General features: G+C 56.4%; 112 protein-coding genes, 7 tRNA genes and 1 pseudogene (1 of these 120 cut by a window edge). 57 read left to right on the top strand and 63 right to left on the bottom strand.

Annotated features, from left to right (window positions below; genetic code table 11):
• On the bottom strand, window positions 1-54 hold the start of the coding sequence (locus tag LNA76_RS10390; RefSeq protein ID WP_094195676.1) for an EAL domain-containing protein. It extends 2775 nt beyond the left edge of the window; 54 of the gene's 2829 nt are visible here — the first part of the coding sequence; its start codon is at window positions 52-54; its stop codon lies beyond the left edge, outside the window.
• A gap of 539 nt (window positions 55-593) precedes the next feature.
• Between LNA76_RS10390 and LNA76_RS10385 the strand changes: the two genes are divergently transcribed.
• From LNA76_RS10385 to LNA76_RS10340, 10 genes are all read left to right on the top strand, one after another.
• Window positions 594-669, top strand: a tRNA-Ala gene (locus tag LNA76_RS10385).
• A 24-nt stretch (window positions 670-693) separates the two neighbouring features.
• Window positions 694-769 (top strand) — tRNA-Glu (locus LNA76_RS10380).
• Between the two features lie 24 nt (window positions 770-793).
• Window positions 794-870: transfer RNA gene (locus LNA76_RS10375), tRNA-Asp, on the top strand.
• Window positions 871-994: 124 nt separating this feature from the next.
• Window positions 995-1070, top strand: a tRNA-Ala gene (locus LNA76_RS10370).
• Between the two features lie 25 nt (window positions 1071-1095).
• A tRNA-Glu gene (locus tag LNA76_RS10365) sits at window positions 1096-1171 on the top strand.
• A 24-nt stretch (window positions 1172-1195) separates the two neighbouring features.
• Window positions 1196-1272 (top strand) — tRNA-Asp (locus tag LNA76_RS10360).
• Between the two features lie 373 nt (window positions 1273-1645).
• Window positions 1646-2257, top strand: a complete 612-nt coding sequence (locus LNA76_RS10355; protein ID WP_094195675.1) for a TetR/AcrR family transcriptional regulator — start codon at window positions 1646-1648, stop codon at window positions 2255-2257.
• Between the two features lie 54 nt (window positions 2258-2311).
• A complete protein-coding gene (locus tag LNA76_RS10350; protein WP_230019032.1) occupies window positions 2312-3397 on the top strand; it encodes an efflux RND transporter periplasmic adaptor subunit in 1086 nt (361 codons plus the stop codon).
• Complete coding sequence (locus LNA76_RS10345) at window positions 3394-6465, top strand: efflux RND transporter permease subunit (protein ID WP_230019031.1); 3072 nt, start codon at window positions 3394-3396, stop codon at window positions 6463-6465. The genes LNA76_RS10350 and LNA76_RS10345 overlap by 4 nt, the downstream gene beginning before the upstream one ends.
• 191 nt (window positions 6466-6656) lie before the next feature.
• On the top strand, window positions 6657-7139 hold the full coding sequence (locus LNA76_RS10340; RefSeq protein ID WP_108728078.1) for a DUF3293 domain-containing protein: 483 nt from the start codon (window positions 6657-6659) through the stop codon (window positions 7137-7139).
• Here the strand turns inward: LNA76_RS10340 and LNA76_RS10335 are convergent.
• The gene (locus LNA76_RS10335; RefSeq protein ID WP_230019030.1) at window positions 7116-7538 is read right to left on the bottom strand and encodes an acyl-CoA thioesterase; all 423 of its coding nucleotides are present in this window, start codon (window positions 7536-7538) and stop codon (window positions 7116-7118) included. The genes LNA76_RS10340 and LNA76_RS10335 overlap by 24 nt on opposite strands.
• Window positions 7539-7826: 288 nt before the next feature.
• Between LNA76_RS10335 and bioB the strand changes: the two genes are divergently transcribed.
• Window positions 7827-8843: a biotin synthase BioB gene (gene bioB / locus LNA76_RS10330; RefSeq protein WP_094195670.1), complete on the top strand. Its 1017-nt coding sequence runs from the start codon at window positions 7827-7829 to the stop codon at window positions 8841-8843.
• A 1-nt stretch (window position 8844) separates the two neighbouring features.
• A complete protein-coding gene (locus LNA76_RS10325) occupies window positions 8845-9696 on the top strand; it encodes an EamA family transporter (RefSeq protein ID WP_108728079.1) in 852 nt (283 codons plus the stop codon).
• A gap of 211 nt (window positions 9697-9907) precedes the next feature.
• On the opposite strand, the gene LNA76_RS10320 is transcribed toward LNA76_RS10325, so the two are convergent.
• The 5 genes from LNA76_RS10320 to LNA76_RS10300 form a co-directional block, all read right to left on the bottom strand.
• A complete protein-coding gene (locus tag LNA76_RS10320; RefSeq protein WP_094195668.1) occupies window positions 9908-11407 on the bottom strand; it encodes an MFS transporter in 1500 nt (499 codons plus the stop codon).
• Window positions 11408-11571: 164 nt separating this feature from the next.
• Entirely contained in the window at window positions 11572-12081 is a 510-nt protein-coding gene (locus tag LNA76_RS10315; RefSeq protein ID WP_094195667.1) for a peroxiredoxin, read from the bottom strand.
• A gap of 390 nt (window positions 12082-12471) precedes the next feature.
• Window positions 12472-13797 (bottom strand): TRAP transporter large permease, encoded by a 1326-nt coding sequence (locus LNA76_RS10310; protein WP_230019029.1) that lies wholly within the window; start codon window positions 13795-13797, stop codon window positions 12472-12474.
• Window positions 13794-14429 carry a TRAP transporter small permease gene (locus LNA76_RS10305; protein WP_230019028.1) on the bottom strand — a complete coding sequence of 212 codons (636 nt, stop codon included), beginning with the start codon at window positions 14427-14429 and terminating at the stop codon, window positions 13794-13796. The genes LNA76_RS10310 and LNA76_RS10305 overlap by 4 nt, the downstream gene beginning before the upstream one ends.
• Before the next feature lie 119 nt (window positions 14430-14548).
• Window positions 14549-15532 carry a TRAP transporter substrate-binding protein gene (locus tag LNA76_RS10300; RefSeq protein WP_094195664.1) on the bottom strand — a complete coding sequence of 328 codons (984 nt, stop codon included), beginning with the start codon at window positions 15530-15532 and terminating at the stop codon, window positions 14549-14551.
• 115 nt (window positions 15533-15647) lie between these two features.
• On the opposite strand from LNA76_RS10300, the gene LNA76_RS10295 reads away from it, so the two are divergent.
• The 7 genes from LNA76_RS10295 (at window position 15648) to LNA76_RS10265 (ending at window position 21420) form a co-directional block, all read left to right on the top strand.
• Window positions 15648-17618, top strand: coding sequence for a PAS domain S-box protein (locus tag LNA76_RS10295; protein ID WP_108728081.1), 1971 nt, complete (start codon window positions 15648-15650; stop codon window positions 17616-17618).
• Window positions 17611-18249, top strand: a complete 639-nt coding sequence (locus LNA76_RS10290) for a response regulator transcription factor (protein WP_094195662.1) — start codon at window positions 17611-17613, stop codon at window positions 18247-18249. Before LNA76_RS10295 ends, LNA76_RS10290 begins: the two co-directional genes overlap by 8 nt.
• Window positions 18250-18329: 80 nt before the next feature.
• A complete protein-coding gene (gene moaC, locus LNA76_RS10285; protein WP_094195661.1) occupies window positions 18330-18833 on the top strand; it encodes a cyclic pyranopterin monophosphate synthase MoaC in 504 nt (167 codons plus the stop codon).
• A gap of 19 nt (window positions 18834-18852) precedes the next feature.
• Complete coding sequence (moaD, locus tag LNA76_RS10280; protein ID WP_009463873.1) at window positions 18853-19110, top strand: molybdopterin converting factor subunit 1; 258 nt, start codon at window positions 18853-18855, stop codon at window positions 19108-19110.
• Between the two features lies 1 nt (window position 19111).
• Entirely contained in the window at window positions 19112-19591 is a 480-nt protein-coding gene (locus LNA76_RS10275) for a molybdenum cofactor biosynthesis protein MoaE (protein WP_094195660.1), read from the top strand.
• Window positions 19584-20114, top strand: a complete 531-nt coding sequence (gene moaB / locus LNA76_RS10270; protein ID WP_230019027.1) for a molybdenum cofactor biosynthesis protein B — start codon at window positions 19584-19586, stop codon at window positions 20112-20114. The genes LNA76_RS10275 and moaB overlap by 8 nt, the downstream gene beginning before the upstream one ends.
• 100 nt (window positions 20115-20214) lie before the next feature.
• Window positions 20215-21420: a molybdopterin molybdotransferase MoeA gene (locus LNA76_RS10265; RefSeq protein WP_230019026.1), complete on the top strand. Its 1206-nt coding sequence runs from the start codon at window positions 20215-20217 to the stop codon at window positions 21418-21420.
• 114 nt (window positions 21421-21534) lie between these two features.
• Here the strand turns inward: LNA76_RS10265 and mobA are convergent, their stop codons facing one another.
• The 3 genes from mobA to LNA76_RS10250 form a co-directional block, all read right to left on the bottom strand.
• Window positions 21535-22134: a molybdenum cofactor guanylyltransferase MobA gene (gene mobA / locus LNA76_RS10260; protein WP_230019025.1), complete on the bottom strand. Its 600-nt coding sequence runs from the start codon at window positions 22132-22134 to the stop codon at window positions 21535-21537.
• Window positions 22131-23165 carry a GTP 3',8-cyclase MoaA gene (gene moaA, locus LNA76_RS10255; RefSeq protein WP_159086153.1) on the bottom strand — a complete coding sequence of 345 codons (1035 nt, stop codon included), beginning with the start codon at window positions 23163-23165 and terminating at the stop codon, window positions 22131-22133. The genes mobA and moaA overlap by 4 nt, the downstream gene beginning before the upstream one ends.
• Before the next feature lie 284 nt (window positions 23166-23449).
• Complete coding sequence (locus tag LNA76_RS10250; protein WP_162496910.1) at window positions 23450-24556, bottom strand: substrate-binding domain-containing protein; 1107 nt, start codon at window positions 24554-24556, stop codon at window positions 23450-23452.
• Window positions 24557-24758: 202 nt separating this feature from the next.
• On the opposite strand from LNA76_RS10250, the gene LNA76_RS10245 reads away from it, so the two are divergent.
• Genes LNA76_RS10245 through LNA76_RS10225 form a run of 5 tightly spaced genes read left to right on the top strand, consistent with a single transcriptional unit; the run spans window position 24759 to window position 30912 of the window.
• A complete protein-coding gene (locus LNA76_RS10245) occupies window positions 24759-25265 on the top strand; it encodes a formate dehydrogenase subunit gamma (protein ID WP_094195656.1) in 507 nt (168 codons plus the stop codon).
• The gene (locus LNA76_RS10240; RefSeq protein ID WP_108728090.1) at window positions 25262-26830 is read left to right on the top strand and encodes a formate dehydrogenase beta subunit; all 1569 of its coding nucleotides are present in this window, start codon (window positions 25262-25264) and stop codon (window positions 26828-26830) included. The genes LNA76_RS10245 and LNA76_RS10240 overlap by 4 nt, the downstream gene beginning before the upstream one ends.
• Before the next feature lie 13 nt (window positions 26831-26843).
• Window positions 26844-29765, top strand: a complete 2922-nt coding sequence (gene fdhF, locus LNA76_RS10235) for a formate dehydrogenase subunit alpha (protein WP_230019024.1) — start codon at window positions 26844-26846, stop codon at window positions 29763-29765.
• A gap of 32 nt (window positions 29766-29797) precedes the next feature.
• Complete coding sequence (gene fdhD, locus LNA76_RS10230; RefSeq protein WP_230019023.1) at window positions 29798-30664, top strand: formate dehydrogenase accessory sulfurtransferase FdhD; 867 nt, start codon at window positions 29798-29800, stop codon at window positions 30662-30664.
• On the top strand, window positions 30661-30912 hold the full coding sequence (locus tag LNA76_RS10225) for a formate dehydrogenase subunit delta (RefSeq protein ID WP_230019022.1): 252 nt from the start codon (window positions 30661-30663) through the stop codon (window positions 30910-30912). The genes fdhD and LNA76_RS10225 overlap by 4 nt, the downstream gene beginning before the upstream one ends.
• A 151-nt stretch (window positions 30913-31063) precedes the next feature.
• On the opposite strand, the gene LNA76_RS10220 is transcribed toward LNA76_RS10225, so the two are convergent.
• Together LNA76_RS10220 and LNA76_RS10215 are read right to left on the bottom strand one after the other, a co-directional pair.
• Complete coding sequence (locus tag LNA76_RS10220) at window positions 31064-31525, bottom strand: universal stress protein (protein WP_094195651.1); 462 nt, start codon at window positions 31523-31525, stop codon at window positions 31064-31066.
• 87 nt (window positions 31526-31612) lie between these two features.
• On the bottom strand, window positions 31613-31954 hold the full coding sequence (locus LNA76_RS10215; RefSeq protein WP_094195650.1) for a TIGR01244 family sulfur transferase: 342 nt from the start codon (window positions 31952-31954) through the stop codon (window positions 31613-31615).
• A gap of 50 nt (window positions 31955-32004) precedes the next feature.
• Between LNA76_RS10215 and LNA76_RS10210 the strand changes: the two genes are divergently transcribed.
• Window positions 32005-32268, top strand: a complete 264-nt coding sequence (locus tag LNA76_RS10210; protein WP_230019021.1) for a hypothetical protein — start codon at window positions 32005-32007, stop codon at window positions 32266-32268.
• Here LNA76_RS10210 and LNA76_RS10205 read toward each other — a convergent pair.
• Window positions 32244-33002 (bottom strand): ChbG/HpnK family deacetylase, encoded by a 759-nt coding sequence (locus tag LNA76_RS10205; RefSeq protein WP_121738105.1) that lies wholly within the window; start codon window positions 33000-33002, stop codon window positions 32244-32246. The two genes, LNA76_RS10210 and LNA76_RS10205, sit on opposite strands and share 25 nt — an antisense overlap.
• A 60-nt stretch (window positions 33003-33062) precedes the next feature.
• On the opposite strand from LNA76_RS10205, the gene LNA76_RS10200 reads away from it, so the two are divergent.
• Window positions 33063-33440, top strand: coding sequence for a GtrA family protein (locus LNA76_RS10200; protein WP_121738104.1), 378 nt, complete (start codon window positions 33063-33065; stop codon window positions 33438-33440).
• Here the strand turns inward: LNA76_RS10200 and LNA76_RS10195 are convergent.
• Complete coding sequence (locus tag LNA76_RS10195; protein WP_230019020.1) at window positions 33379-35049, bottom strand: ArnT family glycosyltransferase; 1671 nt, start codon at window positions 35047-35049, stop codon at window positions 33379-33381. The two genes, LNA76_RS10200 and LNA76_RS10195, sit on opposite strands and share 62 nt — an antisense overlap.
• Window positions 35050-35166: 117 nt before the next feature.
• The gene (locus LNA76_RS10190) at window positions 35167-36186 is read right to left on the bottom strand and encodes a glycosyltransferase family 2 protein (protein WP_094195647.1); all 1020 of its coding nucleotides are present in this window, start codon (window positions 36184-36186) and stop codon (window positions 35167-35169) included.
• A 344-nt stretch (window positions 36187-36530) separates the two neighbouring features.
• On the opposite strand from LNA76_RS10190, the gene LNA76_RS10185 reads away from it, so the two are divergent.
• Together LNA76_RS10185 and LNA76_RS10180 are read left to right on the top strand one after the other, a co-directional pair.
• The gene (locus LNA76_RS10185) at window positions 36531-36935 is read left to right on the top strand and encodes a group III truncated hemoglobin (protein ID WP_094195646.1); all 405 of its coding nucleotides are present in this window, start codon (window positions 36531-36533) and stop codon (window positions 36933-36935) included.
• Between the two features lie 2 nt (window positions 36936-36937).
• Window positions 36938-37390 (top strand): RrF2 family transcriptional regulator, encoded by a 453-nt coding sequence (locus tag LNA76_RS10180; RefSeq protein ID WP_094195645.1) that lies wholly within the window; start codon window positions 36938-36940, stop codon window positions 37388-37390.
• Window positions 37391-37481: 91 nt separating this feature from the next.
• Here the strand turns inward: LNA76_RS10180 and serA are convergent, their stop codons facing one another.
• From serA to LNA76_RS10145, 7 genes are all read right to left on the bottom strand, one after another.
• Window positions 37482-38690 (bottom strand): phosphoglycerate dehydrogenase, encoded by a 1209-nt coding sequence (gene serA / locus LNA76_RS10175; protein ID WP_094195644.1) that lies wholly within the window; start codon window positions 38688-38690, stop codon window positions 37482-37484.
• Between the two features lie 224 nt (window positions 38691-38914).
• On the bottom strand, window positions 38915-39916 hold the full coding sequence (locus LNA76_RS10170) for a cytochrome-c peroxidase (protein WP_230019019.1): 1002 nt from the start codon (window positions 39914-39916) through the stop codon (window positions 38915-38917).
• Between the two features lie 271 nt (window positions 39917-40187).
• The gene (locus tag LNA76_RS10165) at window positions 40188-40892 is read right to left on the bottom strand and encodes an ABC transporter ATP-binding protein (protein WP_094195642.1); all 705 of its coding nucleotides are present in this window, start codon (window positions 40890-40892) and stop codon (window positions 40188-40190) included.
• Window positions 40885-41706, bottom strand: a complete 822-nt coding sequence (locus LNA76_RS10160; RefSeq protein WP_094195641.1) for an ABC transporter ATP-binding protein — start codon at window positions 41704-41706, stop codon at window positions 40885-40887. Before LNA76_RS10160 ends, LNA76_RS10165 begins: the two co-directional genes overlap by 8 nt.
• Window positions 41703-42665 (bottom strand): branched-chain amino acid ABC transporter permease, encoded by a 963-nt coding sequence (locus LNA76_RS10155; RefSeq protein WP_094195640.1) that lies wholly within the window; start codon window positions 42663-42665, stop codon window positions 41703-41705. The genes LNA76_RS10160 and LNA76_RS10155 overlap by 4 nt, the downstream gene beginning before the upstream one ends.
• Before the next feature lie 3 nt (window positions 42666-42668).
• Complete coding sequence (locus tag LNA76_RS10150; protein ID WP_094195639.1) at window positions 42669-43589, bottom strand: branched-chain amino acid ABC transporter permease; 921 nt, start codon at window positions 43587-43589, stop codon at window positions 42669-42671.
• A 20-nt stretch (window positions 43590-43609) separates the two neighbouring features.
• On the bottom strand, window positions 43610-44779 hold the full coding sequence (locus tag LNA76_RS10145; protein ID WP_094195638.1) for an ABC transporter substrate-binding protein: 1170 nt from the start codon (window positions 44777-44779) through the stop codon (window positions 43610-43612).
• A gap of 325 nt (window positions 44780-45104) precedes the next feature.
• Here LNA76_RS10145 and LNA76_RS10140 point away from each other — a divergent pair, with 325 nt between their 5' ends.
• From LNA76_RS10140 to LNA76_RS10125, 4 genes are all read left to right on the top strand, one after another.
• Complete coding sequence (locus LNA76_RS10140; protein WP_230019018.1) at window positions 45105-45542, top strand: Ivy family c-type lysozyme inhibitor; 438 nt, start codon at window positions 45105-45107, stop codon at window positions 45540-45542.
• Window positions 45543-45616: 74 nt separating this feature from the next.
• Window positions 45617-45811 carry a heavy-metal-associated domain-containing protein gene (locus tag LNA76_RS10135; RefSeq protein WP_022983238.1) on the top strand — a complete coding sequence of 65 codons (195 nt, stop codon included), beginning with the start codon at window positions 45617-45619 and terminating at the stop codon, window positions 45809-45811.
• Between the two features lie 227 nt (window positions 45812-46038).
• Window positions 46039-47103 carry a bifunctional DNA-binding transcriptional regulator/O6-methylguanine-DNA methyltransferase Ada gene (ada, locus tag LNA76_RS10130; RefSeq protein WP_108728100.1) on the top strand — a complete coding sequence of 355 codons (1065 nt, stop codon included), beginning with the start codon at window positions 46039-46041 and terminating at the stop codon, window positions 47101-47103.
• A gap of 117 nt (window positions 47104-47220) precedes the next feature.
• Window positions 47221-47970 (top strand): SDR family oxidoreductase, encoded by a 750-nt coding sequence (locus tag LNA76_RS10125; protein WP_230019017.1) that lies wholly within the window; start codon window positions 47221-47223, stop codon window positions 47968-47970.
• 59 nt (window positions 47971-48029) lie between these two features.
• Here LNA76_RS10125 and LNA76_RS10120 read toward each other — a convergent pair whose 3' ends face one another.
• Genes LNA76_RS10120 through ccmA form a run of 10 tightly spaced genes read right to left on the bottom strand, consistent with a single transcriptional unit; the run spans window position 48030 to window position 55254 of the window.
• Window positions 48030-48767 carry a cytochrome c biogenesis CcdA family protein gene (locus tag LNA76_RS10120; protein ID WP_094195634.1) on the bottom strand — a complete coding sequence of 246 codons (738 nt, stop codon included), beginning with the start codon at window positions 48765-48767 and terminating at the stop codon, window positions 48030-48032.
• Window position 48768: 1 nt separating this feature from the next.
• The gene (ccmI, locus tag LNA76_RS10115; protein WP_094195633.1) at window positions 48769-49644 is read right to left on the bottom strand and encodes a c-type cytochrome biogenesis protein CcmI; all 876 of its coding nucleotides are present in this window, start codon (window positions 49642-49644) and stop codon (window positions 48769-48771) included.
• A complete protein-coding gene (locus LNA76_RS10110; RefSeq protein WP_094195632.1) occupies window positions 49641-50114 on the bottom strand; it encodes a cytochrome c-type biogenesis protein in 474 nt (157 codons plus the stop codon). The genes ccmI and LNA76_RS10110 overlap by 4 nt, the downstream gene beginning before the upstream one ends.
• Window positions 50111-50641, bottom strand: a complete 531-nt coding sequence (locus LNA76_RS10105) for a DsbE family thiol:disulfide interchange protein (RefSeq protein ID WP_094195631.1) — start codon at window positions 50639-50641, stop codon at window positions 50111-50113. Before LNA76_RS10105 ends, LNA76_RS10110 begins: the two co-directional genes overlap by 4 nt.
• Window positions 50638-52611 carry a heme lyase CcmF/NrfE family subunit gene (locus tag LNA76_RS10100; RefSeq protein WP_230019016.1) on the bottom strand — a complete coding sequence of 658 codons (1974 nt, stop codon included), beginning with the start codon at window positions 52609-52611 and terminating at the stop codon, window positions 50638-50640. Before LNA76_RS10100 ends, LNA76_RS10105 begins: the two co-directional genes overlap by 4 nt.
• Window positions 52608-53057 (bottom strand): cytochrome c maturation protein CcmE, encoded by a 450-nt coding sequence (ccmE, locus tag LNA76_RS10095; protein WP_094195629.1) that lies wholly within the window; start codon window positions 53055-53057, stop codon window positions 52608-52610. Before ccmE ends, LNA76_RS10100 begins: the two co-directional genes overlap by 4 nt.
• Entirely contained in the window at window positions 53050-53235 is a 186-nt protein-coding gene (gene ccmD, locus LNA76_RS10090; RefSeq protein WP_230019015.1) for a heme exporter protein CcmD, read from the bottom strand. The genes ccmE and ccmD overlap by 8 nt, the downstream gene beginning before the upstream one ends.
• A complete protein-coding gene (gene ccmC, locus LNA76_RS10085) occupies window positions 53235-53966 on the bottom strand; it encodes a heme ABC transporter permease CcmC (protein ID WP_094195628.1) in 732 nt (243 codons plus the stop codon). Before ccmC ends, ccmD begins: the two co-directional genes overlap by 1 nt.
• 5 nt (window positions 53967-53971) lie before the next feature.
• Window positions 53972-54640 (bottom strand): heme exporter protein CcmB, encoded by a 669-nt coding sequence (gene ccmB, locus LNA76_RS10080; RefSeq protein WP_094195627.1) that lies wholly within the window; start codon window positions 54638-54640, stop codon window positions 53972-53974.
• The gene (gene ccmA / locus LNA76_RS10075; RefSeq protein ID WP_230019014.1) at window positions 54634-55254 is read right to left on the bottom strand and encodes a cytochrome c biogenesis heme-transporting ATPase CcmA; all 621 of its coding nucleotides are present in this window, start codon (window positions 55252-55254) and stop codon (window positions 54634-54636) included. Before ccmA ends, ccmB begins: the two co-directional genes overlap by 7 nt.
• 222 nt (window positions 55255-55476) lie before the next feature.
• Here ccmA and LNA76_RS10070 point away from each other — a divergent pair, with 222 nt between their 5' ends.
• Complete coding sequence (locus tag LNA76_RS10070) at window positions 55477-56013, top strand: ureidoglycolate lyase (RefSeq protein ID WP_094195625.1); 537 nt, start codon at window positions 55477-55479, stop codon at window positions 56011-56013.
• A 45-nt stretch (window positions 56014-56058) separates the two neighbouring features.
• Here LNA76_RS10070 and cynR read toward each other — a convergent pair whose 3' ends face one another.
• Entirely contained in the window at window positions 56059-56946 is an 888-nt protein-coding gene (gene cynR, locus LNA76_RS10065; protein WP_094195624.1) for a transcriptional regulator CynR, read from the bottom strand.
• A 108-nt stretch (window positions 56947-57054) separates the two neighbouring features.
• On the opposite strand from cynR, the gene LNA76_RS10060 reads away from it, so the two are divergent.
• Entirely contained in the window at window positions 57055-57705 is a 651-nt protein-coding gene (locus LNA76_RS10060) for a carbonic anhydrase (RefSeq protein WP_094195623.1), read from the top strand.
• A 104-nt stretch (window positions 57706-57809) separates the two neighbouring features.
• Here LNA76_RS10060 and LNA76_RS10055 read toward each other — a convergent pair whose 3' ends face one another.
• Window positions 57810-58451, bottom strand: a complete 642-nt coding sequence (locus LNA76_RS10055; protein WP_094195622.1) for a DsbA family protein — start codon at window positions 58449-58451, stop codon at window positions 57810-57812.
• Between the two features lie 488 nt (window positions 58452-58939).
• Between LNA76_RS10055 and LNA76_RS10050 the strand changes: the two genes are divergently transcribed.
• The gene (locus LNA76_RS10050; RefSeq protein WP_230019013.1) at window positions 58940-60553 is read left to right on the top strand and encodes an ABC-F family ATP-binding cassette domain-containing protein; all 1614 of its coding nucleotides are present in this window, start codon (window positions 58940-58942) and stop codon (window positions 60551-60553) included.
• Between the two features lie 366 nt (window positions 60554-60919).
• Here LNA76_RS10050 and LNA76_RS10045 read toward each other — a convergent pair whose 3' ends face one another.
• The gene (locus tag LNA76_RS10045; protein WP_108728107.1) at window positions 60920-61252 is read right to left on the bottom strand and encodes a hypothetical protein; all 333 of its coding nucleotides are present in this window, start codon (window positions 61250-61252) and stop codon (window positions 60920-60922) included.
• A 269-nt stretch (window positions 61253-61521) separates the two neighbouring features.
• Between LNA76_RS10045 and LNA76_RS10040 the strand changes: the two genes are divergently transcribed.
• Window positions 61522-62205, top strand: a complete 684-nt coding sequence (locus LNA76_RS10040; protein WP_108728108.1) for a LuxR C-terminal-related transcriptional regulator — start codon at window positions 61522-61524, stop codon at window positions 62203-62205.
• 371 nt (window positions 62206-62576) lie between these two features.
• Entirely contained in the window at window positions 62577-64073 is a 1497-nt protein-coding gene (locus LNA76_RS10035; RefSeq protein ID WP_230019012.1) for a sensor histidine kinase, read from the top strand.
• A 61-nt stretch (window positions 64074-64134) separates the two neighbouring features.
• On the opposite strand, the gene LNA76_RS10030 is transcribed toward LNA76_RS10035, so the two are convergent.
• The 4 genes from LNA76_RS10030 to LNA76_RS10015 all read right to left on the bottom strand — a co-directional run bounded on the left by LNA76_RS10030 (window position 64135) and on the right by LNA76_RS10015 (window position 68373).
• A complete protein-coding gene (locus LNA76_RS10030) occupies window positions 64135-64287 on the bottom strand; it encodes a hypothetical protein (protein WP_162988100.1) in 153 nt (50 codons plus the stop codon).
• Between the two features lie 370 nt (window positions 64288-64657).
• Complete coding sequence (locus LNA76_RS10025) at window positions 64658-65542, bottom strand: EamA family transporter (protein WP_125277086.1); 885 nt, start codon at window positions 65540-65542, stop codon at window positions 64658-64660.
• Window positions 65543-65593: 51 nt separating this feature from the next.
• Window positions 65594-67501: an asparagine synthase (glutamine-hydrolyzing) gene (gene asnB, locus LNA76_RS10020; protein WP_268253688.1), complete on the bottom strand. Its 1908-nt coding sequence runs from the start codon at window positions 67499-67501 to the stop codon at window positions 65594-65596.
• Window positions 67502-67602: 101 nt separating this feature from the next.
• Window positions 67603-68373 (bottom strand): crotonase/enoyl-CoA hydratase family protein, encoded by a 771-nt coding sequence (locus LNA76_RS10015; protein ID WP_125277088.1) that lies wholly within the window; start codon window positions 68371-68373, stop codon window positions 67603-67605.
• Between the two features lie 96 nt (window positions 68374-68469).
• On the opposite strand from LNA76_RS10015, the gene LNA76_RS10010 reads away from it, so the two are divergent.
• Window positions 68470-69267: an AraC family transcriptional regulator gene (locus tag LNA76_RS10010; protein WP_230019010.1), complete on the top strand. Its 798-nt coding sequence runs from the start codon at window positions 68470-68472 to the stop codon at window positions 69265-69267.
• A gap of 132 nt (window positions 69268-69399) precedes the next feature.
• On the opposite strand, the gene LNA76_RS10005 is transcribed toward LNA76_RS10010, so the two are convergent.
• The 12 genes from LNA76_RS10005 to LNA76_RS09950 all read right to left on the bottom strand — a co-directional run bounded on the left by LNA76_RS10005 (window position 69400) and on the right by LNA76_RS09950 (window position 79392).
• Window positions 69400-70050 carry a DUF799 domain-containing protein gene (locus tag LNA76_RS10005; protein ID WP_094195618.1) on the bottom strand — a complete coding sequence of 217 codons (651 nt, stop codon included), beginning with the start codon at window positions 70048-70050 and terminating at the stop codon, window positions 69400-69402.
• Between the two features lie 11 nt (window positions 70051-70061).
• A complete protein-coding gene (locus LNA76_RS10000; protein ID WP_230019009.1) occupies window positions 70062-70484 on the bottom strand; it encodes a DUF4810 domain-containing protein in 423 nt (140 codons plus the stop codon).
• Window positions 70485-70493: 9 nt separating this feature from the next.
• On the bottom strand, window positions 70494-71177 hold the full coding sequence (locus tag LNA76_RS09995; RefSeq protein WP_094195616.1) for a CsgG/HfaB family protein: 684 nt from the start codon (window positions 71175-71177) through the stop codon (window positions 70494-70496).
• 311 nt (window positions 71178-71488) lie between these two features.
• Complete coding sequence (ychF, locus tag LNA76_RS09990) at window positions 71489-72580, bottom strand: redox-regulated ATPase YchF (RefSeq protein WP_123051074.1); 1092 nt, start codon at window positions 72578-72580, stop codon at window positions 71489-71491.
• A 131-nt stretch (window positions 72581-72711) separates the two neighbouring features.
• Window positions 72712-73533, bottom strand: a complete 822-nt coding sequence (locus LNA76_RS09985; RefSeq protein WP_230019008.1) for a CPBP family glutamic-type intramembrane protease — start codon at window positions 73531-73533, stop codon at window positions 72712-72714.
• A gap of 3 nt (window positions 73534-73536) precedes the next feature.
• Window positions 73537-74133, bottom strand: coding sequence for an aminoacyl-tRNA hydrolase (gene pth, locus LNA76_RS09980; RefSeq protein WP_094195613.1), 597 nt, complete (start codon window positions 74131-74133; stop codon window positions 73537-73539).
• A gap of 128 nt (window positions 74134-74261) precedes the next feature.
• Window positions 74262-74861 carry a 50S ribosomal protein L25/general stress protein Ctc gene (locus LNA76_RS09975; RefSeq protein ID WP_094195612.1) on the bottom strand — a complete coding sequence of 200 codons (600 nt, stop codon included), beginning with the start codon at window positions 74859-74861 and terminating at the stop codon, window positions 74262-74264.
• A 96-nt stretch (window positions 74862-74957) separates the two neighbouring features.
• Window positions 74958-75908, bottom strand: a complete 951-nt coding sequence (locus tag LNA76_RS09970) for a ribose-phosphate pyrophosphokinase (RefSeq protein ID WP_162496912.1) — start codon at window positions 75906-75908, stop codon at window positions 74958-74960.
• Window positions 75909-76012: 104 nt separating this feature from the next.
• Window positions 76013-76089, bottom strand: a tRNA-Gln gene (locus LNA76_RS09965).
• A 5-nt stretch (window positions 76090-76094) separates the two neighbouring features.
• On the bottom strand, window positions 76095-77033 hold the full coding sequence (gene ispE, locus LNA76_RS09960; protein WP_094195610.1) for a 4-(cytidine 5'-diphospho)-2-C-methyl-D-erythritol kinase: 939 nt from the start codon (window positions 77031-77033) through the stop codon (window positions 76095-76097).
• Between the two features lie 20 nt (window positions 77034-77053).
• Window positions 77054-77650, bottom strand: coding sequence for an outer membrane lipoprotein LolB (locus LNA76_RS09955; RefSeq protein WP_094195609.1), 597 nt, complete (start codon window positions 77648-77650; stop codon window positions 77054-77056).
• Window positions 77647-79392 (bottom strand): tetratricopeptide repeat protein, encoded by a 1746-nt coding sequence (locus tag LNA76_RS09950; RefSeq protein WP_230019007.1) that lies wholly within the window; start codon window positions 79390-79392, stop codon window positions 77647-77649. The genes LNA76_RS09955 and LNA76_RS09950 overlap by 4 nt, the downstream gene beginning before the upstream one ends.
• Before the next feature lie 122 nt (window positions 79393-79514).
• Here LNA76_RS09950 and mutM point away from each other — a divergent pair, with 122 nt between their 5' ends.
• From mutM to fahA, 6 genes are all read left to right on the top strand, one after another.
• Window positions 79515-80342 carry a bifunctional DNA-formamidopyrimidine glycosylase/DNA-(apurinic or apyrimidinic site) lyase gene (gene mutM / locus LNA76_RS09945; RefSeq protein ID WP_094195607.1) on the top strand — a complete coding sequence of 276 codons (828 nt, stop codon included), beginning with the start codon at window positions 79515-79517 and terminating at the stop codon, window positions 80340-80342.
• Window positions 80343-80506: 164 nt separating this feature from the next.
• Window positions 80507-81463, top strand: coding sequence for an MBL fold metallo-hydrolase (locus LNA76_RS09940; RefSeq protein WP_094195606.1), 957 nt, complete (start codon window positions 80507-80509; stop codon window positions 81461-81463).
• Between the two features lie 24 nt (window positions 81464-81487).
• A complete protein-coding gene (locus LNA76_RS09935; protein WP_094195605.1) occupies window positions 81488-83161 on the top strand; it encodes an FAD-dependent oxidoreductase in 1674 nt (557 codons plus the stop codon).
• Entirely contained in the window at window positions 83149-83358 is a 210-nt protein-coding gene (locus tag LNA76_RS09930; protein WP_009461092.1) for a DUF2783 domain-containing protein, read from the top strand. The genes LNA76_RS09935 and LNA76_RS09930 overlap by 13 nt, the downstream gene beginning before the upstream one ends.
• Before the next feature lie 15 nt (window positions 83359-83373).
• Window positions 83374-84678 (top strand): homogentisate 1,2-dioxygenase, encoded by a 1305-nt coding sequence (gene hmgA, locus LNA76_RS09925; protein ID WP_094195604.1) that lies wholly within the window; start codon window positions 83374-83376, stop codon window positions 84676-84678.
• On the top strand, window positions 84675-86000 hold the full coding sequence (gene fahA / locus LNA76_RS09920) for a fumarylacetoacetase (protein WP_094195603.1): 1326 nt from the start codon (window positions 84675-84677) through the stop codon (window positions 85998-86000). Before hmgA ends, fahA begins: the two co-directional genes overlap by 4 nt.
• A gap of 172 nt (window positions 86001-86172) precedes the next feature.
• On the opposite strand, the gene LNA76_RS09915 is transcribed toward fahA, so the two are convergent.
• Both LNA76_RS09915 and LNA76_RS09910 read right to left on the bottom strand, forming a co-directional pair.
• Complete coding sequence (locus tag LNA76_RS09915; protein ID WP_230019006.1) at window positions 86173-86859, bottom strand: phosphatase PAP2 family protein; 687 nt, start codon at window positions 86857-86859, stop codon at window positions 86173-86175.
• Window positions 86860-86880: 21 nt separating this feature from the next.
• Window positions 86881-88296, bottom strand: coding sequence for an FAD-binding oxidoreductase (locus LNA76_RS09910; RefSeq protein ID WP_108728126.1), 1416 nt, complete (start codon window positions 88294-88296; stop codon window positions 86881-86883).
• A gap of 129 nt (window positions 88297-88425) precedes the next feature.
• On the opposite strand from LNA76_RS09910, the gene LNA76_RS09905 reads away from it, so the two are divergent.
• Window positions 88426-89814: a phosphomannomutase/phosphoglucomutase gene (locus tag LNA76_RS09905; RefSeq protein WP_094195600.1), complete on the top strand. Its 1389-nt coding sequence runs from the start codon at window positions 88426-88428 to the stop codon at window positions 89812-89814.
• Between the two features lie 170 nt (window positions 89815-89984).
• Here LNA76_RS09905 and LNA76_RS17995 read toward each other — a convergent pair whose 3' ends face one another.
• The 9 genes and pseudogenes from LNA76_RS17995 to LNA76_RS09865 all read right to left on the bottom strand — a co-directional run bounded on the left by LNA76_RS17995 (window position 89985) and on the right by LNA76_RS09865 (window position 100729).
• The gene (locus LNA76_RS17995) at window positions 89985-91100 is read right to left on the bottom strand and encodes a glycosyltransferase family 4 protein (protein WP_319802202.1); all 1116 of its coding nucleotides are present in this window, start codon (window positions 91098-91100) and stop codon (window positions 89985-89987) included.
• 207 nt (window positions 91101-91307) lie between these two features.
• A pseudogene (locus tag LNA76_RS17990) lies at window positions 91308-92378 on the bottom strand (glycosyltransferase); the annotation flags it as partial.
• Window positions 92375-93502: a glycosyltransferase family 4 protein gene (locus LNA76_RS09895; RefSeq protein ID WP_094195598.1), complete on the bottom strand. Its 1128-nt coding sequence runs from the start codon at window positions 93500-93502 to the stop codon at window positions 92375-92377. The gene LNA76_RS09895 and the pseudogene LNA76_RS17990, both read right to left, overlap by 4 nt.
• Before the next feature lie 63 nt (window positions 93503-93565).
• Window positions 93566-94675, bottom strand: a complete 1110-nt coding sequence (locus LNA76_RS09890; protein WP_108728761.1) for a glycosyltransferase family 4 protein — start codon at window positions 94673-94675, stop codon at window positions 93566-93568.
• 42 nt (window positions 94676-94717) lie between these two features.
• Window positions 94718-96079 (bottom strand): murein biosynthesis integral membrane protein MurJ, encoded by a 1362-nt coding sequence (gene murJ, locus LNA76_RS09885; protein WP_094195596.1) that lies wholly within the window; start codon window positions 96077-96079, stop codon window positions 94718-94720.
• Window positions 96076-97101, bottom strand: a complete 1026-nt coding sequence (locus LNA76_RS09880) for an SDR family oxidoreductase (protein ID WP_094195595.1) — start codon at window positions 97099-97101, stop codon at window positions 96076-96078. The genes murJ and LNA76_RS09880 overlap by 4 nt, the downstream gene beginning before the upstream one ends.
• Window positions 97102-97117: 16 nt before the next feature.
• Complete coding sequence (gene tviB / locus LNA76_RS09875; RefSeq protein ID WP_269467008.1) at window positions 97118-98392, bottom strand: Vi polysaccharide biosynthesis UDP-N-acetylglucosamine C-6 dehydrogenase TviB; 1275 nt, start codon at window positions 98390-98392, stop codon at window positions 97118-97120.
• Window positions 98393-98447: 55 nt separating this feature from the next.
• On the bottom strand, window positions 98448-99572 hold the full coding sequence (locus tag LNA76_RS09870) for an MraY family glycosyltransferase (RefSeq protein ID WP_094195593.1): 1125 nt from the start codon (window positions 99570-99572) through the stop codon (window positions 98448-98450).
• 200 nt (window positions 99573-99772) lie between these two features.
• Window positions 99773-100729 (bottom strand): LysR family transcriptional regulator, encoded by a 957-nt coding sequence (locus tag LNA76_RS09865; protein ID WP_230019005.1) that lies wholly within the window; start codon window positions 100727-100729, stop codon window positions 99773-99775.
• Window positions 100730-101018: 289 nt separating this feature from the next.
• On the opposite strand from LNA76_RS09865, the gene uraD reads away from it, so the two are divergent.
• From uraD to LNA76_RS09835, 6 genes are all read left to right on the top strand, one after another.
• Complete coding sequence (gene uraD, locus LNA76_RS09860; protein WP_094195591.1) at window positions 101019-101549, top strand: 2-oxo-4-hydroxy-4-carboxy-5-ureidoimidazoline decarboxylase; 531 nt, start codon at window positions 101019-101021, stop codon at window positions 101547-101549.
• A gap of 148 nt (window positions 101550-101697) precedes the next feature.
• Window positions 101698-102210 (top strand): ureidoglycolate lyase, encoded by a 513-nt coding sequence (locus LNA76_RS09855; protein WP_094195590.1) that lies wholly within the window; start codon window positions 101698-101700, stop codon window positions 102208-102210.
• A complete protein-coding gene (locus tag LNA76_RS09850) occupies window positions 102207-102998 on the top strand; it encodes a class II aldolase/adducin family protein (RefSeq protein ID WP_230019004.1) in 792 nt (263 codons plus the stop codon). Before LNA76_RS09855 ends, LNA76_RS09850 begins: the two co-directional genes overlap by 4 nt.
• Window positions 102999-103022: 24 nt before the next feature.
• Window positions 103023-103208 carry a 4-oxalocrotonate tautomerase gene (locus LNA76_RS09845; protein ID WP_094195588.1) on the top strand — a complete coding sequence of 62 codons (186 nt, stop codon included), beginning with the start codon at window positions 103023-103025 and terminating at the stop codon, window positions 103206-103208.
• Between the two features lie 371 nt (window positions 103209-103579).
• Window positions 103580-105064, top strand: coding sequence for a nucleobase:cation symporter-2 family protein (locus LNA76_RS09840; RefSeq protein ID WP_094195587.1), 1485 nt, complete (start codon window positions 103580-103582; stop codon window positions 105062-105064).
• A gap of 197 nt (window positions 105065-105261) precedes the next feature.
• Window positions 105262-106137 (top strand): hypothetical protein, encoded by an 876-nt coding sequence (locus tag LNA76_RS09835; RefSeq protein ID WP_230019002.1) that lies wholly within the window; start codon window positions 105262-105264, stop codon window positions 106135-106137.
• A 63-nt stretch (window positions 106138-106200) separates the two neighbouring features.
• Here the strand turns inward: LNA76_RS09835 and LNA76_RS09830 are convergent, their stop codons facing one another.
• Window positions 106201-107118, bottom strand: coding sequence for a LysR family transcriptional regulator (locus LNA76_RS09830; protein WP_094195585.1), 918 nt, complete (start codon window positions 107116-107118; stop codon window positions 106201-106203).
• A gap of 110 nt (window positions 107119-107228) precedes the next feature.
• Between LNA76_RS09830 and gcl the strand changes: the two genes are divergently transcribed.
• The 6 genes from gcl (at window position 107229) to pyk (ending at window position 114100) form a co-directional block, all read left to right on the top strand.
• Window positions 107229-109004, top strand: coding sequence for a glyoxylate carboligase (gcl, locus tag LNA76_RS09825; protein ID WP_108728136.1), 1776 nt, complete (start codon window positions 107229-107231; stop codon window positions 109002-109004).
• 28 nt (window positions 109005-109032) lie between these two features.
• Window positions 109033-109821, top strand: a complete 789-nt coding sequence (gene hyi, locus LNA76_RS09820; RefSeq protein ID WP_230019000.1) for a hydroxypyruvate isomerase — start codon at window positions 109033-109035, stop codon at window positions 109819-109821.
• Between the two features lie 39 nt (window positions 109822-109860).
• The gene (locus LNA76_RS09815) at window positions 109861-110745 is read left to right on the top strand and encodes a 2-hydroxy-3-oxopropionate reductase (RefSeq protein WP_094195582.1); all 885 of its coding nucleotides are present in this window, start codon (window positions 109861-109863) and stop codon (window positions 110743-110745) included.
• Window positions 110746-110950: 205 nt separating this feature from the next.
• Window positions 110951-112228, top strand: a complete 1278-nt coding sequence (locus tag LNA76_RS09810; RefSeq protein WP_108728139.1) for a glycerate kinase type-2 family protein — start codon at window positions 110951-110953, stop codon at window positions 112226-112228.
• Between the two features lie 22 nt (window positions 112229-112250).
• Window positions 112251-112649, top strand: a complete 399-nt coding sequence (locus LNA76_RS09805; RefSeq protein WP_009461115.1) for a GlcG/HbpS family heme-binding protein — start codon at window positions 112251-112253, stop codon at window positions 112647-112649.
• A gap of 29 nt (window positions 112650-112678) precedes the next feature.
• Entirely contained in the window at window positions 112679-114100 is a 1422-nt protein-coding gene (gene pyk, locus LNA76_RS09800; protein ID WP_094195580.1) for a pyruvate kinase, read from the top strand.
• Window positions 114101-114638 lie beyond the last annotated feature (538 nt).

Here is a 114638-nt window from a genome sequence, read left to right as displayed (position 1 = left end):
TGCCGAGATCAACAACAACCAGGCCAACAGCACCCAAATCAGCAAGGCACTCAAACTGATTCGTCTTTGTGCATCCACTGGAACTGGCAGAGGTGATGATATGCACTGCTTTGCTGACATAGCGCCATTAAATAAGAAAATGCAGGCTAAGAGATCGACCTACAAAACGTAATTATTGCAGGTGAAATGTTACTCAACGAAGCATAACATCATTAGATTACAGAGCAGCGAAAATTTCCTATAAACCCTTCATTTATGCGCCTAAGGAGCGGCTTAATGTTCCTTTGAAGGAACAAAAAAGCGATGCTAATACAGGAAATCATTTTCTTTTATTAGCCCATAAATGAAATACTACGACACAAATAGGCACAAAATTTTGTAACAAATAAAAAGATACAAGAACCTCCCAGGACTAGGCCCCCCCTGTCCCCCCTCCCCCGGCTGGGACATCATTTTCTGCCCCCCCTCAAACCGCTTCATCTAAAGTTTTTTCACTTTATTTTGTTTTTTTTCTTCAAAAGACTTGCACAAAGGCAAAAACATCTTCATAATCTCAATTCTTCGTTGGTGGTCAACACAAAGAACACCGAAATGGGGGTATAGCTCAGCTGGGAGAGCGCTTGCATGGCATGCAAGAGGTCAGCGGTTCGATCCCGCTTACCTCCACCAAAACGAAGATTAGCTGTAAGTCCTGTCCCCTTCGTCTAGAGGCCTAGGACACCACCCTTTCACGGTGGGTACAGGGGTTCGAATCCCCTAGGGGACGCCAAAGCTTTTGCTTGGCAACCGCTGCGGAGCGGTAGTTCAGTTGGTTAGAATACCGGCCTGTCACGCCGGGGGTCGCGGGTTCGAGTCCCGTCCGCTCCGCCAAAAGATTTTAAAAATCAGTCTTGTACTGGTTTTAGCAGTTTGAAGTGGCAAGCCTCGTCAAGCCTGACACTTATTTCGATACTTGGGTGTTTTGACACAGTCAAAATACAAAGTAAAGAAAATTGGGGGTATAGCTCAGCTGGGAGAGCGCTTGCATGGCATGCAAGAGGTCAGCGGTTCGATCCCGCTTACCTCCACCAAAACGACGATTAAGTTGTAAGTCCTGTCCCCTTCGTCTAGAGGCCTAGGACACCACCCTTTCACGGTGGGTACAGGGGTTCGAATCCCCTAGGGGACGCCAAAGCTTTTGCTTGGCAACCGCTGCGGAGCGGTAGTTCAGTTGGTTAGAATACCGGCCTGTCACGCCGGGGGTCGCGGGTTCGAGTCCCGTCCGCTCCGCCAAAGAATTCAAAAAGCCTGATAGATTTCAATCTGTCAGGCTTTTTTCATGCCCGCTACTCAAGTTACCTAGCTTCAGCACCAGGCACACCTCAAAATGGCAGCTCTGGTCCATTATCAGATCTCGATCCTCTATAGCTGGCACGCTCATCGGACTCCCAGAAAGCCAGATAGCTCTGCTGACATTCAGCAGGTTCCTCACCTTCTTTCTCGCCAATCCACAAGCACGTTGCAGCGTAGCCGGACGCGGCACCCCAACCACCAACCCCTCCGCGACCAGACAGTCAATTCGTGGTTTCAGGCACGCAATTATCTTGCCCCTGAGACGCAAGGAAGTTAATGTATTGCGTTATCGTTACTTCAACATTCAACTTCCATGTCCGCCAGCACCTTGGGCCAGCGAGGCCCGACCGAGCACCATCGCCGCGAACAGATTATTGAGCAAGCCAATGCTCATTTCCGGCTCTACGGATATCGCAAGACCTCGGTTGCCAGCCTGGCCAAGTCCATAGGCGTATCCAGCGCCTATCTCTATCGTTTTTTCGACTCCAAACAGGCCATTGGCCAAGCAATTTGTCATTCCGTGCTCAATGGCATGCACGTGCAACTGCAGCAAATTGTTGAAGGCGATTTGCCGCCTATTGAACGCCTGCGCCATTTCATTGAAACCGCCTGCAATCTAAGCCTGGAGCTGTTCTTGCGGGAAGGCCGCATGCAAGAGGTGGTGATTGAGGCTCTGCAAAACAACTGGGCCACAGTCAACCAGCACAGAGAGGATTTGCTGACCCAAATTACCGCACTGGTGCGTGCGGGTCGGGAAAGTGGCGACTTTGAGCGTCGTACTCCCCTGGACGAAGTGGTCCAAGGCATCTTATTTGCCTTGACCGCCTGCCTGCACCCCGTCTTGCTAGAAATACACCCCCCTGAAAAAACCCGTCAAGGCTTGCTGGTGGTCACCCAGCTAATCCTGCGCAGCCTGATGCCCTGAGCATCAAATCCCAAGTTACAGTTCATCCAACTCTTTACTTACCCGGAGTCCTGCATGGCTCTTTTCCGCTCTCTTAGCCCCGTTTTAAGTTTGTCTGCCGCCCTTGTACTGATGGGGTGTAGTCAGCAGACCCAAGAGGCAGACCCTCGCACTCAGGCTCCTTTGGTAATTCAAAGTGTTGTTGCGCCCAAGGCCGATCAGCAGCGGCGTTTCCTGGGCTTGGTTAGCGCGCGAATCGAGAGCCCGCTGGCATTTCGGGTAGGCGGCAAGATTGATACGCGCCAGGTCCAAAACGGCGAGCATGTAAAAAAGGGTCAGCTCTTGATGACTCTGGATCCCAAGGATCTGCAACTGGATCATCGTGCTCGTCTGGCTGCCGTGCAGGCGGCCCAAGCTCAGGCAGAACAAGCCCAGTCAGACTACAAGCGTTTATCCCTGCTTGTCGATCAGGGGGGTGTCTCCCGTCAGGCCCATGAGCAAAGCAGACAAGCGCTACGCAGCGCCCAGGCGAACTTGAAGTCAGCGCAAGCACAGGCTGACCTTGCCCGCAACGCAGGCCAGTACAGTTCCCTGAAGGCTGAGGCCAGCGGCATCATTACCGCCCAGTTGGCTGATGTCGGTCAGGTAGTCAGTGCGGGGCAAGCCGTGCTGCGCCTGGCCCAGGACGGCCCACGTGATGTCATCGTCAGTTTGCCAGAACAATGGGATCTTCCACTGGGCACCCGCGCCACGATCGAGCTGACTGACTCCCAGGAAAGCCTGCCCGCCCAACTGCGTGAGTTGGCACAATCCTCTGACCCCGCCACTCGCAGCTATCAGGCCCGCTTTTCCTTCGAGGGTGAGAACGTCACTGCCCGACTAGGCTCCAGCGCCATCGTGCATTTGACACCTCACGATGCAGACGCCTTGAATCAGGTGCCACTGACCGCCATTTACGATGCAGGCAAAGGCCCCGGCGTATGGGTCATTGATAATCAGAAAACCGTGCACTGGCAGCCTGTGACGATTGCCAAACTGGCCCAAGAGTACGCCTACCTTTCCAAAGGCCCTGAAACCGGTACAACCATTGTGGCCCTGGGTGCCAATCTACTGCACGAAGGCCAGGAAGTACGCCCAGAAATGCGCGGGGCCAAACCATGACAGGCCGCTTCAATCTTTCAGCATTGGCCGTGCGCGAACGGGCCATCACACTGTTCCTGATCATTGCTCTGGCAGCCTCCGGCATTTACTCCTTCGTGAAACTGGGACGAGCCGAAGACCCGGCTTTTACCGTAAAAGTGCTGACGGTCACTGCCATGTGGCCCGGAGCGACGGCTCAGGAAATGCAGGATCTCGTGGCCGAACCCATGGAAAAACGCATGCAGGAGCTGCGCTGGTTTGACAGGGTAGAGACGGTTACCCGCCCTGGCACAGCCCTGATGGTCGTGACCTTGAAAGACACCATGCCGCCGGCGGACGTCCAAAGCGAGTTTTATCAACTACGCAAAAAGCTGCAAGATCAAGCTCCACGTCTGCCCAAAGGCGTGCAAGGCCCCTTCGTGAACGATGAATATTCGGACGTGTCCTTTAGCCTGTTCGCCCTGCAAGCCCCAGGCTTGCCACCGCGATTACTGACTCGCGAAGCCGAGAAGGTGCGCAGCCAGTTGCTGCAGGTTCCCGGCGTCAAGAAAGTCAACATTCTGGGCGAGCAAAGCGAGCGCATCTTTGTCGATCTGGACGAGGCCAAGTTGCACAATCTGCAACTGAATCCTCAACAGATCCTGGAAGCCTTGTCCAAACGCAGCGCCATGACCGCCAGTGGCGCGGTCAGCACCGATGGACCACGCATTCATCTTCGCCTCAGTGCCGGACTGGATGATATAGAGGCCATCAGCAATACCTATATCTACGTACAAGGTCACACCTTGCGACTGGGCGATATTGCCACAGTCAGCCGGGGTTACGAGGACCCGCCCAGCTTCGAGATTCATCACAACGCCCAATTTGCCATGCTGCTGGATGTCGTGATGCAGGAGGGCTACAACGGCCTGTATCTGGGCAAGGATCTGGAAAAGGCACGGGAAGATATTGCCGCTGCCCTGCCTCTGGGTTTCTCGCTGGAGACCGTGACCAACCAGTCGGTGAACATTGCTTCGGCCGTGGGCGAATTCATGTTCAAGTTCTTCGCAGCACTCAGCGTCGTGCTGCTGGTGTGTCTGATCAGCATGGGCTGGCGTGTGGGAATTGTGGTGGCAGCAGCCGTCCCCCTGACGCTGGCCATGGTGTTCGTCATCATGATGATGACGGGCAAGGTGTTTGACCGGGTGACGCTGGGTGCGCTGATTATCTCGCTGGGCCTGCTGGTGGACGACGCCATTATTGCGATCGAGATCATGATCGTCAAAATGGAAGAAGGCATGGACCGCCTGAAAGCCGCTGCCTATGCCTGGAACCATACGGCTGCACCCATGCTGTCCGGCACCCTGGTGACGATCATTGGCTTTCTGCCAGTGGGTTTTGCCCGTTCCTCTGCTGGAGAATACGCGGGCAATATCTTCTGGATTCTGGCCGCCGCCCTACTGACTTCCTGGCTGGTTGCCGTGGCTTTCACTCCCTATATGGGCGTGAAACTGCTGCCCGCCATTCCTGCCCGTCCAGGCGGTCACCAAGCCATTTATGACACCCCCAACTACAAGCGTCTGCGCCGCATGATTGCCTGGTCGGTACACCACAAGTTTCTGGTGGCCGGCATTGTGGTGGGTGCCTTCGTGCTGGCAGTTGTAGGCATGGGTTTCGTCAAACAGCAATTCTTCCCCACCTCCGATCGGCCCGAGCTGCTGGTAGAAGTGCAGTTGCCTGAAGGCAGCAGCATTCAGTCCACGCAGGCCGTTACTCGCAAGGTCGAGAGTTGGTTGCGCGAGCAGCCCGAGACCAAGCTGGTGACCAGCTATACCGGGCAAGGCGCACCGCGCTTCTTTCTGTCCTACAACCCAGAACTGCCCGACCCTTCTTTTGCCCGTCTGGTGGTGCTGACCGCCGATTATCACGACCGCGATGCTCTGCTGCAACGCTTTCGCAAGGTGGTGGCCGATGGTTTGACGCCAGAAGCGCGAGTGCGCGCAACGCAACTGGTGTTCGGCCCATCCACCAAATACCCCGTGGAGTTTCTGGTGCGCGGCCCCGACCTGGACACGCTACGCGATATTTCCGAGCAGGCCATGACGATTATGCGTGCCGACAAAGACATGCGTCAGGTGAACGTGGATTGGGGTTCGCGTGTGCCCGTCTTAAAGCTAAATGTAGACCCTCAGCGCCTGCAGGCCCTGGGCCTGAATCGTCAGAGTCTGGCAGAACAAATCCAGTTGCAGCTGGACGGCGCAACGGTTGCGGAATACCGCGAGGATTTACGTAATGTACTGGTCGTAGCGCGCAGCTCGGCCGTCAACCGCCATGATCCCACTCGCCTGTCCGGCCTGACCGTCATGAATGATCAGGGCCAGAATCTACCTTTGGAGCAAGTCGGCAAGCTGGAAATCATGCAGGAAGAACCCAAGCTGGCACGTCGCAACCGCCTGCCTACCATGACGGTACGGGGTGATATTGCTCCGCACGTACAACCGGCAGAGGTCGCCAACCGGGTGATGAAGGAGTTTGCCTCCTTGCAAGCTTCCCTGCCCCCTGGCTACCTGATCGAGATGAGCGGCATTACCGCCGAGGCCAAGAAATCCAACGACGCGCTGCTGCCCGTTTTCCCGGTCATGATTGCGCTGATGCTGCTGGTTATCGTGATTCAAGTGCGTTCGCTATCGAACATGATCATGGTGTTCCTGACGGCCCCCTTGGGCCTGATCGGCAGCGTACCTGCCTTGCTGATTTTCCAGCAGCCCTTTGGTTTTACCGCGATTCTGGGGCTGATCGGTCTGGCGGGGATTTTGATGCGCAATACCTTGATTTTGATTGAGCAGATCAAGACCAACCGGGCCGAGGGTGCCTCGCCCTACGACGCCGTAATCGAGGCCACCGTACAGCGTGCCCGCCCCGTTATTCTGACGGCGCTGGCGGCGGTACTGGCCTTCATCCCGCTGTCCTTCTCCGTGTTCTGGGGCTCCATGGCCCTGACGCTGATCGGTGGCACGGCGATTGGCACCATCCTGACCCTCCTGTTTTTACCCAGCTTGTATTCGATCTGGAATCGAATCCAGGACCCACGCGTCTCATCACTTGCTTGAAGGCTGAAACTATGTAAATAATGGATGCATGGTTTGGACCGAACCCCGCACGCGAGGCAGGCATACCGCCTGCCAGCCGCCCCCACAAAAGGGAGCATTTTTTGCCCACGGACGGGGGTTTGTGAGGGAAAAACCATGTGTCCCACGGCCAGTCTTGTGGGCCTGGAGAACAGAACGACGCCAGTTAGCTTATGTCTACACCGAACAACTTGCCCGCCGCCCTGTCTCACGCTTTCGAGAAGGCAATTTACCGAGTACACAGCCCTCAGGGCGATATAGACGTGCGCATCGGCCAGCTCAACCGCACTCTGAATCAATTGCTGGAACAAGAAAACAGTCGTGGCGCAGCGATTTTGACCGCCTGCAATCCAGGCGCCCAAATTTGCAGCCGCGCCTTTAACGATGCCGTTCAGGAAACCCTGCTACGCGATTTGCAAAAACAGGACCTTCATTGGTGGCCCGCCGTGAACCTGGACCCCAAAGGTAAATGGCCGGATGAACCCAGCTTGCTGGTATTGGACATCAGTCTGCAACAAGCGCGCTGGCAAGCACGCCTGTTCAAGCAATTGGCTTTTGTCTATATCCCGACCAATGGCAAACCACAGTTGCACCACGTGCAGCAGCGACTGCCTGTCTCCAATCAGGCTGATTTAAACAGCCCTGCTCCCTTCTAGACGCTGACGGAAACCATCGGCAATGGCAGCTCCTTTCAGCCGCCCCTCCGGCAAGACCCGCGCCCAGGCACGCCACTCGTGGCCAGTTGCTACCAGCACACCATCCATATTGAAGGCTTGATATTCAAGCTTGAAACGCCGCTCCAGCCATTGGGTCACATGCACACAAACGCGAATTTCGCGGTCATAGGTAACAGGTGCGCGGAAGTTGGCACCGACATCCACCAACGGGGTTACGGCATCGTATTCTTGTCGCAAGACACGCTGGCTCAAACCAGCCTGCCGCAGCCACGCCTGATACGTGCAATCAAACCAGTAAAAATAGTTGGGATAAAAAACGATCCCGGCCTCATCGCAATCACCCCACTCCACCGTGATGCGGCGCTCGAACACGTGCATGTTTATCCTTTCGCAAAATCACCGGTCAGTTTACTGCGAATAAAAAGGTGGAAACCACGCTAATCAGGTACTAAACCAGCAACAGAAACATTTTGCAAACACTGGCCAAGAAACAATTTGTATCGCGATCGGGCATATCAATTAAGCGAAGTTAGCAACAATTTCGCTTAATTATCACTGAAAAAAGCCTCTGCAGAGGGAAAGCCGTCACTTCCAAGCAGGGACAGAAGTCGTCTTTCACAGGCAGAGCACCTAGCATAGCCGCGTCACTGAATAAGGTAGCCTGCCATGTCTGTAAATAACCCCGCACCCTGGACAATTCGTCGCATCATGGAGCTTTACGAACTGCCCTTTATGGATCTCGTATTCCAGGCGCAAAGCGTACATAGACAGCACCACCCCGCCAATCAAATCCAGCTCTCCAGCCTGCTGTCCATCAAGACTGGCGCCTGTCCCGAGGATTGCTCCTACTGCCCGCAATCCTCCAAATACCAGACCGAGCTGGAACCCGAACCCTTGATGCCTCTGGAACAGGTACTGGAGGCGGCCCGCGCGGCCCAGGCACAGGGCGCACAGCGTTTTTGCATGGGTGCCGCCTGGCGTTCCCCTACAGAAAAGCAGTTGGACCAAGTCATTGATATGGTCAGTGCCGTCAAAGCGATGGGGCTGGAAACCTGTGTCACTTTGGGCATGCTGAAAGACGGTCAGGCCGAACGCCTAAAAGAGGCTGGGCTGGATTACTACAATCACAACCTGGACACCTCTCCCGAGTTCTATGGCCAGATCATCAGCACACGCACCTACCAGGACCGCCTGGACACGCTGGAACGCGTACGTGCAGCCGGCTTGAACAGTTGCTGTGGCGGGATCATTGGCATGGGCGAAAGTCGCCGCGAGCGTGCCGGCCTGCTGGCCCAGTTGGCCAATATGCGCCCCTACCCCGAGTCCGTGCCCATCAACCAATTGGTAAAAGTGCCAGGCACACCGCTCGATCAGGTCGATGACCTGGACCCCTTCGAGTTTGTACGCACTATCGCCATTGCACGTATCCTCATGCCCACCAGCGCCGTGCGCCTGTCAGCGGGCCGCGAAACCATGGATGACAGCACACAGGCCCTGTGCTTTATGGCGGGGGCCAATTCCATCTTCTATGGCGAGCAATTGCTGACCACCGGCAACCCGCAGTTTGTAGCGGACCAGGATCTGTTTGCCCGCCTGCAACTGGAAGCGGCCAAAACCACACTGTCCGAACCTCCTTTGTCTTTGGAACAAACCCGTCCACGCGCGATGGTCGAGGCCCTTTAATATGCTCACTTTGATCGCCAGTATTCTGTGCAGTGTTGCTGTTTCCATTCTGCTCAAAGTTGCCCGCCAGCGGCAGATCGATGTCGCCCAGGCCATCATGGTCAACTACGGCGTGGCAGTAACCTTAAGCCTGGTCTTGCTGCAACCACACCCCAGCAGCCTGCTCAATCCCGCCACACCCTGGTGGATTCTGATTGCCTTGGGCGTGCTTTTGCCTAGTGTCTTTCTGTTCATGGCGGCAGCCGTACGCCAGGCCGGTATTGTATTGAGCGATGCCGCCCAACGCCTGTCTCTGTTCATCCCCTTGCTGGCGGCCTTTCTGCTGTTTGGCGAGCATCTGGGCGGACAGAAACTATTGGGCATAGGCTTGGCCCTGACCGCCCTGCTGTGCTTGCTGATACGTCCCCACCAAACCAGTAAGCAGGACGCGGGTTCCGGACATCCGGCCCTGATGCTGCTGGCGGTCTGGCTGGGCTATGGCGTGATCGACATCATGTTCAAACAGCTCTCCAAAGCCGGCGCCGCTTTCTCCAGCAGTCTGGTGGTGTCCTTCTCCTTGGCAGGAGTGCTGATGCTGTGCTGGCTGCTGGCCAAGCGCACCAGTTGGCACAAAGGCAGTCTCTTGGCTGGTCTGGTACTAGGCCTGCTGAACTTCGGAAATATTTTCTTTTACATCCGCGCCCACCAAATCTTCCCGGAAAACCCCACCCTGGTGTTCTCGGCCATGAATATTGGCGTCATTGCCTTGGGGGCCATTGTTGGAGCGGGCTTCTTCAAAGAAAAACTCAGCGCCCTCAATATCGTGGGGGTTGCCCTGGCAATAGGCGCGATCGTGGCCCTGATTCCACGTTAAACAGTCCCAGGCGTATCTCATACACGCCTGCGTAGTGCAGCGCGGCAGCAGGATATTCTGGCTGGCAAGATTGAGCTTGAAGCTAAATCTAACGGGCTTGAATTCCAGATTTAAGATCCGGGCAAAGAAAAAACCCAGGCCTGGCCTGGGTTTTTTTGAGTGAATCATGGTCGTAAAGCGCCACGAAAACAGGCTCGATTCTGTCGACTGTTTACGGAGCTGGATCTGACGGTTTCCGCTTGCTCTCTGCCTCTTGCGCACCGCCCGAGCTATCCACATCTGCCGGGTTCCCAGAATCATCCAAGCCTCCGGAACTTCCCGCAACAGGATCAACCCTCTTGTCGTCCTCGGCAAGTGTCGCTTCTACGGCCTCATCCTCCGCCTGGCGCTCTACCGCAGTACTTTCCGTTGTCGCAGGCACGCGCTCCTCAACCGGGGGCAGATCCTCGAACACCGGGTCGTGTGACACGTCAGAACTGATATCGACCCGAGGATCCAATGCCACCGCCGCAGCCGAGCTTTGCAAGCTATCGGGCATAGGCACAAAGTTGGTTGGCGCATCCTGGCTCAAGTGATCGCCCAGCACTTTTTGCGGACGAACCAACAGGACCAGTGCCAAACCACAGGCCGCCACGAAAATGTAGTACAGGTTGCTGCCGATGTAAGTCATCAGGCCGCCGGCAAGCAGCGGCCCCAAACAGGCCCCCAAGCCATACACCATATACAGGATGGCGCTCAACCCGACCCGCCGCTCTGGGTCCACGTTATCGTTGGCAAACGCCGCCCCCAAGGGGTAGAGCGTAAATTGCAGAATCCCGAACAGCGCGGAAAAAACCAGCAAGAACCAGAACGGTGCCTCGAACCAGCCCCACAAGGGAATAGCCAAGACCAGCAAACAGATTGCATTGATGCGGATGAGCTTGACGCGATTCATGCGATCTGCCAACCAGCCTACCGGCCACTGAGCCAACACCCCGGCTGCCACCGACACCGCAACAAACAAGGCGGCCTGCTCACTACTTAAATGGACTCGCACCGCATATACCGGGGCCAGCCCGTAGAAGGCCCCTGTCAACATGCCAGCCACCAGCAGCACCATCAAGGACAAGGGCACGCGATCTACGTAGTAACGCGCATTAATGGGTGCGGGGACTTGCAAAGGCGGATGACTGCGACGGGTAATCGCCACCGGCACAAGACTGAAGGCCGAACAGATCGCCACAAAAACCAGGGGTTCGTAATTCAGATGCGGGAACAGCGTTAACGACAACTGTCCCAACACCGTGCCCAGACTGGAGAACACCATGTAAATGGCAAAAATTGTACCGCGCTGGCTATTGTCGCTTTGCTCGTTCAGCCAGCTTTCAATACCCATGAACTGCACTACCATCGCTGCGCCCGCCAAAAAACGCAACAGCAGCCAGACATACATGGAGTCGATCAGAATCTGCACCAGCACACAGATGGTGACAATGGCAGCACTGGCGGCGTACGCACGAATATGGCCCACGCCCATGATCAGGCGATGGCCCATACGAGCACCAAATACCAGGCCCAGGTAATACACCGCAATCAGCCCACCAATCCATACCTCTGACACGGAGATGGCCGTCAGGCGCACCCCCATGAAGGTGTTGAATAGGCCCGAGCTGAGCAAGAGCATCAGGGTCGCAAAGTACAGGGACGAAAACGCACCCACCGATGACAGCATTCACACATCCTAAAAAAACAGCAGCACCGTGCTTACTCTGGCTATCCCCCACACTCCAGCCGGGGTGCCACGACAAAAGCACGGTAAAAAAAGCGCCAGCTTGCAGCCAGCGCTTTGTAAGCTTTCACTCCCACGCCTGGCCGGACTGGCGCAGAGTCAGATACTTAAGACTGTACCTGTTTGAGCAGAGTATCTGCATCTGACGTATGCAGGCCTCCGTCGTTCTCAATGTTCAATTGTTTAACAACGCCATCATCGAGCAAGGCGGAAAAACGTTTGGAACGAACGCCCAGACCTTTGGCCGTCAGATCAAACTCCAGACCCAGTTTCTTGGTCCAGACCGCACTGCCGTCAGCCAACAAGCGCACTTTGCCATTGACATTCAGGGACTTACCCCATGCACCCATCACGAAAGCATCGTTCACAGACACGCACCAGATTTCATCCACGCCAGCAGCCTTGAACTCATCTGCCTTGGCGACAAAGCCAGGCAAGTGCTGCTCGGAGCAGGTGGGAGTGAAAGCGCCAGGGACAGCAAACACGGCAATTTTCTTGCCTTTAACCAGATCAGCCACCTGAAAGTTATTGGGGCCCATCGGGCAACTTTCTGTGGCGGTTTCAATGTACTCACTAAGGGTCGCGTCTGGAACGCGCTCACCGACTGAAATGGACATAAGGTCTCCGTATGAATAAACACCGCCAGTATGGCGGCCCGATCAAACTATGATACTAATAGACTAGCGTGTCTGATAGACAAATAATACTTATCAGTACGTTTCATTTGCCTACACAACCAAGAAAAACCATTCAGCGCTGAAAGACAATCAGACCAGCACACGTAGGCAGCAACCTTTGGTGGATGCTGGAATCAGCCAGTCCCGGCACTCAAAAAATACAGTCCATACAGCAAAAAAATCTGTCAACACTAAAACACTCACCCACAAAAAAAGGCCGGGCTTTTTGCCCGGCCTTCCAGGTGATTCACGTTTTACGCCGATTGCATAAAGCCGTACTGCCCCATCATGGGCTCACCTTGCCCTGCTCGCCGATAGCGATCAGGAACTCTACAGCCATCCCATCATGCGGGGCAGCCAAAGCGTAATTCCTGGAATGAAGGTAATCATCAAGAGGAAGGCCAGGCCCGTCAGCAACCACGGCATGGTGGACTTGGTCACTTCGGTCAGGCCCAGCTTCGATATGCTGGACGCCACATACAGATTCAAGCCAACCGGCGGCGTCGCCAGCCCGATCTCCATATTCACCACCATCATGATGCCGAAGTGAACCGGGTCCATGCCCAGCTTCATGGCAACCGGGAACAAAATGGGGGCCATGATCAGGATCAGCCCCGATGGCTCCATGACCATACCGATCACCAGCAACAAGACATTGACGAACAGCAAGAAGGCAATCAGCCCCATCCCTTGCGACACAATCCATTCGGCAATCGCTTGTGGAATCTGCTCGGAGGTCAAAATGAAGGCGAACATGACCGCGTTCGTGATGATGTACAGCAGCATGGCACTCATAGCCGCCGACTCCAGCACAATGCGTTTTACCTCGCGCAGCTTCACATCCTTGTAGACCCAGACCGCAATCACAAAAGCGTACACGGCACTGATGGCGGCAGCTTCGGTCGGCGTGAACACACCGGAGTAAATTCCCCCCATCACAATAACGATCAGCATCAACCCCCAGATGGAATCCATGAAGGCACGCCAGCGCTCTTTGAAAGAAGCACGCGGCATACGGGGGTAGTTCATTTTCCAGGCGCGGAACATGGTGGTCGCACCCAGGGCAAGCGCCAAGATCAAGCCCGGCACCACACCTGCAATAAATAGCTGACCAATCGAGGCAGTGCCTACTTTGGCACCATCCGGGCCTTCGACCATCATGCCGCTGGTAGCCACCGCGTACATCACCATCACAATTGAAGGTGGCAGCAAGATACCCAAACCACCAGAGGTAGCCACAATGCCGGTTCCGAACTGTGCGGGATAGCCTTGTTTGACCATCGCCGGAATCATGATCGACCCAATGGCCGCCACGGTAGCTGGCGAAGAACCACTGATCGAGGCAAACAAGGCGCAAGCCAGTACCGCTGCCAAGCCCATGCCGCCGGGCAAATGGCCCACCATGGAGGCCGCAAAGCGAATCATGCGCTGCGCGACCCCACCATGCGTCAGGAAGCTACCGGCCAGAATGAAGAACGGAATCGCCATGATCTCGAACTTCTCGATGCCGGTAAACAGCTTCAGAGCAATACTGTCCATGGGCACGTCTGTCATGGTGAACAGGAACCCCATCACCGTCAGACCCAGGGCAATCGACACGGGCATGCCTGTCAACAGCAGGATAGCCAGCAAGGCAAAAATAATCAGGGCGGTCATGCGCGCGCTCCTTCGGATTCAGACACACCGCGCTCTGTTTCAGCGATCAGATCAGCCGCAGGCTCGTGATGGGGCAACTGGCCAGTCTGAATGAAATTCATCAAGGCTTGCAGGAAACGAAAACACATCAGCAGGGAACCCGCAGGCACCGCCAGGTACACAATCCAGACAGGCACTTCCAGGTCAGCCGACACTTGAGCTGTATGGGCAATGTCGTAGACAAAGCTGCCGCCAATCCAGGCAACCATGGCGGTAAACAAGGCACCGGCGAACAGGGAAATCACCACCAGCAGATGGCGCCAACGCGGCCCTACCGCGTTAACCAGCACGTCCACACCCACGTGGATACCCACGCGTACGCCGTATGCGGCACCAAACTTGGCCATCCAGACAAACAGGTAAATACACAGCTCCTGCGCCCAGAGCAAATTGATGCCAGCCACACTGCGATAGCTTGAACGGGCCAACGCCATCACGGATTCGTAACCCTGAGCCCGCGACCAGGACACCAGATCAGCCAGCATGCTGACCGAGTAACGCTGGCAGACCGCTACGAAAATAATCACCACGGCGGCCACCATGAGAAGCGAGATGAACGTCTCCTCAAAGCGGTCCAGAATACGTAAGAACATGGGTAGCTCCAGACTACAGCGGGCCCACCCGGATCACGGGCAGGCGCGGCGCAGTAGCGGGAAGAAAAACGGAGCAGGTCTGAAACAGACCTGTACAAGATAAGCAGAGAAAACCGACTTTATTCGGTCGCCTTGTAAAAGGCATCGATCACGTCCTGGCCGATACGAGATGCCATTTCCTTGTGAACAGGATGCAGTTGCTTGACCCACTCCTGACGCTCGGCATCGCTCAACTGATAGAACTGAGTCTTGCCGGACTCTTGCATAGCCTTCATGGAATCGTTGTTCTCTTGCTCGGCAATATCGTTGGCGTAAACCGTGGCTTCGGCCATGGCCTTTTCCATGCCTTGGCGGATATCGTCAGGCAGACCTTCCCAGAACTTCTTGTTCACAATCACGGCATAGCCCAGATAACCGTGATTGGACACGGTGGCGTGCTTTTGCACTTCATGCATTTTCTGGGTGTACATATTGGACGGCGGGTTCTCGGTGCCATCGACCACACCGGTTTGCAGGGCTTGGTACACCTCCGAGAACGCCATCACCTGAGGCACGGCATCCAGTGCCTTGAACTGAGCTTCCAGAACCTTGGAGGACTGAATACGCATCTTCAGGCCCAGGAAATCGTCCACGCTTTTCAGGGGCGTATTGGCGCTCATGACCTTAAAACCGTTGTCCCAGTAAGCCAGGCCCTTGATGCCCTTGGGCTCCAGTTTGTCCAGCAGCATGCGGCCCACAGGCCCTTCGGTGACCTTACGCAGATCGTTGCGGTCATTGAAGATGAAAGGCAGATCGAACACCTCAAATTCACGTACGCCCAAAGGACCGAACTTGGCCAGCGATGGGGCCAGCATGTGTACCGCGCCCAGTTGCAGGGCTTCGAGTTCTTCCTTGTCTTTGTACAGTTGCGAGTTCGGGTAGACTTCGACAACGACCTTGCCCTCGGTGTATTTTTCGGCCAGTTCCTTAAAGCGCACAGCGCCCTTGCCCTTGGGTGTGTCTGGCGACACAACGTGGCTGAACTTGATGATCATGGGGTTGGCCAGAACAGGCGCGGACAGGAATACGGACGCCAGCAAGCTGGCCACAAGGGTCTTTTTCATGTTTGCCTCCGGTCGGTGGGGAACCGACACGTGTTATTGATTGATTTGCTTGAAAGCGTGTAGCTTAAAAAAGCAGTCCCGAATTATCTATTGTGGAAATCCGAAACCTTTTGTCATGATGCGTCTTGCCCGTCCGTCCGGATTCATGCGCCAGGCTGCCTCACGCACCCTGGCCGCCCACCCGATCAGCACCTATGTGCCTATTTTGGCCATTCTGATTATTGTGCTGCTGATGGGCGTGTTTGCCTGGGCAGTCAGCAAGGAGCGCCATGAGGAGCAATCCAACGAGCTGATACGCAATGCCCTGTGGGTGGAGCAGTCCCTGTCCTTTCAATTGCGCTCGCACGAGAACAATTTAAGCCGCATTGCCAGTGAAATTGAAGTTCACTCCCAGCCCGCCACCACCCAGACGGCACTGACACAGTTACAGCACTTCAAAACCATTCACCCCGATCTGCTCAAAGTCGCGGTACAAGATCGCTTTGGCACCACTTTGCTGGTGCGCCCTCCCGGTGCCGACACCCGGATTGCGGCCCACGTCAGCACGCCCCGCACGTCCACCTGGTTACCTGCCTACTACTCCAATGAGCACCAGGAAAGTGTGCTGGATCTGGTGGTGCCCATTTACGAGGACAACGAGATTGTCGGCACCTTGCGCGCCACCTTTTCCCTGGCCACCATTCTGATGGAAAACGTGCCCTGGTGGATCGCCGAGCAGTATCACGTCTCCCTGATCGACCAGGGCGACCAGACGCTGGCTACACGCTCCAAAGGCGAGCCGGGGCAAAGCGAATTACGTTACGCCATGTCGGTAGACCCGCCTTTGCATGGCGTACGTTTGCTGATGACACCCTATCCGCAAAAAAACATTCCCACCTTCACCTTGCTGCTGACCGTCATTGCCGGTCTGGCTTTACTGGCTGTGGTGAACCTGGCCATGCAACATCACTACGCACGCAAACGCCGTGATGCCGAGCTGGCCTTGAGGCAGGAACAAGCCTTTCGCAGTGCCATCGAGAACTCCATGGTGACCGGCATGCGCGCCCGCGATCTGGACGGCAAGGTGCTGTATGTGAACCCGGCGTTTTGCGAACTGGTCGGGCGCAGCAGCGAAGAAATTATTGGTCTGGCACCGCCCATGCCCTGGTGGGTGCCGGAGATGATGGATGAAACGCTGGAGCGCCGGGACCGCCTGAAGTCCTCCCGCTCCGTGCAAGTCTTTGACACGCTGTTCCAACGTCCGGACGGCTCGCGCGTCGATGTACAGGTCTTTGAGTCCCCGCTGATTGACGCCCAGAAACAGCATGTGGGCTGGATCAGTTCCATCATTGACATCAGCTCGCGCAAGCAGGCCGAAGCCCTGGCCAGCTCACAGTCCGAACAATTGCACCACACGGCCAAACTCATCACCATGGGCGAGATGGCCTCCACGCTGGCCCATGAACTGAACCAGCCGCTATCGGCCATTGCCAGCTATGCAGCCGGCTCCCTGAACCTGCTGGGTAATGAACCACTGGATCCGACACTGCTGCGTCGAGGCCTGGAAAGTCTGGCCGAACAAACACGCCGTGCCGGGCAAATCATCCACCGCATTCACGACTTTGTACGTAAACGCGATCCGCAGCTCAGCCCCCTGAATTTGCCAGATGCCTTGCAAGGCGCCTTGGCCATGGCCAAGGCGGGCCTGCGTCATCATCAGATTCAATTGATCGTGCCCTCTCACCCCGAGAACCTGCCCGTGATGGGCGACAAGGTGCTGCTGGAACAACTGATTTTCAACCTGCTGCGTAATGCTGCCGAAGCCATGTCCGGCCTGGAGCCGGAACGCCGGGTACTGGAAGTCAGCATGCAGGCCAGCAACGGTGTGGTGCTGGTGATGGTGGCCGACCAAGGCCCCGGTGTAGCAGCGACCATCATGGCCGAGGTGTTCCAGGCCTTTACCACCACCAAAGCTCAGGGCCTGGGCATTGGTCTGAATATTTGCCGCTCCATTGTGGAGCTGCACCATGGCAAACTCTGGTTTGAAAACGGGGTTCCCCACGGTGCCACCTTCCTGTTTTCCTTGCCCTTGATCGAACATGACTAAGCACGCCCCTTTGGTCCACATCGTGGACGACGACCCAGCCATCCGCGATGCCCTGTCCTGGCTCTTTGCTACCCGTCAGGTCAATACCGAACGCTGGGAATGCGGCGAGGCCTTTCTCAATGCACTTGGCCCCGAAACCCAAGGCTGCATTCTGCTCGACATACGCATGGATGGCCTGTCCGGCCTGGAGGTGTTTGAACAACTGCGCCAGCGCCAGTCCTGCCTGCCCGTTATTTTTCTGACCGGCCACGGCGACCTGCCCCTGGCCGTGACCGCGCTGAAACAAGGCGCGGCAGATTTCATCGAAAAGCCTTTTAACGATAACGATCTGGTGGACCGCGTGCTGGAGGTGCTGCGCAACTACGAGGCCAGCCAGGAAGCACGAGACCACGAGCAGGCTTTGGAGCAACGGCTGGATACCCTGTCTCAGCGCGAACGTGAAGTGTTGGCCCTGGCGCTGGAGGGACGACTGAACAAACAGATTGCCCAGGACCTGAACATCACCATGCGCACGGTGGAGGTACACCGTGCCCGAGCACTGGAAAAGATGCAGGCCCGCACGCTGATCGAGCTGGCCCGACTACTGGACCCAGCCCGCCTGCGGGAAGACCGCAACCCGCCGGGGCCTTAGTCAAAGCCACCGGGGCGGGTGTATATAATGCAGCCATAAACTATTAGAACCGCGCACTAGGCCCGGTCCCCGGAGCGATCATGAGCACCACTACCGAAAACACCGATTTGCACCTTTCCCATCTGGATGAAGATGGCAAAGTTCAGATGGTCGATGTCAGCCACAAATCGGCGACATCCCGTTCTGCCACTGCCCGCGCCGTGGTACGTTTGAGCCCGGCTGCCTATCAGCTGCTGTCAGCCCAGCACAATGCCAAGGGCGAAGTGCTCAACACCGCCCGTGTGGCAGGTGTGCTGGCCGCCAAACGCTGTGCCGAACTGATACCTATGTGCCACAGCCTGCCCCTGGATTTTGTCGGCATTGATTTTGAAAGTGATGCGGCGGCGGGCACCATTGCGGTGCTGGCTACCTGCCGCACCCGCTATACCACTGGCGTTGAGATGGAAGCCATGACGGCCTGCTCCATTGCCGCCCTGACCATTTACGATATGTGCAAAGCGGCCGACAAAGGCATTGTGATTGAACAGACCCGTTTGCTGGAGAAAACCGGCGGCAAAAGCGGGACCTGGACAGCTTTTGCCTAAGCCCTTTCACGGAGATAGCATGACAAGCCCTTTAACATTGCGCGTCCTGTACTTCGCCCAAGTGGCCGAACGCACAGGCCAACGCCAGGAAAACTGGGAATGGCCCCAGGAAGGCACCGTCCAGCAATGGACTGAGGCCCTACTGCAACGCCACCCGAATTTGAGCGATATGGCAGGCCGCCTGCATGTGGCGGTGAACCAGTTTCACGCCAAACCCACCGACCCTGTCCGACCCGGCGATGAAGTGGCTGTGTTCGAGCCCGTCACCGGAGGTTGAGATGATTCGCATCCAGACCGAAGATTTTGATGTTGCCACCCTGAACGCCGAACTGCGTACCACGGCTGGCGGCAAGGCCGGTGCCATGGTGACCTTTACCGGCTATGTGCGCGATCAGGTCGATGGCACTGCCACCGAATCCCTTTTCCTGGAACACTACCCTGGCATGTGCGAGCGCGAGATCGAAGCGGTTTGCGATCAGGCCCGCCAACGCTGGCCCATTTTGGATACGCTGGTCGTACACCGTGTGGGCGAACTGCATCTGACCGAACAAATCGTTTATGTTGGCGTGACCAGCGCCCACCGGGGCGATGCTTTTCGTGCCTGCGAATTCATCATGGATGTGCTGAAAACCCGCGCTCCTTTCTGGAAACGCGAAACCCTGGCTGACGGCAAACGTTTCTGGGTACAGCAGCGCGACAGCGACGCCCAGAAAACCGATGCCTGGAATACTTCTGCGGACACCAACAAGCATGTCTAAAGCCAAGAGCGACTTACCCGCTGCCCGATTGAATATGGCCGTCCTGACAATTTCAGACCGCCGTGGCCCAGATGAAGACACATCCGGCGACTATCTGGCAGCCAGCCTGACGGACAGCGGCCACTACTGCGTACGGAGAGCCATCAGCAAGGACAATATCTACGCCATCCGCGCCCTGCTCAGCCAATGGATTCTGGACCCGGAAATCAACGTCATCATCTGCAATGGCGGTACGGGTTTCAGCCATAAAAAATCCACGATTGCCGCAGTCACGCCTTTGCTCGATCAGGTCATTACCGGCTTTGGCGAACAGTTCCGCTACCTGTCCTATCAGGATATTGGCTCCTCGGCCTTGCAATCCGATGCGCTGGCTGGAACGGCCAACCGGACCTTGCTGTTCTGCATTCCCGGCTCGGGCGGCGCTTGCAAACTAGCCTGGGAAAAAATCCTGAAAGAACAACTGGACAGCCGTCATCGCCCGTGCAATTTTGCCTCTGAATATCTGGAGCCAGCCAAGTCCTGATGCCTGCAAAGGCATGGCAGTGGCTGCTCCGGAACGACCTCCTTTCCACCGTGCTCTGACGCCCTGAGCCACGAATTGTTTTATCGAATTTATCCATCCTATGATCGAATTTGACGTAGCACAGCAAAGGCTGGCCCAGGCAGGGCAAGTTCCCACCCAAATCGAGACCTGCGACTTGTCGCAAGCCTTGGGACGTATTCTGGCCCAGGATATTCAGGCCCAGTTGGACATGCCGCCCGCTGACAATAGCGCCATGGACGGCTATGCCCTGCGCTTGGCTGATATTGCCGATGGCAAGGTATTGCCCATTCAGCAACGCTGCTATGCCGGCGATATTCCTGAAACGCTGCAAGAGAACATGGCGATTCGCATCTTTACCGGCAGCATGCTGCCGCCCGGTGCCGATACCGTGGTGATTCAGGAGAACTGCCAGGAAGACGAACAGGGCGTGCGCATTCTGGAAATGCCCGTGGCAGGCGTGAACATCCGCCGCCGTGGTGAAGACATGCGCATCGGTGAGGTGCTGATCACCACAGGCACCAAGCTGACAGCAGCCCATATTGCCCAACTGGCTGCGCAAGGCCACGCTCAGCTACAGGTCTACCCTCGCCTGACAGTGGGCATTCTGACTACAGGTGACGAACTGACCCCCGCCGGTCAGCCACTGAAAACCGGCCAGATCTACAACTCCAACGCCCCCATGCTGCGTGCACAGCTTCAAGCACTAGGGGTTGAAACAGTCCATGCTGTCCATGCCAAAGACACACTGGAAGCCATTCAGGACGCCCTGAAAGCACTACTGCAACGCTGCGATCTGGTGCTGACCGTAGGAGGTGTCTCGGTCGGTGAAAAGGACTTTGTAAAGCCTGCCATCGAAGGGATAGGCGGTCAGCTAGATCTGTGGAAAGTGCGCATGAAGCCCGGCAAACCGCTGGCACTGGCGTACATAGACAACAAGCCCCTGGTCTGCCTACCCGGCAATCCGGTGTCCTCTTACGCGGTGTTTTCCTTGATGGTGTCACCGCTGATTCGTCGCCTGCAAGGCCGCCATCAAGTACTGCCTGCGATTCGCTACGGCATTTTGCAAGGCGAGCGCCACTTTGAAGGTGACCGCGAAGAGTTCATCCGAGTACAAGTGGATAGCGACGAACAAGGCCGCCTGCTGGCGCAGCCATTCAATAATCAGGGCTCGGGCGTGATCAGCTCCTTGCCCTGGGCGCAGGCACTGGCCCGCATCCCTGCCGACTCCCATGTCTCCCCCGGCGATGTGGTGCGTCTGTACGAATACAGCCAGTGGCAGGCTTGAGAGCTACCACTTCAGCCTTGGCTTCGCCATAAAAAAAATCGCCCTGATCAGGGCGATTTTTCGTGCTGTTTATTTGGTGCTATTTACTGGTGCGACGAAAGCACCACAACCGGCTTACCAGCTTTGTGCCTGATCCAGATCCTGCGGCGTATTGATATTGAAAAAAGCATGTTCCGGTGCATCGCGAAAGTCCACTGCCACCGCAGCTATGCTTTCCAACCAGCTCATGACGCGGCGTTCACCGCTCAGCAGATACTGTTTCAAGCTAGCAGCCTGATCAGTACGCAGCAGCAGACAAAGAGGATGGCTGCGTTCAGCTTGCGCATAAGCGGCGACAGCGCCCTGCTCTTCTACAGCTTTGATCAAGCGTTTGCCCAGATCCTTTGGCACAAAGGGCAAGTCCACGGGACAGGACAAGGCCCACGGGGTAGAAACCTGATCCAGCACACTGGCCAGACCGGCCAAGGGGCCCAGATAGCCTTCCAGCTCCAGCGCATCGGGCACCACCCGCCCCCAATGGACATACTGTTCAGGATTGCGATTGGCACTGATCAAGATAGTCCCCACCTGCGGGCGCAGGCGACGTACCAGATGCTGAACCAAAGGCTGGCCCTGTAAAAGCAGCAAGCCTTTATCGACCTGGCCCGACAAATCAAAACGCCGGGCCTGTCCGCCTGCCAGCACAATACCGCTGATGTCCTGTGTGCTTATCATCCGCCGATGTAACTCATTTCTATACGGTCACGACTCGTGGTGTGCTCACCCCGAATCTCGGAATATCGGTCTTGCCGCCCCGTCCAAACACCGTGCATATAGGCGGCTAACTGGTCGTCGGAAGCACCCGAGCGCAATTGCGCCCGCACATCATAACCTTGAGAGGCAAACAGACACAGAAACAGACGTCCCTCCGGGGAAAGACGCATGCGTGAACAGTCCCCACAGAAAGGTTGCGTCACGCTGGTAATCACGCCCACTTCCCCTGTGCCATCCTTGAAACGCCAGCGGCTGGCTACTTCGCCACGGTATTGGGCCGCTACCGGCTCCAGCGCGAAACGGGACTGGATACGCTCCACAATCTGCGCACCGCTGACGACCTCTTCCAGATTCCAGCCATTGCTGGTGCCCACGTCCATATATTCAATAAAGCGCAAAATCTGGCCGGAGCCTTTAAAGTGCTCGACCATGGGCAGAATCTGATCGTCGTTCAGGCCTTTACGCACCACCATATTGACCTTCACCGGGCTCAAACCTGCCGCCTGCGCCTTGGCAATGCCATCCAGCACGGTGGACACGGACACGCCGCTGTCGCTGAGTTGCGTAAAGCGGGCATCGTCCAAGGCATCCAGGCTGACGGTAACGCGATTCAAGCCTGCGTCTTTCAACGCCTGAGCTTTGCGACCCAACAAGGTGCCATTGGTGGTCAAAGTCAGCTCTACCGGCTCACCCTCCGGTGTGCGCAGCTTGGCCAGCATGGCAATCAGCACTTCAATATTTCGACGCAAGAGCGGCTCGCCACCTGTCAGGCGCAGCTTGCGCACGCCCAGGGAAACCGCCTGCCGTGCCACGCGCTCGATCTCTTCAAAGCTGAGCAGGGAAGAATGAGGCAGGAACTCGTAGTCCGTGCCAAACACTTCCCTGGGCATACAGTAGGTACAGCGAAAATTGCACTTGTCGGTCAGAGAAATACGCAGATCGTGAAACGGACGGTGGCGCTTGTCCAGCGGTTGCTCAGACACCGCCGCCATGCGCACGGTAGGGCGGCGCGCAGGTTCAGCAGCACTCGTTTGAACCCCCTGTTCAATGCCTGACGGTACAAGCCCCGATCCAGCAGGCGCCGCGTCAGTCCGCCCCGACGACAAAGCCCCGGCGCCTGGAGGAGCCGCTTTTTGATGTGGCCCTGTCGAACCCCCGCCTTCAGGCGGGGATTCAAACGTTGGCCCATGATCATCGCTCATGGTGTTCTCTTTCGTTCAAGGACAGGGTTGGCCCCGTCTCATGGTGTATGTGTGTTTTCGTCAAGCAAAGGGGTCTAACGCCAGAGCATGTCGGCGGCCTGGCCGAATGCCTGTTCCAGCGTCATGATCTGCCCTAAACCGCGTGGGTCATAACCCACCAGATCTTGCATGAATTGACTATACGCGGAACCGCCAATCACGTTCATCAGTTGCTGCATAGGAGCCTTATCCAGCGCTTCTTGCTCGACCGCGATGAAGTAACGCTCCTGCGCCAGGGGAATAAACTCCAGCCCGCATCGGCTGGCCGCTGTTTCCACACCCAGCCCGGTATCGGCCATGCCACTGGCAACATGGGCCGCCACCGCCATATGCGTCAATTCTGTTGTTTCAAAGCCCAGGACCGCATTCGTGTTTACCCCTAACTGACCCAGCAGCAAGGTGGCCAGAAAGCGGGTGCTGGACCCCATCTGACGGTTCACAAAGCGCACATCGGGCCGTAGCAAATCCGCCATGCCCGTGATGTTCTTGGGGTTGCCCTGTTCCACAAACAGGCCCGTTCGGCGCGTGGACAGGAAAATCAGCCGGTGACGCGCCGGTGACAGCCATTGCCCATAACGGCGCATGGCAGCCACCTCGAACTCGCCTACCGGAACCTGGAAACCGGCCAGGTCGCAGTCCCCACGCTCCAGCGAAGCCAGTGCTTCAATAGCGGTGCGATAGCGCAGTTCCAGCGGCAAGCCCTCGTGTTCGTTGGCAAAGCGCATCAAGCCTTCAATCGCAAATCCGTGACTGGCTTGAAAGCGCAAACGGTCCAGAGGCTGAGCATACAAGCGACCCAGCTCCTCTTCCAGTTCGGAGGCCATGCTCTCCAGGGTCGGCGTCAGACGCGCATCCAGGCGCCGGTTTGCCCATAGCAAACGCTGGGCAAACTCGGTCAGCTTGGTGCCTTTACGCCGGGACGTTTCCAGCAAGGCGGCATCAAACTGTTGTTCGGCATTGCGCAACAAGCCCCAGGCATGTCTGTAAGAAAACTGGCATTCCTTGCTGGCTCCCGCCAAGTGCCCCAGTCGCTCGATGGCACCCAACAGACGCAGCACATCCCCCATGAGGAGTTCCACGCCGTCTGCATTTTCCAGAATCCATTCAGAGCGCAGCCGGGCTTTGAATTTCTGTTTGGTCATGTGTTTTTGTCGACCAGTGTATTTTCGTATTTATGTTTTGTGCTGCATGTACCAAACATTATATATGCGAAATATTGCTTATTGAAGTTATGGACTTAAGTGGTTAGATTACAAGGGAAAACACTGTCAAATAATATGCACGGCTGTGCATAAAAAAACATGGAGGCGCAGGCTCCCTACTCGGGCACCGCGCACACAGGACATGCAAACAACCCCTCATCACCAGGAGCAGGACCAGTCCGGCCTGACGCCTGAAGAGGTCACCTTACAGGCCGTGCAGGAGCACGCCGGCCAGAAAGGTAACCTATTGCCTATTTTGCACACGATTCAGGACCGGATTGCCTGTATTCCCGAGTCCGTGGTGCCGGTGCTGGCCGAACAACTGGCTCTATCCCGGGCGGAAATCCATGGCGTTATCTCTTTTTACGCCCACTTTCGCACCCAGCCTCACGCGACTCATACCCTGGAAATCTGCCGGGCTGAAGCCTGTCAGGCGCGGGGCGGGCTGGAGCTGACGGCTCATGCCCGTCGCCGCCTGAACTGCGACTTCCACGAAAACAGCGACGACGGCCAGTACACACTGGAGCCCGTCTACTGCCTGGGCCTGTGCGCCCAATCCCCCGCTGTCATGCTGGACGGCGTTCCCCATGCCCGCGTCACCCCCGAAAAACTGGACGCCCTGCTAAGCAGCCAGGAGGCCCAGTCATGAGCACCATCACCGTTTACATTCCGCGCGACACTGCGGCGGTCGCCATGGGCGCCCATGAGATTGCCCAGCAACTGGCGGCCCAGGCTCAGGAGCGCGGTCTGGACATACAGATCGTGCGCAATGGCTCACGCGGCTTGCTCTGGCTGGAACCTCTGGTGGAAGTACAAACGGCAGCAGGCCGCGTCGCTTATGGCCCTGTCCAGACTGAAGATTTGCCCGGTCTGTTTGACGCCGGTTTCCTGCAAGGTGGTACACATAAGCTGTGCCACGGCCTGACGGACGCCATCCCCTACCTGAAGAACCAGGAACGCCTGACGTTTGCCCGCGTGGGCATTATTGATCCGGTCAGCGTGGCCGATTATCAGGCCTGTGGTGGCTTTGAGGGTTTGAGCAAAGCACTGGCCATGGAACCTGCCGCGATTGTGAAAGAAGTCACCGACTCCGGCCTGCGTGGTCGTGGCGGTGCCGCTTTCCCGACCGGCATCAAATGGAACACGGTACTGAACACCCCGGCACAACAGAAATACATTGTCTGTAATGCCGACGAAGGCGACTCGGGCACCTTTTCTGACCGCATGCTGATGGAAGGCGACCCACTGTGCCTGATTGAAGGCATGACGATTGCTGGTCTGGCCGTCGGTGCGACCTATGGCTACATCTACGTGCGCTCCGAATATCCGCTGGCCGTGCAAGCGCTGAACGAAGCCATTGAGGCAGCGCGCGCGGCGGGCTGGCTGGGCAAGAATATTCAGGGCAGCGGCTACGAGTTCGACCTGGAAGTACGCAAAGCAGCCGGCGCCTACATCTGTGGCGAAGAAACCGCCCTGCTCGACAGTCTGGAAGGCAAACGCGGCATGGTGCGTGTGAAACCACCTCTGCCCGCCATCAAAGGCTTGTTCGGTCAGCCTACCGTGATCAATAACGTGGTGTCGCTGGCTTCCGTGCCGGTGATTCTGGCCAAGGGCGGTGCTTACTACCAGAACTACGGCATGGGCCGTTCGCGTGGCACCTTGGCGTTCCAGTTGACCGGCAATCTGCAAAACGGTGGCCTGGTGGAAAAAGCCTTTGGCGTCACCTTGCGTGAACTGCTGTACGACTACGGTGGCGGCAGCGCCAGCGGTCGTCCTTTGCGTGCGGTGCAAGTAGGTGGCCCATTGGGTGCCTATCTGCCCGAGCACCAGTGGGATGTCCCGCTGGACTACGAAGCCTACATGAAGATCAATGCCATGGTCGGTCACGGTGGTCTGGTGGCCTTTGACGACACAGTGGACATGGCTCACATGGCGCAGTACGCCATGGAGTTCTGTGCCATCGAATCCTGTGGCAAATGCACGCCCTGTCGCATCGGCTCTACGCGTGGCGTGGAGACCATCCAGAAGATCCGTCGCCGCCAAGACATGGACAACCATGTCGAGCTGCTGCGTGATCTGTGCGACACCATGTTCTCCGGGTCCTTGTGCGCCTTGGGCGGCATGACCCCGTATCCCGTCCTGTCCGCGCTGGAACACTTTCCCCAGGATTTTGGACTGGCCCCGCAAACCGAGCAGGACCTGGCCAAGGTCTAAGACGGAGATCACCATGAAAGAAACAGTCGCCGTACGCGAACGTGACCTGGGCACCCCAGCCTCGACCCAGACCGAGATGGTCAACCTGACCATTGACGGCAAATTGATTGAAGTGCCCGTTGGCACATCCGTGATGCATGCGGCCGCCTTGGCCGGCATCAATATTCCCAAACTGTGCGCCACCGACTCGCTGGAAGCGTTTGGCTCCTGCCGTCTGTGCCTGGTGGACATTGAAGGCCGTCGCGGCCACCCTGCTTCCTGCACCACCCTGGTGGAAGAAGGCATGGTCGTCCAGACCGAAAACGACACCCTGCACAAGCTGCGCCGCAACGTGATGGAACTGTACATCTCCGATCACCCGCTGGACTGCCTGACCTGTCCTGCCAACGGCAATTGCGAACTGCAGGATATGGCCGGTGTTGTGGGCCTGCGCAGCGTGCGCTATGGCTTTGAGGGTGCCAACCATCTGGACGACAGCACCGACAACTCCAACCCCTACTTTGCCTACGACTCCAGCAAGTGCATTGTCTGCAACCGCTGTGTGCGCGCCTGTGAGGAAGTTCAGGGCACCTTTGCACTGACCATCGACAAGCGCGGTTTTGAGTCGCGCGTCACCGCCGGCCAGAACGACGATTTCCTGGGCAGCGACTGCGTGTCCTGTGGTGCTTGTGTCCAGGCCTGCCCGACATCCTCCCTGATGGAAAAATCCGTTATCGATCTGGGCCAGCCCGAGCACGCCGTCATCACCACCTGCGCCTATTGCGGTGTCGGTTGCGGCTTCAAGGCCGAGATGAAGGGCGACAAGGTCATTCGCATGACCCCCTGGAAAGACGGCAAGGCCAACCGTGGCCACGCCTGCGTGAAAGGCCGTTTTGCCTGGGGTTACGCCACTCACCAGGACCGTATCCTGAACCCCATGATACGCAAGAGCATTACCGATCCCTGGCAGGAAGTGTCGTGGGACGAGGCCATCAATTACGCCGCGTCCGAGTTCCGTCGCATTCAGGATCAGCACGGTCGTGACGCCGTGGGCGGTATTACGTCCTCGCGTTGCACCAACGAAGAAACCTATCTGGTGCAAAAGCTGGTTCGCGCCGCCTTTGGTACCAATAACGTGGACACCTGCGCCCGCGTGTGTCACTCCCCTACCGGCTACGGCCTGAAGATGACCCTGGGTGAGTCCGCCGGTACACAAACCTTTGACTCGGTGATGCACACCGACGTGGTGATCGTGATGGGTGCCAACCCCAGCGCCGCCCACCCCGTGTTTGCATCGCGCCTGAAACGCCGCCTGCGCCAAGGTGCGCGCCTGATCGTGATCGACCCGCGCCAGACCGAACTGGTCAGCTCACCACACATCCAGGCCGACTACCACCTGCCCCTGCGCCCCGGCACCAACACCGCCATACTGACTGCCATGGCCCACGTTATCGTCACCGAAAATCTGGTGAACGAAACCTATGTGGCCGAGCGCTGCGATACTGCTGCCTTCAATGAATGGCGCAGCTTTGTCAGCCAGCCCCAGAACTCGCCAGAAGCCATGGCCGAGATTTGCGGCGTGTCCGCCGAGGACATCCGTGGCGCAGCCCGTCTGTACGCCACCGGCGGCAACGGCTCGATTTACTACGGCCTGGGCGTGACTGAACACAGCCAAGGTTCCACCACCGTGATGGCCATTGCCAATCTGGCCATGGCCACCGGCAACGTGGGCCGCGAAGGCGTGGGTGTGAACCCGCTGCGTGGTCAGAACAACGTGCAAGGCTCCTGCGATATGGGTTCCTTCCCGCACGAATTCCCTGGCTACCGTCACGTCTCCGACACCAGCGTACGTCAGCAGTTTGAAGAAGCCTGGGGCGTGTCCCTGCAATCCGAACCCGGCCTGCGCATTCCCAATATGTTTGAGGCCGCCTTAAGTGGCAGCTTCAAAGGGCTGTACTGCCAGGGCGAGGACATTGTTCAATCCGACCCGAACACCCAGCACGTAGCCGCCGCCATGGCCGCCATGGAATGTGTGGTAGTGCAGGATCTGTTCCTGAACGAAACCGCCAAATACGCTCACGTATTCCTGCCCGGTTCATCCTTCCTGGAAAAAGACGGCACCTTCACCAACGCCGAGCGTCGTATTTCGCGCGTACGCAAAGTGATGGAACCCAAGGCAGGCATGGCCGACTGGGAAGTCACCTGCGCCCTGGCCCGTGCGCTGGGCTACCCCATGAGCTACGAGCATCCCGGCCAGATCATGGACGAGATCGCCCGCCTGACACCGACCTTTACCGGCGTGTCCTACGATCGCATCCAGGAACTGGGTGGCAGCGTGCAATGGCCTTGCAACGAGCAAGCGCCTGAAGGCACCCCCACCATGCACATTGACGAGTTCGTGCGCGGCAAAGGCCGCTTTATGCTGACCCAGTATGTGCCTACCGAAGAGCGCAGCAGCCGCAAGTTCCCCTTGCTGCTGACGACCGGCCGCATCCTGTCGCAATACAACGTGGGCGCACAAACCCGCCGTACCGACAACGTGGCCTGGCATGCCGAAGACTTGCTGGAAATTCACCCGGTGGATGCTGAAGATCGTGGCATTCGTAGTGGCGACAAAGTTTCGGTCAAGAGCCGTGCGGGCGAGACTGCCTTGCGTGCGACGGTGACCGAACGGGTACAACCTGGGGTGGTCTATACTACTTTCCACTTTCCCGAGTCGGGCGCCAACGTGGTCACCACCAACAACTCGGACTGGGCAACCAACTGCCCCGAGTACAAGGTGACGGCCGTGCAAATTCAGCGCGTGACCTCCGAGTCGGCCTGGCAAAATCGCTGGAATCGTTTCCACGATATTCAGCAACGTCTCCTGCAAGGCGAGACCGTCCCGGCCGAGGATTTGGCCCAGGCGGATCATAGCCACTCGCATGAGCCTGCCGAGGCCGTCGCGAAAGTATGATGCGTCTAAACAGGCCCTAAGGAGTTGCCCACGTGAGCCAGGCAGATTTTCGTGATGCCAGCGCCCCTGCCACCGTATGGCGGCAGGCGCGTACCCCAGCGCAAACACAAGCGGACACCCTGCCCCAAGAGGATCAGGATGCGCTGGCGCGCGAACAGGCCGTTGCCCTGGAATTCAACGGCATCAGCCATAGTGCCTTGTTGTGCAGCCCCAGCGATCTGGAGGATCTGGCTTACGGATTTTCCATGACCGAGGGCATCATCCGTACGGCTGACGATATACGCGGCGTGGATGTGCTGGAAGGCGAGCGCGGCAGTTTGCTGCAAATCGAAATTGCCAGCGCTTGCCAGCATCAGCTCAAGGCGCGTCGCCGTCAGCTCGCTGGCCGTACGGGCTGTGGCCTGTGTGGTCTGGAAAGCCTGGACGAGGTACGCCGACAACTGCCCCGCCTGGACGCCCCCGAGCACAACCCCGATGCCGCCGCCATCTTCCAGGCGCTGGATGCCTTGCGCTCCAGCCAGCCTTTGCATCGCCTGACAGGGGCTACCCACGCCGCTGCCTGGTGCAATCTGCAAGGCGATATCCTGGCCGTGCGTGAGGACGTAGGCCGCCACAACGCACTGGACAAGCTGCTGGGCCACATGCTTCGCAATGATATTGATCCCCGCTCTGGCATGGTGCTGATCTCCAGCCGTGCCAGCTTCGAGATAGTCCAGAAAGCCGCTGCCATGGGCATCAACTTTGTGGTGGCGGTCTCCGCCCCCACCGCCTATGCCGTGCAGATTGCTGATGAACTGGGTGTCATGCTGGCCGCCTTTGCCCGTGACCGCAGCTTCACGCTGTACAGCCATCCCCACTACCTGAATTCTGCCGAGTCCCGCTCGGCCACATCACCATGAATATTGTTCCTTTGATTCCCATGGCCAACCAGATCGGCCAGTTCTTTGAAACCCTGAGCAATCGGGAGCAAGGCCTGCGCGAGATTGCGGAACATATCCAGAAATTCTGGGACCCGCGCATGCGTCGTTCCCTGCTGGACTTTGTAGAGCACAATCCCAGCGGTAAAAGCGAAGACGGCGAGCTTTTGCCTATTGTCTTGCAGGCGGTCGTCGCCCATAAACAGCAGTTGGAGCCACGCAGCTATTAAAGTGGGCGGCTCTGGCGATCCTGAAGATCAGCCACCGCGAACAGCACGCTTTAAGAGCCAACAAACCCAGTTACGGTCAGCCACTGCCAGACTCACCGCAGACACAAAAAAACCCGCCTAAGCGGGTTTTTTCTTTGGGCTAAAACACGAATTAATCGTGCTCTTTAACGCGATACACCAGCACCGTGTTCTTGGCCATATTCAGCACTTTGATGGTTACGCTACCCAACAACAGGCGGGACAGACCACTACGGCCGTGACTACCGATAAAGATCAGATCGCAGCCTTCTTGCTCGGCAACCTGCACAATACCATCGGCCACGTTAAAGTTGGACACGGATTTACCGGTTGCCTTCACACCGGCAGTTTCGGCACGGTCCAGAATCTGTTGCAGGTATTTCTGCGACTGTTCTTTGGCGGTCTTGTCGTAGTCCTCGTCGGTAATGGCATAGGCAGCAGCCATACCATCAAAACCAACGGTGGCCGCAAAAGGCTGCGTCACGTGCAAAGCCAGAACCTCGGCACCCATTTGACGGGCAAAGGTCACGCCTTTATTGGCAGCTTGGGAAGAGAGCTCGGAACCGTCAGTTGGAATCAGAATTTTCTTGAACATGGCATAACCCCTTTGAATGGAGACAGATAGCTTACCGCTGCATACCGACACAGGACAAGCTGGTATAGACCTGAACCTTGAGCCAGGTCAGGATTCGTTCAATGCACGGAACAATACGGCACAGCGAGTACCGGTGCGGCAATAGGCCAAAGTCGGGCCTGGCAAAACCTCAAGCAACTGACCAAAACGGGCAACATCAGCAGCGGTAATAGCGCTACCCACAACCGGCTGATACTCCACCTGCAAGCCTGCTGCCTGGGCCGCCTTCATGACGTCTGCCGACAAAGGCTGGTCGGGACCGCCTTCCAGATCGGGACGATTGATGATGACACTTTTAAAACCAGCATCGGCCACGGCTTGCATGTCCTCTCCCGATAACTGCGGCGCGACGGCCAATTGCTCGGTCAAAAACTGATGGGGGAAGGACATAAAAACTCCTGAAATCGGAATAAGCAAAAAGCACTGAAAGGAAAAATAGTATGTTCCCCCCCGAGAGTACGCAAGCCCCTTTCTCCCTGGCCTTGCCACAATTCAATTACGCCGGCACCTTAGTAATCCATCACGCCGCGCTCGACGATAGGGCAACGGCGCAATCCATCTTTGCCTATCATGTGCTGCACAGCACAGCGACCTGTACGCCAAGCCCGTCGAATAAACGGGAAATGCGTCCACGTCTTACACACGCCCACCAGCCTGCGTATTGCCTGGGAACGGGTACTCAGGCAATACGCAGGCTGTATTGATCCAGCCATTGCTGCATTTGAGCTCCTGCCAGCACCTCGTACTCCGCCAAACGTTGCCCCCCTACAGGATCATCCTGCACACTGCGCAAGGATGGATGGCACATCATGCTGTCACCATGCTGCATCACCGCCAGCCAGGCCTGGACCAAGGCGCCATAGCGCTCCTTGCCCCCCTGAAAGTCGTACACGCCGGTAAAACCGGTATTCAAGGTAACGCCCTTGGCCCTGGCCAGACGCAGCAAGTCCTTGGACCCTAGCCCGGCGATAATCTGCGCCTTGAATCTATCTTTAAACGCAAAACCCGTGGCCAGACGCTCGGCGCCGGTATAGCGCAGCCAGGGCATGGAAGCGGCATAACGGCGCTCCATTTCAGCCAGCAAGGCCTCGCGTATCATGGGCAGTTGATGCACGTGCTGATGCCCATCTATATAGTCCGGCCCCTGCCCCATCACCTCCTCAAAACGATCCAGTTGGCGGGCCACGCTGTCCTTAACCTTCTGACTATCCAGACGATGCAACAGGCTACGAATAATCACCTGCTTGAGCGGCATGGCATACACGCCCTTCTGGGAGGCAAACTCGGTAAAATTCAGGTGCAAACCTTTTTGCAGCGTGCTCTGGCGCAGTGCCGGTGCGTTTTGCACAAAGCTGTCCCCATCGACCAAGCAGGATGTTCCTGTCAGGCGTCGGGCCTGGGCCAATGTCAGTATGGCCTCGTCCACGGCAGGGGCCATCCCAAAATCATCCGCGCATATACTGATCTGCCTATCCTTGGCCACTGCTCGCTCCGCTTTATGTCTCGTCAAATCATTCTGTTCATTCTAGTCGGCACCTTGGCCGCCTTCACACACTGGGGCATTGTAATCGCCCTGGTGCAAACGCTCAGTCTATCTCCCTTGCTGGCTAATCTTTTTGGCTGGCTGATTGCATTTCTGGTGTCTTTTGGCGGCCATTACTGGCTGACGTTCCGTTCCCAGAATGCCCGTTTTTTCCCGGCTCTGACGCGTTTTTTTCTGGTGTCTGCCGCTGGCTTCGCGGTGAACGAAGCCAGCTATGCGTTTTTGCTGAATCACTCCGGCCTGCGCTACGACGTGCTGCTGGGCCTGATTCTTATCGGCCTGGCTGTGCTGACGTTTCTGGCTGGGCGGCTTTGGGCGTTTCGCCGCACATAAGCGCAAACTCATCATGATCAAAACGCCACAGCGCGATGCGCTGATCGTCATACAGGCGCTGGGCATAGTTGAGCACCTGACTTTGACGCACGGCATCTGGCGAGCCAATCAGCCAAACTAAAGCCTTGCTGTCCCGGCATAGCTGCTGATGCAAGGTTTCCCGGTCTATCAAGGTCATCGCCCCACGCTGCGGCTCAAAACGGGCGGCTTCCAACAACTCTTTACGCCAGCTATCGGTGCGCATGATCTCCGGATCATCCCAGCGTTCCATGACGCTGATGTTCTGCAGACCTGGAACGTAGAAGCCCAGATCGTAGCGGTAGGTATTCAAAAAAACGACCCGGTCGCCCTGTTGATATTCACTCGCCAGCACGCGCCCCAGGGCCTGACTATTAGCCTGTGGTCGCAATATCATCGCGCCCACCGCAACCGCACAAATAGCAACACAAACACCCAGGCTCCAGACCGCAAAGCGCTCTACCTTTGCTGCCCCATCCCACTGGCTACGACGAATCACTCCATCGGCCAGGAAAAAAGCCCAGGGGCCAATCGCAGGCAAGACATAACCCACCAGCTTGGACGTAGGGATGGAAAAGAAAACCAGCACGGTCAGCAAGGCAGACAGCATCAAGCCCCGTACCGGCCCCAAACCATCTGGACTATTAACAGAGCCACGAAGGCGCTTGAATAAAAATGGTGTCCAACCCAAGGTGGCGACAGGCATCAGGGCAAAGTAGAACCAGAAAGGCTGAGGGTTGTTGAAGCCCGTTTCCAGAAAGCGCTGAAAGTGCTGATAGACGATGTAATAGTCAAAAAAACCGGGGTAACGTGCCTGCATGAGCCACATCCAGGGCGTGGCGACCAGCAACAAGACTCCCAGGCCGGTCAAAGAAAACAGACGCAGCAAGGTACGCCACTGTCCTCGACCCAACAGCCAGAACACCAAGATACCGCCGGGGATCAAAATCCCGATCAAGCCTTTTGCCAGGAAGGCCAAACCTGCGGTGGCATACAGCCCCATCAAGGCCCACCGATAGGGACGCCCCTGCTCCATCTGCAAGGCAGCATGGCCGCCCAATAGCACACAGCTACTGATCAAGGCAGCAACCGTCATGTCCAGATTGGCGTAATGGGAGGCTCCAAACAGCAATGGGCTGCTGACCAGAATCAGAGCCGTCCAGCCCGCATGTTGCTGGCTAGCATGGCGCTTCAGAAAGGCATGCATACCAGCAATCAACAAGGCCGCCATCAAGGCAGGCACCAGACGCGCACCCACAAAATTCACGCCCAGCACTTTCAGGCTCAGCGCAGTGAGCCAGTAATGCAGAGGGGGTTTATGGAAAAACGGCAAGCCGTCCAAACGCGGCACCAGATAATCACCGGATTCCAACATGGACAGAGCCACACCGACATAGCGCCCTTCGTCCGGAATCAGCAGGGGATAGACACCTAGGGTCAGCGCAAACCACAGCAGCGCCAGCAGACCCACAGCCAGGCTAGAGAGGGTGCCCAGGTTTCGTACGCCTTGCCCCAGCCAGTAGGCTGGGCCACGCGCGCGCCCAAGAGGCAAGGTTACGCCAGAAGGGGGAAAAGAATTCTCGATACTCATCGACTGTCGCCAAACCAAAAGGGTTAGGCAGCCACCTTCGTGGCTGTCAAAACAATTCAGAATATCGATGTAGCGTCCAATGACACTTGAAAGCAGAACGGCAATTAAACGACTGGATCAGTCCTGTTGCCGAGCCTGACTTTGGGTGCTGCCTTGATCCTGACTGTGAGCGGGTTCCTGATCCGGAGCCAAGCCTTGCCCCCGGCGACGATGCACCAAATACAAAGGTCGGTTCTTGACCTCGGCAAAGATGCTGGCGACATACTCACCTACCACGCCCAGCGAGAGCATATTCACACCCGCAAAGAACAGCACTACGGTGATCAAGGTGGTCCAGCCCCGTACGGCGTCTCCATAAATCAAATGCTTGAAGATAATGAACAAACCGTAGCTGAAAGACAGCATCGCCAGCACCGCACCCAACAAACTCAACAAACGTAGCGGCCAGGTGGTAAATGCCGTCAAACCATCCACTGCAAAGCGTAGTAGTTTGGCGGGGCGGAATCGACTGACCCCATACAAACGCTCGGCGGGGGAGTAGTAAATAGGCTCGGACGGAAAACCTACCCAGGCAAACAAGCCTTTCATGAAACGACTGCGCTCGGGCAAGGCCATCAGGGCATCGACCACACAACGATCCATCAAGCGAAAATCGCCCGCATCACGAGGTACGCGTAGGCCATTGGATGTACGCATCAACTTGTAGAACACACTGGTGCCCACACGCTTTAGCCAAACTTCGTCCTCGCGGGTTTCCCGTACGGCATAGACCATTTCCAGCCCGGTAGACCAACGCTCCAGCATGGTTTCAATCAAGGCAGGAGGATGCTGCAAATCCGCATCCATACACACGACCACCTGCCCGCGACTGGCCTCCAATCCTGCCGTCAACGCCGCTTCTTTACCGAAGTTGCGTGATAACTGCAGATAAACCAATTGGGGGTAAGTTTGACGCAATTGCTCTATGACCAAAGGCGTTGCGTCAGTGCTGCCATCGTCAACGAAAATGATTTCAAAAGCCGGAACCAGTTCACGCAACGTTGCCACCAGAACGGGCAACAGTGCGGGCAAGTTTTCTGCTTCATTCAAACCCGGGATAACGCAAGAAAGTGTCTGCGCCTGTCTCTTTGTAATCATTATTCCTTGAGCACCATGCTGTAACAAAATTGAGGGCTAGCCAACAAAAAGTAATCGTAGCCTGCCAGCCCGACTCGTGCAATTTACCCTACGCGCTGCTTGCCTTAGCAAAAAAACGCCGCTCAAGATCATCAAGTCCTCTAAAAACCACCTTTCAAGGAAAAAACACCTGAAACACAACATCCATACTCTGAAACTTGGACTCAGTGTAGGAAGGCAGGCGTTGAATCTGCGTGAAATCCGACGTGAACATATCCCGCATCCGAGCGTTTTCTTTCCGGCTTGACCCCGGTGAGCCCTACCAATAAGATAGATAAAATATATATCTTTAAATTAAAAATATTATGACTCTCAACGCTTTGTGTACCCGCCAGGAAATTCATGACCTGGTCTGGGACTTTTACGATCGCATCCGCATGGACGAAGTCCTTGGCCCGATTTTCTCCGAGCGCATCAAGGATTGGGATACACACCTGGGTGTAATGGAAGAGTTCTGGTCGTCCCTGCTGCTCAAGACCGATGGCTTCAATGGCAACCCCATGGCCAAGCACTTGTCGCTCCAGCACATTCAGGCCAGCCACTTTGAACAATGGCTGCGTCTGTTCAAGGAAACCTGTCAGGAACGCGAAAATCAGGCTATGGCCAAGCTAGCGCTGGAGTACGCCCAGCGTATCGCCCGTAGCTTCTGGTTTGGCTACCAATTCCAGCACAACCCCACCAAAGTAGCCAGCGAACTGCAACTGCCCTGATCATGCGCCTGACCAACCTTACCGACTACGCTCTGCGTCAATTGATGTATCTGGGCCAGAACGAAGACAGGCTTTGCACCATCGCGGAAATTGCCCAGTACCACCAGATTTCCCAAGCCCACCTGATGAAAGTCACCCACCTGCTGTCCAAAGGCGGCTGGATTCAGACGCAGCGCGGGAAAAATGGCGGGATGCGGCTGGCGCGTGCTCCTGAAGATATCAATCTGGGCGAGCTGGTGCGCTATACAGAAACCGATCTGGCCGTGGTGGAGTGCTTGGGCAGTGGCACCCATTGCATCCTGAGCGGTCGCTGCAATCTAAGCAATATCCTTAAACAGGCACTGGTCCAGTTCCTGAGTTATCTGGACAACTACACGTTGCGCGACATTATTGTTCCCGGCAGCAGCCCGGAACAGACCATTTCCTGGCCCACCAAGTCGATGCACTCCGCCTGATAGCAAACGGACGGATAGCAAACGGACGGATAGCAAACGGCCCCGGATTTCAAAGAATCCGGGGCCGTTTGTCGACGGTCTGACTCAGGCCTTACGCCGGAAAAATCAGCTCGCTGCGTACGGTACTGGAGTGAGCACGCACGGCGTCCAGCAACTCCTGTTCTGGTACACGATCCAGATCTGTCATGGCATAACCCAGTTCACCTTGTGTTTGCAGCTGCTGACGAGTGATGTTGATGCCGTGTTGGGCCAAAATATTGTTCAAGCCCCCCATTGCACCAGGAACATTGCGATGGACATGCAACAAACGCACGGCGCCTTGAATATCGTAGTACGACACTTCCGGAAAGTTCACTGCGCCCTTGGTGGCACCGCTACGCAAGTAACTGACCAGTTTCTCGGCCACTTCACGGCCAATGTTTTCCTGCGACTCCTGGGTGCTACCGCCAATATGCGGCGTCAGAATCACATTGGGCATGCCGATCAACGGACTCTTTAAAGGCTCGTCCACACTTTTCGGCTCAGTGGGGAAAACATCCAGTGCCGCACCTGCCAAATGACCACTGACCAGGGCCTGATGCAAGGCATCAATGTCCACCACTGTGCCGCGCGACGCGTTGATCAGGATGGAACCTGGCTTCATGGCCGCGATCGTCTCGGCATTCATGATGTTATGCGTGCCCTGCCCGCCTGGGACGTGCAAGGTCACCACATCGGACTCGGCCAGCATTTGTTTGAGGCTGCCGTAGACACGGGCATTGCTCAGCGGCAGTTTGGATTCCACATCATGGTAGAGCACGCGCATACCCAGCGCTTCAGCCAAGGTACCGACCTGAGAACCAATATTGCCGTAGCCAATCACACCCAAAGTCTTGCCACGGATCTCGAAAGCGCCATCGGCACTCTTGTCCCAGAAACCCTGGTGTACGCGCAGGTTCTTCTCGGGGATACGACGCAGCAACAAGATGGCCTCACCCAGCACCAGCTCGGCAACCGAGCGGGTGTTGGAGAACGGCGCATTAAAGACTGGTACGCCGTGGTTCTGGGCCTGGTCCAGATCCACCTGGTTGGTACCAATACAAAAACATCCCAGCACTTTAAGCTGGTCTGCGTGCTCCAGCACCCGGCTGTCAAACTGGGTACGGGAACGAATTCCGACCACTTCGGCGCCTTTGACAGCGTCCAGCAGCTCCTGACCCGACAAGGCTCCCTTGTAGGTCTGAATATCGGTCAAACCAGCAGCCTCAAAAACTTCACGGGCGCTAGGATGAATGTTCTCAAACAGGACAATGCGACTCATGATGGTTCCAGTCATTTAAATAGTATCTAAATGGTACTATTTTTTTAGCCCACCGGATCGAGCATCAACAATAGCAGCAGGGGATTCAAGTCTGGCTGGCAGACCAGGACGATGAATCCAAAGCCAAATACAAAAACCCAGGCTCAGAAAACAACATCCAAGACCTGGGTCATTCAAAGGCAGCTCAAGCCCTTAAAAGCGCTTGCTGCCTGCACAGACTGCTATCAAGAACCAAATGGCACCGGCCGTGGTGTGTTGTCACGCGAAGGGGGCAAAATGGGCAGTACGATTTCAGGCTGTTTGCCCGTCAGCGTTTTCAAAAACGCGACGATCTGGGCATTTTCCTCTGCAGAGAAACTGCGACCCAACTGCAAACGACCCATTATATCCACGGCTTCGGTCAAGGTATTTACCGCACCATCGTGGAAGTAGGGGTAGGTCAGCTCGACGTTACGCAAGGTAGGAACCTTGAAGTTGAAACGGTCGGCATCTTTACCCGTCACAGCCACACGGCCTTCGGCAGGATTGGTGGTTTGGTAGGGCTCAATCAGCCCCATTTTCTGAAAGGACGTACCACCCAGGTTGGGACCGTTGTGGCAAGCTACGCAACCACTACCCTTGAACAGTTGATAGCCGGCCAATTCCTGATCAGTAATGGCTTTCTTATCGCCTTTTAGCCACAGATCAAAGCGCGAATCAGGCGTCACCAAGGTTTCCTCAAACGCGGCAATCGCGGAGGTGACTTCATCAATACCGAAATCGGCCTTGCCAAAGACTTGCTTGAACTCGGCCTTGTACTCGGGAATGGAGCTCAGGAACTCCATGGCCAGTTCGTGCGTAAACGCCATTTCCTTGGGATTGGCAATGGGGCCGCCAGCCTGCTCTTTCAGGTCGCTAGCACGGCCATCCCAGAACTGGGCCAGATTCAGGCTGGAGTTCAAGACAGTGGGCGAGTTGATGGGGCCTTCCTGCCAGCGATCACCGATGGAGGTACGGATATTGTCCGTGCCGCCCATGCTCAGGTTGTGACAGGAATTACATGAGATAAAGCCCGAACGGGACAAGCGGGGTTCAAACCACAGCTTTTTACCCAGTTCAACACGTGCCGGGTCGCTGACAACAGCAGCGGGAATCGGCTGCACAGGTTCATTTTGCTGGGCTTGCGCGACGCTGCCAAGCAGTAAGCCGGTGGCTAGAGCCGAGAGAGTGAACAGGCGTAATTTCATAACAACTTCCTTATGGGATGACAGAGCTTCCTGCCAGTGAGGTCCGGGTAGGACCCATAACCCTGCTGGCCTTATGGATATCGTAAGGAATGCCATTTCATTACACATTGATACATCGCAAGGAAATAATCTTTCCAGAGATGCTTAGGGAACTTTCAGAGGAAAGTGCAACTAAGCCGCCACGTTCTCTATAGCGCCTTGACGAAAGGCAAAAAAAATGCCGCCTGCGATCAAGCAGGCGGCACCTCAGATTTGTCGCAAATTGTGTTTTTTACACGCCCAAATAGCGCGTCCACAAAGTGCGATCGGCCCCCAATGCGTCGGAGTTCCCCTGCCAGACCAATTTGCCACGTTCCAAAATGATGTGGTGATCGGACAAGGCCATCAAACGCTCGACATATTTGTCGATCAGCAAGATGGTCTGCCCCTCTTCACGCAAGACGGCCAGACAGTTCCAGATTTCCTCACGCACCTTGGGCGCCAGGCCTTCGGAGGCTTCGTCCAGAATCAGCAGCTTGGGGTTGGTAACCAGGGCACGACCGATGGCCAGCATCTGCTGCTCCCCCCCTGAGAGCTGATTACCCATATTGGAGGCGCGTTCACGCAAGCGCGGGAAAAACTCATAGACACGCTCGGGCGTCCAGGTTTTGCTGGCTTGCGGGTTGCGGTTGCAAGCAAACGCCGTCAGGTGCTCGGCCACCGTCAGGTTGGGAAAGCACTGGCGCCCTTCGGGCACAATGGCAATCCCGGCACGGGCAATACGATCCGGATTCCAGCCCGCAATAGACTGGCCGTCGAACTTCACATCCCCACCGCGCACCGGCAACTGGCCCAGAATGGTTTTCAGCAAGGTGGTCTTGCCCATGCCATTGCGGCCCAACACCGTCACCACCTGTCCGCTGCGAATGGACAGATCTACCCCGAACAGCACTTGGCTGGCGCCATAGCCGCTTTGTAATTGAGTTGTTTCAAGCATGGCTTTCCACCTTGGTTGGCACTGGCGTGTCATCGTCGCCCAGATAAGCTTGACGCACAGCCTCGTTATCACGGATTTCGGCAGCCGTACCCGTGGCAATAATGTGACCTGCCACCAGCACAGAAATCCGGTCAGCCAGACGGAAAACGGCTTCCATATCATGCTCGACCAGCAACATGGTGGCTTTGCCACGCATGGTTTCAATCAGTTCAGTCAGACGCAGTGTTTCATCCGGCCCCATCCCGGCCATAGGTTCGTCCAGCAAAAGAACGTGCGGCCGGCTGGCCAACGCTAGGGCGAACTCGACCTTGCGCTGCTCACCATGTGGCAAAACACCAGCCTGAGTGTGCAGCAGCGATGCATTAATGGCGCATTCGGCGGCCAACTCACGGGCCTGCTCATACAACTCGGTTTCCGCCTGACGAGCACGCCAGAAGCGGAAACTGCTGCCACTGCATGCCTGCAAAGCCAATACCAGATTATCCAGCACCGTGTAATTCTTGAAGATATTGGTGATCTGGAAGGAGCGCGCCAGACCGGCGGCAACACGCTCGTGACCCGACAAGGACGTCACGTCACGCCCGCCCAGCAAGAGCTGGCCCGAATCCGGACTCAAGGTGCCCGACAACAAATGAATCAAAGTGGATTTACCCGCACCGTTCGGGCCGATCAAACCATGGATTTCACCGGGCACCAGGTCCAAAGACACATCATTGGTCGCCTGCAAGGCGCCAAAGCGCTTCATCAGACCACGGGCCTGCAAGGCGGCCGAGCCACTGCCTGCCTTGGAGGTGGCTGCTATCGTATTCGTCATGTTTGCTCCTTGGCGGTAGTAGCTGGATCAGCGACCGAGCGGATACGTACCAGTCCGGCCAATCCCTTGGGAGCAAAGAACACCACCAGCAGCAATAAAATACCCAAAGGCATGTGCCAGTACTCGGTCCAGTTGCGCAGCAACTCTTCCAGCACCAGCATCACAAACGCCCCCAGCGCACCGCCATACAACAGACCAATCCCCCCCACCAGCACCATGATGATCAGGTCCGCTGATTGAGTCCAATTCATCAGGCTAGGCGAGACAAACAGGTTATGGTTGGCCAACAAAGCCCCAGCCAGCCCCATGATGGCACCACTCAAGGTGTAGGCCGTTAGGCGAATGCGGTAGACGGGGTAGCCCAAGGTCGTCATGCGACTTTCGTTTTCACGCGTGCCCATCAAGGCCTGTCCGAAACGAGCATTAACCAGACGGTTGATCAGGAACAGAACCGCCAGCAACAGAGCCAGAACCAGGTAGTAAAAACTCAGTTCATTGCCCAAATCAATACCGGGCAAAGAGGAATGGTTGTACATGTTCAAACCGTCCTCGCCACCGTACTGCCGCAAGGAGATGAACAGATAAAAGATCATCTGCGCAAACGCCAGCGTAATCATGATGAAGTACACACCACGAGTACGCAGCGACACGGCACCAGTCAGGAAAGCCAGCAAACCGGAAATCAGCATGGCGGCTGGCCAGGTGATCAGGCCGCTTTGCACACCTTCAGTGGCCAAAATGCCCACGGTATAGGCCCCGGCGCCAAAGAAAGCAGCATGCCCCAGAGCCACCATCCCGCCATAACCGAGCACCAGATTCAAGGCAGTCGCTGCCATGGCATAGATGAAGATACGGCGTACAAAGGAAATATAAAACTCAAGCCCGTACAGCGGTGCAATCAAGGGGAAAGCCAACAAGGCCACCAGCGCCAGGACCGATAAAATACGCGAAGTAGACATACATTAACCTCGCGCCGGGAACAAGCCCGAAGGACGGAAAACAAGAACAACAGCCATCAGAACATAGATCGAAATGGCAGCAATCGTAGGACCGACACTGGATGCCACATCCGCCGGGAAGACGTTACGCAGCAACATCGGCAGGAAGGCACGGCCAGCAGTATCAACCATACCCACCAGCAAGGCACCTACAAACGCACCACGAATCGAACCAATGCCGCCGATCACGATGCACACCAGGACCAGGATCAGGATGTCCTCGCCCATACCGATCTGAACCGCTGTAATCGGCCCGAGCAAGGCACCGGCCAGCGCAGCCAAAGCGGCTCCCAGAGTAAATACCCCCAAGAACAGGATAGGCACGCGAACCCCCATCAGGGTCGCCATTTGTCGGTTGGATGCACCTGCCCGCACGAGCACCCCGGCTCGGGTTTTGGTCACGAAGGCATACAGAGCCAGTGCCACCACCAGACCGACCGCAATAATCATCAGACGGAAGGCGGGATAGAGGAAATCAGGCAAGAGTTCGACCGGCCCGGACAACAAGGCAGGCATATTCAACATAACGGGGGTTGGGCCCCAAATCATTTTGACCACATCATTGGCGATCAAAATAACGGCGTAGGTTCCCAATACCTGAGCCAGGTGATCACGAGTGACCAGCTTGCGCAGAATGAGAATTTCCAAGGCAATACCGACCAGGGCTGTCACTGCCACCGCCACCACAATAGCGGCGGTAAAGGACCCTGTACGCTGCATGGTTTCCGCGGCCACATAGGCTCCCGCCATATAGAGGGAGCCGTGGGCCAGGTTCATGATATCCATAATGCCAAAGACCAATGTCAGGCCGGCGGCAATCAGAAACAACATCAAACCAAACTGCAAACCATTCAGCAATTGCTCGCTAATCAGAATGAGCGACATGCTTTTACCACCTGTGAATCTTAATTAAGTTTGCAATCTTTGGCGTAGACATCCTGGTAGGAGTCAAACACCTTGCTGACCATACGGTTTACAAGACGTCCGTCCTGATCCTTGACCACCTCACGTAGGTAGTAAGCCTGAATGGGGAAATTGTTGTTGCCGTAGGTAAAGGGGCCACGAACCGAGTTGTAGTCGGCCGCTTTCAATGCCTTGAGCACCGCTTCGCGGTCAGACACCTTGCCATCGACCTGTTTGACGGCGGCGTCGATCGCCAAAATCACGTCATAAGCCTGGGCGGCGTAAACCGAGGGGTATCGGCCGTCGTAGGCTTTGCGAAACTCCTCAACAAAGGTCTTGTTGGCCGGAATATCCAGATCTGGTGACCACTGGGCGGTATTGAGCATGCCCAGAATAGGCTCGCCCACGGCGGGGATAATGTCTTCATCACCCGAGAAGGCCGGACCCAGCAAGACCACATCCTTGTTCAGGCCTGCGGCCACGAACTGTTTGATGAAGTTGATGCCCATGGCACCGGGCAGGAAAAAGAACACGGCCTGAGGCTTGGCAGCACGGATTTGTGCCAATTCAGCCGAGTAATCGATCTGGCCCAGCTTGGTGTAGAGCTCATTGTCAACGGGTTTGCCATAACCTCGTTTGAAGCCGTTCAAGTGGTCTTTGCCGGCTGGATAATCAGGGGCAATGATGAACATTTTTTCGTAATTGCGATCCGCCGCCACTTTACCGGCAGCCTCGTCAAAGGCGTCGTTCTGGTAGGACACGCCAAAGAAGTACGGATTACAACCAGCGCCGGCCAGTTGGCTGGGGCCCGGGTTGCTGGTCAGATAAGGTACTTTGGCCGAGAACAAGGCGGGAGCCACTGCCAGGGCGACGTTGGAGCCGACAGGGCCAGTAAAGAAGTCGATCTTGTCGCGTTGAACGAAACGATTGACCAATTGGCGGGCCTGATCCGGATTACCGGCCATATCCTGTGCAATGAACTCGGCAGGAAAGCCGCCCAGCTTGCCATCCAATTGCTTGATGGCCAGATTGAAGCCATCGCGAACCTCGCCCCCAACAGCCGCAAACGGACCGGATGTATCCATTGCCATCCCCACTTTGATGGTATCGGCATGAGCCAGAGAACCACCAAAAGCCGCAGCCAACGCCACGGTCAATGCAATACGTTTCATGTTATCTCCTTGCGCCACCGCGCTTATAGGCTGTCTTTCTTTAAGATGCACAGCAGATCGAAACACCAATTCAACTATGCCAACCATTCATTTATAAATAGTTTAGTTATCAAACAATTTTGCTGACAAGCTGTGGTTTTTACCTACACCCCTTCAATGTTCAGGTCATTCGACAAGAAACAGAGCACCGTACCAACTCCCTGTACGGATAAGCACTATAACGACTGTAGAGATAGCCGTTTATGCACGTTTTCCTTGATTTTGTTAACAATATTGCGCCAGACCCGCTGCTACACTGACGGCTTGCGTCATTATTGGAGATCCCATGCGTATTTCCCATTCTCTGTGTCGCCTTGTCCTTGGCAGCGCCCTGCTCGTTCCCGTCCTGAGCCATGCACAGTCCTCGGAATCCGTGTATCTGGCTGATCTGGCCAAGTCCAACAAGCAAGTGGCCCAGCAATATCAAAGCCTGATGCAGGACATTGCCAAACGCGCCAGCTGGGTAAAAGAATTTGGTACGGCTTCACCGGGTGAGACCGTTTCCCTGGATGGACGCCATTACCAGGTCTTCCAGGGCTGCAAGCCTCATGACTGCACCAGCTCCAGCTACGTTGTCCTGCTGGATGCACAAGCGCAGACCCTCTCCTACGGCGCTTTTGTCGAAAACAAGGAATCGGGCCCAGGTTGGGCCAGCAGCCAGATTCAATGGCTGGGAAATCCCGAGCTTGATCAAATCCGTTTGATGTCGCCTGCCCTGTTCTAAAGCAAACAGCACTTGACCTTGCCCCCGTGGCAAGCCTTAAGCTGGCTCCATTGTTTTTATCCAAGGAGCCAGCTATGTCCACCTTCTCCGTACCCGACATGACCTGCGGCCACTGTGTACGCAGCATCACCGAAGCCATTCAGGCTGTCGCCCCTCAAGCCACCGTCAGCACGGATCTGGAAAAACACCAGGTTACTGTTCAAGGTCTGGATGGCGCGCAAGCCCTGAAAGTGATTGAAGAAGCGGGTTACACCCCCAGCGCCCTGTAAGCATGCCGCGCCTTTCATGGCGTCAATGCTGCAGAGCGGAAAAGGCCGGTTGTTACCGGCCTTTTTCTATCGCGGACTTGGCGGGCACGAGCCTACCGGCAATGGCTGCACGCCTCTGAGACAATACCGGTCAGGCCTGCCAATATTGGCCGCAAGAATCGGAGTGCTTGCGATGAAAGACCAGCGTATTCTGGCTTCGTAATGAATGATGTCAGGACATATGCCTCATGACTAAAAAGCGTGCTTACGAAACCGAGGATCAGCGCTGGGCAGCCGTGCAAGCGCGGGACTGCGCCGCCGACGGCCAGTTCGTCTATGCGGTACGCACCACAGGCGTGTACTGCCAACCCAGCTCGACAACACGGCTTCCCAAGCGCGAAAACGTCGAGTTTTTTGATTCGGCCCAGGCTGCGGAAGCAGCGGGCTACCGTTACAGTCGTCGCGTCCGTGGCGACCAAACCAGTGCCGCAGCCGAACGAGCCGCGATCGTGGCGCGCGCCTGCCGCCTGATCGAAACGTCGGAAACACCCCCTTCGCTGGAGCAACTGGCCACCGCAGTAGGTAAGAGCCCCTTTCATTTCCACCGACTGTTCAAAGCGGAAACCGGCCTGACGCCCAAGGCATACAGCTCGGCCTATCGCGCTCGCAGACTGCGCGAAGAACTGAGCAGCCCCAACGCCTCCATCACGAACGCAATCTACGACAGCGGATTCAACTCCAACAGCCGCTTTTATGAAACCTCTGGACAGTTGTTGGGCATGCGCGCGCGCGAGTACCGGGCCGGTGGTGCCGGTGCGCTTATCCGTTTCGCGGTGGGCCAGTGTTCGCTGGGAGCCATTCTGGTCGCCCAGAGCCAACGCGGCATCTGCGCCATCCTGCTAGGCGAGGACCCCGAACAACTGGTGCGCAATCTGCAAGACCAGTTTCCCAAAGCCGAGCTTATCGGCAGCGACGGGGATTTCGAGCAATTGATCGCCCAGGTCGTGGGCTTTATCGAAACCCCTTCCATTGGTTTGCACCTGCCGCTGGATGTACAGGGCACGGCCTTCCAGGAGCGTGTCTGGCGTGCCTTATGCGAGATCCCACCCGGCACCACCGTCAGCTACACCGAGATCGCCGAACGCATCGGCGCTCCCAAAGCGGTGCGCGCTGTGGCGCAGGCCTGCGCCAACAATCACATAGCCGTCGCCATCCCATGCCATCGCGTCGTGCGGCGCAATGGCGACCTGGCCGGCTACCGCTGGGGTATAGACCGTAAACGTGAACTACTGCGTCGTGAAGTACAAGACTGATAGTCGGCTGCCTGCCCCATCATCAATAACGGGTTTTGAAGGCAAGAAACGGAGTTCCCCGTCAGGCCAGGATACATACGATATGAGCTCCCAATAGAAATACAGGAGATTTCACTCATGGCTTTGCTTGATGGAAAGGTTGCCCTTGTTACCGGAGCATCCTCTGGTATTGGACGCGCCATCGCATTGATGTTTGCTGAACAGGGAGCGGCACTTGTTCTTACGGCAAGGCGCAGCGCTCTGCTTGAGGCCGTCGCCAAGGAGATCCGACAACAGGGTGGCCGCGCTGAGTTTGTGGCGGGGGACATTACACGGGCTCAAACCCATGAGCAGTTGATCGACACCGCGACCAGCAAATTTGGCGGTCTGGATATTGCAATCAATAACGCCGGTATTGTCGGTGCCCTCAAGCCGCTGGCTGAGATGACGCTGGAAGAATGGCAAGCCACACTGGACACCAATCTTGGAGCAGCCTTTTTGGGTGCGCGTAGCCAGATTCCGGCCATGCTCAAGCGCGGTGGCGGTTCGATTGTTTTCACATCGAGCTTTGTAGGCACCAGTGTTGGCCTGCCCGGCATGAGCGCCTATGGAGCCGCTAAGGCGGCACTCATGGGATTGGTCAAAGGCATCACTGCAGACTATGCGGCCAACGGCTTACGAGCCAATGCCCTTTTACCGGGCGGAACCGATACAGACATCGCCGGAGACCAGAGCACCAAAGAATGGGCGGCTGGGCTGCACGCCATGAAACGAATCGCCAAACCTGAAGAAATTGCATCTGCTGCGCTTTTTCTTGCCAGCCCCATGTCCAGTTTTGTTACCGGCTCCGCCCTGTTTGCGGATGGCGGCAATGCGGCCGTGAAATGACAAGGCGGTGCTTCCTGACAACAGAGGAAGCACCGCACGGATTTCAGGTAGCCGAAGGCTTAGCCCAACTGCCCTAAAACCGGGAACGTCTTGAGCACCCAGATAGCAAAACGCGCCAGTTCACCTGTGGCCATAGCCCAGCCCATCACAATCAAAACCAGACCCGCACCCCAGCGCACATAACGCCCGATCTTCCTGATTTGCGTCATGCGTTGCAAAAATGGGGTCACAAAGCAGGCGGCCAGGATAAAAGGGACGCCCAGGCCCAAGGCGTAAACGGACAGCAGAATACTGGCTTTGCCTGCGCTGGCCGTGCTGGCCCCCATCATCAGAATGCCAGCCAGAATCGGGCCGATACACGGCGTCCAGCCAAAGCCGAAGGCTAGGCCCATCACCGTTGCACCGCCAGGACCCGCCGCCTTGCCGGACTCAAAGCGATAGTAGCGTTGCAGGCTCATGGGCATGCGCAGTACACCCATCACACTCAAACCTGCTAGCGCTACCATGACGCCCGCCGCCACATTCAGCTCATAACGGTAGGCCATCAACAACTGGCCCAGATACGACAGGCTGGCCCCCAAGGCGATGAACACCAGCGAAAAACCGGCGACAAAGCAAACGCTGCGCCCCAGTAGCTGGCTACGTTTGACCTGCGTATACACCTGTCCGTCCCCAGCCAGATAGGACAAATAGCCGGGGACCAGTGGCAAAACGCAGGGGGATAGAAACGAAGCCATCCCCGCCAAAAACGCCGTTGTCAGAGCGATCAAGCCCAAATCCAAAGACACTATTTCCATATCAAGGGGCCGTAGCAGGTTCCGCTGCAGGCGTGGCCGGCATACGCATACGTTCGCGCGCCAGTTGCAAGCCTTGATTCACTACCTTGGCGGTTTCCGAATCTGGCGGGAACTGCGCCAACAAACGCTGCCAATAATCGATCGCTGCCGGGTATTGCTCGTTATGCAAGGCAGCCGCTCCAGCCAGCATCAAACCCAAAGGTTCTTCGGGGTACAGATCCAGCGACCGCTTGACCAGGCGGCCTGGCAAGCCATCCAAGGTGTCGATACCTGCCAACAGCATGGACTCGGCATACTCGGCAAGCGCAGCCGGATCTCCGTCCACGACCGGCATGGCTTTGGCATAAGCTTCTGCCGCTTGCTGGTGACGGCCATAATAGCGATGCGAACGGGCCATCATCAACCAGGCACCAGGATCATCCGGATTGTCTTTGAGACGCTGCTCCAGACGGGCCACCATGGCCTCAATATCCACGGGCTGGGCGTTGGCCTGCTGCTGCACGGCAGCCGGGTCCAGCATCACCGGATTACCCAGATAAAAATACAAGGCGATGGCGGCAAGCGGAATACTCAGCATCAAGGTCCAAGCCAGCCTGGGTGCACCGGTTTGTTGCACTGCTTCCGTTTTCAGGCCCTCGTTCTCCTCCAGTACACGTTGGCGCAAATCCATCTGCGCCTGCTCGAAATCCTGAGCAGACAACACACCCGCCTGCTTGTCTCGCTCAATCTCTTTGAGCTGCTCGCGCAAAATCGCCAGATTGGCCTGTTTGTGTTCCACCACTCGCTGCAAGGCCGGTTTGCGCTTGACGCTTAACATCAAATACAGCGCACACACCAAGACCAGCAGTGCGGCCACGATATAAAAAACAATAGTCACGATTGTTCATCCCGAGAAGAACCTTGCAAAAGCGCATCGGCTTGACGACGCTGCTCATCGGTCAGGGCCGTGTCATCACCGGCACGGTGTCGACGGCGCAAGGTAAAGGCATAAACCAGAAAACCGATCAACAGCAACAGGGCAGGCCCCAACCAAAGCATCACCGTGCTGGCTTTGAAAGGCGGGCGATACAAGATGAAATCACCGTAGCGGTCCACCATGTATGTACGGATTTGATCCGGGGTACGGCCCTGGCCCAGCTGTTCCATGATCTGATGGCGCAAATCCACGGCCAACTCGGCACGCGACGCCGCAATAGACTCGTTCTGACACACCAGACAACGCAGCTCAGCCGCGATTTCCAGCATCACCGACTCCTGCGCACCTTGCACCCCCGACTGGGCTTGGGCAGACGGTAGAAAAAGCCACACACTGGCAACCAGTGCCGCCATCCATTGACGCATCATCATGGCTGCTGCTCCAAACGACGAATTAAGGGCAACAAGGTTTCCTCCATGGACTCACGCGACACGGGGCCTATGTGCTTGAAGCGCACAATGCCCTGCTTGTCGATCACAAAGGTTTCCGGCACACCATACACACCGAAATCAATGCCCACACGCCCGTCCCGATCCATAACGGAAACCTCGTAAGAGTTGCCATTGCGCAGCAACCACTCACGGCTTTCCTCGGGTACATCCTTGTAGTTCAGACCCACAACCGGCACCTTGTGCTTGGTGGACAGCTCCTTGATAAAAGGATGCTCTGTCAAACACGGATAGCACCAGGAGGCCCACACGTTCAACAGCCAGACGCGGCCTTTCATTTGCTCCCCCGAAAAACTGGCTTCAGGCTTGTGCAATTGAGGCAGGCTGAACGCCGGGGCCGGTTTATCGACCAAGGGCGAAGGCACCTCGCTGGGTTTCAAGGTCAAACCAATACCCAGAAACACCAACAACAGCACAAAGCCGATCAAAGGGACGGTAAAACGGTTCATGCCTGCACCTGCTTGTGCGTATTCATGGCCTTGTTCTGTACAGCGGTACGAGTTTGCTTGACACGATAGCGTCGATCACTGATCGCCAGTGCGCCACCCAAGGCCATCAGCAAACAACCCAGCCAGATAAAGTCCACCAGCGGTTTGTAGTACAGACGTACACTCCAGACGCCTTGGTCATACTTATCGCCCAGCGCCACGTAAATATGACGCAAGCCATTGGTATTGATCGCCGATTCCGTCATGGGCAAGGCCGAGGACAGGTAAGTGCGATTTTCCGGGTACAAGGTAGCGACCACCTTGCCGTCCCGCAACAGCTCCACCGTGCCACGCTCGGCGGAGTAATTCGGACCGGGCACAATATGTACGCCTTGGAAACGTGCGTCATACGCGCCGACCTGCGCGGTCTGTCCAGGCTGCAACAGAACGTCGGTTTCTGTTTCGTAATGACTGACCATGGTCACGCCCAGAACAAAAACCGCCACCCCCATATGCGCCAGATGCTGTCCCAGCCAGCTACGTGGTTGCGAGAACACGCCTGAACGCGTGGCGCGCACACGCTTGACCACATCGAACAAGCTGCCCAGCACGATCCACACGGCCAATCCCGCCCCCAAGGCGGCAGTGCCCTGCCATTGCCCATACAGCAACGGAATAGCGGCACCCAACACGACGCTGAACACAATCACCAAGGCCAGTTGGCGCACCAGATCCAGAACGTTGGCTCGTTTCCAGTTCGCCAGCACACCAAAGACAATCAAGACCAAAGCCGGGATCATCAAAGGGACAAACACCTTATTGAAATAAGGCGGGCCTACCGAGATTTTGCCCAGGCCCAAGGAATCCATGATCAGCGGGTACAAGGTTCCTAGCAAGACTGTACCTGTCACCACCACCAGCAAAACATTATTGACCAGCAGCAAGGATTCACGCGACACCACGGCAAACTGCCCGCCTGCCCCGACACGCGGTGCGCGCCAGGCAAACAGAATCAGGGAGCTACCAACAATGACGGCAAACAGACTCAGAATGAACACACCACGGGCCGGGTCTGTCGCAAACGCATGCACCGACGTCAGCACACCGGAGCGCACCAGGAAGGCGCCCAAGATGGACAAGGAGAAGGTGCTGATTGCCAGCAATACGGTCCAGTTCTTGAAGCTGCCACGTTTCTCCGTGACCGCCAAAGAGTGAATCAAGGCAGTACCCGCCAACCAGGGCACAAAGGAGGAGTTCTCCACCGGATCCCAGAACCACCAGCCGCCCCACCCCAGCTCGTAATAGGCCCACCAGCTACCGACCGCAATCCCCAAGGTCAGGAACAACCAGGCCGAGGTTGTCCAGGGACGCGACCAACGTGCCCAACTGGCATCCAGACGGCCTGCCAGCAAAGCAGCAATCGCAAAGGCAAAGGCCACCGAAAAACCCACATAGCCCATATACAGCAAGGGCGGGTGAATAATCAGACCAATATCCTGCAAGAGCGTGTTCAGGTCCAAACCTTCAGCCGGCACCGGGAACATGCGCTCAAAGGGGTTGGAACTGAGCAGGACAAACAGCAGGAAACCGGCGGTGATCAGCCCCAATACACCCAGCACCCGAGCCAGCATGGCTTCAGGCAAGGAGCGCGAGTAAACACTGACGGCAAAAGCCCAGCCTGTTTGCATGAACATCCACAGCAAGAGCGAGCCTTCGTGCCCTCCCCATACTGCGGCAATGCGGTAGAACAAAGGCAGCTTGGTGCTGGAGTTCTGCGCCACATAGGCAACAGAAAAATCAAAGCTGACAAAGGACCAGGCCAGACACAGCAAGCTGAACGCCACCAGACCGAATTGCCAGCGCGCTGCCGGGCGCGCAAAGGCCATCCAGGCCAGATTGCCGCGCCAGGCCCCGTACAAGGACACAATGCCTTGAGCCAGCGCCAGCACAAAGGTAAGAATCAGGGCAAAGTGCCCAAGCTCCGGGATCATGGCTGGGCTCCTTGTTTGGCACGCTCGGCCTGCTCCATGGCATGCATGGCCTCAGGCGGCATGTAGTTTTCATCGTGCTTGGCCAGCACTTCTTCCGCTACAAAATGGCCCTGCTCGTTCAGGCGGCCTTGGGCCACCACGCCTTTCCCCTCTTGAAACAGATCCGGCAAAATTCCGGTATAGCTAACGGGCACCTGGGCCGCACCGTCTGTCACCACAAAATTCACAGCCATACCTTGGGCTCCACCACGGCGAATACTGTCCATCTGCACAATGCCGCCCACCCGGAAAGTCCGGTTTTCAGGGCTTTGCCCCTGGCTAACCTCAGTAGGGGTGAAAAAGAACACCAGACTGCTTTGAAAGGCGTTCAGGACCAAAGCCGTTGCCGCTCCCAGTACCACTAAAGCGCCCAGAATCAGGGCAAGACGATTCTGTCGCTTAGTCATGACGCTGCTCTCCCAGGGCGCGCTCATCACGCACCCGTTGCCAGGCGCGTGCCCGTCCTGCCCGTACGCTGAGCACTTCGCCCAGCAACAATACGGTACAGGCCAGCACCGAGCCCCATACGTACACGGCGTAGCCGCCCATAGCGAAAAAATCGCCCACACTCGACCAATGCATCATCAGCCCTCCGTCAAGTTGCGAACCCAGGCGGTATGCGCCTCACGTTCAAGAATCAAATTGCGCACCCGATACAGTGCGATGGCAATGCTGTAGCACCACATGGCCAGACTCATCAGCAACATGCCCGTCAGCATGACGGTCGCCATGGAAGGCGAGCTGGTCAGCGATACCGAAGCCCCCTGATGCAAGGTGTTCCACCATTGCACCGAGAAATAGATAACGGGCACATTGACCACCCCGACCAAGGCCAGAATGGAGGCGGCTTTATCCGCGCGGCGCGGGTCGTCGATCGCCCCGCGCAAACCCATGAAACCCATATACAGAAACAGCAGCAACAATTCGGACGTCAGACGGGCATCCCAGACCCACCAGGCGCCCCACATAGGCTTGCCCCACAGCGCACCAGTCACCAAGGACAAAACCGTACAGATCGCCCCGGTCGGTGCCAGTGCAGCGGCCATCATGGCTGCCGTACGGCTATTGAAAACCAGGCTGATCAAGGACCAGAAACCCATGGCCAGGTAAATCAGCATGGACATCCAGGACACCGGTACATGCAGAAAAATAATGCGGTAACCCTCGCCTTGCTGGAAATCCGTCGGGGCCAGGAAAAAGCCCACATAAGCCCCTGCCACGAACAGCAACAGGGCCAATGCAGCGGCCCACGGCACAATGCGTCCGGCCAGGACATAAAAGTTTTGAGGGGCGGCGTAACGATACAAAAAGTTCATGGAATTTACTCAAGAGCAAGGCGCAACGCCGCTGCCGTAGCAAGTGGCGCAAAGAACAAAGCCAACAGTAAAAAAGCGGCCAGAACGGACAGATGCGCTTGTGCACCCAACCCGGCCTGAACCGCTTGCACCGCCCCCGCCCCAAAGACCAGAACGGGAACGTAAAAGGGCAAAATCAATAGAGCCAGCAAGACACCTGCTGAACGCAAACCCAGCACCAAGGCCGCGCCAATCGCCCCCAACAAGGTCAGGACGGGCAGCCCCAGCGCCAGGGACACCATCAACACACCCAGACTGGACGTAGGCAGACTGAATTGCAGCCCCAGAATGGGAGCCAACAACAGCAACGGCACGCCAGTCAAAAAGGTATGCGCCAACACCTTGCCCAAAACCCAGAGGCTAAGCGGCAAATGGGAAAACAGAACCTGCTCCAACGCGCCGTCCTGCTCGTCCTGTTCAAACAGGCGGCTTAATGACAGCAGCGTGGCCAGCAAGGCCGACACCCACAGCACACCCGGGGCCATCTTGGACAACAAGGCCGCATCTGCTCCCACGCCCAAAGGGAACAGGCTGCACACCACCAGAAAGAAAACCAGGGGAATCAGCACATCGCCGGGCCGACGCATCGCCAAGCGCCACTCGCGCTTCATCAAGGCTAAAAAGAGATTCAACATGCCTGCCCCAGATCCAGGTGCTGCACCTCCAAATCCCAGGGCAAGGTCTGGTGACTGGTCAGAATGACAGCGCCCTGTTTGTGCAAATGCTGTGCAATCAACTCGCCCAGAAACTTCTGACCGGCACTATCCAGCGCGGTCAGTTGCTCGTCCAGAATCCATAAGGGACGGTTGCTGAGCGCCAGACGCACCAAAAACACACGGCGGCGTTGCCCTGCCGACAACTGCCTTACCGGCACTCGACGGTAAGCCAGCAAACTGCCTGCCAGCAGCGCCTGATCACAGGCGTCCCGCTCCAAAGGAACACGATCCTGCATAAGCAGGCTATCCAGGTTTTCTTGCACCGATAAGCTGCCATTCAAGCCGGGGGCATGGCCGCCGTACACAAGCTGTTGCCGGTAATCGCTATCGTTGCTTTGCACAGGTCGGTCGCGCCAGATCAGTTGGCCTTCATCGGCCTGGGCGATATTGGCCAAGATACGCAGCAAGCTGGTTTTGCCGCTACCATTGGGCCCACTGACCAAACAGCATTGGCCAGCTTCAAGCCTTAGGCTCAGCTCGGAGAACACACGACGCTGGCCCCGTTTACAGGTCAGCGAAACAGCGTCAAGCACAGCACCTCCTTATCAAGAAAGCAGACAGAGCGAAGCCGCCCATCGAAAAAGGCGGCTTGCTTAGCTCGCTAAGTAATGACGAGCCTCTTTCAAGACAGGGGATACCTGACTTAGTTCCGCAATAACCGTCAGAAACTCAAGCTTATTGATCTAGGCCAATCCTGACCCGAGTTGCCATTTTTGCTAATATGCCGCCATAGCACTTTCTTCACGTGATTGATCATGAATACTTCAATTAATCTGGTTCCCCAGCCGCTAAGCCCAGAGGCGTTTGAGCCTTATGGCTGGATGTTAGGGAAAGGCTTGGCTACTGCACCTGCGACGGCTGCTTTCAGCAATGCCGCCACAGACTTTTGGCACGAACATGCGTTTGACACAGGTCAAAACAAGCAGACCGAAGTGTTATGGGTGAATTACCGTATTCAGGATCCCACCATCACAACCCTGGAAAATCACCTGCTGACGCAACAGGCACTGATCCCGCTGACTGGCGAAGTGATCCATATCGTGGCCGAAAGCACAGCCGAAGGCGGCCCGGATTTATCCACCCTGCAAGCCTTCCGCATTGCTCAAGGGCAAGGTGTGTGCATGCGGCCCGGTTGCTGGCACAGCAGCCGTGTTGCCCAGGGTGAAGTGACCTGTTTGATGTTGACACGCATGTCAACCACAGTCGATCTGGTCGCCCATTTGAACGAGGGCAAACCGGCTGTAGAAAGCGAGCTGCGCCCTCTGGAGCAAAGTGTGCTGGTGTCGCTATAAGGTGCCTGCAGTAGCGCATCACAATCGCTCTGTCCGACACCTACTTTAAAACGTCGATGCCGCGCCGTATTTCAGCGCCAGCTCAATAAAGGCGCGCATGGCAGCGGACTGGTAAGCGCCCTTGCGCTGCATCAAAATAGCCCGCCGTTGTGGCGGGGCCGGTTCCAGACTCACCGCCACCAAATACTCGCTATTGCTGGCAATCGCAGCAGGCAGCAAGGTCGCCAGACCCGTGCGCCGCACCACCTCGATCACGGCATTGAGCGAGTTCGACTCCATCGATACCTTCAAGTCCAGATCATGTTGTCGGCAATAACGTTCGATCTGTTCACGTGTGGCAAATTCCGGCGTTAGCAACACCAAGGACTCACGCGTCAAGGTGTCTCTATCAATGCTGCGTCGCTCGGCCAAAGGGTGGGTACGACTCATGACCAACGCCAAGGTCTCCACCAATAATGGCTGGAACTCCACCGCAGTTGACGTGGGCTTTTCAAAAGCAATACCAATATCCAACTCGTCCTCGACCAGTTGCGTTTCCACGCGCTCCTGCAACATTTCCTGCACCACCAGGCGCACATTGGGATAGCGCCGGTAAAAGGCCTCCACCAAAGGGCCAATCAGGTAAGAAGTAAACGTCGGTGCCACCGCCACACGCAAGGAGCCTCGACTCAAGTCACTGACATCATGCAAGGCCCGCCGTCCTTCTTCCAGATCCTGCAAGGCTTGGCGGGCATAACGCAGATAGACCTCACCCGCATCCGTTAAACGCACCAGCCGCCCAGTACGATCAAACAGTTGCACGCCCAGATGTTCCTCCAACTGACGCACCTGTTGTGACAAGGCCGGCTGAGACACGTGCAAGGCACGCGCAGCGCGGGTAAAGCTTTGATACTGGGCAACCGCCAGAAAGTAATTAAGATGGCGCAAAAGCATACAGGGCCTTTCTATAAGTAAACCCAATGGAAAGCATCAGAATTCGGTATTTTACCTTATGACCATGAAGCGTTAATCTTCTATCCAAGCCGAACTACAAGGACAAGGATGAAAGACATTATCGACGGTTTCCTGAAATTCCAACGGGAAGCCTATCCCAAGCGCGCCAAGCTCTTCAAAAATCTGGCCACACAACAAAACCCCCGCGCTTTGTTTATCTCTTGCTCCGATAGCCGTCTGGTCCCAGAGCTGGTGACACAACGTGAACCCGGTGATCTATTCGTGATTCGTAACGCTGGCAACATCGTTCCCTCCTACGGCCCGGAACCCGGTGGGGTGACCGCCTCGGTGGAATACGCCGTGTCCGCCCTGCGCGTGTCCGATATCGTGATCTGTGGTCACTCGGACTGTGGCGCCATGACCGCGATTGCTTCCTGTCAGTGCCTGGACCACATGCCTGCCGTGGAGCACTGGCTGCGTTATGCCGACTCGGCACGTCTGGTCAATGAAGCCCGCACCCACGCCAACGAGCAGGAACGTATTGCTTCCATGGTGCGTGAAAACGTGGTGGCCCAACTGGCCAATATCCAGACCCACCCTTCGGTGCGTCTGGCCATGTCCGAAGGCCGCTTGACCTTGCATGGCTGGGTCTACGACATTGAGTCGGGCACCATCGACGCCTATGACGGTGGCAGCATGAAGTTTGTGTCCTTGGCAGACAACCCGGATGTGTGTGTTGCGCCCTTAAGACGCGGCTAAGCCCTCCCAGGTTTGAATAGAAAACGCCATGCTTTTGCATGGCGTTTTTAATTGCTCCTTGCCAGCCTTTTAGCCAAGCGCAGCACACTATGGCTACATGTTGATCAGCCCAACAAGGAGTCCAAGGACTGATTCAGCATTTCCAAAGGGGTCCCAACCGCAGGTAGCGGCGTCACTTCTCGACCATCCACAAACAATAAGGTCGGATAGGATTGCACGCCCAAGGCTCGCGCCAACGCGAAGTCCGCCAAGGCTTGCTCCCGACCTGAACCGTCAGTCAAATGGCGTCGAACCATCTCCACATCCAGACCACCAGCAGCGGCAATCCCCAGGCAGACCTCCTGATCCGACAAGCTGCGTCCGTTCACATAGAAGGCCTGCTGTAACTCGTGTACCCAATGAATGGCCCGCTCCGAGTCTTGCGCACGCAACACAGCCAAGGCAGTTGCCGCATCCAGAGAGTCCATAACCGTAGTCCCTTCCTCTGCCAAAGCTTGATAAGCAGCCCCAAACCTCGCCCCTGTCATTTGCGTGATGCGCTTGTTGGACTCGGAAATATAAGGGTAGCGGGACATGGGAGCAGCCCGATCACCCACGAACAAGCCCCCTGAAACAGCGGTAAACGGTATCCGGTGCTTGTTGGCCACCTCGAACTCGACCATGCGTTCGGCAAAACCCCAGCACCAACCGCAATACACATCCTGCACATACACAATCGAGCGAGCAGGCAAATTGAACGTGTTCATGGCATTCCTTCAAAATGGTGTGGCTTCCCGGAATGGGAGAGAAAAGGCACTCCTGATCCTGGCCTCCAGACATGAAACGACGCAGAGGATGAAAAGCCGAGAACTCCACTTTATTGAATAAACGTCAGGAAATAAACTTCGTTTCCTGCTGGGTGGCCGTCTCGCGCGGCTCGTTATTTCAAGCGACCTACAGCAACAAAGCCCTCACCGCGCTGAAACCGGTAAGACAAGATCCCCAAACCGTAAGACAAGCCCAGGCTTCTGAACCCAAACCAGCTCCTGTGATGAGATGACACGACTTTCAATGCTCTCTTGAGAGCCCGGCCGGCTTTACCTTCCCGGCAAAATCCTTTTATAGTGTGGCTTCGACTCATTCCCCCTGAGGTATTCGTCTAATGCGCCACTAATGCCGCCGTCCCCTAGACGGCCAGTCTCCACCCACCCCCATCACGCAGGGGGAGTTCTTGGCATTAATGCAAGCATCTCGTATGACGAATCCTTATCTGACGCTGGAAGGCGTCTCCTATACCTTGCCGCAAGGCAAGACTCTGTTTTCCCAACTGAACGAAACCTTCGACTCGCGGCGCACAGGCCTGGTCGGACGCAATGGCGTGGGCAAAACCATTCTGGCTCAAATCCTGGCTGGGCAACTCCAACCCAGCAGCGGCCATTGCCTGCGATCGGGAAAAGTCCATTATCTGGCGCAGCAAGTGGCGTCCGTCAGTGGCTTGCGCGTCGCTGATCTGGCGGGCGTAGGCCCAACCCTGGACGCACTGGCCCGGATTGAAGCTGGCAGTAGTGCCGTGGAAGACTTCAATCTGATCGAAGACCGTTGGGATATTCGGCAGCAATTGCAAGAAGCGCTGGAGCGCAATGGTTTAGGGCATCTCAATGCCGAGACACCTGCCGAAACGTTAAGCGGCGGCCAGGCTATGCGAGTATCGCTGATCAATGCCTTGCTGTCTCAGGCCGATTTCCTGATTCTGGATGAACCCAGCAACCACCTGGATCGCAACAACCGGCTTGCCTTGATCGAGCAATTACGACACTGGCCCCACGGCCTGCTGCTCATCAGCCATGACCGCCAACTGCTGGACACAATGGAGCGCATTGTGGAGCTATCTTCCCTGGGGCTGCGTAGCTATGGCGGCAATTACAGCCACTACGCCGAACAGAAAGCCCTGGAACAGCAAAGCGCCATGAACCAACTGGAGCACCGCAAGCTGGAACGTCAGCGCGCGCAAAGCACCATGCAAGAGCAACGCCAACGGCAAGAGCGTAGACAGGCACGCGGGAATCAACAAGGCAAGCAAGCCAATCAGGCCAAAATCCTGCTGGACAGGCAAAAGGGCCGCAGTGAAGCCACCACCGGCAAACTGCACCAGCAACACGTGACGGCTCAAAAGCAGTTAGCACAACGCATACAGGAAGCCGCCGAATTGATTGAGCAGGACAGCACCATCAATCTGCACGCCCTACCCTTGATGCCGCTGACCCGTCAGCGCGTTGTGGAACTGGATGAGGTGAAACTCCCCTATGTCCCGGCCGACCAAACCCCAGTCACGCTGCTACTAAGCGGCCAGCAACGGGTAGGTGTCATAGGCCCGAACGGCTGCGGGAAATCCACGCTGCTCAAGGTCATTGCAGGCCAAGTGGAACCGCTTGCTGGACACTGCAAAGTCGTGCCACAACATGTTTATCTGGATCAGGGCTTGGCCGATCTGGATCCACAGCAAACCGTGCTGGAGCAGATACAGGCCGTCAACCGCAAAAGCAGCGAGGGTGACTTACGCATGCGTCTGGCACAACTGGGACTAGACGCCCAAAAAGTCACCGGCCCCAGCGGGACCTTGAGCGGTGGCGAGCGGCTAAAAGCCGCTCTGGCCTGCGTGCTGTACGCTGATCCCCCACCACAACTGCTGCTTCTGGATGAACCTAGCAACCACCTGGACCTGCCGTCCACCTTGGCCCTGGAAACCATGTTGAACAGCTACCAGGGCACGCTGATGGTGGTTTCGCACGACGATGCCTTCATGAACAATCTTGGACTGACGGAACGGCTGGAATTTAGTGAGGAAGGTTGGAGCTTGCGGCCTTGGTAGCAAGTACAAACACCAGTGACTCGCCCCCGTTATCTATCATTAACTAGCCACCTGTCTCGTTCAAGTCAGAGACAAAATGAAGTACTGGTGAACTTACGCCATCCGACCAAGATCTCACCGCCTGAAAAAACTCAACCCTTATGCACTGGCCTCACACAGACACACCGACCATTTCGCAAGACAAGCAATAAATTGACCACCCTGCCTGTATAAAGTCTGAGCTGAATTCTCTCCAGGCTGCCTTGTCTATATGACCCCCAAAGAAAAGAAGCATACGTACAAGGTGCGACATCCGTACTTTAATTCGCCAATTAAACGTGCTTATGGCACGACCAAAATGTACGGATAGATCAAGATCTATCTGGATTACTCAAACGTAAACTCTTCCAACACGCAAACGTCATTCTCCATACTAGTCACAACATCACCATCAGAAAACGTACCCATAAAATCGTACTCACAGGCGCCCGTGCCATCATCAACATTCACGATCATGGATTGACCAGACCTCAATGGCTGGCCTGCAATAATATTTTCTTCCCAATCCCCAACCTTCGAACGCGAAGCGTGGAACTCCACCAAGGTAACACCCGACTTGTTAACGAGTTTTACGCGCCGGTCCGCTGCCGAAGCTGTCGTAGGCAACACGCTACCACCCAACACAACAACAGAAAGCAAAAATGAGCTGACTTTAAACATAGTAGATCCGTAATTGAATATAAATAGACCATCAAATGGGAACGCTGAGTCATAGAACCACCTCACGACCCAGCAATTTAGTTAATGTCCAGATATTACGGTGCTGACATTTTTTGCCATATCCCTGAAACCCGGTAATTTGCAATCCCCACTGCAAGATTTCAGCTTTGCTCATGTCCAAAGCGTATTAATACTCTTAGAATGCCAGGACACTAAGAGATGTGGATTCCACCCTCCCCTCTTCTACAGCCACCACTCCGATTTCAGGCATGAGCGATTCTTTATTCCTTCCCGTTGATATTGCCCTGCCGGTCCCTGTCCTGGTCGTCGAGGATGAGCCGTTGCTGCAGCGGCGTTTACAAGACATTTTGCTGCAACTCGGCTACCCACAAGACGCCTTACTATTTGCGGGTTCATTGGCACAAGCCAGGGACTGCCTAGATATGGGCCCTGTCGCTCTAGCCCTAGTCGACTTGATGCTGCCCGATGGCAACGGACTAAGCCTGATAGAAGCGATGCGCAAAGATGACCCAGGACTGGGGATACTGGTTATCTCGGCCTGGAGCACGGAAGAATCCATCTTGAGCGCGTTGCGTGCAGGGGCTACCGGTTATGTTTTGAAGGAACGGGATGATATTGAGGTAGCTATGTCAATACGCAGTGTGCTGCGGGGTGGTGCCCCGATCGATCCATTTATTGCGCGACGCATCCTCGAGCTATTGCCAACCCTCCCTACCACCATCAGCGCCCCCCAAGAAGAGCGACTGAGTGACCGTGAACGACAAATACTACTTCTGGTGGCTGATGGCCTGACCAATAGGGAAATAGCCGAACGGTTGTTTCTATCGCACCACACGGTAGAAAGCCACGTCAAACGGATTTATCGCAAATTGGCAGTTTCCTCACGAACGCTGGCCATCAAGACTGCACGGGCACGTGGGGTCATTCCATGAGCCTGCGCGCTGGAGCGCACTTACTGTATTTATTGCTAATCACACTGAGCCTCTGGGGTAAGCCCGCCTTAGGAAATCCAAATTGCATCCCCAACAGCCTCTTAATCAGCGCGGCTCCTGAAACCAATAAGCTCGCAGTCAAACCAGATACCGGGTGGACGACTATTACCCTGCCTGATCTGTGGACAACACGCTGGCCAAGGCATGAAGGAGCTGTCTGGTATCAACTCACCTGGGCTACAAATTGCCCTTTTGAGGAACTACTCCGCACCCCCATTGGCGTAAGTGTGGACGGCATCAGCATGGCCGGAGAAATTTACATTAACTCCACCTTACTCTGGCGAGATCGATCACTTACCGAACCTCTATCCATGAGTTGGAATATGCCCCGCTGGTGGACACTGCCTGCCCCTGCCTTACTGGCCGGAGAAAACACCATCTGGATACGTACTTCCGGCCCCGCCACCTTGTCACCAGGCCTGGGGAGAGTCAAGATCGGTTTGGCCACCGATATTCAACAAACGCACACTCAAAGTGTCTGGCGTCAACGCTTGATTTACTACATCACCCTGGGCCTATCCAGTGCACTGGGCTGCGTGTTCTTTGCTGTCTGGTGCTTGCGCCGTAGCGAACGGGCCTACGGCTGGTACGCTGTCATGTCCTTATGTTGGGTAGTCTATCTGTCTACTATTCTGGCTCTGTCTCCTTGGCCATTTAACTCAACACTCTGGTACTCCCGCGCCAACAATATCAGCTTTCAACTTTATGTATTGAGCTTTTGCCTGTTCACATGGCGCTTCACCGGACAAACACTGCCACGCATAGAACGCATCCTCTGGTTATGTAACGCCTTGGGTATACTGATCTCGCTTTTCGCCCCCCGTCCGCTAGTTGAACTGGTTTGGCTAACGTCTGCCCTGATCTTTCTAGCTACGTGTGTGCACTGCCAAATCATCGCCTGGCGCAACCCACAGCCTCAGCACCTGTTATTGGCCGCATGTTGGCTCATTTTCCTTATCGTCGGCATTCACGACTTAATACGTCTGTTGGGAGGCTGGCAAGCCCATCAAATGTGGGGGGCCATAGCGGGTCTCATGGCCACTTTAGTCATGGCATCCCTGCTAGGAGCACGTCTAGTTCTATACATGCAACGTATTGAATCGTTCAATACTGAACTGGAGCAAGGTATCGCCCTTGCTCGCCAGAGTCTGAAAGACGTTTTGGAGCGAGAACATGCGCAGGCCATCCGACACGCCACACTCCGTGAACGCCTGGACATCGTGCATGATCTGCACGACGGCCTAGGTGGTAGTCTGGTGCGCAGTATGGCCTTTGTTGAACAGTCGTCCGTAGCACTGTCTAACGAACGTATGCTCTCTTTGCTAAAAACCTTGCGGGACGACTTGCGTCAGGTCATTGACCACGGCTCCAGCGCTGGGGCCAATGCTCCGACCTCCCCCATTCAATGGGCTGCTCCGTTACGCCATCGCTTCACGCGATTATTCGAGCAATTGAATATTCAGTCCACTTGGCAACTGGATCAACATTGGAAAACACAGCCTAGCACCCTGATATGTCTGGCCCTGACTCGTTTGATCGAAGAAGCGTTGGCCAACGTTATTAAACACAGCGCCGCCCGATCAGTCACTATTGTCTGCTCTCAAGCCGACACAGACTCACTACATATACGTATTCAGGATGATGGCATTGGATTTAACGTGGACTCCGTACTCAATGCCGGACTCAGTGTAGGCATGCGGAGCATGGCTGCTCGCGCTCAGCGTCTGGGGGGAAGTTTCAATATTGAATCAAACTCACAGGGAACCCTGGTTTTCCTCAGTATCAATCTAAACACACCTACAAGCTGAAGCGGGGGCTCTTGAACACCAATACCCCCACTCCAGCCTTACTCTATTGCCTCGGCACAGGTCAGACGTTGAACAAGAAGTTCTGCACGCCGCCATCTTTGACGCCTGCGGTGAAGTAGGTTTGCAGACCCAGCAGGCTGTAGGCGGCGCGGATAACACTGGAGACGACTACCCTGGTAGCGATGAAAAAACATGGGTGACTCGTCCCCGTCATCTTGACTGCGAACACTGAGGGCGGTGGATCCGAGGGCCGAATTCAGCAGCAATTGCCCACTGACAACAAGGTCTTGAAGCTATTGTGCTTAGCGAATTGAAATATCACGATCAAACTCACTGCCTCTATGCGAGAAACCTGACGCTTTCCAAAGCATCAAAGCCGCGTGATTTTTGACGCACCCTTACAAAGCCTGCTTAAGGCTCCCAAGTAGTTCCCGCGCCAAACGTTCTGCTTCCTCTCCCCTTGTGTCACAGCGATCCGCCACCTGACCGACATAAGCCAGACGCGCATACTCCAAAGTCTAGGCTGACTCCGTAGACAGCTTCTCGTACAAGGACTCTGCGCCTACTGGCAAACCCCAAAGCTCCTAACGCGTCGCTGAATAGGAAACCGGACGCATCGGCCCTTTATAAAGCCCAAAGGCCAGACCCGCAATAATGGCGCTGATAGACAGGGCCTCCACAAAGCTAACCTGCTCGCCCAGTATCAGCATGGAACTACCCAGCCCAAACACCGGGATCAACAAAGACAAAGGCGCCACCGTGGAAACCGGGTACAGCTTGAGCAAGGAATTCCAGCCCCAGTAAGAAAAATGCGTTGCCAGATAGACCTGAAACAGAATCGACATCACCGACATCAGGTTGATCGCCTCTGGCAAGGTGGTGAAAGGCTCGGCCCCATGCAGCCAGTACGAGACGATAAATAGCGGGATAGGCGGGAACAAGCTGGCCCACACCATGAACGAGAAAATCTCCTTCACACCAGAGAGCTTGATGATCACATTCCCGATACTCCAGGACACGGCACTGAGCACGACCAGCACCAGCCCAAAGGTGGCATCCCCACCACCTTGCGACAAGAGGATCCCCACCAGCCCCACAAACGCGATCACGGCTCCCAGCAACTGCGTGGCTCGCAAGCGCTCCTTGAACAGCAAGGCGCCCCAGCCCATGGTAAAGAAGGCGCTAAGCTGAATCAGCAGCGAGGCCACGCCCGGATGGACACCCACCTCAATGCCATAGTTGATAATCCCCCACATGCCCAGACCAAAGATAAAGCCATAAATGACGACATAGCGGAATGGAATATTCGGCTTGGGGATAAAGAACACCAACGGCAAAGCCGCCAAGGTAAAGCGTATCCCCGTCAGCAGAAAAGGCTCCATGGATAGCAGCCCTAGCTTGGTGATCGGGAAATTCACTCCCCAAACCAGCGTGACCAAAATGGCAAGAATCAGGTGTTTTTTTTGCATGTCCGACAGCTCCAGACAAGACCGGGGGTTCGAATCCCCCGGCCTGCTTCACTAGTTGATTGAAAACCGCTTCTGCATCAAGCAAAGCCCCGCGATTTCCATCAACAAGTGATCGGCAGACAAGCGCTGCTCGCTGGAAAGCGAGGGGATTTTCTTCAGGAAATTTCTGACTCGACCGGCATCAAAAAAGGGCACACGATTCAAAAGATCGCTATGCAAGGTGTCGCTGACAAATTGATGTAGTCGGGACTGAGGCGCCAAGCTAGCTGGCGGCGCACGAAAGTACTGCTTTTTGCGCCCGTAGATTTCAGCAGGCAGATAAGGCCGCATTGCTTCACGCAACGCGTACTTCTCCGTCTTGCCGCGCACCTTCATGGGTACAGCCAGGCTGCACGCATATTCCACGACTCGGTGATCGAGCAAGGGCGGCCGCCCTTCCAGGCTGCCTGCCATCTCCATACGGTCACCTAGCGAAGTCAGCACCAGATTGGGCAGACTGGATTTGGCGACCATATACAAGGCGCGATTCACGGGCGACCAAGCCGCAAAGGAATGCGGTTTAAGGCGGTTGTAGAACTGACCGTAAGGATCGCGATACGCGTTTCTGTCCATAAAGCCGGTGCTGTACAGACTAGCCAAAGGATCAAAAATCCCTGCCTGTCCGTCCAGCCAGGAAACCTTGTGCCCCAACTCGCGGTTCACCCAGGCAGTTCCCACTTCCTGGCTGTCCAGATAACGGCTGGAACCAGCACCCATCTGCTGCAAGAGCTCGGAGACCACGGCCTGATCCTGCCCCTGGTTGTCGTACAAGACCATGTCCCGACGGCTATAGGGATAACCGGCAAAGACCTCGTCGGCCCCTTCCCCCGTAATCACCGCCCGCATGCCATTGTTTTGCACGAATTTGCACAGCAAGTACTTGCCTACGCTGTGTGCATTGGTGAACGGCACTTCAGCATGCCAGAGAGCATGTTCATAATTGTCTGCAAGGTCGTTGGAGCTGACGCTAAGTACATTCATGTGCGCCTGATTATGCTGGGCGGCAATCTCGGCAAAATGGCGCTCGTCATAGCCCTCTTCCCCTTCAAAGGAAAGGTGGAACGCCTGCAACTGCTGACCTTGCAATTGAGTACACATGCCCAGCATGGCCGAAGAATCCAGACCACCACTCAGACACACCCCGATGGGTACATCCGCATGCAGACGCAGCTTGACGGACTCCTCAATCACCGCGCGCAAACCTTCAATTTGCTCTTGCTCAGAGCGGGCTTCCATGGCCTTGGCAGAATCCGGGAAACTCCAATCCCAATAGCTCTCGGTCTGGACTCCGCTTTGATCCACAATCAGCCAGGAGCCTGGTCGCACGCTACGGATTTTCTGAAACACCGTACGATCGCGCAAAATGAAGTAGCGATTCGCGTACGAGTCCTCATCCCACTGGGCAGGAACGCCGGCTGCCAGCAAGGCCTTGATCTCGGACCCAAAGTACCAGCGACCATTGTGCTCGGCGTAGTACAAGGGTTTGACACCGATCCGGTCCCGAATCGCAATCAGTTGACGACGTGCGCGATCATACAAAAGAATCGAGAACTCGCCACGCAGCTCTTTAAGAGCGCGCACGCCATGACGCCGGTACAAATGCAGCGCAATTTCACTGTCCGAAGACGTCTTGAAGCAGCAGCCGCTCTCTTCCAGCTCTTTGCGAATGCGCTTGTAGTCATAAAACTCACCATTCACCATCAGGACCAGGTCGCCCTCGTCTGCAACGATAGGCTGGGTACCATTTCCCAACCCCACCAAGCCAAGTCGTACATAACCAAAACCCACTTGCCCCATGGGATCAAACCAGGTGCTGGAACTATCTGGCCCGCGATGATGGATTTCACGCAGTGCCTGATCAAACATATTTCTAGGCAAGTCCGTAGGGACTGCAGAGAACATCCCGACATAACCACACATACAGATCTCCCTTACTGCTCATTTGTTTTTGATGCCAAGTCATAGCAATTGCTTGATTGGCGATTTAGTTGAGAAACTTCTGCTTCTTGTCGATGCCGGGTTTAGCTCACCTTGTTCTTTTTCTTGTCCAAAAAGTCAGCCAGCCTGGTGCTGGTTTCCGGATCAGACTGAACAACGGCGGCAATCAAGGCCTCGGTCAGCAAGCCGTCTTGCTGACTTTGATCGGTAATACGCGGCAATACATGAGTGATGGCGTAATTCGTCATGGGCAGATTGGAGGCAATCGTCTTGGCCAGCTCCTTGGCCTTGCTCAAGGCTTCACCAACAGGAGTCAGGTATTGAGCAATACCTCTGGCAAGGCTTTCCTCGGCATAAACGCTACGTCCCGTCAGCATCATGTCTGTCATCAAACTCAAACCCGCCAGACGCGGCAGACGCACGGAGCCACCCACACCGACGTAAAGACCACGCATCCCTTCAGGCAAAGAAAAAAATGCGGTTTCATCGACCACGCGGATATGGCAGGCCGTGGCAATTTCCAGACCGCCACCAATGGCGGCACCCGACATCGCGGCTACCACGGGCACCTTGCCGTACTGGATCAACTCAAAGGTGTCGTGCCATTCGCGAAAGAAGTGCACGCAATCAATCACCGACTGATTACGCACTTCACCCAAATCCAGGCCAGCACAAAAATGCTTGCTGGTGCTGTAGAGCACGGCGGCCCCAATCTCGCTACCTATAGTGGAAAAAACCCGCCGCAATTCATGCATCACTGCCAAGGACATGGCGTTGCGTTTTTCTGGTCGGTTCAAGCCCACCAGCAGCACCGCGCCTTCCCGTTGCACCGTTAAATACTCAAAATCCTCCATTCCCTCTTATCCCCAAGTAATTGATGTTTGCTGATCTTATGGGGACTACCAAATTCACACCTTTAAAAGCGGGTCAGTTTTTGGCAAAATTGGGCCATGAGTATTTCTCTGAATGACTACCCTCTGGAAAACTCGAACTGGGATGTGGAAGTCAGCCTGCGCGCCTTCACATCAGGATCGATTTTTCCCAACCACGTGCACCAGTGCGGGCAACTGGCTTATGCGGCGTCGGGGGTCCTGTCGATGTTCACGGAGAAAGGCAATTGGGTAGTGCCCAGCAAACGGGCGCTGTGGGTGCCACCGGGTGTGGCGCATGAAATGCACATGCGCGGTGATGTCACCATGGTGAACACTTATCTGACACCCCAAGCCATCGAGCAGGCGCAACTGCCGGATAATTGCCAGGTGTTCGGCGTCTCCCCCCTGCTGCGGCACCTGTTCAGCGCGGCCATGGAGCTACCGGCTGAACGGACTGACTGCGGACGTACTCATCACGTCATTGGCTTGCTGGTGGAAGAAATCCGGCTGATGCCCAGACTGGGCCTGAGTGCTCCCCTGCCCTCTGACGGAAGACTAGGGACCGCATGCCAGCGCTTTCTGGATAATCCGACCCAGAACATCTCTACAGACGAAATGGCCGCCTGGGCCATGCTAAGCCGCCGCACCTTCACCCGCCGCTTCAAGGAGCATATGGGCATGACCTACCTGGCCTGGCGGCAGCAAATGTGCCTGCTGGTGTCAATTACTCGTTTGGGGAATGGGGAGCCGATAACCCGAGTGGCCTCGGATCTGGGCTTTAGCAGCCCCAGCGCGTTTTCTACTATTTTTCGTCGTGCATTAGGGCAGCCGCCCAGTCAGTATCTGGCGACGAGCAGGGAAACGCCGGTTTATTGAGCGGATGTGTTGCTTGAGCAAGCAGCGGGAAGATGATCAGGCGATTGCTTGAAAGCAAAACACCCGATGAGTTTCATCGGGTGTTCAGTCCATAAGGTGCTGACGAATACTGCCGAGTGGGCAGGGCTCACATTACTGTGTTTCGTAATGCGGCGAACGGGGGCCATAAAGTATGCCGCCAGGCTGGCCTGCGCTAAGCAGCGCCTGGTTTGTCATCCCGGCCACCTGATAGCCACGATCCGACAAGGTGTTGATCACCTGATCGACCACAGCCTGAATCAACATGCCCAGAATCCCACCACCACTACCACCCGCATAGCTGACCAACTTCTGTCCGCTCCACAGCTTGGTACCCGTGCGCAGATCTACCAAGTCGGCCTCAATACTAACTGTGACCGTACTGGCCAGCACGACGTACTGCGCACCGTACTCTTTCACCGTCATATATAGTGCCGAGTCTGCGCCAAATATCTCGCGCAATTTGGGTGCTGGCACATCGTGGATATCTGTTGGTGTGACCAACCCGTTCTGCCTAAACGTTTCTTCCATCACCGCGACAGGCAGGACGTAGTAACCGGACTCTGCCAATGGCATGGTCGCTTGCGACAGCACCGCCGAAGTGGCAGCCACATCCACAGAATCGTTAAGCGGCGGAAGCACCAGAATAGAAGCAGGTTTGCTTTCACGAAATGCCGAGTAGTCAACTTCGGCCTGTGGAGCAGCACACCCTACCAAAGTCATCGCCAGGGATAGCATTGCTACCCGCATCAAATTATTGATCATGGAATAACCTTTTATTGAGCTTGGGCGGGTACATCTGCTTGCGCCGTGGTGTGGCGCAACAAGAAGTTCATGAATGGCGACGACTCCGGGAAAGCATTCTTTTCGCCTTCCCATTGCTCCACGGCCTTCGCTCCATCACCCAGCTTCAAATAGAGCAAGCCCAAATGTGCTCGAAAACCGGGCGGCAAGGCCTGGTCAGTCGCACGCGCCGACTCTACATTCTCTTCAAGAGTTTGGACTTGTGCTGCATAGTCCTCACCCTCTTCTTGCAGATACGCATACACCATAGGCTGGTAAGAGTCCCAGCTATACAGGCTTTTGGGTTGTGCGCAGGCCGTCAGCACACCGACTGACAGGCAGATACCCGCCCAGCGCAGACCACGCCACAGGCGCGGACACCGTGGGGCCTTGTTGGAAAACATCAGTGAACTCATGGCCGCCTCTTATTTGCCAGCAGGCTTCCAGGCGCCTCGTTCAATGCCTTCGATCAAGTGATCGACCGCTTCACGAATAGCCAGATCCAGGACTTTCCCGTTCAGGGTGGAGTCGTAGCCGGCAGTGCCACCAAAGCCAATGACTTCCCGGTTCGACAAAACGTATTCACCCGCACCCGAAGCAGAGAAAACCACTTCCGATGTGCTGACATCGACCACATTCAGATCAACCTTGGCATAGGCCGTCTGTTCCTTGCCGCGCCCGAGAATCCCGAACAACTGCTGGTCCCCAGTCACTTTGCGGCCAAACGCCGTCACGTCGCCCGTCACAACGTAACGCGCTCCCTTGATCTGACTGGCTTGTTTATTGAAACCCGCCTCTTGAGCAATCTCGGACAGGTTGTCACGATCCAGCACCTGGAAACGGCCTGTTTGCTGCAAATGGCTAGTCAGGATTGTTTTGGCTTGTCCTCCCAAACGATCCACGCCGTCGGAAAACACACCACGCAAGTAGTTGGTACGGTTATCAAACTTACCAATGGAAATCGGGCTACGCTCACCTTGGTAGGTAGCACGAGTGGCTGCGGCTGCCGTTGTTGGAACAACTACACTTTGTGAGCGCTCGGTAGCGCATCCTGCGATTACAGCAGACAGGCTGAGCACCACGCCCACCTTGATCAAACCATTCAGCATCGTATCTCCAAGTACGTAGGTCATAGCACATACCAACGCTATGCATTAGAACAAGCGAGCCGACACTATAACAAAAAGATACACTTTGGGCTTTGCGTTTTCCCTAGGGGAAAACGCCTTCGATTCTTTATGGGCAGATGCCGGGCATCATGTTGGCCACTGATCATATTGGTGGTGATGCAAAGTGCTGTTTTCAGACATCAATGAACAAAAAAACGCTTGGAAGGCCAATATGTATGGCAAGCCCTTGATTTCAAAAGGTCTAACCATACACACGGCACTACCAAGCGTTCCTGACTTCTGAAAAATCCTTAGACGTTGAACAGGAAGTTCAGCACGTCGCCATCTTTGACGACATATTCCTTGCCTTCAGCACGCATCTTGCCGGCTTCCTTGGCGCCTTGCTCACCCTTGCAAGCGACAAAGTCCTCAAAGGCGATAGTCTGTGCACGAATGAAACCACGCTCGAAATCGGTGTGGATCACGCCAGCGGCTTGAGGGGCCGTGTCACCCACGCGGATGGTCCAGGCGCGAACTTCTTTGACGCCTGCGGTGAAGTAGGTTTGCAGGCCCAGCAGGCTGTAGGCGGCGCGGATAACGCGGTTCAGGCCGGGCTCTTCCATGCCCAGATCGGACAGGAATTCGATCTTGTCGGCGTCATCCAGCTCAGCGATTTCGGCTTCTACGGCAGCACACACGGCCACAACTGGGGCACCATCAGCGGCAGCGTAGTTCTGCACGGCTTCCAGATGCGGGTTGTTGGTAAAGCCATCTTCTTTGACGTTGGCCACGTACATGGTGGGCTTGGCGGTGATGAAGCCGTAGGATTTAATCTGGTGCAGCTCGTCTTCGTCCAACTTCAGCGAACGCACGGACTTGCCTTCGCCCAGCGCTTTCTCGATACGTTCGAGCAAGGCTACCAGCTTGGCAGCGTCTTTATCGCCTGAGCGAGCCAGCTTCTGATTACGGTGTAAGGCTTTTTCAACCACGCCCAGGTCAGCCAGCGCCAATTCGGTGTTGATGATTTCAATATCAGCCAGGGGGTCCACTTTACCGGCTACGTGAATGACGTTCTCATCGGCAAAACAGCGCACTACATGCACGGTAGCGTCGGTTTCGCGGATGTTGGCCAGGAACTGGTTACCCAAACCTTCGCCCTTGGAGGCACCAGCAACCAGACCAGCGATGTCTACAAATTCCACCACAGCAGGCAAAATGCGCTCGGGGTTCACAATCTTGGCCAGATCTTGCAAACGCTGATCTGGAACCTCGACCACGCCGACGTTCGGTTCGATGGTGCAGAAAGGGTAGTTTTCAGCCGCAATGCCGGCTTTGGTCAGAGCGTTGAACAGAGTGGATTTACCAACGTTGGGCAAGCCAACGATGCCGCATTGCAGTGCCATGAGTATCCTGAAAATCAAAGAGTTATATAAACGATGCGCTATTGTAGCGCCCTTGGGCGCTACAGAGCCTGCAGACGGATCAGAACAGTCGTGCCGGGGACACAGGATAGCGCCTTGAAACGCGGGCTTGCTTAGACAGGAATGCCGTCAAACAGCTTGAGCAGGCCAATAATCAGCAAGACCGGGCCACCATTAAAGATGGCATGAAGTACGATCGAGGCACCAATGCCGCGACGCACTCGCAGCCAGGCCAGTACCAGCCCTGTCAGGCATTGGGGCAACACCAGCAAAGGCAGCAAATACCAGCTCATGCTGTTGAGCTGAAAGTTATACAAATGCAGCGCGCCAAAGGCCAGTGTTGCACCATAAAACACCCAGGGAAAGAAACGCCAATAGCGTCGCATAGACGAAAAGCGCCACGCCCTTCCCTGCAAGGCCCCCACCAGTTTGCGCCACCAACGGCTGCCGGCGGGCAAAGCCTGGCGTGGCATGCCGGTATAACGGCTGATCCAGACCGCCAGGCACAAGACCAGCAAACCTTGTATCAACCACCAGCCTGGTCCCTGAAACATCAGAAACACCGCCAGCGGAACAACTGTCAGCCATTGTGATGGCCGTCTAAGCACAAAACGAAAAACCAGTTCTTCCACAATAGGTGCCCAGATAATGGCTTGCACCCAGGGAATACGCGTCGGGTCCAGACGATGCTGCGCACCGCCCACACCCGCTACCGAGACAGCAATTGGCCCCAGTACCAGCGCATTAATCAACCAAAGCATGCCCGCCCATTGCAGCAGACGCTTCCAGGGCAAGGGGGCAAACCAGTCCAGATACCAGCCATCGCCCTGCACTCTGCCAGGCAAGCGCCTGGCGCTGCGTGGGTGACGCAGAAAGTAAAAGAAATCTTTAAGCTCGTCCCGGAAACGCATCTGGCTGCTTGGCGCTGGCTTCATGCGTCAAGCCTTCTGGGGTGCATAAAGCTGGCGGGTCGCCTGCTCAAAGTCGCCACGCAGCAAAGCAGGCATCATGACTCGGCAACGATTCATACCGTCTTCAATCTCACGCAGCTCTTCATTGCGGGGGGTATGCAGAACAAAATTCACCACTTGCTGAGCCAAGCCCAAGGTGCGGGGGTGACCAATGCCTAAGCGCAAGCGCCAGAAATCTGGTGTACCAAAGGCAGACTGGATGTCACGCAGACCATTATGTCCGGCGTGTCCACCGCCTTTTTTTATCTTGACCTGACCCGGCAATAAATCCAGCTCATCATGCAGAACCAGCACTTGTTCGGGCTTGAGTTTGTAAAAACGCATCAAAGCACCGGCGGCTTGTCCGGACTTGTTCATGAAGGTAATAGGTTTGGCGATGATGACGTTCTCACCTTCAAAACGCGCTTTAGCCACCCAGGCGAAAAAGGACTTTTCCAGGTTGAACGTCGCATGCAGATCATCGGCCAACTGGTCTGCCAACCAAAACCCCGCATTGTGACGGGTGGTTTCATACTCGGGGCCAGGATTACCCAGGCCAACAATCAAACGGATAGGCTCAGACATGAATGTTTTCGCAGAAAGCGCCTACGCCAGCAAGGGCGCAGGCACAAATAACAAACCCCCGCCAGCATACGCTGACAGGGGTTGATTCGCCAAGCTGCAAGCCGACCGAAGCCGGCTGGCAATCTTGATTACTCGGCGCTTTCTTCTGTTTCTTCCGAAGCAGCAGCACCACCGCCAACTGGCAAAGCAGCAGCCAGCAGAGGGTTGGTGTCATTGCCAGCGTAAGTCACGCCACGAGGCAGCTTGATGCTGTCCAGGTGCAGGTTGGCGTTGGCAGTCATGCCGCTCAGGTCCACAGTGATGGACGCAGGCAGGTTAGCTGGCAAGCAGGTGATTTCCAGCTCGGTCAGGATGTGGCTGATGACTTGGCCGCTCAGCTTGACGGCTGGGCACACATCGCCACCTTCAAAGTTCAGAGGAACTTTGGTGGTAATAGCTTGCGAAGCCAGAACGCGTTGGAAATCAACGTGCAGAACTTGCTGTTTGTAGGGGTGCCACTGAACCGAGCGCAACAGCACTTTCTCAGCTTTGCCGTCCAATTCCATGGTCAGGATGGAAGCGTGGAAGGCTTCTTTGCGCAGGTTGTGGTAAATCTCGTTATGATCCAAAGAGATCACGACGGGCTGTTCTTCGCCACCGTAAACAATAGCAGGAACTTGGCCAGCGTGACGCAGGCGGCGGCTCGCACTCGTACCTTGTACATCACGCGACGTAGCGGTGAATTTCATGGAAAACTCCAATTTGCAGGATCATAAGATCACTGCGAAAAAACGGTAGTTGCCTACCTAGTTGACGTACGCCGCGACCAGCGCACGCTAAAAAACTTAGTCAGAGAACAAGGAGCTGACGGACTCGGCGTTCGAGATGCGCAAGATGGTCTCGCCCAACAGAGCTGCACAGGACAGCTGGCGAATCTTGCTGCACTCGCGAGCCTTGGCGGACAAAGGAATGGTGTCCGTCACCACCAGCTCGTTCAACTGGGAATGCGTAATACGTTCGATGGCCTCGCCCGAGAGCACAGGGTGCGTACAGTAGGCGTAAACCGCCTTGGCACCGCGCTCTTTCAGGGCTTCAGCCGCTTTGCACAGCGTACCGGCTGTATCCACCATGTCGTCCATCAAAATGCAGGTGCGTCCGTTGACGTCACCAATGATGTTCATGACTTCGGATACGTTGGCACGTGGGCGGCGCTTGTCGATAATGGCCAGATCCACTTCCAGTTGCTTGGCCAGTGCTCGTGCGCGCACCACACCACCGATGTCAGGCGAGACAACCACCATGTCTTGGTAGTTACAACGCCAGATATCGCCCAGCAAAATGGGGGAAGCGTAGATATTGTCGACAGGGATATCGAAGAAACCCTGGATTTGGTCAGCGTGCAGATCCATCATCATGACACGATCAACACCGACCACTTGCAACATATTGGCTACGACCTTGGCAGAGATCGACACACGCGCCGAACGGGGGCGTCGATCCTGGCGGGCATAACCAAAGTAAGGGATGGCAGCGGTGATGCGACCGGCCGAAGCGCGGCGCAAGGCATCGACCATCACCATGATTTCCATCAGATTGTCGTTGGTGGGAGCACAGGTGGGTTGCAGAACAAAAACATCGCGACCGCGCACGTTCTCGTTGATTTCAACCATAGCTTCCCCGTCAGAGAAGCGACCCACCGTCATTTTCCCCAGCGACATATCAAGGTGGTTGACGACATCGACAGCAAGGCGAGGATTAGCCGTGCCGGTGAAGATCATGAATCGGTCTTGTGCCATGATGGGAGATAGATTTTGATGCAGGAAAAGCAAAGCTGTTGATCGAGACCCCTACAAGGAAACGACTCAACAGCTTTACATTATCGCAGGCTAGGCCTGAAAGGTGGCTGGGGAAGAAGGATTCGAACCTTCGCATGCTGGAATCAAAATCCAGTGCCTTAACCAGCTTGGCGATTCCCCAAATGCTTACTTAATCCAGTAGCGTAGCGGATGATCTTGCAATCCTGAACAAACCCAAGTTTGTTCGACCAGCAATTTACCACCACTTGTTTCTGCGCTACCAGAAAAATCTATTTTACTGCTATTTCGATCAATTTCAACCTGACCGATCTTGGCGCTTTGCTTGTCTCTGCATTCAACAAACAAACAAGAACCTGAGCCCGTCATTCTAGCATTCAATTTTAAACTTTGCAAACCCTGCTTTAAATTTTTTAAATCAGGGTAAAGACTGAATGCGACTGACTCCAGATTATTTCTACCAAAATAAGGATTATTATCCTTGGCTTGCCAGAATTTTTCTTGCCAATCAGTAAAGAACGTCATTGTGATGGGTTTTTCATCACGTGTCAAGCATTCGGAGCTAAATATTTTCCCCGTGGATATAAATTGCGGTGGACGGATAATGATGTAATCCCGGGGCGGCATCTGAATGGCTTGCAGTTGCTCGCCCACCCCTTGCGCAAAAGCAGCCTGTCCAAAGACAAAAACCGGCACATCAGCGCCCAGGGGCAAGCCAATATCCATCAAGGCCTGACGGCTCAGGCCCAGGTTCCATAAACGGTTCAAGGCAATCAAGGTCGTGGCCGCATCGCTGGAGCCACCGCCCATCCCTGCTCCTGAAGGAATGTTCTTGATACAAGAGATGTCTACGCCTTGCCGGGTGCCTGTCGCTTGTTGCAGGGCGCGAGCGGCTTTGATCACCAGATCCTGTTCAGGCTCTACATCACTCAAGGTGCTGTGTGTCCGATGGATCTGCCCGTCGCTGCGTGGCACAAAGCTTAGGTAATCATTCAGATCGACGAAACGAAAGGCGGTTTGCAAAAAGTGATAGCCGTCTTCACGACGCCCGGTAACGTGCAAAAACAGATTGATCTTGGCCGGAGCCGGGACGTTGTAGAGCGCCATTACACAAACCTGCTCGGGCTTTACTGATCCACAACCAAACGCACGCTGATGGAGCGGTTGGCTTCGTGTCGATTCAATTGCAGCAAACGCGGGCCTTGTTCGTCGTAACGCGACAGCGTCACACGCCAGCCGGACTGCTCGAAACTGCTCAGCTTTTGTTGATCGTCTCTGCGCTCGCGTTGAACAGGGGCACTGCCCGTGCGGCCATGCAGCCAGTCACGCAAGCCTGCCACAGGAACGGGACTGCCCAAGACCTGTTCAACCAGGGCATCGGGATGGGAGGCAACTTCCTGACTGCCATCCGTGCGCTCCAGCAGGGCCTGACCTGGCAACACCCAGACACGCGCCAAGGTATTGCCCAAAGGATTGCTCAGGTCCAACATCAGCTTGCGACCATCATCGCGCCAGGAAAAGCCCCCCTGCACAGCCTCCACCTGGGAACTGGAGTGAGTCACGCTCAGCGCAAAGCGACCGGAACGAGACAAAGCGCTTGCCGCTTGGGACGCATCTACAGCATTGCCAACATCGGGTTTGGGCGGTGTCGCACATGCGCTTAGCAAGGCAAACAGGACCAAGGCCCCTGCCCGGTTCCAGACTCGCTGTTTCAAGATACTCACGGCAGCGGTACTCCCAGACGCTTAATGGTTTCTTTCAACGTTCGGTTTTCGGCGTCCTTGCTCAGAGCAGCCCGAAATACCAGCATGGCATCATCACGACGGCCTTTTACCCACAGCACTTCACCCAGATGGGCGGCAACGTCAGCTTCAGGCAGGCGTTCGTAGGAGCGCTGCAAATACTCCAGTGCCGCTTGCAGATCACCCATACGGAACAGGTACCAACCTACGCTATCCAGAATATAGGGATTGTCCGGCTCCAGCTCCATCGCGCGTTCCAGCAAGTCCTGAGCCTCGTCCATGCGACGATTCTGATCCGCATAGGTGTAGCCCAAGGCGTTATACGCATTGGCATGGTCCGGGCGCAGTTCAATGACACGACGCATCAAGGCTTCAAACTTGTCGTGCTTGGCACGCTGCTCGTACAGCATGGCCAGGTTGTATTTGATCTCAGCGCTATCGGGCAACTCACGATCGGCGCGCTCCAGCACTTCCAGCGCCTGATCGGTACGACCGCTCTCTTGGTAAATAGAGGAATACGTCAAAGCCACGACGACCTGTTCACTCATATCGCGTGGACGAGAGTTTTCCAAGGTAAGACGTGCTTGCGGCAGATTCCCTTGGCGGGCTTGCAGGACGGCTTTATGAATCTGGGCCTGAAAACGCAGCGCCGGTTCCTCTATCAAATCCAATTGACGAATCGCCTCGTTCATATCGCCTTGGGCTTCGGCGATTTGCACCAACGACAAACGCGCTTCGGAAATACTGGCCAAGGCGGTGTTAACGGCATCGTTCAAGGACTGGCGTCGCTGCTGCTGAACCGCAATATATTGCTCCAGCAATTTACGGGCTTGGTCATACTCTTTGGCACGAATATGAATTTCAGCCTGGGTATACAACAGATCAAAATCTTCGGGATTGGCACGCTGCAAGGCCCCCACAATAGCCTGGGCTTCGCCAAACTGCTGGCGCTCAACCAGACGGTTGGCCAGCAATAGTTGCAGCTTGCGGCTGTCCGGGTTGTCTCGCACAAAAATGCGGGCACTTTGCAAAGCAGCCGAAGGATCAACTTTGATACCGTATTCCAGCACGCGCTGCGCGGCCGCTTCAGAATGTGGGTCCAGTTTCAGGGCTTCACGCGCTTCGCGTTCCGCACGGTTCACATCACCGGCACTCCAGGCGGTGTCTGCCAAAGCCAGACGAGCGATAGGCAAGGAACGTACGGGCTGCTGCAAGGCCTTGTCCAGCACTTCCAGCGCTAGACGACGATCCACCATTTTGCTGACCATGCTCATGGCCTGCACCACGGCTTGCTCTTTATCCTGGGCACGGGAGATACGCAGCCACAAGGCATCGGCCAAACCTTCAGTCTGACCGCTGGAAGCTTCCAGCGCCAGGGCCGTCGCTTTGGCTTCGGGATCGTTGGGGGCCAGCAAGGCCCATTCTTTGGCCGCACGCAGCGCACGGCCTAAATCACGATCGGCCATGGCGTACTGAAAGGCACTTTGAGCCAGGCGCGGATCGCTGGTATCTCTTGCCAAAGCAAGAAACGTCTGGCTGGCAATATCATATTCACCGCGCGTCGCGGCGATCTCAGCAACCAAAATGCGATACAGAATATCCGGGGTCAAACCGACCAAGGGCAATTGCCCACTACGCAAACGGATGGTGTCTGCTGGCGGCTCCGCCTTGAGGATGGGAAGAGAGGTTTGTGCTTGCGCCGAAACCGCTGCAAGCAACGACATCAGGCCCAGCTTTAGTGCTAAGGTCAGAGCATTCATCCAGAAAAACCCGTGCCCTGATACGCGCGAGAAAACGCCCGATGGCACAATAAAGGAATCAGATTTGTTGATGGTATCACCCCCCCATGCCTGAACTGCCAGAAGTTGAAACAACTCGTCGCGGAATTGCGACGCTTATCCAGGGAAAAAATGTCCGACAATTCCTGGTTCACGAGCCTCGTCTGCGCTGGCCCGTGCCTGCCTGTTTACCGCAATGGATTGAAGGCCAGGCCGTCAACAATTGCACGCGTCGAGGCAAATACTTGTTGTTGCATTTTGAACAAGGCGTCCAGATCATCCATTTAGGCATGTCCGGCTCCTTGCGTCGTGTGGATCAGAACGAAGAACGCCGCAAACATGATCATGCGGAATGGATTTTTGATCAGGCCCGCTTCCTGCTGCATGACCCACGACGGTTTGGTGCGATATTATGGCACGCCCATAGGGACGGCCCTCTGGAAAACCACCCTTTACTACGTACTTTAGGGATCGAACCGTTTGATCCCTTGTTCACCCCGCAATACCTGCACCGCTACTTGCAAGGACGACGCATCGCCATCAAGCAAGCTCTACTGGGCGGCAAGATTGTGGTGGGGGTAGGCAATATTTATGCGTCCGAGTCCCTGTTCCTGGCCGGTATTCACCCCGAGCTGCCTGCCGGTGAGGTCTCCTTGCATCGCTGCGAAAAACTGCATTCGGCCATCTTGAGCACCTTGCAATCTGCTCTGGACTCAGGCGGCAGCACCTTGCGCGATTACGTCAACGCCAGTGGCGAACCGGGTGCCTACTTCGATATTCACGCCAATGTGTATGAGCGTGTGGGCAAACCCTGCACTCGCTGCCAACAGCCTATCAAACGGATAGTCCAAGGCCAACGCGCAACGTATTACTGCTCGCGCTGCCAGCGCCGCTAAGCCTCCTCTCCCCCCTCTCTGAAACACCTGATGCCCAATAAGGCAGGCAGGCGCTCGTCTGCCTGTTTCCCATTAAGCCTGCCCTATTCAGGTATTCACCTATATCTAACTGATTCACCATAAACTAATCTGACGCCATCCCTATCGACTGTGGAGTCATTTTCATGAGCAAGTCCTTCGCCTCGCATAACGACCTGGAAGACAAAGTCGTTGCCTTTGAAAAACTGTCCGACAACGCCTACGCCTATACGGCTGAAGGTGATCCGAATACAGGCATCATCATTGGTGACGAGGCCATTATGGTGATCGACACCCAGGCCACGCCTGTCATGGCTGAAGACGTGATTCGCCGCATCCGTGAAGTCAGCGACAAGCCCATCAAGTATGTCTTGCTGTCGCACTACCACGCCGTGCGCGTGCTGGGCGCCTCGGCCTACGACGCCCAGGAAATCCTGGCCAGCCGCGACACCTACGACTTGATTGTGGAGCGCGGCGAGCAAGACAAGGCCAGCGAAATTGGCCGCTTCCCCCGCTTGTTCCGCAATGCCGAGTCCATTCCCCCCGGCCTGACTTGGCCCACCATGACCTTTGAAGGTCACATGACGGTAGACCTGGGCAATCTGGAAGTACACCTGATGCAAGTGGGCCGTGGCCACACCAAGGGCGACACCATTGCCTGGCTGCCCAAGCAGAAAATCCTGTTCGCCGGTGACCTGGTTGAATACCAATCCACCCCTTACGCCGGCGACTGCTACTTCCGCGAATGGCCCCGCACACTGGATCGCCTGGGCGAGTTCAACGCTGAACAAATGGTGCCAGGCCGTGGCCCGGCACTGAAAAATGCCACCGAGGTGCGTCAGGCTCTGGCCGGCACGCGCGCATTTTTGACAGACCTGTACGCCAGCGTGCAGCAAGGCGCGGCAGCCGGTAAAGATCTAAAGACCATTTACCGCGAAACCTACGATTTCATGAAGCCTCGCTACGCAGACTGGGTCATTTTTGATCACTGCATGCCCTTTGACGTGTCCCGTGCCTACGACGAAGTCAACGGTCACGAAGACCCACGCATCTGGACTGCCGAGCGCGATCTGGAAATGTGGAAACAGCTCGAAGGTCAGTAAGACGCAAGGCCAGGGAGAAAGAAAATGGGAGACATTAATTACCAGACCCTGGAGCTGACGCAAGCGCCCCCACCGGCTACCCATGCCCGCCACCCGGTGGTGGTGGTGGGTGCTGGCCCGGTGGGGCTGACCATGGCTCTGGATCTGGCGGCCAAAGGCCACCAGGTCGTGATTCTGGACGACGACACCAGTCTGTCCAAGGGATCACGGGCCATTTGCTTTGCCAAACGCACTCTGGATATCTGGGACCGATTGGGCGTGGGCTCACGCATGATGGACAAAGGTGTGTCCTGGAATGTGGGCAAGGTTTTTTTCCGCAACCAGGAAGTCTGGAGCTTTAATCTGCGGCCCGAAGAAGGCCACCAGCGCCCTGCCTTTATCAATTTGCAGCAGTACTACTGCGAAGGCTATCTATACGAGGCCGTCTGCGCCCAGCCCCTGATCGAGCTGCGTTCCGGCCATAAAGTGCTGAACGTGGTGAACCAGGCGGAAGGTGTACATCTGGACGTAGAAACCCAGCAAGGCAATTACACCCTGGAAGCAGAATGGCTGCTGGCCTGCGACGGCTCGCGCTCGGCCATTCGCCGTGCCTTGGGTGAAAGCAGCAGCGGACGCGTGTTCAAAGACCGCTTCCTGATTGCCGATGTACGCATGCAGGCCGACTTCCCCGCTGAACGCTGGTTCTGGTTTGACCCGCCTTTCCATCCCAATCAATCTGTTCTGCTGCACAGCCAGCCGGACAATGTCTGGCGCATCGACTTCCAATTGGGCTGGGATGCCGACCCGGTTGAAGCCGTCAAACCCGAAAACGTGCTGCCCCGCATTCGCGCTCTCCTGGGGGCCGACGCCCCCTTTGAGCTGGAATGGGTCAGTATTTACACCTTTGCCTGCGAGCGCATGGAACGCTTCCGCCATGGCCGTATTCTGTTTGCCGGGGACTCGGCCCACCGTGTCTCGCCTTTTGGCGCACGCGGCGCCAATAGCGGTATCCAGGACGCCGACAATCTAGCCTGGAAGCTGAATCTGGTTCTGAATGCCCAGGCTCCCGACAGCCTGCTGGACAGCTATAGCCATGAACGTGAACTGGCCGCGGACGAGAACATCCGCCACTCCAGCCGTTCAACCGATTTCATTACCCCTAAAAGCGAAGTCAGCCGCCTGTTCCGTGATGCGGCCCTGATCCTGGCACGTCGCCACGCCTTTGCCCGTGTACTGGTCAATAGCGGCCGGCTGTCTTTGCCCAGCGCCTATCCGGACAGCCCCTTGAATACGGCTGACACACACGAGTTTTCTGCAAGTGCCACCGCGCTAGGCGCCTGCGTGCCCGATGCACCTGTTCAAAAGAACGGTCAGGACGATTGGTGGCTCGCTCAATTAGGAGCCGGTTTCACCCTGCTGGAGTTTGGCGAAGGCCAGGTCAAACAACCTGAAGCAATCGAGGAACTGGTCGCCCAAGGGCTGTTGACCCGCCTGCGCGTCTGGCCCGCAGGCACTAGCGCAGCCCTGGCCCAAGGCGGCATCATCGACAGCCAGGATATGCTGCGCCAACGTTACGACGCCCAGCCCGGTTCTTGCTATCTGATTCGCCCTGATCAACACCTGTGCGCCCGCTGGCGTCATCTGGACGGGCAAGCTGTCCAGACTGCCATACACAAAGCCTGTGGCCATTTCCTGGAGAGTGCTTCATGTCTACACTGAATACCGATACCCCCCTGGAACGGGCTGACGATTTCTACCAAATGTTGATCGATGCCCACCAAGGCCTGAGCACGGCACAAAGTCATGCCATGAATGCCGCTTTGGTACTTTTGCTGTGCAATCATGTCGGCTCGCTGGATGTGATCAAGCAAGCCTTGGATGCCGCCCGCCAGACCTGCCTGGAGCAGGCTGCCTGAATCTGGAGACCCCTAATGAGCTCGTTGAACTATCAGATTGGTTTTGGTAACGCTTTTGCCACCGAGGCGCTGCCCGGTGCGCTGCCCATTGGACGCAATTCGCCCCAAAAGTGTCCGTATGGCTTGTATGCCGAGCAGTTGTCCGGCACAGCCTTTACCGCGCCGCGTGCCGACAACCGCCGCTCCTGGCTGTACCGCATTCGCCCCAGCGCCAAGCAAGGGGCATTTACGGCCTTTGAAGGCGCTCCTTATTGGAATGAAGACTTCGGACAAGGCCCGGCCAACCCCAACCGTTTGCGCTGGAACCCGCTGAACCTACCCGGCAAGCCAACCGATTTTCTGGCCGGCGTCCATACCTGGGCAGGCAATGGCAGCAGTGATTCGCAAAGCGGCATTGCCATCCATCTGTACGCCATCAACCAGTCCATGGGACGGCGCGTGTTCTATAACGCCGACGCCGAAATGATGTTCGTGCCTGAACAGGGTCGCCTGCGTCTGGTCAGCGAACTGGGCATCATGGAAATCGAGCCTTGCGAGATTGCCGTCATGCCGCGTGGCGTACGCTTCAAGGTCGAGTTGCTGGACGACGTGGCACGCGGTTATCTGCTGGAAAACTTCGGTGCTCCCCTGCGTTTACCTGAACTGGGCCCGATCGGCTCTAACGGCCTGGCCAATGCCCGTGACTTCAAGACACCCGTGGCCTGGTATGAGGACGTGAACGAGCCTCATGAGCTGGTCACCAAATTCACAGGCGGCTTCTGGGTTGCCCAACTGACGCACTCACCGTTGGATGTGGTTGCCTGGCATGGCACGCACGCCCCCTACAAATACGATTTACGCGACTTTAACGTGATCGGCTCGATCAGCTATGATCACCCCGACCCGTGCATTTTCAGCGTACTGACCTCGCCCTCCGACACCCCCGGCACGGCCAACCTGGACTTCGCCATTTTCCCGCCACGCATTCTGGCCATGGAAAACACCTTCCGCCCACCGTGGTTCCACCGTAACTTCGCCAGCGAATTCATGGGACTGATACACGGTGTGTACGATGCCAAGGCCGACGGCTTTGCACCGGGCGGCTCCAGCCTGCACAATTGCATGAGCCCGCATGGCCCCGACGCCAACACCTTTGACAAGGCCAGCTCTGCGGACCTGAGCAAGGCGGACTATCTGCGCGGTACCATGGCCTTTATGTTCGAGACACGCAAAGTTATCCGCCCCTCGCCACAGGCCTTGCAAAGCGGCAGTCTGCAAGCCAATTACGATGCCGTCTGGGACGGACTGGAAAAACACTTCTCTACGGAACAAAAGGCATGACCCGACCTTATCTGAATGACACTCACGACCCCAAGCTGCAAAGCTGGGTGCCCGGCGCGAACGAGGCCGATAACGGTTTCCCCATCCAGAACCTGCCCTTTGCCGTGGCCCGTCGCCGTGACAGTCAGGAGGACTTTCGCGTCATGGTGGCCATTGGCCCTTACGCGCTGGACCTGGGGCTGTTGGCCAGCGATACTCCCTGGCACGGCCAAGCCGCCGACGCCTTGGCCGCTTGCGTCAAACCTGCACTCAATGAGCTGATGGCCTTGGGCCAGGAATACTGGAGCGCGCTACGTGCGGCCTTGTCGCATGACCTGCGCCAGGGTGCTTCGGCCGAGTCGCGCCTGCGCCCCATGCTGATCGAGCGCAGCAAGCTGGAATACGCCCTGCCCGCCCAAATTGGCGACTACACCGATTTCTACATTTCCGTGCACCACGCAACGGCGATAGGAAAACAGTTCCGCCCCGATGCGCCCTTGCTGCCCAACTACAAGTGGGTCCCGATTGGCTACCACGGTCGCGCCTCCAGCATCGGCGTATCCGGCCAGCAGTTCCCACGTCCTGTCGGCCAGACCCGCCCACCCGAGGGGCAGGAGCAGCCCAACTTTGGTCCTTGCCAACGCCTGGACTTCGAGCTGGAAATGGGCATTCTGATTGGCAAAGGCAACGAAGCGGGTCACCGTATCCCTATCGCTCAGGCAGACGAGCACGTTTTTGGTCTGTGCCTGTTCAATGACTGGTCGGCCCGCGATCTGCAGGCCTGGGAATACCAACCTTTGGGCCCTTTCCTGGCCAAGAACTTTGCCTCGACGATCTCCCCTTGGGTGGTGACGCTGGAAGCCCTGGCTCCCTTCCGTCGCCCATTCAACCGCCCCGAGTCCGATCCTCAGCCTCTGCCCTATTTGCAGGATCAGGCCAACCAGGAAAGTGGCGTTCTGGACGTGGAACTGGAGGTGTACCTGAGCACCGAGCAGTCTCGTCAGCAAAAGAAAGATCCGGCCTTACTCTCGCGCAGCAACTTCAAGGAAGCCTATTGGACCGTGGCCCAACTGGTCGCCCACCACAGCGTCAACGGCTGCAATCTGCAAACCGGCGACCTGCTGGGTACCGGCACCTTGTCCGGCCCAGCCAAAGGTCAGGAAGGCTCCTTACTGGAGATGAACCAGGGCGGTAAAAACCCCATTGATCTGCCTTGGGGCGAACAACGCAAGTTCCTGGAAGATCAGGACGAGATCATCTTGAAGGGCCAGTGCCGTCAAGAGGGCTACCCGACCCTGTCTTTCGGTGAGTGCGCCGGACGCGTATTGCCTGCCATACCTTAAGCACAGGCGGCCCATGCCTGCCAAGGTCTGATTGGCAAGAGACGCTTGCTTGTGAACGACACCCCGAAGCCCGCATCTGGCTTCGGGGTGTTTTTACGTACCAGCTCTCAAAAACAGGACTCGTTAAAACGACAAAGGGGACTTGACGTCCCCTTTTGCAGATTAAAAACCACTAAGCAGGCAATTGCTTGCGTCTGGCCCAAGACCACAGGATATAAAACAGCGCACAGCCGTACAACCCTAAAACAGCACCTGAGGCCAACACTTGGCTAATGAAATGGTAGCCCTGCATAATGCGCAAAAAACCAAACAGCAAACCTGCGCTGATACCCAGCACAAAGCCCCCGATGGCCAACTTGCGGCACCCTATCATGAGGCCTACAAAAAACAGGGACAAGAGCACAAAGCCAGATGCGGCATGGGCACTGGGCAAGGCATTGCCCGCCTGCGCCCAAGAGTGCGCCCAAAAATAGTCAGGCATGGATTCTGTACCACCAAACATGGCCAAATTAAAGGGACGCGGCATAGCGGTCAGATGTTTCAGCACACCCACTAACAAGGGGCCACTGCCCATGAAGAAAGCCGCCCCCGCCCAAGCCAATTGGCGGCACGAGCCCTTGGGCTGGCGCCAAGCCACCATCGTCCATATGACTGCACCGCCAAAAGGGACGAACCACACCAGTCTGCGCCCGAACAAATCCACAAAAGGCTGCAGACGCCAGGAGAAGTCCTGGACTTGCGAATCATAGAAATAGGCGCTGAGTGACAGATCCGTTGCCGAACCCATCGTCACTGCCGCGACGATTCCCAAAACCGTAAACAAGACGGCACTGGCAGCGATATAAGGACGAAAAAACATCTACACACCAAGTAACTTCGGTCAGTCGGGCAATACCTTACCGGGGTTCATGATTCCCAAAGGATCCAGCGCCGTCTTGATTTGCTTCATCAAGGCCAGGGAAACGGGATCTTTATAACGTGGCAGCAGTTGGCGCTTGAGTTGACCCACACCATGCTCGGCGCTGATCGAACCATTGAAGCGGTGCACGCTGTCATGTACCAGGGCGTAAATCTCGTCCTGGCGCTTTAACAGCTCTTGTTCCGTGAAAGCCGTCCCACGCGCCACGTTGTAGTGCAAGTTGCCGTCGCCCAAATGCCCGAACGTTACGTTTTCCAGACCGGGGAAGGCTTCCTGCAAGGCCTTGTCCGTCTCATGCACAAATTGGGACATCACAGACACGGGAAGGGAAACATCATGCTTGATGCTTTTGCCATAGGTTTTTTCAGCCAGCGGAATGCTTTCACGCAAGTGCCAGAGCGCTTTGCTTTGTGCAATGGTCTCGGCAATGACGGCGTCTTGCACCAAGTCTTGCTCCAGGGCCTGACCGATCACGCTTTCAAAGCGCTCGCGGGCATGCTCCAGGCTCTCGCTGTCGGACAGCTCCAGCAAGGCATACCAGGCCGCTTTTTCTGCCGGGCCCTGGAAAGGCATGCGTTGATCAGGGTAGCAATGCAGCACGGCTTGCAGGCAATTGCCTGCAATCAGCTCAAAGCCGGTCAAGGAAGCGGCCAGACCCTGACGGGCCAGCGCCAACACTTGTATGGCATCTTCAATGGTGTTCAGCGCCAGCAAGGCGGTACATGCCGCTACTGGCTGGGGATAGAGCTTGATGGTGGCGGCGGTGATGATGCCCAGGGTACCTTCGCTACCAATGAACAGGTTGCGCAGGTCGTAGCCGGTATTGTCTTTACGCAAGCCAAGCAGACCATGCAGGATCTCGCCCTGGGCCGTCACGACCTCCAGCCCCAAAGTCAGGTCACGAGCATTACCGTAACGCAGAACCTGTGTACCACCCGCATTGGTGGCCAGATTGCCACCAATGGTGCAACTGCCTTCTGCGGCCAGACTTAAGGGAAACAGGCGCTGATGGTCGCGAGCAGCTTGCTGCACGTTTTGCAAAATGCAGCCTGCTTCCACCACCATGGTGTCGTTTTCCGTATCCACACTGCGAATCTTGTTCAAGCGCTCCAAAGACAGCACTAGTGCTGTCGCGCTATTGTCCGGCGTCGCCCCCCCACACAAGCCGGTATTGCCGCCTTGAGGGACGATGGGCACACGATGCTCGGCGCATAGACGCACGACCTGGGCCACTTCTTGCGTCGTTGCAGGCCGGGCCACCGCCAAAGCAGTACCGATATAGCGTCCACGCCAATCTTCCAGGTACTGCTGCATGGATTGTCCCGTCAGCACGTGCTGCTGACCAATACGCTGTTCAAGTTCGTTCAGAAAAGTCATGACCCAAGCCACTCAAGAAAAACAATCAGGCGCTCTTGCTGTCGCGCTACAGCTCTTAATGGTAACTCACGAAAGCCGGGGACATTCGCGCTAAACTGCTTTCTTTGTTTATCCCCTTCAGGACGCGACGTGACCCAACTTCCTGCCCTACCGACTGCCGTATTCAAAGCCTACGATATTCGAGGCACGGTCCCCGAACAACTGAATCCTGACTTTGCCTACCAGCTCGGCCTGGCGTTGGCCGCCTCTGCCCGTGAACAAGCCGTCCAAACCTTAGTCGTGGGCTATGACGGCCGTCACAGCAGCCCGGCCTTGTCTCAAGCCCTGCAAAAAGGCATTCAGGCCGGTGGGGTCAATACCGTAGATCTGGGCATGGTTCCTACTCCCGTCGTCTATTTTGCGGCCAATGTGCTGGAAACCGGCTCGGGCGTGGCCATCACGGGCAGCCATAATCCGTCCAACTACAACGGCTTCAAGATGATGATGGCTGGCAAAACCTTGCACGGCCAGGACATCCAGAGCCTGATGAAGCGCATGCAAGCCGGTATTGAACCAACGGCTCAGGCAGGCACGGGCGAGAAAAAGGACTTGCTGGGCCAGTATGTCAACACGATCGCTGAACGTGTCAAACTGGCCCGTCCCATGAAAATTGCCCTGGACTGCGGCAACGGCGTGGGTGGCGTTGTGGCCGCCCGCCTGTTCAAAGCTCTGGGCTGCGACGTGGATATGCTGTTTGAAGAGGTCGATGGCAGCTTCCCCAACCACCACCCTGACCCGGCCGAGCCGCACAATCTGCAAGACCTGATCGCCCATGTTCAAAACACGGACTGCGAAGTGGGCCTGGCCTTTGACGGCGATGCCGACCGCCTGGGTGTGGTGACACGCTCCGGTCAGATCATCTGGCCCGACCGTCAATTGATTCTGTACGCACGCGACATTTTGCAGCGTGAACCCGGCTCCACCATTATTTTTGACGTGAAATGCAGCCGCCACGTTGCCCTGGAAATTGCCAAGGCCGGTGGTGAACCTTTGATGTGGCAAACCGGCCATTCGCTGATCAAGGCCAAACTGGCCGAGACAGGCGCTCCTTTAGCTGGCGAGATGAGCGGCCACGTGTTCTTCAAGGAAGGCTGGTACGGCTTTGATGATGGCCTGTATACCGGCGCACGCCTTCTAGCGATTCTTTCACGCGGCGACAACCCGACGGCCGAGCTGGAAGCCTTGCCACAAGACCTGTCTACACCGGAACTGAAGCTGCCTCTGGCCGAGGGCGAGCCGCATGCCTTGATTGCCCGCCTGCAAAAAGAAGGCCGTTTCCCCAGTTCCAATCAACTCAATACGATTGATGGTGTACGTGCCGAGTACCCGGATGGCTTCGGCCTGGCTCGTGCCTCCAACACCACACCGGTCATTGTGCTGCGCTTTGAAGCGCAGTCCCAAGAGGCGCTGGATCGAATTCAGGGTGAATTCCGCGCGGCACTGCTGGCCTTGAAGCCGGATGCTGCTTTGCCTTTCTAAGCTTGCTGCCCCCAAGGGGGCACTTTTTACCAGGGGCGACTAGCCTTGACACGACCCGGCGGTAACAAAAGAGCTGAACTGTCTCTGAAACCGTGGATTCAACCCCAAGTCACAGCAAACAGTTCAGCCCGTTTTTTATGCCTTGGTCCAGGACCAAGGAAGTCCAAGTCTTAACGACTCAAGTACTGATACAGATTCAGATGAGCCGCACTGATGCGGTCAATATCAAAAGCCTCTTGTGCCAAGCGGCGGCTTTCCGCCCCCATGGCTTGTCGCTTGGCCGTATCCTCGCCCAGTTCCATCACGGCTGCCGCCAAGGCCTGTGCATTACGCACTGGTACCAGCACACCCGTTACTCCAGGCTCAATGGCATCCCGACAACCGGGTACATCAGTCGTCACCACCGCCCGCCCGCAAGCCGCAGCTTCTACCAAGGATTTAGGCAAACCTTCACGATAGGACGGCAGCACGGCAATGTGCGATTGAGCGTACAACTGCGCAATATCGCTACGTTCACCCAGGCACTGCACCACACCCTGCTTTTGCCAGCTCTGCCACTCCTGCTCGCTGATACTGGCGGGGTTGCCGGGATCCGGGCTGCCCGCCAATACCCATTTCACCGGGCTGCCTTGAGCAGCACTGATACGTGCTGCTTCAACGAACTCTCGTACCCCCTTGTCCACCAATAGGCGCGACACCATCAAAGCGACGGGGGGGCCTTCTGGCTCTGGCACCGCCTGAAACTCGTTCAGATCTACGCCGGAACCACGAATCAGGACACACTGATCGCGTTTGACCACACGATCCTCCAGCAAGACATCACGGTCATTGCTGTTCTGGAAAATCACTCGGCTATTGGGATGTCCCAGAGCAATGCGATAAAGCTGCAGAGCAATCCAGCGCACGGGATCAAATGATTTGTCGCGCTTGGTAAATACATAACCCAAGCCAGATACGGCAGCCAGAAAACCCGGCACACCGGCCAGCCGCGCAGCAATACCGCCGTACAAAACAGGTTTGATGGTGACCGCGTGTACCAGTTCGGGGCGCTCCCGACGAAACAGACGCCACAAGGCCCAGATGGTTTGCAATTCTTGCAAGGGATTGGTTCCGCTACGCGTCATGGGCAAAGCATGATGGTGCAAGCCGTGACGCTCGATCTGGGCGACTGCCGGGCCATCCATGGTGGCCACATGCACGTCATAGCCTTCACGCTGCGCGGCTTGCGCCAAAGGCAAACGGTGTGACAGGAAAAAAGCGGGGTTATTGACCACGAACATCAGCATGCGTGTTTTCTTGCTGGAATCGTCCGTCAACACATTCAAGGCTTGCCGACTACGCTTGCGTTTGGGCGGATACTGCGCTGTCAGTGTCTTCCAGGCCTGTGTGTAGTTCTTGACCATGCCTTCCAGAGAAAACAGACGGGCAACCCGTTCACGGGCATGCTCATGGCGAGCCTGCCAGGAAGGCGCACCCAGCTCATCAACCGCACTATTGATGGCACCAGCCAAGGCTTCGGCATTACTGGGAGGCACAATCCAGCCCTCATTGCCCACGATCAAGGCAGCATCGCCCACATCGGTAACGACATTGGACACACCGGCAGCCATGGCTTCACATACCACGTTCGGAAAGCCCTCCGCCGAGCTTGACAGTACATGCACGTCCAGCGCATTCATCAAGCGGGGTACGTCGGTGCGTCGCCCCATCAAGATGACGCTCTCGCGAAGTTGATGCTGATCCAGCAAGCGCATCAAGGTGTCGTTATCGCTGTCCATACCGTCACCAATCAGCAGGCAACGCAAGCCAGGATGACGATGCAGACTACGGGCTAAAGCGGCCAGCAAATTAGGGTGGTCTTTCAGTGGATTCCAGCGGGCCACACTACCGATAACAGGCGTATCCAGTGACAACCCCAATTCATCACGTACTTCCTCGCGTGCTTGCTGATCGGGGTGCCAACGGCTCAGGTCGTAGCCATTGGGGATTACCTTCATGATGTCGGCGCGATAACCCCATTGCTTATGGCGTCGGGCAGCGTTTTCTGCGCAGGACACAATCAGGTTAGGGATAAAGCGTGACAAACGGGCACACAACCAGGCCACCATACGGGCCTTCGGGCTGCCTTGATACAGATTCGCGCCGGAGTTGCGAATACCCCAGGACACTGCGGGAATGCCAACCAGTCGGGCGGCGGCGCCACCAATCAGGTCGGAGTGATACATCCAGGTCTGCACCACATCGGGCTGCACCTCACGCAACACGCGTGTCAAGGATCGCAAGCCCTTCAAAAAGCCCAGCGGCGAGTGCATATGCAGGCAGTACAAAGGAATGTCAGCAGCACGCAATTGCGGTCCAAAAACATCCTCCTCGCCCAGAGAAATCACAATATGTTCGGTATCTTGGCCAGGAGCCGTCACCAGACGGAACAAGACCGTCTCTGCCCCGCCCTGCCCCAGTCCCGCAATAATGTGCACGACACGCAAAGGCGGCGTTGTTTTCTCCAGCGCGCCATCCACGGCGTTTGTTTCCTGATTCAACGACCTTGGCTGCAATGCACTCATGCTTTGGCTCCTTCTTCTATACCGCCACGGGCGGCCTGAAAGACCTGGTCCCAGTTACGCAAAACCTGCTCTAGCTCATAACGCTGGCGCACCGCTGCAGCGGCACGTCGGCCCAATACACCCCGAAACACGCCATCACCCATCAATTCGGCCAGGGCAGCGGTCAAGGCGCCTTCGTCCCCCACCGGAACCAACAAGGCGTCTTTGCCATCGGAGCTGATCTCGCGCGGGCCGCTGGGGCAATCAACCGTCACGGTGGGCAAGCCCATCGCCATGGCCTCCAGCAGCACGTTCGGGAAACCTTCCACTTCCGAAGTCATAACAAAAGCATGGGAGCGCGCCATTTCCTGCCAGGGCTGGGCCGTTTTTCCAGCCAGCTCGATACGGTCAGCAGCACCGGACATGGCAATCTGCTGCACCAATTGGGCCCGCTGCGGACCATCGCCCCAGATTTTCAATTTCCATTCCGGGTACTCGGCAGCCAGTCCTGCAAACACGCGGATCAAAACATCAAAGCGCTTGGAAGGCACCAGACGCCCCATCGCCATCAAGGTGCAGTGTCGGTTCTCTTCTACCCGTACCTCGCGTTGCACGGCATCCAAAGCCTGCGGCAAAGGGTTGGGCACGACCATGACCTGTTTCATGCCCGGCACCATGGCCTGAAACGCCGCGACACTGGCTCGGGTCTGAACGGTGACCACCTGAGCCTTGGGATACAGACGACGGCGCAGACTTTGCAACAGCTTGCCCGCACTGCTGCTAAAGGCCGGGTTGGTACGCTCGCCCACCACAATAGGGACGCCCATGCCGCCCAGTCCCAGCAAAACATTGATATTCACATTGGTCAGAAACGACACGATGACATCGGGCTGTTTTTCACGCACCAACTTGCGCATGGCGCGCAGCTTAGTCAAAGGTTTAGGCAGCCAACTGCCACGCATGCGGTGGGCCAACCACACCAGCTCCACCTTGGAGTCGATAGGGTAAAAGGCACTGCCCCCACCGCTGTAGGTCGGCACCAGGGTGACCTGATCGCCTCGCAGCCCCCAGGCATTGGCCAAGGTAGAAGCGACACGCTCGGCACCGCCTGCGTTCAGGGAGCTGACGAAAAACAGAATATTCACTGGGCCTCCATGGGCTCATCGACCGGGTAGTTTGAGCCTGCTGGCACTAAGAAAAGCGCCATTTTAAGGCCGACGCCAACACTGTTCCAACACTTGCTGCCACAGCGCCAGAACGCGGGCCGAGGAAAAGCGGTCGCGCACATCTATGGCACGACGCGCCAACCTCTGGCGTTTGTCCTCGTTGGACATCAGATCGGATAAATGGGCGGCCAGCGCTTCCACATCTTCGACCGGACGTACCAAGACACCGTCGATATTGGCGCGAATGATCTCACGCGGGCCGGTGTCGCAATCAAAGGCTACCGCCGTCAAACCACTGGCCATCGCTTCCAACAAACTGTTGGACAAGCCTTCCATTCGGGAACTGAGCACATACAGATCAGACTGCTCGTACCAGTCCGCCATATTGCCGACCCGACCGGGCAGCGCAATCCGCTCTTGCAGCTCCAGCTCTTCAATGCGTGCTTCCAAAGGAGCGCGCTGCTCGCCTTCGCCCAGAATCACCAAATCCCAATCGGGGAAATAGTTGGACAGCATGGCAAACGATTCAATCAGGGTGTCAAACCCCTTGACCGGGTGCAGTCGCCCTACGGCCAATAAGCGTTTACGCCCTTTTGGCAGCTCGGGCACGGGCACAACAGGTTCGGTGCTGTCCATAGGCCAACGCACGGCATTGGGGATCACCTGCACCTGACTGCCGGGCACATGCTCGCGCAGCCAGTCTGCCGTACCGGCAGTCAGGGCAATCACCGCATGGGCTTGGGGATAAGTACGCAAACGGGCCTTTTGCCAGAAAGAAGACATGGACTGGGAGGGAGGATGTGTATGCTCGGTCGCAATCACCTTGCAGGGCAAGCCTTTGGCGGCAGAAATGGCCAGCACCGAGGAGGTTGTCATCATACCCAGCACCACATCGGGCTTGGTTTTGCGTATCAGCGAGCGTACTCGACGTACTCGGCGCCAGTTCTTCCACAAAGCATCCAGACGCCCACGACTGCTACCTGCCGTCCCGAGCACATGGCGCTCCACGCCTTCTGCCACGGTATACGCATCTTTATCACGGCCAGCCTGAGTCACCAAAGACACTCGATAGCCACGCGCCACCCAGGCTGCGCTTAAATCGACGGCAACACGTTCTGCCCCGCCTCCACCCAAAGAGTGGATAAGCAGCATGATATGAGGGCGAACGACCGAATGACTACTGTGCACGTTTTCCTATTCCTGCGAACCAGACGCGAAGGCACTGGCTGGCCTCAAGGCCAAGATGAAATAACAAGTGAAAGAAGCCGCATACATCAGACTGGTCGCCAGCATGATGCCCGACGGGCCCATGCGCGCCGCCAGAATCGGGTTCAGGGCCGCTTTCACCAAAAAATTGATCACGGCAATGATTGCCATGGATTTATAACGGTTCTGACTGGCCAGCAACTGCACCAGAATCAGCACCCCAAAATAAAAGGGCAGTTGCACCAACCCCCAGCTAAACACCTGGGCGACAGTGGCCGTATCCTGCGCCGTGAACGCACCACGCTCAAACAGCAGTGCCACCCCCCAAGGCGCCAACAGAACGCCAATAGCGGCAGCCACCCCACCGGCCAGCAACATCATGACCGACCACTTCAAGGCCATGGAGCGAGCACGGGCGTTATCACCCCGACTTTGAATATCAGCCAGTACAGGCAAGGCAGCACGGCCTACGGAGGCAGCACCCACCCCCAGCACCAGAGCCAGCAAACGAGTGGCGTAGCCCAACGTCGCGTTGGCATTAGCCCCCAAATTGGCCGCCGTATATTGGTCGATAGGGCCGACAAAGCTCATGGCAACCTGCCCCACCAGCATGATGGTGGCGGCCTTGAGCAAATCCGGCCACTGCTCGGCACGCAGGCTGATTGTGGGGCGAGCCCAGATCTGATCGGCCCGTGAGGCCAGAATCATCAGCCACACCGCCTGAATGGTCATGCCCAGTAAGGTGCCCCAAAGCAAGGGACCAATACCGGCATTCCCGCCCGCTGCCAGCACCCAGATCAGAATGACAAAGGCTGGGACACTTTCCAGCAAGGTATTGATATGCCGCTCATGTGCCCGCAAGCGGGCAGCGCTCAGGCCAATCATCAGCGTTAGAACCGCCGCAGGCGCAAAGGCAAACAACAACTCCCGGCTCATTTCATGAACGGCAGGGCTTAGCCCTTGTCCGGTCCATTGCAGCACCCAGGGCCAGCTAATCCAGATCAAGACTCCCAATACGCAGCCCAGCACAATGCACCAGGCTTTGAGCTCACCCAGAAAACGGCTGCGCGCAGCCGGTTCCAGGCGATGCAAGCGTACCAGCACGGGAATCAACACCACAGACATAGAGCCGACAATCGTCACTGGCAACCAGTTGGCCATGACCATTGTGAACTGGTAGGCATCGACGACATCGCTTACACCGTAGCGATAGGCCACCGCCATTTCTTTGAAAGCGCCCGCCGCCTTGCCCAGCAATAGAAAAAACGCCACCCGCATCGCCCCCAGGGCGATGCGGCGGTGGTCGTCATGCAGACTAGACAGACGTGCTTTCAGGCCGGCCCAAATCAACTCAGGAACGCCACGTACCAGGGCATGGCTGTATTCAAGCCCTGCAACATCGTGTGAGTCGGCTCGTAACCCAATTGTGTACGAGCCTTGGTGATATCCGCTTGGGAGTGCAGTACATCACCGGCGCGAAAATCGGCATAGATGGGCTGCTTGGTGTAATTCACACCATTGCTGCTCAAGGTCTGCTTCAAATGTTCGAACAACTCGTTCAGGCTGGTACGAGCATTGACAGCGACGTTATACACCTCAGCCACAGCCGGCTTTTGCTGCACGGCGGCCAGGATATTCATTTGAATGACGTTGTCGATAAAGCAGAAATCGCGGCTGGTTTGGCCATCCCCATTAATTTGCACATCCTGGTTCTGGATCATGGCCGAGACCCATTTGGGAATCACTGCGGCGTATGCACCGTTAGGGTCCTGACGTTTACCAAACACGTTGAAGTAACGCAGGCCCACGCTGGAAAAGCCATAGGCACGGGCAAACACATCCGCATACAGCTCGTTCACGAATTTGGTGACCGCGTAAGGGGACAAAGGGCGACCAATCGTATCTTCCACCTTGGGCAAGCCGGGGTGATCACCATACGTAGAGCTGGAAGCCGCATACACAAAGGCTTTAACCTGTTCGTCACGCGCTGCCACCATCATATTCAGGGCACCGCTCACATTGACCTCGTTGGACGTGAGCGGATCGTTCAAGGAACGTGGTACCGAACCCAGAGCCGCCTGGTGCAGCACATAGTCCACGCCCTTGACGGCTTCGCGACAGGTATCCAGGCTGCGAATATCTCCTTCAATAAAGCGAAAACGGGCCCAGCGCTCGGCACCGACCTGATCACGCACTTCATCCAGATTGTATTGGTGGCCGGTTGCAAAGTTGTCCAGGCCCACCACCTGCTGATCCATTTTCAGCAGAGCTTCCAGCAGGTTGGACCCGATAAAGCCGGCACAGCCCGTAACCAGCCAGGTTTTGGGCTGGTTACGCAGTTGCTGGGTCGCCTGTTCAAATGCAGAGCTCATAAAATGCTTTCCAAGATTAAAGGCGCAGATCGGACTGATCGCGATCAAACACATACTTTAAATCGTAGAGCACATGCTCAGGCTTGCCCCACTGGCGCACGCCCTCGACACCCAGATCCTTGAACTGCTTGTGAGCTACGGCCACGATCACACCGTCGTACTCACCCGCTTGGGGAGCTTCGATTGGAGTAATGCCATACTCGTGCTGTGCCTCTGCGGGATCAACCCATGGGTCATACACGTCTACATGAACATCGTATTGCTTGAGTTCATGCACGATATCGACAATTCGGGTATTACGCAGATCCGGGCAGTTTTCCTTAAAGGCCAGACCCAATAACAGGACGCGCGCACCTTGCACCTGGATGCGGCGCTTGGTCATAGCTTTAACCAGTTGTGAAGCCACGTAGCCGCCCATCGAGTCGTTCAGACGACGACCAGCCAGAATGATCTCGGGGTGGTAACCGATGGCTTGCGCCTTGTGGGTCAGGTAGTAGGGGTCTACGCCAATGCAGTGACCGCCCACCAGACCGGGACGGAAAGGCAGGAAGTTCCACTTGGTGCCCGCCGCTTCCAGCACGTCCAGGGTATCGATGCCCAGACGGTTGAAAATCAGGGCCAATTCGTTGATCAGAGCGATATTCACGTCACGCTGGGTGTTCTCGATCACCTTGGCAGCCTCAGCCACACGAATGGAGCTGGCCTTGAAGGTGCCCACCACAATGATTTCGCGATACAAGGCATCCACTAACTCAGCCACTTCAGGCGTCGAGCCGGACGTTACTTTTTTGATGGTGGAAACGCGGTGTTCCTTGTCACCCGGATTGATACGCTCCGGACTGTAACCGGCGTAAAAATCCTCGTTAAAACGCAGACCCGACACTTGTTCCAGCACGGGCACACACACTTCTTCGGTAGCGCCAGGGTAAACCGTGGATTCGTATATGACGATATCGCCACGCTTGAGCACTTTACCGATCGTCTCGGAAGCACGGACCAGCGGGGTCAGATCAGGCTGCTTGAATTGATCAATAGGTGTCGGCACGGTCACGATGAACACATTGGCCTGAGCCAGCTCATCAGCCTCGCAGGAATAGCTCAGACCACTAGCCTGGGCCAGCTCTACGCTCTCGACCTCCAAAGTACGGTCTACCCCTTCCTTGAGTTCGGCGACACGACGCGCGTTAATGTCAAAACCAATAACGGAACGCTTTTTGCCAAACTCTACCGCCAAAGGCAAACCGACATATCCCAAGCCGACTACGGCCAGTTTCACATTCTCAAGTTGCAACTTCATTCTCCAGTTAGCGCTATGCGCAAGGAATAATCTTGAACGCCTGACAGTATCAGTCCCTGTCTACTCGCCGCCGTACCGAGGGCAACAGCAACCAGGAAGGGCGACGCCACGAAACCAGACGTGAATAGAGCCAGATATAAACCAATGAGAAGGCCAGCATGCTGGCACACAACGCCCAGGTATTGTCCCACCAGATCGTGGCCGGAACCAAACCGATCAAGGCCAAAACCCATAAATAAGGCGAAGTCATGGCATTACAAAACGTGGGCAAGGCCCCACCGCTGTCACGACTGAACGTGGAACGCACCAGACGACGAAACACCAGTTGGTGCAGATGCAGTGCATCGGGCTGATCCACGGGCACGCCACGCTTGAAGCGGCGCCGCCAGATCGAAAACATCGTTTCAAAAACAGGATAAAACAGCACGGCCAAGGCGTAAAACGGCGACACACTGGGGTTGCGCACCACCAGTTGCACAGCCAATTCAGCCAGCATGAATCCCAGGAAATACGCGCCGCCATCCCCCAGGAAAACTCGTCCGAATGGAAAATTCCACACCAGAAAGCCCAAGGTGGCCGAGGCCAGTGAGGCCGCAATCAGGAAAATAGGAATGTCCTGCACCTGCAAAGCCACCAACGCCAGCGACAGAGCCATCAAGGTGGCGATCATGCCCGCCAGGCCGTTCATCCCGTCAATAATATTGAGGGCATGTGTACAGCCGCCCACGGCAATCATGGTAAAGAGCAGCGAAATGGGCCAGAAGCCCAGAACCCAATCGGCCCAGCTGACTCCAACGCGCGACACGCCACCCAGCAACCACCAGGCAATCGCCGCCGACAGGAAGGCAGCCAGCAAACGCTTCAAGGAGCCGACGTCCTTGGTAATGTCCTCGACCAGACCCGCCACAAAGACCGGCATGGCTGCCAGAAACAAGACCGGCCACAGCCAGGTCAGTGTCATATTGCTGGGACCCAGAACCAGCAAACCGGCCAAACTGCCTGCAACCACGGCCAGCCCACCCACGCGAGGGGTCGGGCGGGAGTGGGACGCTTGAGGTTTACTAAGGTCGCTGTCCCCAGTCAGACGGCCATGCCAACGCTCGGAGGCCACAATAAGCCCGCCGACCATAAAAGCCACGACACAGATATACAACCAAGTTAGGGACTCCCCCATCTGAGGTAAAGACACCGCAAAACACCCTGCAAGGTTAGGAACTACATCATTATCAACCTGCCTTCCGGCTTGTGTCCGTGACCAGTCGCTTTAAATGCAACAATTTCCGTCAAGTTCCGTATCACTTTTGTGTCGGCAGGAGTAGCTCGCTAATTTGCCCGAGCACGGGCCTGAAAGCAAGTATTTTAGGGGTTTAGGGCTCAGGAATCGGGTTGCGACAACGGTTCTGTCGAGGCCAACTGATTCCCGCACTCGGTCAGGAGCCGCCGTAACCAGCGATGGCTGGGCGAATGCCGATTACGTTCATGCCAGAGCTGATAAAAACGCATGGGAGGAAACTCCAGCGGTGCCTCCAAAATAGCCAGGGGCAATAAACGGCAATAGAACTCGGCAAAATGACGTGAAGTCGTAAAAATCAGGTCTGTATTCTGTAGCAAATACGGCGCTGCCGAGAAGGACTGCACCGCTACGCTTTCATCGCGCTGAATACGCAAGCTGGCCAAGGTCGTGTCGATCACACCGCGTTGGTTGATGGAGTACGGCATGGGCACCACGTGACGCGCCCGCACGTAATCGTCCATGGTCAAACCCTTACGCGCCAAAGGATGCGTCGCGGCAACCAGGCAGACGATCTGATCTTCCAGCAACACGGACAAGTGCATGCGATCCGGCGGTTCGGGCCAGTTGCCAATGACCATATCCAGATCGCCTTCAGCCAAAGAACGCTCGAAATCAAAACTGGCATCCAGAGAGTGCAGATTCAAACGCGCGCCCGGTGCCTCACGGCGCATGCGCTCGACCACACCACCGATAAAGACAGGGGCCAGATAGTCCGGCGCTCCGATATGAAACTCATTGCGGCTGACCTGAGGATCAAAACTGTCTGGCGCGTTGACCATGCAGTCGATCTCGGCCAAGGCTCCTTTGGCATGAGCCAGCAGACCCATGGCACGCTCGGTGGGCACCATGCCCCCTTTTTCGCGCACCAGCAAAGGATCGCCAATAATGTCACGCAAGCGTCGTAAGGCCGCACTGATAGCAGGCTGCGACTGGTTCATTTTGAACGCGGTACGCGAGACGCTGCGCTCGGTAACGAGTAAGCAAAATACCCTCAAGAGATAGGTATCAAGCGGGTTATCCCCACGTCGGGCGGCCATCTTATTCTCTCCTTCTTATGCTTTTTTCCAGCATGATAATGACATACATGCACAATACGAGATGGCGTATATCATTTATACGCCTAATTCTATTTTATTTATAAACAGAAAACTTAAACTGGTCCCATATAAGAAAATCATAGCCCACAGGCGGTGGTTTATAAGGGTTTGAATACATCAAACAGACTGTATAAACGTCCACCCACCACCCTTGATAAAACGGTCCCCAGGCCTGATCCTGGAGCCGCCTGGGCTCGCACTCTTTACGCTTAGACAATCGGACTGACACATGACCACTCAAACCCTTACCACCACACATGCGCTAGCTGAACTCTCCAGCCTGGATCAGAGGCAATTTGTGGATAGACTCGAAGGTATTTTCGAACACTCCCCTTGGGTCCCTGAGCGTAGTTGGAACCAGCGTCCGTTTGACAGCGTGGATCAACTGCATGCCTGCATGGTGCAGGTGGTCCAGGACGCCTCGTACGAAGAACAAAAGAACCTGATCTGTGCTCACCCCGAACTGGCTGGCAAAGAAGCCGAGCAAGGGACACTGACCAGCGCGTCAACCGGAGAACAACGTGGCGCCGGCCTGGACCAATGCTCGGCCGAAGAATTGGCCCGCCTACGTGGCCTGAACGCCCAGTACCGTGAGCGTTTCGGCTTTCCCTTCGTGATTGCCGTCAAGGGTTTGAGCCGTTACCAAATCATGGATACAGTAGAAGCCCGCCTGAACAACGATGCTGAGCTCGAGTTTCAAACTTGTCTGACCGAAATCGGCAAGATTGCCCGTTTCCGTCTGGATGCGCTGCTGGCCTGATTTTCCCGCCTCCTGGCTCGTCCAGAAGATCCATCCCGTTCACGGGGTAGCACCAGCCTTCGGGTACGCTCCCCCTTGTTTGCTCTGAGTTTTCGTGGCGCGGCTGCCTACCGCCCCACGCGAGTCTGTCTTATCAAGGACCTCTGCCATGACAATCACATTGAAGTTGGAAACCCTGACAGCCGAAGCCTTCGCCCCTTTTGGTGATGTCATCGAGGCCTGCGACACGGTTCAGCACTTCACCATCAACGACGGCAATACCGAGCGCTACCACGATCTGGCCAAAATTGAACCGGGCCCAGAGGGTCACGCGATTGTGTCCATTTTTCGTGGCCAGCCACGCACCCTGCCCTTTACCGTGGAAATGATGGAGCGCCACCCCAAGGGGAGCCAGGCCTTCATTCCCCAGTCCGGCCAGCCATATCTGGTGATTGTGGCCCCCGCCGGCCCCACTCCCAAGGCAAGCGATCTGCGCCTGTTCCTGGCTCGTGGCGATCAGGGCGTGAACTACGCAACCGGCGTATGGCATCACCCCTTGATGGCCCTGAATCAAGTAGCCGACTTCATTGTGATTGACCGCAAAGGCCCTGGTGACAACTGCGATGTGATTCAGTTGGAAGAAAAAGCCACCATCGCTGAACTGGAAACCACGACAGCGTGAGCCAGTCCTGTCCTATCACGCCGGACATCGAGGCCATTTATGCCCATCGTCCGGCGGATATTGATCCCGAGCACTGGCGCGCCCGCGTCAATCTGGCCGCCGCTTACCGGCTGGCGGCCCGCCAGGGCTGGGACGATATCATCTACACCCACCTTTCCCTGCGCCTGCCCGGCCACGACGACATTTTCCTGATCAATCCCTTTGGTCTGCGCTTTGATGAAATCTGCGCCTCCAATCTGCTCTTGATTGATACCCAGGGCCAAGTTGTGGACGGCACAGGCCGCCGTGCCAACCCCAGCGGTTTTGCCATTCATGGTGCCGTCCACCGCGCTCGTGCCGATGCACACTGTGTCATTCATTTACATACAGATGCCTCGATTGCGGTCTCGGCCCTGTCCTGTGGATTGCTGCCCCTGTCGCAACACGCCATGCGTTTCTGGCAGGATATTGGCTACCACCCTTACGCCGGCCTGGCCTTTGCGCCCGAGGAACAGGAAGCCCTGCTCAAGCAATTAGGCTCCTATCCGGCCCTGCTCTTGCGCAATCACGGTGCCCTGACCTGCGGACGCACCGTTGCCGAAGCTTATGTTCTGATGGATGCGCTGGAGCGCGCCTGCCGCATTCAGCTCTCGGCCATGGCTGCCAGCCCGCAGTTGCACCTGCCCCCGAAGGATGTTCTGGATTTGACACATCGCCAGCTTTTACCGGGGGACGAGCCAGAGGGCTTGTTAGAATGGCCAGCCTTGCTGCGCAAGCTCTACCAGAGCGAGCCGGATTTTTGCCGCTAATCCCATCCCCCTTACGGAGTCTCTATGCCTTCTATTAACGTACAACTATTCGACGGCCGTCCTGTGGAAATCAAACGTGAACTTGCCCAGGCCCTGACCAAAGAAGCCTGTCGCGTGCTTGGCTGTACACCAGAGGCAGTTGATATTGTCTTTACCGACGTCAAACGCGAGAACTGGGCCACGGCCGGTGTTCTGTGGTCGGACAAATAAGCAGATTTCCCAAAGCGGCTGACAAGCCGCTTTTTTATCCCTATCAGTTTCGCCGCCCCCGCTAAAACCATGCACCAACCCGTAGTTTGGCGGCTTCTAACACAGTTTTTGAGACTGGACTAGGTGGGCAATACCCCTAGCGGCGTAAAACACATGAAAAAAGCAGGAATTGGCTCGTCCCTGGCTTGAACACAGCGCCCCGTCTACCGGGCTTATCTCCTTTCACCATTACACCAATCAGCCTGCCATACGCTTTTACGTATTCTACTTATCAAGCCGTACTGCCTTCCAGTGATACAGCCCATCCGATAACTTTATGCTTACGCGCCCAGGCATCGGCTGCGCATAACGTATTAATAAAGGAGACCCGGATGTCCGCCAACCCAGAAGTGTCCACACCTGTTGCTTGTGACGGTGTAGATGAACGCCTACCAACGGGGCGCCTGGCAACCCTTGGTTTGCAACACGTCATGGTGATGTACGCGGGCGCAGTTGCTGTCCCCCTGATCATTGGCGCGGCTTTGGGCCTGTCCAAAGAACAGATCGCATTCCTGATCAATGCCGACCTGTTGTGTTGTGGCCTGATTACCATCATTCAGGCTCGCGGTCTGGGCATGTTCGGCATCAAGCTGCCCGTCATGATGGGTGTGTCGTTTGCAGCGGTCAGCCCCATGATCGCCATCGGCCTGGACCCACAACTGGGTCTGCCCGGTATTTTTGGCGCCACGATCCTGGCCGGTATCTTCAGTATTCTGATCGCTCCGGTATTTAGCCGTCTGATGGGCCTGTTCCCCCCTGTTGTGACCGGCATCATCATTACCGTCATTGGTGTAACGCTGATGCGCGTGGGTCTGAACTGGATTGGTGGCGGCGCTCCCACCATTACAGATCCGGCCACCGGCATGTCCATCCCCAATCCCGACTACGGTTCGTTGGAAAACCTGGGCATTGCCCTGATGGTGCTGACCGTCATCTTGCTGATCACCAAGTTTGCGCGCGGTTTCCTGGCAAACGTGGCGGTGCTGATTGGCCTGCTGGTCGGTTTCTTCGTTTCCTTGGCCATGGGTCGCATCACCTTTGAAGGTCTGGATCAGACCAGTTGGTTTGCTGTGGTGACTCCATTTCACTTTGGCGTACCGACTTTCAGCTGGGCCCTGCTGGGCGCAGCGGCGGTCCTGTCGCTGATCATGGTGGTGATCATGGTTGAATCGCTGGGCATGTTCCTGGCACTGGGTTCCATCTGCGGCCGTCCTACCGACCGTGAAGCGCTGGTGCGTGGTCTGCGCACCGACGGCCTGGGCACCCTGGTGGGCGGCATCATGAACACTTTCCCGCACAGCTCTTTCTCGCAGAACGTAGGGTTGGTCAGCGTGACCGGTGTGCGCAGCCGCTGGGTATGTGTCATGGGCGGTGCCTTCCTGATCATGCTGGGCCTATTTCCCAAAATGGCGTTCATCGTGGCCTCCATTCCCAACTATGTTCTGGGTGGTGCTGGCATCGTGATGTTTGGGATGGTGGCTGCGACTGGCATCAAGATCCTGATGTCGGCCAACCTGAACCGCAACCCTTACAACCCCTACATCGTGGCCATCAGCCTGGGCTTTGGCATGATCCCCCTGGTTGCCGAGCACCTGCTGGACAAGATGCCACCCGCGCTGGCTCCCTTGCTGCATAGCGGAATCTTGCTGGCCGCCGTCTCTGCCATCTTGCTGAACCTGTTTTTCAACGGCATGGAAAAGTACGCCGACCAAGGCCACGCTGTTGAGTCCACCGCAGCCACCCAGGCTCGCAAACAGGCCAACGCCCAAAAAGCGGCTGAAGAAACCAGCAATCAACTAGCCTCACAAAACGGCTAAGTCCCCCTTTTGAATAGCCGCCCGGTTTCACGCGTGGGCGGCTATTCAAATTTCTGCAATACCTTCATAAAAGTATCGACTGTCCATAATTAATCTAAGCAAGGTCAGTAGCACCCACGCAAAAAAACTACAGCAGCAGGCCACAAGGGACACCAGATCCCAGGGACCTGTTTGCGCCCATTCAAAGAGGAGACACCATGAAACACCGACACCCTGCTCGCTGGGCATACGCCCTGCTAGCCGCCCCCCTGCTGTCCAGCCCCGCTTTCGCAGCCGACTGGAGCGACACCTTTTTAGGCTACCGCTTCAGCACGCAGTACACCGAGCCGATGAACGACCGGACTATCCAGAAGCACATCCTGAGCCTGACCCACGTCAATGGCTACAGCTTGGGGCAGAACTTCTTTAACCTCGACATCCTGCAATCGGACCGCTACGACCCCTCCAATGGCAACGGCAGCAATGGCGCCACCGAGTTCTACGCCACCTATCGCCACCAGCTCTCCATGAGCAAGGTATTCGACAAGAACATCAGCTTTGGCCCCGTGAAAGATGTAGCCGTCACAGCGGGTTTTGACCTGAATACCAAAAACACCGCCTTTGCACCGCGCAAACGCCTACTGGTGCTGGGCCCTACCTTTAAATTCGATGTGCCCCGAGGCTTTGTAGATCTGAGTCTGATGGTTGGGAAAGAGTGGAACCACTGCGGTCTGGGCGCTCCCGCCTGCCCGGACAGCCGCCGCTCTTTCGACACCCAGTTTCTGGCCAGCCTGAACTGGAATCTGCCCTTTGATGTGGGTTCAGTGCCTTTGAAGTTCCAGGGCTTTGCCAACTATGCCGGCCCCAAAGGTGACGACTACGCCGGTATCAGTACCAAGTCTGAAGTGCTGGTTCGCACGTCTTTGATGGCTGACGTGGGTAAAGTGGCTTTCGACAAGAAGAACACCTTGTGGGTGGGAATTGGCTACGAGTACTGGTACAACAAGTTCGGCAACCGCTACAAGGCAGACGGCAGCCTGAAACCCGGTATCAAAACCAGCGCCCCGACCGTACAGTTGGAATGGCATTTCTAAGTCGTACGCAGCAAAAAAACCGCTTTTCGAAGCGGTTTTTTACAGTCGAAATACGCAAAAACGCTAGAACTTCACCTCGCCATCCCAGTAGCCCGGCGTGTTATAGATGGCGCGCAAATAGTCAATAAAACGCCGCACCTTGGCCGGTAAATAGCGCTGCTGCTGATACACCGCCTGGATATCGTAGCTGGGAATCTCGAACTCATTCAGCACCGTTACCAGCTCGCCCCGCTTGAGTTCTGGCTGAATTTCCCAGGTAGATCGCCAGCCTATGCCCCAACCTTGCTTGACCCAATTAAAAAGCAGTTCACCGTCATTGCAATCCAGGTCCCCATCGACTCGTACCGCCAAAGGCCGGCCATCACGCAGGAAGGTCCAGCCGCGTTGCTGACCGCCTTGCAAGTTAAAGGCCAAGCAGTTGTGACGCGCCAGATCTTCAGGCACGCGCGGTACACCATAGCGCTCAAAGTATTCAGGCGTGCCGCATACCACACGCCGGTTCGGATACAGGCGAACGGCCACATAGTTGGGGTCAGTCACTTCACCAATCCGCAAGGCCATGTCATAGCCCTCACGCACCAGATCCACCACGCTGTCGGTGAAGTTAAAAGACAGCTTCAGCTCGGGATAACGCTTTTTGAAGGACAAGGCATGGGGCGCTACATGACGGCGCCCAAAGGCCGCCGGAGCCGATACCACCAGGTGTCCGCGCACCACTTTACGCTGGGCGCTGATACTGGCTTCGGCCTCTTCAAAGTCCTTCAGAATTTGTTTGCACTGCTCCAGAAACTGCTCGCCCAGATCGGTCAATGTCAGCCCGCGAGTGGATCGGTGCATCAAGCGCACACCCAGGCGCTGCTCCAGCGCATCCAGGCGGCGACCCATGACTACGGGGGTGACTCCTTCGACCACGGAAGCGGCCGCAAAACTGCCTTTTTCAGCGACCAATGCAAAACTTCTAATTTCGGTGTAACGGCTCATTCAATACTCCAAGTATCGATAGAAACAATCGTACCACCATTTCTAGGCAGGTCCATCACTCCTTATTATCGAGTTGTGAATTTCGTCAAACGATGATCTAGGAGATATCAATGGCTCGAATGAGAGCAGTGGACGCCGCCGCCGCAATTTTACGTAAAGAAGGCGTGAGCACCGTATTTGGCGTGCCCGGCGCCGCCATCAACCCCTTCTACTCCGCCCTGCGCAAAGAAGGTGGCTTTGATCACATTCTCGCCCGTCACGTGGAAGGCGCTTCCCACATGGCCGAAGGTTTTACCCGTGCCAATCCCGGCAATATCGGCGTATGTATCGGTACTTCCGGCCCCGCTGGCACCGACATGATCACCGGCCTGTACTCCGCATCGGCTGACTCGATCCCAATTCTGTGCATTACCGGTCAGGCCCCTCGTGCCCGCCTGTACAAAGAAGACTTCCAGGCGGTGGACATTGAATCCATTGCCAAGCCTGTGACCAAATGGGCTGTAACAGTTCGCGAACCCGATCTGATCCCACGTGTGTTCCAGCAAGCCTTTCACATCATGCGCTCGGGCCGCCCCGGTCCTGTGCTGATTGATATGCCTATCGATGTACAAATGGCCGAGATCGAATTCGATCTGGACACCTACTCACCACTGGAAGCCTACAAGCCAACCGCCACCCGCGCCCAGGCTGAAAAAGCCATCGAACTGCTGAACGCTTCCGAGCGTCCGCTGATCGTCTCCGGTGGTGGCGTGATCAACGCCAACGCATCCGAGCTGCTGCAAGAGTTTGCCGAGCTGGTCAACGTCCCTGTTATTCCAACCCTGATGGGCTGGGGCACGGTTGCCGACGATCACCCGCTGATGGCCGGCATGGTGGGTCTGCAGACCTCGCACCGCTACGGCAACCAGACTTTGCTGGCTTCGGACTTCGTATTCGGTATCGGTAACCGCTGGGCCAACCGCCACACCGGCTCGGTAGACGTCTACACCGAAGGCCGCAAGTTCGTGCACGTAGATATCGAACCCACACAGATCGGTCGCGTATTCGGCCCTGATCTGGGCATTGCCTCGGACGCTGGCGCTGCACTGAAGCTGTTCATTGAAGTGGCCAAAGAATACAAGGCCGCCGGCAAGCTGCGCGACCGTGCCGCCTGGGTTGCCGATTGCCAGAAGCGCAAAGCCACCTTGCAGCGCAAAACCAACTTCGACAACGTGCCCTTGAAGCCTCAGCGCGTATACGAAGAAATGAACCGCGCCTTTGGCCCTTCGACCACCTATGTCAGCACTATTGGTCTGTCGCAGATTGCGGCCGCCCAGTTTCTGCACGTGTACAAGCCACGTCACTGGATCAACTGCGGTCAGGCAGGCCCATTGGGCTGGACTATTCCCGCCGCTCTGGGTGTGGTTGCGGCTGACCCCGGCCGTGAAGTAGTGGCCATTTCGGGCGACTACGACTTCCAGTTCATGATTGAAGAGTTGGCCGTGGGTGCGCAATTCAAGCTGCCTTACATCCATATTCTGGTCAACAACGCCTACCTGGGTCTGATTCGTCAGGCACAGCGTGGCTTCGAGATGGACTATTGTGTACAACTGGCCTTTGACAACATCAACGCCCCTGAAACCGAAGGTTATGGTGTGGATCACATCACTGTGGTGGAAGGTCTGGGTTGCAAAGCCATCCGTGTACACAAACCCGAAGACATCCAGCCTGCCATTGAACAGGCTCGTGCATGGATGAAAGAGTTCAGCGTGCCGGTTGTGGTCGAACTGATTCTGGAGCGCGTCACCAACATTGCCATGGGCACCGAACTGCACAATGTGACGGAATTCGAGTCCCTGGCCGAAGCGGGTATTGACGCCCCCACCGCCATCTCGCTGATGGACTGATTGCTGATTTAAAAAACGGAGTAGCACTATGCCAAAATTTGCCGCCAACCTGACCATGCTGTTTAACGAGCACGACTTCCTGGATCGCTTCCAGGCAGCGGCCCAAGCCGGTTTCAAGGCAGTGGAGTACCTGTTCCCCTACGCCTACGACAAACAGCAACTGGCTGACAAACTGCAACAACACGGTTTGACCCAAGTGTTGCACAACCTGCCTGCGGGCGACTGGGACGGCGGCGAGCGCGGCATTGCAATCCTGCCCGAGCGTGTGGGCGAATTCCAGGACGGCGTTGGCCGTGCCATCGAATACGCCACAACGCTGGGCTGCAAACAGGTGAACTGCCTGGCCGGCAAACTGGCCGAGGGCGCTGATCGCGAACTGGCCCACAAAACGCTGGTCAGCAATCTGCAGTTTGCTGCCGCCAAGCTGAAAGACGCTGGTCTGCGTCTGCTGGTTGAACCCATCAACACCTTCGACATCCCCGGTTTCTACCTGAATCGCACCGAACAGGCTGCGGCTCTGTTGCAGGACGTGGGTTCGGACAATCTGTTCATCCAATACGACGTCTACCACGCCCAGCGCATGGAAGGCGAGCTGGCCAACACACTGAAAAAGCACCTGGACAAGATTGCACACATCCAGATCGCGGATAACCCAGGTCGCAACGAACCGGGCACAGGCGAGATCAACTACGCCTGGCTGTTCAAGTACATCGACAGCATTGGCTACCAGGGCTGGATCGGCGGCGAGTACAAGCCCGCTGGCGTGACCAAGGATGGCCTGGGCTGGATGACTGAACTGACTGAAGTCACCGCCTGATCGTCAGATACCTGCAAATAATTATTAGGAGATTACACAATGGCTAAAATCGGTTTTATTGGTTTGGGCATCATGGGCGCACCCATGGCCGTCAACCTGATCAAGGGTGGTCATGAGCTGTTTGCCTACACCCGTGGCGACTTCCCCAAAAGCGTGAAAGAAGCCGGTGCAACCGTTTGCGCCAACGGCACCGAAGTCACCCGCCAGGCTGACATCATCATCACGATGGTGCCCGACACCCCGCACGTGGAAGACGCACTGTTTGGCGAAGACGGCGTTGCCGCCGGTCTGACCGCTGGCAAGATCGTGGTGGACATGAGCTCCATCTCCCCCGTGGCCACCAAAGGCTTTGCCGAGCGCATCGTCAAGCTGGGCTGCGAATACCTGGACGCTCCGGTATCCGGTGGCGAGGTCGGCGCCAAAGCCGGCTCGTTGACCATCATGGTGGGCGGCAAGCAAGAAGCCTTCGACAAGGTCAAGCCGCTGTTTGAACTGATGGGCAAGAACATCACCCTGGTCGGCGGCTACGGCGACGGTCAGATCACCAAAGTGGCCAACCAGATCATTGTGGCCTTGACCATTGAGGCTGTGGGCGAAGCCCTGTTGCTGGCCTCCAAGGCCGGTGCCGATGCAGGCAAGGTCCGTGAAGCGCTGATGGGCGGTTTTGCCAACTCCCGTATTCTGGAAGTGCACGGCGAGCGCATGGTCAAGCGCACGTTTGATCCGGGCTTTCGCATCGAACTGCACCAGAAGGACTTGAACCTGGCCCTGACTACCGCACGTCAGCTGGGCGTGGCTCTGCCCAACACCGCAACGGCCCAGGAACTGTTCAACACCTGCGCCGCTCACGGTGGCGCTGCACAAGACCACTCCGCCATGGTCCGTGCTCTGGAAATCATGGCCAATTACGAGATTGGTCAATAAGACCGGTTCAAGGATGCTCCCGTCCGGGCTGGTTTTTCTCTCCATTCAACCAGCACGGCTGGGACGTCCGGCAAGCGGGCTGCTGCCCGCTTTTTTACCGCCAGGTCCCCCCATCTTCGGAGCAGCAAGTCGAAGCGGGGATGTGAAGGCGTGTTGTCGCGCAGTAAGATGGCCTGTTGCCATCGCTCTGCTTTAGGATTGCCCCATGAAGATCGAGCCACAAGACTTACTCAGCAAAATGTTTCAGGCTGCCGTCAACGCGGCTCAACCCGAACACTGCATCCCGCCCTACCTGCCCGATGCTCCTAAAGGGCGCACCATTGTGATCGGCGCGGGTAAGGCATCAGCAGCAATGGCCCAGGCCCTGGAGCGTCACTGGGACAAAGGTCCTATCAGCGGCGTGGTCGTGACCCGGTACGGCTACAGCGTGCCGTGTGATCACATCAAGATTCTGGAAGCGTCCCACCCTGTGCCCGACCAGGCCGGCGAAGACGCAGCCCGCGAAATTTTGCGCACGGTCAGCAATCTGAACGAGGACGATCTGGTGATTTGCCTGATTTCCGGAGGTGGCTCGTCTCTGCTGCCTCTGGCCGCAGAAGGCATCACCCTGGCCGACAAACAAGCCATCAATAAGGCGCTGCTGAAATCGGGCGCCTCGATTGGCGAGATGAACACCGTCCGTCGTCACCTGTCTGCCATCAAAGGGGGGCGTCTGGCTGCGGCTTGTGCTCCTGCCCGTGTTCTGAACCTGCTGATTTCCGATGTTCCCGGCGACAAGCCCATGGACATCGCTTCTGGCCCCACGGTGGCCGATCCCACCACGTGCGAGCAAGCGCTGGAAATCATCACCCGCTACGGCATCGACATTCCCGCCGCAGCCCGTGCCCTGCTAGAGAGCGGTGATGGCGAAACCATCAAACCCGACGATCCACGCCTGACTCATGTCACCACCCATTTGGTCGCCACACCACAACTGGCCCTGCTGGCTGCCGCTCGTGTCGCTGAGGCCCGGGGCGTGCGTCCCGTCTTGCTGGGCGACAGCATTGAAGGCGAAGCCCGCGATGTCGGCAAAGTCATGGCCGGTATCGCCTTGAGCGTTGCCCAACATGAGCAGCCTGCCCAAGCTCCCTGCGTGCTGCTCTCGGGCGGAGAAACCACCGTAACCTTACGCGGCCAGGGTCGAGGCGGTCGCAATGTGGAGTTTCTGCTGTCCACCGCCATCGCCTTGAACGGGGCACCCGGTATCTACGGCTTGGCAGGCGATACCGACGGTGTGGATGGCCAGGAAGAAATTGCCGGAGCCTTCTGCGGTCCGGACACGTTGGAGCGTGCCTGGCAACAAGGTATACGCCCCAGGGCCAGTCTGGACAATAATGATGGTCATGGCTTCTTTGAAGCCTTGGATGACGCCTTGGTCACGGGCCCGACCCTGACCAACGTCAACGATTTCCGTGCCATTTTGGTTTTATCCCCTAGCGATTAACGCTTTTCATAAAGGACTGGACATGAGAGACACAAAAGTACTGACCCTGGCCGATGTTAAAAAAATAGCTGCCGCTGCCGAGCAAGAAGCGCTCAAGAACAACTGGGCTGTCAGCATCGCCATTTGCGATGCAGGCGGTCACGCGCTCTGGATGCAGCGTATGGACGGCGCTCCCTTGATGAGCGCCCAGGTTGCCCCCGCAAAAGCACACACCTGCGTACTTGGTGGTGGCAAGCCCAGCAAGGTATTTGAAGACATGGTCAACAATGGTCGCTTTGCCGCTCTGTCCATGCCCATTACGCCACTGGAAGGCGGCGAGCCGATTGTGGTGGACGGTCAAGTCATTGGTGCCGTCGGCGTGTCCGGCGTGAAAGCACCTGAAGACGCTCAGATCGCCCGCGCCGGTATCGCTGCTCTTTGAGCTATCGATCCCCCTAAGGACAACAACCCATGAAACGTCAACGTCATTCCCGCATTCTGGCTACGCTGGGTCCTGCCAGCTCCACGCCAGAGCGCATTCGTGAATTGTTCGAGGCCGGAGCTGATGTATTCCGCCTGAACTTTAGCCACGGCAGCCACGAGGACCATGCCGCGCGCTATCACACCATTCGTCAGATTGAAAAGGAAACCGGTCGCAGTATCGGTATTCTATTGGACCTGCAAGGCCCCAAGCTGCGCGTTGGCACAATGAAAGATGGCCGCGTGACATTGGAAACCGGCCAGAAATTTCGTCTGGATCTGGACCCTGCCCAGGGAACCAGCCAGCGTGCCTACCTGCCCCACCCCGAAATCTTCGCCGCTCTGGAAGACGGGACAGACCTGCTGCTCGATGACGGCAAGCTGCGTCTGCGTGTGGACAGCTTTGGTCCGGATTTTGCAGAAACCACCGTCATGGTCGGCGGTCCCCTGTCCGATCGCAAAGGCGTGAATGTACCCGGCGTGGTACTGCCTATCTCGCCCTTGACCGAGAAAGACCTGGTCGATCTGAAGTTTGGACTGGAATTAGGCGTGGATTGGGTTGCGCTGTCCTTTGTGCAGCGTCCTGGCGACATTCGTGAAGCCCGCGAGCTGATCGGTGACAAGGCCTGGATCATGGCCAAGCTGGAAAAACCACAAGCGTTGGAGCACCTGGAAGAAATCGTCCAGCTGTGCGACGGCGTGATGGTGGCACGTGGCGACCTGGGCGTGGAAGTCCCACCCCAGCGCGTGCCTGTGTTGCAGCGTCAAATCGTGCGTACTGCCCGTGCGGCAGGGCGACCGGTGGTCGTTGCCACACAGATGCTGGAATCCATGATCTCCTCGCCTGTCCCTACTCGTGCTGAAGCCTCCGACGTGGCCACCGCCATTTACTCGGGCGCCGACGCCGTCATGCTGTCTGCCGAGTCGGCCGCAGGCCAGTTTCCACTGGAGGCTGTGTCCATCATGGACAGCATCATCAAAGAGATCGAAAACGATCCTAGCTGGCGCACCATTCTGGAAGCCAACCACAGCACCGCCGAAGCCAGCACCGCAGACGCGATCTGCTGCGCCCTGCGTCGTGTGGCCAGCATTCTGGAACCAGCAACAAACGTGGCCTACACCACGACCGGCTTTAGCGCCTTGCGCGCCAGCCGTGAACGGCCCATCGCTCCTATCCTGGCACTGACACCCCGTGTGGAAACCGCACGCCGTCTGACCTTGGCCTGGGGTGTACATGCCGTGCCTTGCGAAGACGTCAGCGATCTGGGCGAAATGATTGATCACGCGACCGATATGGCAGCGCAGCATGAGTTCGCTCAGGCTGGCGACACCATCGTAATGATTGCCGGTGTTCCTTTTGGCACCAGTGGTCGCACAAACTTGCTACATGTGGCTACCGTTCCACAAAAGTAAGTTCACCCAAAGCAGGTAAAAAAACCTTGTCCATCAATATGTTGGACAAGGTTTTCTACATTCAGGCTCCCGCTTCATAACCGGGCTCAGCCCCCAGATCAAGCTTGCACATCCACACTTACTGCGACACCCGCCTAAGGAGGCCCTGGCACAGGCTTTCACGCTGTACCAAGCGTTCCGACACACACAGGCAAAAAAAAACCCGAGATCTAAAGATCTCGGGCAAATCCACCAAAGGAGGAGGGTGGAGGAGACAATCGTGGCAAGTTGGGCTACTAGATAAAATATCGAGCCAGAAAGCTAAGGGTTATTACGCTTGTGCTTTTGCTTATTCCCGCTTTCTTTTCAACATCCAATAACTGCAGTCTACCTACAAAAATGCTGCGATGCAAGATAAATGCTGAGGAAAACCCTTAGATCACCATCTTGTCGCTTTAATACATCAATTTGCTAGCGCAAATCCTTTGTCAGGTATCTAGTCGTTAACCCTAGGCCGTCTATCAGGCCTTGAGGCTATAAATCAAAACGGGCCAACTAT

Origin of the sequence: Alcaligenes sp. MMA (assembly GCF_020907215.1) — a bacterium.
Lineage (GTDB): Bacteria > Pseudomonadota > Gammaproteobacteria > Burkholderiales > Burkholderiaceae_B > Alcaligenes > Alcaligenes aquatilis.
The sequence above is the reverse complement of the archived record's forward strand: the minus strand, read 5'-3'. Positions and strand labels throughout refer to the sequence as shown.

Coding starts and splice junctions, on each gene's coding strand:
- LNA76_RS09975 (WP_094195612.1), bottom strand. CDS start 74,861: ATGAAATTCACCGCTACGTCGCGTGATGTACAAGGTACGAGTGCGAGC.
- LNA76_RS09970 (WP_162496912.1), bottom strand. CDS start 75,908: ATGGCACAAGACCGATTCATGATCTTCACCGGCACGGCTAATCCTCGC.
- LNA76_RS10000 (WP_230019009.1), bottom strand. CDS start 70,484: ATGAGTTCACTGATGTTTTCCAACAAGGCCCCACGGTGTCCGCGCCTG.
- LNA76_RS10345 (WP_230019031.1), top strand. CDS start 3,394: ATGACAGGCCGCTTCAATCTTTCAGCATTGGCCGTGCGCGAACGGGCC.
- LNA76_RS10040 (WP_108728108.1), top strand. CDS start 61,522: ATGAGCGATTCTTTATTCCTTCCCGTTGATATTGCCCTGCCGGTCCCT.
- LNA76_RS09840 (WP_094195587.1), top strand. CDS start 103,580: ATGTCCGCCAACCCAGAAGTGTCCACACCTGTTGCTTGTGACGGTGTA.
- LNA76_RS10220 (WP_094195651.1), bottom strand. CDS start 31,525: ATGTTCAAGAAAATTCTGATTCCAACTGACGGTTCCGAGCTCTCTTCC.
- LNA76_RS10140 (WP_230019018.1), top strand. CDS start 45,105: ATGCGTATTTCCCATTCTCTGTGTCGCCTTGTCCTTGGCAGCGCCCTG.
- LNA76_RS10030 (WP_162988100.1), bottom strand. CDS start 64,287: ATGACGGGGACGAGTCACCCATGTTTTTTCATCGCTACCAGGGTAGTC.
- ispE (WP_094195610.1), bottom strand. CDS start 77,033: ATGGCGCTCTACAACGTCCCGGCTCCGGCCAAGATCAATCTGTTTTTG.
- hmgA (WP_094195604.1), top strand. CDS start 83,374: ATGAGCTCGTTGAACTATCAGATTGGTTTTGGTAACGCTTTTGCCACC.
- moaB (WP_230019027.1), top strand. CDS start 19,584: ATGTCTAAAGCCAAGAGCGACTTACCCGCTGCCCGATTGAATATGGCC.
- LNA76_RS10305 (WP_230019028.1), bottom strand. CDS start 14,429: ATGTTCTTACGTATTCTGGACCGCTTTGAGGAGACGTTCATCTCGCTT.
- LNA76_RS10185 (WP_094195646.1), top strand. CDS start 36,531: ATGACTCTCAACGCTTTGTGTACCCGCCAGGAAATTCATGACCTGGTC.
- LNA76_RS09865 (WP_230019005.1), bottom strand. CDS start 100,729: ATGGCCGCCCGACGTGGGGATAACCCGCTTGATACCTATCTCTTGAGG.
- gcl (WP_108728136.1), top strand. CDS start 107,229: ATGGCTCGAATGAGAGCAGTGGACGCCGCCGCCGCAATTTTACGTAAA.
- LNA76_RS10160 (WP_094195641.1), bottom strand. CDS start 41,706: ATGACGAATACGATAGCAGCCACCTCCAAGGCAGGCAGTGGCTCGGCC.
- LNA76_RS09985 (WP_230019008.1), bottom strand. CDS start 73,533: ATGAAGCCAGCGCCAAGCAGCCAGATGCGTTTCCGGGACGAGCTTAAA.
- LNA76_RS10340 (WP_108728078.1), top strand. CDS start 6,657: ATGTCTACACCGAACAACTTGCCCGCCGCCCTGTCTCACGCTTTCGAG.
- LNA76_RS10135 (WP_022983238.1), top strand. CDS start 45,617: ATGTCCACCTTCTCCGTACCCGACATGACCTGCGGCCACTGTGTACGC.
- moaA (WP_159086153.1), bottom strand. CDS start 23,165: ATGGCGGCGGTGTCTGAGCAACCGCTGGACAAGCGCCACCGTCCGTTT.
- ychF (WP_123051074.1), bottom strand. CDS start 72,580: ATGGCACTGCAATGCGGCATCGTTGGCTTGCCCAACGTTGGTAAATCC.
- LNA76_RS09935 (WP_094195605.1), top strand. CDS start 81,488: ATGGGAGACATTAATTACCAGACCCTGGAGCTGACGCAAGCGCCCCCA.
- LNA76_RS10105 (WP_094195631.1), bottom strand. CDS start 50,641: ATGAACCGTTTTACCGTCCCTTTGATCGGCTTTGTGCTGTTGTTGGTG.
- LNA76_RS10155 (WP_094195640.1), bottom strand. CDS start 42,665: ATGTCTACTTCGCGTATTTTATCGGTCCTGGCGCTGGTGGCCTTGTTG.
- pyk (WP_094195580.1), top strand. CDS start 112,679: ATGAAACGTCAACGTCATTCCCGCATTCTGGCTACGCTGGGTCCTGCC.
- LNA76_RS10335 (WP_230019030.1), bottom strand. CDS start 7,538: ATGCACGTGTTCGAGCGCCGCATCACGGTGGAGTGGGGTGATTGCGAT.
- LNA76_RS10060 (WP_094195623.1), top strand. CDS start 57,055: ATGAAAGACATTATCGACGGTTTCCTGAAATTCCAACGGGAAGCCTAT.
- LNA76_RS10180 (WP_094195645.1), top strand. CDS start 36,938: ATGCGCCTGACCAACCTTACCGACTACGCTCTGCGTCAATTGATGTAT.
- LNA76_RS09810 (WP_108728139.1), top strand. CDS start 110,951: ATGAAGATCGAGCCACAAGACTTACTCAGCAAAATGTTTCAGGCTGCC.
- LNA76_RS10050 (WP_230019013.1), top strand. CDS start 58,940: ATGACGAATCCTTATCTGACGCTGGAAGGCGTCTCCTATACCTTGCCG.
- LNA76_RS09870 (WP_094195593.1), bottom strand. CDS start 99,572: ATGGGGGAGTCCCTAACTTGGTTGTATATCTGTGTCGTGGCTTTTATG.
- bioB (WP_094195670.1), top strand. CDS start 7,827: ATGTCTGTAAATAACCCCGCACCCTGGACAATTCGTCGCATCATGGAG.
- serA (WP_094195644.1), bottom strand. CDS start 38,690: ATGAGTCGCATTGTCCTGTTTGAGAACATTCATCCTAGCGCCCGTGAA.
- ccmB (WP_094195627.1), bottom strand. CDS start 54,640: ATGTTGAATCTCTTTTTAGCCTTGATGAAGCGCGAGTGGCGCTTGGCG.
- LNA76_RS10225 (WP_230019022.1), top strand. CDS start 30,661: ATGAATATTGTTCCTTTGATTCCCATGGCCAACCAGATCGGCCAGTTC.
- moaC (WP_094195661.1), top strand. CDS start 18,330: ATGAGCACCACTACCGAAAACACCGATTTGCACCTTTCCCATCTGGAT.
- fdhF (WP_230019024.1), top strand. CDS start 26,844: ATGAAAGAAACAGTCGCCGTACGCGAACGTGACCTGGGCACCCCAGCC.
- LNA76_RS10265 (WP_230019026.1), top strand. CDS start 20,215: ATGATCGAATTTGACGTAGCACAGCAAAGGCTGGCCCAGGCAGGGCAA.
- LNA76_RS09940 (WP_094195606.1), top strand. CDS start 80,507: ATGAGCAAGTCCTTCGCCTCGCATAACGACCTGGAAGACAAAGTCGTT.
- cynR (WP_094195624.1), bottom strand. CDS start 56,946: ATGCTTTTGCGCCATCTTAATTACTTTCTGGCGGTTGCCCAGTATCAA.
- LNA76_RS10355 (WP_094195675.1), top strand. CDS start 1,646: ATGTCCGCCAGCACCTTGGGCCAGCGAGGCCCGACCGAGCACCATCGC.
- ccmC (WP_094195628.1), bottom strand. CDS start 53,966: ATGAACTTTTTGTATCGTTACGCCGCCCCTCAAAACTTTTATGTCCTG.
- LNA76_RS10025 (WP_125277086.1), bottom strand. CDS start 65,542: ATGCAAAAAAAACACCTGATTCTTGCCATTTTGGTCACGCTGGTTTGG.
- LNA76_RS10100 (WP_230019016.1), bottom strand. CDS start 52,611: ATGATCCCGGAGCTTGGGCACTTTGCCCTGATTCTTACCTTTGTGCTG.
- ccmE (WP_094195629.1), bottom strand. CDS start 53,057: ATGACTAAGCGACAGAATCGTCTTGCCCTGATTCTGGGCGCTTTAGTG.
- LNA76_RS09805 (WP_009461115.1), top strand. CDS start 112,251: ATGAGAGACACAAAAGTACTGACCCTGGCCGATGTTAAAAAAATAGCT.
- LNA76_RS10315 (WP_094195667.1), bottom strand. CDS start 12,081: ATGTCCATTTCAGTCGGTGAGCGCGTTCCAGACGCGACCCTTAGTGAG.
- LNA76_RS10165 (WP_094195642.1), bottom strand. CDS start 40,892: ATGCTTGAAACAACTCAATTACAAAGCGGCTATGGCGCCAGCCAAGTG.
- LNA76_RS10325 (WP_108728079.1), top strand. CDS start 8,845: ATGCTCACTTTGATCGCCAGTATTCTGTGCAGTGTTGCTGTTTCCATT.
- LNA76_RS10245 (WP_094195656.1), top strand. CDS start 24,759: ATGCAAACAACCCCTCATCACCAGGAGCAGGACCAGTCCGGCCTGACG.
- LNA76_RS09910 (WP_108728126.1), bottom strand. CDS start 88,296: ATGACTTTTCTGAACGAACTTGAACAGCGTATTGGTCAGCAGCACGTG.
- hyi (WP_230019000.1), top strand. CDS start 109,033: ATGCCAAAATTTGCCGCCAACCTGACCATGCTGTTTAACGAGCACGAC.
- LNA76_RS10070 (WP_094195625.1), top strand. CDS start 55,477: ATGAATACTTCAATTAATCTGGTTCCCCAGCCGCTAAGCCCAGAGGCG.
- LNA76_RS09815 (WP_094195582.1), top strand. CDS start 109,861: ATGGCTAAAATCGGTTTTATTGGTTTGGGCATCATGGGCGCACCCATG.
- LNA76_RS10200 (WP_121738104.1), top strand. CDS start 33,063: ATGTCTCGTCAAATCATTCTGTTCATTCTAGTCGGCACCTTGGCCGCC.
- moaD (WP_009463873.1), top strand. CDS start 18,853: ATGACAAGCCCTTTAACATTGCGCGTCCTGTACTTCGCCCAAGTGGCC.
- LNA76_RS10295 (WP_108728081.1), top strand. CDS start 15,648: ATGATGCGTCTTGCCCGTCCGTCCGGATTCATGCGCCAGGCTGCCTCA.
- LNA76_RS09855 (WP_094195590.1), top strand. CDS start 101,698: ATGACAATCACATTGAAGTTGGAAACCCTGACAGCCGAAGCCTTCGCC.
- asnB (WP_268253688.1), bottom strand. CDS start 67,501: ATGTGTGGTTATGTCGGGATGTTCTCTGCAGTCCCTACGGACTTGCCT.
- LNA76_RS10015 (WP_125277088.1), bottom strand. CDS start 68,373: ATGGAGGATTTTGAGTATTTAACGGTGCAACGGGAAGGCGCGGTGCTG.
- mobA (WP_230019025.1), bottom strand. CDS start 22,134: ATGATAAGCACACAGGACATCAGCGGTATTGTGCTGGCAGGCGGACAG.
- fahA (WP_094195603.1), top strand. CDS start 84,675: ATGACCCGACCTTATCTGAATGACACTCACGACCCCAAGCTGCAAAGC.
- LNA76_RS10320 (WP_094195668.1), bottom strand. CDS start 11,407: ATGCTGTCATCGGTGGGTGCGTTTTCGTCCCTGTACTTTGCGACCCTG.
- LNA76_RS10195 (WP_230019020.1), bottom strand. CDS start 35,049: ATGAGTATCGAGAATTCTTTTCCCCCTTCTGGCGTAACCTTGCCTCTT.
- LNA76_RS10150 (WP_094195639.1), bottom strand. CDS start 43,589: ATGTCGCTCATTCTGATTAGCGAGCAATTGCTGAATGGTTTGCAGTTT.
- LNA76_RS09835 (WP_230019002.1), top strand. CDS start 105,262: ATGAAACACCGACACCCTGCTCGCTGGGCATACGCCCTGCTAGCCGCC.
- LNA76_RS10110 (WP_094195632.1), bottom strand. CDS start 50,114: ATGATGATGCGTCAATGGATGGCGGCACTGGTTGCCAGTGTGTGGCTT.
- LNA76_RS09845 (WP_094195588.1), top strand. CDS start 103,023: ATGCCTTCTATTAACGTACAACTATTCGACGGCCGTCCTGTGGAAATC.
- LNA76_RS17995 (WP_319802202.1), bottom strand. CDS start 91,100: ATGCTGATGTTCGTGGTCAATAACCCCGCTTTTTTCCTGTCACACCGT.
- pth (WP_094195613.1), bottom strand. CDS start 74,133: ATGTCTGAGCCTATCCGTTTGATTGTTGGCCTGGGTAATCCTGGCCCC.
- LNA76_RS10250 (WP_162496910.1), bottom strand. CDS start 24,556: ATGACCAAACAGAAATTCAAAGCCCGGCTGCGCTCTGAATGGATTCTG.
- LNA76_RS10045 (WP_108728107.1), bottom strand. CDS start 61,252: ATGTTTAAAGTCAGCTCATTTTTGCTTTCTGTTGTTGTGTTGGGTGGT.
- LNA76_RS10125 (WP_230019017.1), top strand. CDS start 47,221: ATGGCTTTGCTTGATGGAAAGGTTGCCCTTGTTACCGGAGCATCCTCT.
- LNA76_RS09930 (WP_009461092.1), top strand. CDS start 83,149: ATGTCTACACTGAATACCGATACCCCCCTGGAACGGGCTGACGATTTC.
- LNA76_RS10010 (WP_230019010.1), top strand. CDS start 68,470: ATGAGTATTTCTCTGAATGACTACCCTCTGGAAAACTCGAACTGGGAT.
- LNA76_RS09915 (WP_230019006.1), bottom strand. CDS start 86,859: ATGTTTTTTCGTCCTTATATCGCTGCCAGTGCCGTCTTGTTTACGGTT.
- LNA76_RS09830 (WP_094195585.1), bottom strand. CDS start 107,118: ATGAGCCGTTACACCGAAATTAGAAGTTTTGCATTGGTCGCTGAAAAA.
- mutM (WP_094195607.1), top strand. CDS start 79,515: ATGCCTGAACTGCCAGAAGTTGAAACAACTCGTCGCGGAATTGCGACG.
- LNA76_RS10300 (WP_094195664.1), bottom strand. CDS start 15,532: ATGAAAAAGACCCTTGTGGCCAGCTTGCTGGCGTCCGTATTCCTGTCC.
- LNA76_RS09950 (WP_230019007.1), bottom strand. CDS start 79,392: ATGTCGTTGCTTGCAGCGGTTTCGGCGCAAGCACAAACCTCTCTTCCC.
- LNA76_RS10035 (WP_230019012.1), top strand. CDS start 62,577: ATGAGTTGGAATATGCCCCGCTGGTGGACACTGCCTGCCCCTGCCTTA.
- LNA76_RS10275 (WP_094195660.1), top strand. CDS start 19,112: ATGATTCGCATCCAGACCGAAGATTTTGATGTTGCCACCCTGAACGCC.
- LNA76_RS10120 (WP_094195634.1), bottom strand. CDS start 48,767: ATGGAAATAGTGTCTTTGGATTTGGGCTTGATCGCTCTGACAACGGCG.
- ada (WP_108728100.1), top strand. CDS start 46,039: ATGACTAAAAAGCGTGCTTACGAAACCGAGGATCAGCGCTGGGCAGCC.
- LNA76_RS09890 (WP_108728761.1), bottom strand. CDS start 94,675: ATGCTGCTTATCCACTCTTTGGGTGGAGGCGGGGCAGAACGTGTTGCC.
- ccmD (WP_230019015.1), bottom strand. CDS start 53,235: ATGATGCATTGGTCGAGTGTGGGCGATTTTTTCGCTATGGGCGGCTAC.
- LNA76_RS10190 (WP_094195647.1), bottom strand. CDS start 36,186: ATGATTACAAAGAGACAGGCGCAGACACTTTCTTGCGTTATCCCGGGT.
- LNA76_RS10170 (WP_230019019.1), bottom strand. CDS start 39,916: ATGAAATTACGCCTGTTCACTCTCTCGGCTCTAGCCACCGGCTTACTG.
- LNA76_RS10205 (WP_121738105.1), bottom strand. CDS start 33,002: ATGGCCCCTGCCGTGGACGAGGCCATACTGACATTGGCCCAGGCCCGA.
- LNA76_RS09880 (WP_094195595.1), bottom strand. CDS start 97,101: ATGAGCTCTGCATTTGAACAGGCGACCCAGCAACTGCGTAACCAGCCC.
- LNA76_RS10055 (WP_094195622.1), bottom strand. CDS start 58,451: ATGAACACGTTCAATTTGCCTGCTCGCTCGATTGTGTATGTGCAGGAT.
- LNA76_RS10350 (WP_230019032.1), top strand. CDS start 2,312: ATGGCTCTTTTCCGCTCTCTTAGCCCCGTTTTAAGTTTGTCTGCCGCC.
- uraD (WP_094195591.1), top strand. CDS start 101,019: ATGACCACTCAAACCCTTACCACCACACATGCGCTAGCTGAACTCTCC.
- LNA76_RS10210 (WP_230019021.1), top strand. CDS start 32,005: ATGTTCCCCCCCGAGAGTACGCAAGCCCCTTTCTCCCTGGCCTTGCCA.
- LNA76_RS10310 (WP_230019029.1), bottom strand. CDS start 13,797: ATGACCGCCCTGATTATTTTTGCCTTGCTGGCTATCCTGCTGTTGACA.
- LNA76_RS10005 (WP_094195618.1), bottom strand. CDS start 70,050: ATGATCAATAATTTGATGCGGGTAGCAATGCTATCCCTGGCGATGACT.
- LNA76_RS09995 (WP_094195616.1), bottom strand. CDS start 71,177: ATGCTGAATGGTTTGATCAAGGTGGGCGTGGTGCTCAGCCTGTCTGCT.
- LNA76_RS10290 (WP_094195662.1), top strand. CDS start 17,611: ATGACTAAGCACGCCCCTTTGGTCCACATCGTGGACGACGACCCAGCC.
- LNA76_RS10145 (WP_094195638.1), bottom strand. CDS start 44,779: ATGAAACGTATTGCATTGACCGTGGCGTTGGCTGCGGCTTTTGGTGGT.
- LNA76_RS10215 (WP_094195650.1), bottom strand. CDS start 31,954: ATGTCCTTCCCCCATCAGTTTTTGACCGAGCAATTGGCCGTCGCGCCG.
- LNA76_RS10240 (WP_108728090.1), top strand. CDS start 25,262: ATGAGCACCATCACCGTTTACATTCCGCGCGACACTGCGGCGGTCGCC.